Below are 113839 nucleotides of genomic sequence, written 5' to 3'. Positions count from 1 at the left end.
CCTTGAGGATGCTGAACTACGTGTTGCACTACTTCCATTTGCTGCTGCTTATTCTTATGCTCCGCTTTCTAAGTTTTATGTTGGCGCGATTGTCCGTGGTCTGTCGGGCAAGCTGTACTTTGGTGCGAACGTCGAGTTTGAAGGCGTTCAACTTGGTCAAACCGTACACGCAGAACAAGCGGCCATTAGCCACGCATGGATGAAAGGCGAACAAGGTGTTGCAGATATAACCATTAACTTCAGCCCATGTGGCCACTGCCGTCAGTTTATGAACGAGTTGTCCACGGCCGATAAACTTGAAGTGCAATTGCCGCAAAGAGACAGTAAGAGCTTACAAGAATACTTGCCTGAATCATTTGGCCCAGCCGATTTAGGTATCAAGTCCGGACTGATGACTCGAGTTGATCACGGTAAGTCCAGCGATGAAAATGACGAATTGCTTCAACTTGCCATTGCAGCACTAAACCGTAGCCACGCACCTTATACTCATAATTTGAGTGGTGTTGCACTGAAAATGAAAGATGGCAAAGTATATCAAGGGGCGTACGCTGAAAACGCGGCGTTTAATCCAAGCTTACCACCGTTGCAAGTTGCGCTGATTCAATTGCTACTTGATCGTCAGTCGTTATCCGATATTGACTCGGCAGCGCTAGTTGAAGTTGAAGACGGCACCATTAGCCACTTAGCCAACACGCAAGCGACGCTGGACGCTCTCAATCCAGATATTCCAATCACCTACTTGGAACTATAAATGAACAAAGGCGCTGATACAGCGCCTTTTGTTTTCTTTCAATGTTACTCACACATCGTAGAAAGGTTTGGGGTCAACTTCGAGCTGTGAAGGGGAGATCGCTTTGTTGATCGTCAATTGGGCGTTTTTCATATCAACAAAATTAACATCCACAAATCGGTGATATTTACGCGAGTAAAAACACTTGATCTCCGGTCGCAGTGGCTGAGATGGATTCGACGTCCAAACAATTCCAACACGGCCATCACTAAGTTCAACCAGCGCACCAACAGGAAATATCCCGATACAGTTGATAAATTTATACACTAACTCTCGATCCAAATGGTTTGGAGTTAGGCTGAGGAGAATTTTAAAGGCTTCTGCTGGACTCATACCCTGCTTGTAGCAGCGATCAGCAGTTAACGCGTCGTAAATATCCACAATGCAGCTCATTCGCCCGTGCAGTGGAATTTGGTCCGCTGTTAAGCCTGCTGGGTAACCATTGCCATCGAGCTTCTCGTGATGCATTAAACAAACATCGCGACTGACATCGCCAAGTCCAGTGACCGTGTTAATGATATCTTTCGCATACACCTGATGAAGCTTCATGTGTTCGAACTCTTCAGGAGTAAGTCGTGCTGGCTTGTGTAACACTTTATCGTCCACTTTGATCTTACCAACATCGTGGATAATGCCCCCAATCGCCAACTGCTTGAGCGTCTCTTTTGCCAGCCCAAGGTGCTTACCAAATGTGACGAGTAATGTTGCAACATTGACTGAATGTTCAAGCAAATACTCATCTTTATTGCGCAGTGCTGAAACACAATGCAGCGCATCAGAATCAAGTAAGATCGACTCAATCATATCTTCCGCTAGATCATCAAGTTCGGAGACATGGATGGTTTTTCCCTCGAAAGTTTGCGTCAAAATTTTGCTGGCAATACCCTTCGCTTCCCGAATGATTTTTGTCGCTTTCTTCTGTTGCGAAAAACGGCTGACAGTTTTACGTTTGAGTGGAGTGGCTGCTTCTTCAGGAAGGGCTGGCTCCGTTAGCTCAACGGGCTTGAACACACTGCCTGCTGCGGACAACTTTTTGTCAACCCATGCATATTTAACGCCTTTTTTAATCAGCTGATTGAGCGCCTTTTCAGATGGTACACGCCCGGCACTGGCAAGGTTAACCCGTTTACTGTCTTCAATCGCTGTCACAAACATACCAACAGTCAATGTATCTATTGAGATTTTAATCGAGTCTTCTGGGTCGAACTGCATGAAACGAATAGCCGTGTAGATTTGCAATGATTAATTTCGGATGATTATACGCCTAAAACACAGCCATTCAGTAATAATTATTCTCATATAATTAACAAAACACTCAAAATGTCACACAAAATTAAGACGCGTGCCATCCTAAGATCTTAACTTGAGCACAAAACAACCAACCAGACATCATTTGGCTTAAAATCGCCAAAGCAAACGTTTGCTTTTTGTTTTTGAATACGTATTATGCTCGGAAAACTCTCTATTCCTCTCAATTTACAAGGTTAATTATGTTCGGTACTGCTACAGCCAATAGTTCAACTCGTGTCTTACTCCTAGGTTCAGGTGAATTGGGGAAAGAGGTTGCCATTGAATGCCAACGTCTTGGTCTTGAAGTGATCGCCTGTGATAGATACGCTAACGCGCCAGCAATGCAAGTCGCTCACCGCAGCTACACGCTAGATATGCTTGATGGCGATGCCCTGCAGGCGATAATCGAGAAAGAACAACCTGATTACGTTGTACCTGAAATCGAAGCGATTGCCACCGACAAACTTGTACAGTTAGAAGCACAAGGCTTGAATGTTGTACCCACAGCCAAAGCAACCAAACTCACAATGAACCGCGAAGGTATTCGCCGTCTAGCCGCAGAGGAACTCAATTTAACCACTTCGCCATATCAATTTGCCGATAACTATCAAGAATTTGTTTCGGCTGTTGAAAGCGTAGGTCTACCATGCGTCTGCAAACCAGTGATGAGCTCTTCGGGTAAAGGGCAAAGTGTGCTCAAAACACCTCAAGATGTCGATCAAGCTTGGGATTACGCTCAGCAAGGCGGTCGCACTGGCGCAGGTCGCGTCATCGTTGAAGGCTTTATTGACTTTGATTATGAGATTACCCTGTTAACCGTACGTGCCGTTGACGGCGTACATTTCTGCGCACCGATTGGTCACCGTCAAGAAGATGGGGATTACCGCGAGTCGTGGCAGCCACAACAGATGAGCGAACAAGCGCTCGCCGCTGCACAAGACGCGGCAGGCAAAGTCGTTGATGCTTTAGGTGGATATGGCATATTTGGTGTTGAACTGTTTGTTAAAGGTGATCAAGTCATCTTCAATGAAGTCTCTCCTCGCCCCCACGACACTGGCTTAGTGACTCTGATGTCGCAAGACAGTTCTGAGTTTGCCCTACATGTGCGCGCGTTCACTGGCTTGCCTATTGCTGGAATCACTCAATATGGCCCTGCTGCCTCAGCGGTAATCTTAGGCCAAGGTCACTCGAACGACCTTCGCTACATCGGCCTTAAAAACGCGTTAGCCGTACCACAAACTCAGGTGCGTCTATTTGCCAAGCCAGACATCAATGGCCGACGCAGATTAGGGGTGGCTATCACACGCCGTGATTCAATTGAAGATGCGATTGAAGCGGCCAAAGCCAGCGCCACTAAAGTGAAAGTCGTTTATTAATAGCGATAGAAAAAAGGCTTGGTCGTCTTTGCCAAGCCTTTCCGTTCACCTTCAGTTTACTCATTCCGAGTGTTCAATTAAGTACACTTCTTCAACAAATCGAGCGCCTTCATGCTTAGCAATTTTAGGGTGCTTTTCTGCCTCGAGGTTACTCTCTAGTTTAGTAATTTTAAAGCCTTGGTAAAGTGCTCTAACTTCAGATTCTGGCACAGCAAACGGAGGTCCTGGCATCAAATCTTGCTCGTAGTCCAATGTCACAAGCAAAACGCGCCCTCCCGATTTCAACAATGTTTTGATTTTGTCCACGTACGCCGCTCGCATCTCTGAAGGCAGCGCCACTAGTGATGCGCGATCGTAAATAATGTCGACCGGCTTAATCGGCGCAGTAAAAAAGTCACCGACATAAATCGACAACTCATCAAATTGAAAGAGCTCATGCTGACCGCCAATTGGCATCACCATTGGGGTGTAAAAATGTTCAGCAAAGAACGCACGCACCGCAATATTACTTAGCTCAACGCCCTGCACATCCGTATGTTTGGTCGCCAGCCAAACTAAATCTTCTGATTTACCACACAGGGGCACAAATACCGTCTCTTCTTGGTTTGGACTCGTATGCTGCCAGTATTTGATTAAAAGTGGATTCACATCTTCAAGATGAAAACCGATTTGGTTGGCGGCCCATTTACCATGCCAAAACTCCGGGTCTTTCATTCTATTTCTCTATTGCTGACTTTGTAGCGCATAGCGTAGCTGAAACTCCTATCAAGTGGTATCCCTTATCTTTATGCCGCAATCGAACGTTCAACTTCGGTTCACCTGCTTGAGTTAGACTTTGTAACATCTTGAAGATGAACCTTTAGTCAGAGACGTTATCAAACTCTTCGTAATCAAATGAGAAGCGGCTCAAAGTTTTGTATTCAAGCCAAGGGACAGCTATTGGAATCTGTATCACTGCCCCAATAATTTGATAGAGATGGATAGTGTTAGCGATTGAAACTTTTTTCGACACCTTTTAGCTAAGCCTATACATCTAAGGAGAGTGAATGAGCCTATTTTTGCGAACAACGGCCCTGATGCTTTTAATTCTCAGTCGCGCCCCAGCATTTGCCGCTATTCAAACCGAGCCAAGTGGCCAAGACAAAAGTGCGACTAACCAAAATGAGGTATGCTCCAAAGCCTTCAAACATAACCTAAGTGGTTTGTACGGCATTCAATCTATGTCGACTTCGCCAACTCAACCATACTCAGACTTCGACGTGCTTTACAGCAAAGCACATCAAGCTCAAGCCGAACTTGAGACCCTGTGTAAAAGCACCGCACTTCTCACATCAACAGAATCTTACTTTGCTGGCGTTAAATCCGCTGACCGTGCAAAAGAAAAAATCACATACGAATTAGGCGGTCAAGCCGAACGCATCACTGACCTCGCCCGAGCCACTATCGTTGCCGATGACATCGAAGGTCTGATGTCTGCATACGAAGTGTTAAACCGCGAAACGACTATAGTAAAAGTCAAAAATCGCTTTAAAAAACCCGCGGCATCTGGATACCGAGATCTCAACATTCTGGTCCAGTTGCCGAAAACTAAACTGATTGCCGAAGTCCAACTTCACCTCAAAGCCATCGCTGATGTGAAAAGCGGTGCCGAACACGATATCTACGAGCGAATCCAAAAAATTGAGCGGGCGGCCTTCGTTGAAGGTCGCCGTTTTCATGAGTTTGAATTGGCGCAAATCAGCAAAATGCGCAGTGAATCTAAAGCGCTGTATCAAAATGCATGGCAGCCATATATCACCACGCATTTAAGTGCGGCTTAATCTAGTGTGGTTTACTTGGTAAAACAAGTAAGCCATTCTTTTTAGCAAAGCGATGCCTCCTTAACTATATTTTTATCAAACAGATAATAATAAAGTTTAGGGTGATGAAGATGCGTGAGTTTTGGCTTTTTATCGGTACTACGTTTGGTTTGTATACTTGCAGTGCCCTTGCAAATGATGGTTATGGCCCGTTAAACATCTATTCACAGTCCCCTCTTCAGACTAACGTTTTAGCACCTCAAATCCGATCTGGCTTCTCATTACATCCTGACCAATATGAACTTTATGGTAGCGCGACCATTTCCAGTGTCTGGGCGATAACGGCAAGTTATGAGCTCGATTACTATCAAAATCAACTCTCGATGGGGGGAAAGTGGCAACTGAACTCAGACTGGCAGTTGGATGTTCAATATCGCTGGAACTTTGCTGCCAATAATCATCTCGATAAACCAACCATGGCCTTTCATGATATGGTCGGCATTGACCAAAATGGCCGTGCTGAAGCAGACAGGCATAGATTTGTGATTGATATGCCTGCGTATGGTGTTCAAGAAGCTAACTTTAACGGTCAAACTTTAGGTAGTGCAATAACGAGCTATCTACAATATCAAGCCTACAGTGATGAATCTCATGGCGTGTCATTCGGCCTATCACTCTACTACAACGATACCAGCAACGGACTGTTTAGCGCTTCTCGCTTTGAACAAAGTGGCCAAATCAATTATGGCTACATTAATGACAAGCACGCCTTTGATACCTCACTTGCTATCACGCTACGAGAAACTCCCACTGACTTCGAGTCAATGCCTTTTCGCAGTTCGACCTGGACTTTCGGGGCGAGCTATCGCTACCAATGGTTTGAACACCATACCTTAATTGCTCAATTGACGATCAATCAAGGATTACTCGATGACACAAGTGAATTCTCCAAACCTACCACTGAATTTGTCTACGGCTACCGCTATACACTCAAGAACAGCGCGGTTGAACTGACCGTCGTTGAGAACATGTTCCACGCCGACAACAGTACGGATATTGCCTTAGGTTTAGCATTCCGCTATCGATTTGGCGCTAACGCCTAAACTAGGTCTAAAATGGGTTGATCGCGCAAATTAGTGTCGAATTTGACGGCAATCCTTGCATTTATGGCGTAAATACATAACCATTTGTATAGTCAAATTAAAAGTCTAGTAACTATGAGTAATTCGCCGCTATACCTCCAAATCAAAACCTATATTACCCAGCAGATAGAACAAGGCTATTGGCCCGTAGGCCATAGAATCACCACGGAACTCGAGCTGACCAAACAGTTCAATGTCAGTCGTATGACGGTCAACAAAGCCATTCGTGATCTTGTCTCTGAAGGTCGACTTGTCAGACGTCCCCGCTTAGGCACCTTTGTCTGTGCACCAGATGACAAAGCGGAATCTCCCCTACTTGATATTCGCAATATCGCAAAAGAGGTGGAACAACGCGGAAAAATCTATAGCAGCAAAGTCGTCAAACAAATTGCCCTCTCCGCTGACGATGCGGTCGCAATGAAATTGGGCGTTATGTTGGGCAGTCATGTTTTTTATAGCGAAATCATTCACTTTGAAGACAAATCTCCGATTCAACTTGAAAATCGTTGGGTTAACGCGAGCTATGCACCTAACTATCTAGAACAAGATTTTTCGCAAATAACCCCTAACCAATACCTTTCTGAAAACTGCCCATTAAGCGCTATTGAGCACACAGTAGAAGCGATTGTGGCTGATGTAAAGGTACGCGCGGCGCTGCGACTTGGGGTAAGTGAACCCTGTTTACTACTCAATCGACGGACATGGAGTGAAGACAAGCTCGTTAGTACGGCTTTACTCTACCACCCTGGCACTCGATACAAATTAAGTTCTAAGGTTCTCCTATAATATAGAACGATATACTTTTCTATTGATCACATTTTTTCAACATGCGACTTGATCAAATAGTATAATTAAACCATTATTTGTATATACATTTAAATCGAGTATTGATTATGAGCCTCTCAGAAGACTTAGTATTAATAAATGCCAAGTTAGTAACCATGACGCAAGACAACGACGGCTATAGCGTTTCGCCGCTGTGTAACCTGCACATAAAAAATGGGGCTATCCATTCGATTACTCACGGCCATGTCGCAGCAAGTGATGTTTTTGACTGTCAGGGAAGGCTCGTTACCCCTGGCTTTATTGATTGTCACACTCATCTAATCTTTGCAGGTAGCCGCGCAGATGAATTTGAAAAGCGCTTGCAAGGCGTTCCGTATCAAGAAATCGCCAAGCAAGGCGGTGGCATTTTATCAACCGTTCGTGCCACAAGACAGGCAAGTGAACAGCAGCTCATCGAGCTCGCACTGCCCCGTTTAGAAGGACTGATTCGCTCTGGTGTCACTTCCGTTGAAGTTAAATCCGGTTATGGTCTGACACTCAATGATGAACTGAAAATGCTGCGCGCCGCTAAGGCGTTAGAAGGCCATCGAAAAATTCGTATTTCGACAACCTTACTTGCTGCTCATGCACTGCCACCTGAGTACACAGGTCGCGCTGATGATTATATCGACTACGTGTGTAATGAGATCATTCCTGCGGCAGCAGAAGAGAAACTCGCCTCCAGCGTCGATGTATTTTGCGAGTCGATAGGCTTTAACCTCAAACAAACCGAAAAAGTCTTCCAAGCGGCGATCGATAATGGACTCGCAGTGAAAGGTCATACCGAGCAACTTTCTAACCTTGGTGGTAGCGCATTAACCGCAAAGTATTCGGGATTATCCGCCGATCATATCGAGTATTTGGATGAAGAAGGTGTGATTGCATTGGCGCGTTCTAACACAGTTGCCACATTACTGCCTGGTGCTTTCTACTTCTTAAGAGAGAAGCAGCTACCCCCAATCGAAATGCTACGTCATCACCAAGTACCGATGGCAATTGCGACCGATTTGAACCCTGGCACATCACCTTTTGCTGATTTGACTATGATGATGAATATGGGTTGCACGCTGTTTGGTCTAACACCAGAAGAAACCCTACGCGGTGTCACTAACCATGCGGCTCAAGCCATAGGTCTTGGCGATAAAATTGGCCAAATCAAACCCGGCTTTGAAGCAGATTTAGCCATATGGGATGTCGAACACCCTGCCGAATTTAGCTACTTCCAAGGCGCACCACGTTTGGTTGCCCGTCTTGTTGCTGGAGAGTTTGATTATGCCTAATCCTTTAACCACCAACCAAGAGTTTCATTGGCAAGGTCGTCACGACGCAGAAGATGGTGCGCAAGGAAAACGCGTCCATCACGTGATTAAGCAATGTCAGGTCGATCAACTGCAACCTTACCAAAATGCGGTTAGCTTATTGGGGTTCTGTAGTGACGCGGGTGTGGCGCGTAACAAAGGCCGTATTGGTGCCAAACGAGCGCCTGATTTGATTCGTCGCGCGCTTGCAAATATGGCGTGGCACAAAGAAAGTGCGCTGATTGACCTAGGCAATGTTGTGTGTGATGACGACAAATTAGAACAAAGCCAGTCTCACTGTGCCTCTGTTATTGCTACCGCACTCAAATCCACGCCAGTGATTACACTCGGTGGTGGGCATGAGGTTGCATGGGCGTCGTTCCAAGGGCTAGCGCAATATTTCGAACACCTCAATCCAAGTAAGAAGCCTAAGATTGGCATCATCAACATGGATGCTCACTTCGATCTCAGAGCATTCGAAAGCGAGCACGCCGAGGTTAAGCCAAGCTCAGGAACACCGTTTAATCAAATTCAACACTATTGCGCGAAAAAAGGCTGGCCTTTTCACTACGCCTGTTTGGGTGTCAGTCGCGCAAGCAATACCGAAGCACTGTTTAAACGAGCAGATAAACTCGGCGTTTGGTACATCGAAGATAAAGATCTCGCGCATTTAAATCATGTTTACCATCTGACTCAACTGCAGCACTTTATCGACAATTGTGACTACATCTATCTCACCATTGATTTGGATGTCTTTCCTGCTGCTACCGCACCGGGAGTCAGCGCGCCTGCCGCACGAGGTGTGAGTATCGACATGCTCGCCCCATTTATCGACAGAATTTTGCATTACAAGCAAAAATTGGTGATAGCAGATATCGCAGAATACAACCCAACCTATGACGTAGACAGCCAAACCGCTCGGTTAGCCGCTCGTCTTTGTTGGGACATTGCGAACGCTTTCTCCGAAAAATAACTACCCAGAACTCAGTGGCAATGATTGGTGCAAGATAGCGCCCTAGCCATTTGTTTGTCTGGATAACGTGAACCACAAGGAGCCTTACCATGACGTTTAGATACGGTGTTGATCGTTTAGATCTTGATACTGTAAACGGCATCGCGAATGGACACATCAAAGCAATACTGTGCCCTGAAGCCTTAACAAAAATTAATGTCAGCCGTGCCAATGTAGATAAGATGGCCAACTCTGATAAAGCAATTTATGGCATTAACACCGGTTTTGGGCCGCTGTGCGATACGCAGATATCACCACAAGAAACGCATTTACTACAAAAAAATCTGCTTATCACCCACGCGGTTGGTGTCGGCAATCCGATCGAAAAAGCAATTTCTAAGTTAATGCTAATCACCAAAGTTCATGCCCTTAGCCAAGGTTTCTCTGGTATACGCTTGGAAGTAGTAGAGCGCATGCTTACTTTCCTCGAATTAGACCTCATTCCGGTGGTCCCTGAACAGGGTTCTGTGGGTGCATCTGGCGATTTAGCGCCTCTATCACACCTCTTTTTGCCACTAATAGGCGAAGGTGAATTCTGGCAGGATGGTCAGATAAAGTCTGCCAAGGCTGTACTTGAGGCCAATGGGTTAGAACCATTGGAGCTGCATGCAAAAGAAGGTTTAGCCTTAATTAATGGTACTCAATTTATTCTATCTCATGCCATTACAGCATTAACAAAAATGCGTTACCTGTTAAATCTTGCAGACGTCGCTGGCGCTATGAGTATTGAAGGTATGCAAGGTAGTGAATCACCGTTCAGAGACGAATTACACCAAACGCGAGCTTTTGTTGGCAACTTAGAAGTCGCTGCGCGTATGAGAAGACTGCTTAAAGATTCTCAAAACATGGCCTCTCATAGTAACTGTGGTCGCGTGCAAGACCCTTATTCGCTGCGATGTATTCCGCAAGTTCACGGCGCTTCTCGTAATGCCTACTATCACTTAGAAGAACTTGTTGAAATCGAGATGAACTCAGTGACCGACAATCCGATCGTTATCAGTAGCGAAGAAGCCATTTCTGGTGGTAGCTTCCATGGACAACCATTAGCTATGGTTCTCGATTATGCGGCGATTGCAGCTGCAGAACTTGGCAATATTGCTGATCGTCGTTGTTATCTTTTATTAGAAGGGCTTCATGGTTTACCGCGTCTATTGACTTTAGCAGGTGGTCTCAATTCAGGCATGATGATCCCTCAGTATGCGACAGCAGCGCTAGTAACAGAAAATAAATCACTCTGTTTCCCTCCATCGGCTGATAGCGTACCTACCTCAATGGGCCAAGAAGACCATGTCTCGATGGGCAGTATTTCAGGTAGAAAACTCAATCAAATCTTAGGCAACTTGGATAAGATTCTTGCTATTGAGCTCATGTATGCCGCTCAAGCACTGGAATTCAGAAGACCTAATCGTTGCTCTGATCTTATTGAGAAAAACTTCGAATTGATCCGCACTAAGGTTGCTAAGCTCGAAGAAGATAGGCTATTGAAACCTGATATCGACGCGATGGTGGAGTTAGTGAAATCCCAAGCTTTCACTGTGAGTTTTGACGCTTAATTTTGGAGTAAATGATGACTTTTGAACTCAGCTTTCAAGAACAAATTAAACAGGGGATCCCTGAGCAGCTGCCACCGGCAAAAACTTATCCGGTGAATGTTAACCGTGCTCCCAAGCGCAAAGATATTCTCAGCACAGAAGAGAAACAACTCGCCATTCGCAATGCCCTTAGATACTTTCCCAAGGCATGGCACCAAGAGCTTGCGCATGAGTTTGCGCAAGAGTTAAATGCCTTTGGCCGCATTTATATGTATCGCTTTAAGCCGAATTACTTAATGAAAGCGCGAGCAATAAGCGACTATCCAGCAAAATGCCAGCAAGCTGCCGCCATTATGTTGATGATCGATAACAACCTTGATCCAGCAGTTGCCCAACACCCAGAAGAGCTTATCACTTATGGTGGCAATGGGGCTGTTTTTCAAAACTGGGCGCAATACCTGTTAGCAATGAAATACCTGAGTGAGATGGAGAGCGATCAAACCTTGCACCTGTACTCAGGGCATCCAATGGGGTTATTCCCTTCTTCGCCAGAAGCCCCTCGTGTTGTAGTCACCAACGGTATGATGATCCCGAACTACTCTAAGCCGGACGATTGGGAAAAATTTAATGCGTTGGGCGTGACTCAATATGGTCAAATGACGGCTGGTTCATTTATGTATATAGGCCCTCAAGGGATTGTTCATGGCACAACCATTACCGTTATGAACGCTTTCCGCAAGGTGTTAGAAGCAGGTGAACAAGCTAAGGGCAAAATATTCCTTACCGCTGGTTTAGGTGGCATGAGTGGAGCACAACCTAAAGCAGGTAACATTGCTAAGTGTATTACTGTTTGTGCAGAAGTTAACCCTAATGCCGCGACTAAACGACATCAACAAGGCTGGGTTGATGAACTCATCGATAATATGCCTGAGCTGATTAAGCGCGTCAGAGTAGCACAGGCTAACGAAGAGGTCGTCTCTATTGCCTATATCGGTAATGTGGTTGAGGTTTGGGAATCGTTCCTAGAAGAAGAGATCTTTGTTCACTTAGGCTCAGACCAAACGTCACTGCATAACCCTTGGTCTGGCGGCTACTATCCAGTTGATATTAGCTACGAAGAGTCTAATCGTTTGATTAGAGAAGAACCGGACGTATTCAAAGAAAAAGTGCAAGCGACATTGAGACGCCATGGCGCTGCCGTCAACAAGCATACCGAGAAGGGAACTTACTTCTTTGACTATGGTAATGCCTTCTTATTAGAAGCCTCGCGTGCAGGCGCTGATGTTATGGCAGAAAATGGCATTGATTTTAAGTACCCTTCTTACGTGCAGGATATTTTGGGGCCAATGTGCTTTGACTATGGCTTTGGTCCATTCCGTTGGGTTTGTACTTCAGGTAAACCGGAAGACCTCGACAAAACAGATCAAATAGCAGCACAAGTTTTAAGTAATATTATGCAAAGCTCCCCTGCTGAGATCCAGCAACAGATGCAGGACAATATTACTTGGATCAATGACGCTAAAGCCAATAAGTTAGTCGTAGGCTCACAAGCAAGGATTCTGTATGCCGATGCTCAAGGTAGAATGGAAATCGCTAAAGCCTTTAATGATGCCATTAATCGTGGCGAAATTGGCCCTGTAGTCCTAGGACGAGATCATCATGATGTCAGTGGTACAGACTCTCCATTTAGAGAGACGTCAAATATCTATGATGGTAGCCGCTTTACTGCTGACATGGCTATTCACAATGTGATTGGTGATAGCTTCCGTGGTGCCACTTGGGTTTCAATCCATAATGGTGGTGGCGTAGGTTGGGGTGAAGTAATCAACGGCGGCTTTGGTATGCTGCTCGATGGTAGCAGTGACGCAGAGCGCAAGCTTCAATCCATGCTTCTATTTGATGTGAACAACGGCATCGCTAGACGTAGCTGGGCTCGCAATGAAGAGGCCAACTTTGCTATTAAACGAGAAATGGAAAGAACACCTAAGCTACAAGTAACCCTCGCTAACTTAGTTGACGATCAAATTATTGATGACTTAGCTATCTAACCTTAATACTAATAACCAACGGCATAAATAGGTGTTCAGATAATTTATGCTGTTTGGTATCACATGCTACGTCCAAACTAAGGGCGTAGCATTCTTATCTAAATAAGAAAAAATCAAACGCTCACGAATTACTTATGAAAAGCGATTGAATCCGCAAGAACTTTTGACGCTTGTTGTGCACTCATGTTGCAGTTCACAAACTCCCTCTCGACCAAATAAATCGCGCTTTGAACGTCACTCGATACCATATGGCTATGCGTGAGCCGCCTCGAGAACGATGAAAATTCTAAATCCAGCGTCTAACTCTTTGTTTATAATCCAAATATTGCTGACCAAACAGTCTTTCCAAAGCCTGTTCCTCTGGAACGATCTGAAAACGATTCATGTATAAGATAAAACCAAAACTCACCACGATAGCCAGTAAGTTCTGTTGCCAATAAGCAAAACCAAACAGCAGTAAATACAGCGCAAGATACATTGGATTGCGGCTATAACCAAAAACCCCTGTATCGACCACCGCAGAGGCGTTGTGGACTTTTACCGGGTTCACTGTCGTCTTGGCACGTTTAAATTCATAGACGCCTGCGAGGCCAAATAGACCAGATAAGATAAAACACACAATGAACACTAAGGTATTGAGCGGCAAGTTGAACGAAAAATCACGTAGCTCATGACAGATGTGGTTGATGACCACAAAAAACAGCACGAAAACCGCAACCGGTGGAATCTTTGTTTTGAGTCTCTCCATTAAGGTTCCCTACATTTTCAGCCCCTAAATAAATAGCTCAGCAACAAAGGCTGAGCTATTTAAGTTTAGATTATCTTCAGTAACGCTTGGAGTGGATGGGCAACTTTCACATCTTCAAAGCGCTTAACTTGGCTTCGACATGAGTAACCCGTGATCAAACAACGCTCTTTTGGTAGATCTTGCAAGCGAGGTTTCCAACTCAGCGCATAAATATCTTTCGACATCTGAAGCTTGTCCACCTCGTGGCCAAAGGTGCCCGCCATACCACAACATCCGACGGGTACTGTCTCGAGGCTAGCACCGAAATGAGCAAAAATCGCGCCCCACTCTTTCTCGGCATTTGGCATCTTGGTTTTCTCGGTACAGTGCGCGAACAGATACCAAGGCTGTTGACCATTTGCAGGTCGCTTATCAAACTCTGCAAGCTTAGGCTCTAACCACTCATGAACCGTAAGTACCTGAAAATCGCCCCGTTTGTCACCTAAAACCTCTTGGTATTCGTCGCGATAGCAGAGAACTAGGGCTGGGTCGACACCAACCAAAGGGATCTCAATGTCGGCGACTTGCTGCAAAAACGCGGCGGTATTTTGGGCATTGGCGGCAAACTGCTTTAAAAAGCCCTTGATGTGCTGCGCTTTACCGTTCGGTTTAAAGGGGAGTAAAACAGGTGTTTTGCCCAGCTTAGCCGCTAAGGCCGCAAAATCTTCAACCACTTGTGCGTCATAGTAACTGGTAAACGGGTCTTGCACGATAACAACGTGATTGGCTTTATCTTGCTTTGATAAAGCTGCGAGTTGTTGTAAATCAAACGGCTTCAGTGCCGTTAATCGGTTTGCCAGCGTAGGAACTGACAATAACGGAGAATCAACATAGCCGACTGATTTGGCGGTTAAATCTTGCACCCATTTTTGCTTTAACGCGCCATTAACCAGCTTTGGTGCTTTAGCTAGCACTGGCAACAAAGATTCAATATTGGCAACCAAGTAATCTTTGGCAGGACGTTGATAACGCGAGTAGTAAATATTCAAGAATCGCGAACGGAAACTCGGTACATCCACTTTAATTGGACACTGGCTGGCACACGCTTTACAGGCCAAGCAGCCGTTCATTGCTTCATACACTTCGTGTGAGAAATCGTACTCGTGCCTTTTATTTACGCTATTACGCACGCGGTCAATCATGGTTTTTATCGATGGGCTTGCTTCCAATGTTTGCTTTTCAAGGTCAAGAATATCAATACCTTGTTCAGTCAACTGGCGCAGCCATTCGCGTACTAACCCCGCCCGGCCTTTCGGTGAGTGGCGGCGGTCCGCGGTCACCTTCATCGAAGGACACATAGGTGAAGCAGTGTCATAGTTGAAGCATAAGCCGTTACCATTACATTCCATCGCCTGCTTAAAACTGTCACGAACTTGCACATCAATCTGACGATCATAGTAGCCACGTTTGGTGTCTGTTACCTTGACCAACTCTTCGCTACTTTCAAGCGGCGTACAAATTTTGCCGGGGTTCATCTTGTTGTGCGGATCAAACGCAGCTTTTACGCGGCGCAGTTCAGTAAACAACTCAGCGCCGAAAAATTCAGGCCCATACTCCGAACGATAACCCTTACCATGTTCGCCCCACATCAAGCCACCATATTTGGCGACCAGCTTTACCACCTCGTCAGAGATTTCATGCATTAAAGCTTCTTGTTTCGGATCACAAAGATCCAGCGCTGGGCGTACGTGAAGTACCCCGGCATCGACATGGCCAAACATGCCATAGTTTAAAGACTTGGCGTCGAGTAACTCGCGAAACTCGACGATAAAATCAGCCAAGTTTTCTGGTGGAACACAAGTATCTTCAGCAAAGGCGACTGGTTTGGCGCGCCCTTTCGCAGCGCCTAACAAACCAACGGCTTTTTTGCGCATGTTGTAGATCCGACCAATGCTCGCGACGTCACTACAAACCTGATAGCCAATAATGCCCGCTTCATTGCTGGCTAACATCACCTCTAAACGTTCTGTTAGTGCCTTAACCAGCGACTCAACTTCTTGTTCATCCTGACCGGCAAACTCGACCATATTGATCCCTTGCATATCTTTGCCAGGAACATCTGTTAACAAGTCACTGACCGTATGCCAGACAATATCTTGTTTAGCGAGGTTAAGGACTCGAGAATCGACCGTCTCAACAGATAAAGCGCTCGCTTCAACCATAAAAGGGGCATTGCGCAAGGCAGAATCGAAGCTGTTGTATTTGACGTTAACTAGAGTTCTGGCTTTCGGAATCGGTGTTAGGTTAAGTTTCGCTTCGGTGATAAACGCCAGTGACCCTTCCGCACCGCACAACACACGCGTTAAGTCAAACTTATCTTGTTCGATATCGAGAGCATTTTTTAGATCGTACCCAGTGAGAAATCGGTTTAGCGGTGGAAACTTAGCTTCGATTTGTGGCCTTTTATCACGACACACTTGCTCTGTGACATGAAACGCTTGATAAGCATACTCGCCCTCCTGAGGCAATCCACTCGACAAATCAGATTCTAAGCACGAACCGTCAGCAAAAACCGCTTGCAACGACAGAACATGATCAGAAGTCTTACCGTATTTCAGTGACCCTTGACCGGAGGCATCAGTGTTCACCATACCGCCTATCGTTGCACGGTTACTGGTTGATAAGTCAGGAGAAAAGAAATAGCCGTATGGACGAACAATATCATTGAGCTGATCTTTAACCATACCCGTTTGAACACGAACCCAGCCTTCTTGCTCATTGATTTCGAGTACCTTGTTCATGTGACGAGAGAGATCAACGACAATGCCTTTGGTTAATGACTGACCATTGGTTCCTGTACCGCCCCCGCGTGGTGAAAACTTGATCCGCTCATAGTCAGATTGGTTGCCAAGCTTAGCAATCAAAGACACGTCTTCGGTCGTTTTTGGATGAACAACTGCCTGAGGTAATTGCTGATACACGCTATTGTCAGTAGAGACCGCTAAACGGCTAGAGAATTGGCTTTCGATATCACCACTGAATCCCGCGGCTTTCAGTTCTTCTAGAAAGGTGAGTACGATCGGATCCACATCCGATTGAGAATGTAATCTTGGTAACATTTGCTTCCTGCCCCCTACAACGCCGATCCAATCAGCAGTGGGTTCGCTTCAGTTTAAAAACTATTATTTGAATCAGGTCACTTTACAACATTTAAAAGGGTGATCAAAACAGAATTGCAGTGTCAGAATGGAACTTATCGCATTTTTTTCCCACACTTAGAGTTATCAGACACACTTTAAGCGTCTCTTATTGAGCGAGTCATCCATGAAAAGAAATAAAATCATTACAACAGAAGATATTCTTTTGAAATTATGCCAGTCCGTTTCTGGCGTTTTAACCTCAGCAACGAGCTCGCAGATTACCTACTCAGCCATGGTGCAAAAGATCACGAAAACCAGCTTAAAACCGGATTTCGGATGTTTTGTGCTTTTCGATGGCGGATTCTCTGGTCTTGTCGTTATCAATTTCACCTCAAAAGCCGCGCTTGAGGTTTACACCAATTACATGCGCAACATGGGCATGCCTGATGAAGAGCTTGCCGTTCTGCACACATCAGACGAAGTGGCGGATGTACTCGGTGAACTAATGAACCAGCTAGTGGGGCATTTTACGAATCAGGTACGTAAAGATCTGCAAACACATATTACCCAGAACCAACCCAAAATGCTGTCATTGAACAAACAAGTAAACTTGTCTGTCGATACCAATTTAGACCGCCCTCAAGCACGTCGCGTTACCTTCTCTACCGAACACGGTAATATTTTCTATCTTGAGCTAGCAATGGACAAAACTGAGTTTATTCAGTTAGAAGAATTTGAAGTCGCGGAAGATGAGTGTCCAGATGACATTTTGGAACAGGCTCAACAGAAAATGAAAGCTAAGGCAGAGCAAGATAACAAGCAAGACAGCAATGCCAATGATCTGTTGGATGAACTCGGTATCTAACCCCTAAGCAATAGATCGGTTATTTTTAATTATGCCACTGCTCAGTCAGTGGCATTTTTTATCACCTGAATCACCTTATAACTATATCTCATTTCCGTTTTGGGCTAGAAACAGCTAAAATGTCCGACTTTGCCAAATTAGCGAGATTTGATTCGGTCGATGGATAAACAAAAAGCCCTCAAGAAAATTGCGAAATGTTTAGAACTTGGTAACTCTGCCAACGTCAACGAAGCCGCAAATGCGATCAAGATGGCTCACCGTCTAATGCTTAAATACGGACTAGATAAGGACGATATTGAGTTCATCAAGATGGGGAAAACGCAATCGACTCACCTACTCCCAGCTAATGTGGGTTCTAACTTGCTAAGAATCATTCGTGGCATCAACACCAAATTTGGTGTCGAAGCGGTGCTTCTCAATCATAAAGGCTTAAAGCGCGTTGAATTCATTGGCGAGGCTGACCGAGCTATCTTCGCCGCGTTTGCATTCGATATTATCTACCGTGAAATGAACGAACAAACTGGCCGCTTTCGAAATGGTTTTGCGGGTACAGGCACACCGACCGCAGAAGTGACTCGCAGAGTAAACTCGTTTCTATCTGGTTGGGTAGAAGGCGCATTGGAAAAACTGCCTATCATCAGCCCAGATGAGGACTCAGCGAAAAAGATTGATGATTACATCGACAAAGAATTTAAAAATATCGATCGCGAAACATTTAAGCAACAGCTTAGAGAAGCGATGAAAAATCTAACCGCAGATTACGAAGTCGGCTTAAAAAAGGGTCGCACAGTTTCCGTCAATCGCCCAATCAATGGCGCTCAAGCACCAAAAATGCTCCGCTAGCAAACCCCTCGTTCAGCCAGCGTTAATATTCAGTCAATTAAACTTTGTTGTCTTGACATAAGGAATGCCATCAGCTTTATTGATGGCATCCAAAGCTCAGACACTGTCGTCTGACACCATCATAGTAACGAACTGGACTGACGACGCCTAGGCTTTGCTCTCCAAAGACTACTCATAGCGCACGGATTGCGGTTGGCGAGTTAAACTGCCTGAACTATCCTCACCTGCATCAGTAACTTTGACCGCAAACCCTAAGTAGAGTTGCTCTGGATTGATACGAGAATACACGGAGATGTTATCGTGAAAAAGATTACCGCTGCTCTAGCAATCGCTATTGCCCTTTCAGGCTGTCAAGCGACCCAACGCCAAAACGCCACCACGGGTGAAACAGAAACAAACTCAGCGACACAAGGCGCATTGATTGGTGCTATCGCAGGTGCTGCTGCAGGGCTAGCAACCGGTGATGATGCGGATGAGCGTAGAAAACGTGCCCTGATCGGTGCGGCAGGTGGCGCGGCTGTCGGCGGTGGTATTGGCTACTACTTCGACCAGCAAGAAGCCGCACTGCGTAAAGAACTGCTCGATTCCGGCGTGCAAGTCGAGCGAGTTGGCGAAAACCAACTGCTGCTGCGCATGGAGAATGGTATCGGATTTCAAACCAACTCATATCAGTTAGATCCGACCATTCACAAAACGCTTCGTGGCGTGGCACGCATCCTAGTTGAATACCCTGATACCAGTCTTGTAGTTGATGGTCATACCGACAGCACAGGTAGCGATACTACCAACCAAATTCTTTCGGAGCGACGTGCAGAGTCAGTACGTGGTTATCTGGTATCACAAGGCGTGGCAACGGGCCGCGCGATTGCCCGAGGCAACGGTGAACGCTACCCATTGTGTTCAAACAGCACCACTCAAGGCCGAGCCTGTAACCGACGCGTTGAAATTCAGATCTTACCTCTGAAATAATCTCGATCTACAGCGGCAAAAATGGCATCTTCGGGTGCCATTTTTATGTCTTGCTATCGATCACTAACAATTTTTGTCTATTTCTTCCGTTCCATTGATATACTTAGCAAATACAATCACTTTACCTTAGCTATAAGAGGCTGATTTGCGCACTCTATTCCTTCTACTTGTTATCTTTTCTTCAATGAGCCAGGCTCAAACCGTAGAAGCACTCATTCAAAGCGCACAAAATAACAATCTTCATGCTCAATTCGAACTCGCAGAAAAATATGCTAAAGGGCAAGATGTAGAGCAGTCAGATTCCGAGTCCTTTTACTGGTATCAACAAGCGGCAGAGAACGGCAACACAAGCGCTGCTGCAAAGCTTGGCGAAGCATACTACCAAGGAATCGGTACCAGTATTGATATTGAAAACGCGATTTTTTGGCTCAGTAAAGCTGCTTTGGCTGGCGATCAACATGCGACTCTGCTGCTCGGCCAGCTCTACGAAAAAACAACGCTGCAACCAGACAATCTCGATTTAGCTAAACTTTGGTATCAGCAAGCCGCCAAGGAAGATCCTAACGCTGAAGATGACTATGCACGGGTGCTCGAACAACAGTTCAACAATCGCAGAGCAAAGCAAGTAGCGGCTATCGACCAACTGGAAGTCGCGTTCGACGGGCAGAATATAGAACTCAGTCCCAAAGCTAGGTCAATTTCGGAAAGTGAACAAGCTCAAAACGCCCCCATCTACGCGTTAACAGCGCTACTATTAATTAGCCTCGCCGTAATCGCGTGGTTAATACGAACTAATCGTAAAGTGCTGAACTCTTCTCTCGCGACTGATTCTGATGTGCAACGACAGCAGGTTAAACTGGATCGAGAATTGAGGCGTAAAGATGAAACGCTAAAACAACAAAAACGTCAGATGGAGGCCATGTATCGCCACATTAAAAAACTTCAGGCGCAAGAGAATGGTGTCAGCAATAGTAACCAAACTCAGGACAAACCTATTACGCTAGCTTGCGCAATGTTTGGCTTTAATCCAGCCAAGCTCCCTGAAGAGAAACAGATCAAAATTCGCTATAAGCAACTTTCAAAAATATATCACCCTGATCTCAAGGGCAGTGAAGATGAAATGAAGCTTTTAAATCAGGCGCTTAAGGTCATCCTCAAGCACGTTAACAAATAGTTACAAATACAATCTACCTCAGCTACATTTTTTCGACAGGGCTTATAAAACAAAGCCGCGCAATCGATCACTCTCGCATTCCTCGTAACAAATAGTTAACCATATACAGGTATTCATGCCATAATTCCCCGCGAAAATAACACCTAGCAAATAAGGTGGGGAGAAGACTATGTTTACAATCGAAGGTGTATGCGATTGGTGCAAGAAACCAAGCATGTTAACCAAGCATGAATATGTTGATGGAAAAAGTCATTGCTCATGTCAAGAGTGCAACGACCTAGCGACACTGGATGTACGCCAATTCAACATTGCCGAATTACAGTTCCGTGAGCGCCAACTCAGCGCATTACGTTAATTCGCATTCATTCTCCAAAGACGAGTCTAAGGCCACCGATTAAGGTGGCTTTTTGCATTCTGGTCATAAGCATCAATTCTATTAACACTTTATTTACACCGTAAGTCGATTAAGGTAGGTTCAAATCAAAAGTAAACAAAAATGATGGCTTAATGGACTCAAGTATCACATTTGAGATAGAACGAAGAAAGCATTTGGAAATGTTAGATGCTTTTCCTTTGATCGCAATTTTACAAAGTGGGCTTGCCGCTTTGGTGCTCAGTGTCTCTGTGTTTAACTATGGAATTTCCACCCATAGCATTATCTGGGCGATGCTATTTATCGTAGTCATCTCACTCCGCTATCTAGTAGACCGCTATCTCCGCCCTCTCATCGACAACGGCTCAATGAAGCAAATCCACTGGATAGGGATGCTGATTGCACGTTCGCTGGTGGGCTTCGTCTGGTCATTAGGCTCAATCTGGTACATTCAAGTTGCCCCCGAGCAAAACCTGCTTGCCAGTACTATCTGGTGTACCGCCCTCGCCTTTGCAGGCACCATATTCCACATCAACTCAGTTTCCGTACTGAGAGCCTATTTTTGGTCACTCATTCTGCCACTCGTCATCTATTTTTCGCTTGGCTTAAATCGACACTTCGAGGCTTTTATTCTGGTGCTATGTGGCGTCATTTACATGAGTTTGTACACACGCACTTTGCACAACAAAGCCATTGTTAGGATCAAAGAAGCAATCGAGAAAGAACAGCTTATCCGCCAGCTGTCGGAAGCAAACTTATCAATCAAACAACTTGCCGAGCAAGATGCATTAACACTATTAAAAAATCGTACCTACTTTAATCAGAAGATAGAAACCATCTGGCAAAGAACCCAAAAGTACCAACAGACCTTATGCGTAATCTTGTTTGATATCGACCATTTTAAACCCTTCAATGATAATTATGGCCATGTCGCGGGCGATAAAGCCTTACGTAGTGTCGCCAAAAGGCTCACGTTTATCGACTTGGAAGCTGAGTACAGTTTTTTCGCGCGCGTCGGTGGAGAGGAGTTTGTCGCCGTGCTGCCCAATACCAGTTTAGACAAAGCCATTGCAATCGCAGAGCTAATCAGGCTTGAAGTAGAAAGCGCGTCCATTCCCCATCAACACTCATCGTGCTCAAATGTCATCACTATCAGTGCAGGCGTGGCGATCAGTTCTGCCAATGAAAAGTGCTCTATGATTGAGTTAATGGAACGCGCAGATAAAGCCCTCTATCAAGCGAAAGAGGGCGGAAGAAATCAAATTGCAGTTATGAACCTGCGTTCGCATCTGGCTGCACCTCAGGAGCAGCCCTCTTAAATGCATCGAGATCATTGAGTGACATTGTCACTCTTTCTATTATTGGATAACCGCTTAAATCAACATTAAAACGATTGGCGTTGTACACTTGGGGAACTAAACACACATCCACTAGTGTCACTTCATCACCCACGCAATATTGACCACTGCTGGCTGCTAAACGAGTTTCTAACGCGGAAAACCCTTGGTGAATCCAGTGGTGATACCATTGGTTTTTGTCCTCATCGCTTACATTCAACTGACCAGAAAGGTACTGAAGAACACGCAAATTATTGAGCGGATGAACGTCTATGGCGATGTCTTGCGCAAGCGCTTTCACCAAGTAACGACGTTGCGGGTCCTGCGGTGTGAGTAACTGGTCTGGGTACGTTTCGTCAAGATAGTCTATGATCGCGAGCGATTGATTCAAGACCCAATCACCATCGACCAACACGGGCACGAGCTGATTGGGGTTCAATTGTTGAAACTCGGCGGAGTGTTGCTCTCCGCCATTTTTAATCAAATGAATTGAGCGCTGCTGATAGCTTAAGCCTTTTAGGTTGAGCGCGATTCTCACCCGATACGCCGCGGAAGAGCGCCAATAACCATACAGCACACGCTCACCCATACATCACCACTTGTTGGTCGATAGCGCCAAATATAGAATTGCCTTGTGCATCTTTCATTTCTAACTTGATTCGGTCACCAAACTTCATAAAGCTTGTTGATGGCGAACCATCACGAATAGTCTCTATCATCCTCACTTCAGCAATGCAAGAATACCCCACGCCACCTTCAGCAATTGCAGTGCCATAGTCAGTGCCCTGTTTGTTCGACACGGTTCCCGACCCAATAATCGCACCTGCTGATAGCGGACGGGTTTTGGCTGCGTGTGCTATCAATTGTGGAAACTCAAACGTCATATCCACCCCTGCATTTGGACAGCCAAATGGTTGGTCGTTGTAGAAGCTCAGCAAAGGCAAACTGACCTTTCCGCCATCCCAATCCTCACCTAACTCATCTGGTGTCACCGCAACGGGCGAAAACACTGATGAGGGTTTAGATTGGAAAAAACCGAACCCTTTTGCCAGCTCATTGGGAATCAACCCACGCAGAGAAACATCGTTGACTAACATGACAAGGCGAATAGACTGCGCTGCGTCTTCTGCTGAGACACCCATCGGGACATCCCCCGTCACCACCGCAACTTCACCTTCGAAATCAATCCCCCACTCTTCGCTCGCAACTGGAATGTCATCGCAAGGTCCAATAAACGTGTCTGACCCACCTTGATACATCAGAGGATCAGTCCAAAAACTCGGTGGCATTTCAGCACCACGAGCTTTACGCACCAATTCAACGTGATTGACATACGCAGAGCCGTCAGCCCATTGGTAAGCTCTAGGTAGTGGTGACTCACACAATGTTGGTTCAAACGGCATTTCGCTGGTTAGTTCACCATTGTTCAATGCCAAATAGACTTCATTCAACTGTGGCTCTACGTGTCGCCAATTGTCCAACGCTTCTTGCATTGTCTGCGCCACTTCCGGCACGGCTACGCATTTAGAAAGTGCCTTGTTGACCACAACCAGTAAGCCGTCACGACTGTCGTTTTTTAGGGTTGCTAACTTCATACTAAATCCTTTTATTACTTCTCTTGCCAACTATAAACGTACTGGTCGTTCTCAACCTTTTGAGCCTGTTCACTGACATTTAACGCGTGGCGTGTATCTATCATGACAGCCACTTCATCAGTAAACTTTTTCTTGTACTCTTGACCGGCTTTAAACGCCTTTGGGTGAGGCCCATGAGTGAAGCCTGCTGGATGGAAGGTCACCATACCCGCTTCAATATTGTCTCGACTGAAGAAGTCACCCGCGTGATAGAACAACACCTCGTCGTAGTCATCATTGTTATGATAAAACGGTACTTTCAACGCACCAGGATCGCTCTCGATTGGCCGTGGGACAAAGGTGCAAATAACAAACCCTTGACCAACAAACGTCGTGTGGGCCGATGGTGGCAAGTGGTAACGGTGAGACATAAGCGGCCTGATGTCACGCCAGTTCACGCGCACCACTGCTAGGTCACCATGCCAACCAATCGCATCAAGTGGGTTAAATGGATAAGTCACCACACTGACCTTTTCATGCCTTTTAATATGAACCTGAGTCGAGGCTTCAGAATATTGCGCCTTAAACTGATCGTCGATTTTTGGCACATCCAGTACCGCAGGATCAAACACGGCGTGATTACCAACCATCCCCTTTTCAGGCAAGGTGTACGCGGCATCGGTATTTTCAATCATCAAGACAAACATGGGTTCCTGAGGCTCCAGTCGCCAGTTGGTTGAACGCGGAATCATGACATAATCCCCTTCAACCACTTCTAAATGACCGTAATCACAATAGAGATCCGCTTTGCCCTGATGAATAAACAGCAGTTCATCGCCGTCGGCATTTCTGACCAAATGAGACATCGCATCGCTAAGCTTCCACACGCGTACTTTACAGTTTGCGTTGTGCAGTAGGTGCGGCACTGACCAAGGTGAGTCTTGCAGAGACGCTTCGACATGATTGAAGTTAAACGCTCGCGGTTTTAGCTCACCTTGCCATTCACTCCAACCTGTTGGCGCGTGTTGGTGGTGGAAATGCGCCGCAGGGCCAAAAAAGCCACTGCGACCCGCTTCGCGTTCATAAATTGCCTGTTCGGGAAAATCAGCATGCGCCTGTTTGGAGCACACCCCCTCCCGATGAGGGAATGTTATCCATTTATGCATCGTTTAGTACTCCGCGACGAATTTGGTCTTCTTCTATCGATTCAAATAGCGCTTTAAAGTTACCTTCGCCAAAACCTTCGTTGCCTTTACGCTGGATAATTTCGAAGAATACTGGACCAATGACAGTCTGAGTAAAGATCTGCAATAAGATGCCGTCCTTCATAGGCGCACCATCAATAAGAATTCTTAAGTCACGCAGCTTAGCAACATCTTCTGTGTGACCTTCAACACGGCTATCAATCTTCTCGTAATACGTATCCGGTGTCGGCATAAAGTCCATGCCACGATCGCGTAGCGTCTGAACGGTTTTATAAATGTCGTCGGTGGTTAACGCGATGTGCTGAATGCCTTCGCCATTGTATTCACGGATAAACTCTTCGATTTGAGATTTATCGTCGGAGGACTCATTGATAGGAATACGAATCTTGCCACATGGCGCGGTCATTGCGCGGCTCACAAGACCGGTTAACTTGCCTTCGATATCGAAATAGCGAATCTCGCGGAAATTCCCGATACGTTCATAAAAGCCCGACCACACATCCATGTTGCCCTGTTTTACATTGTGGGTCAGATGGTCGATTTCGTAGAGACCGACATCCATCTTTTCAAGACGTTGCTTCGCATCATCATAGAAACGAAAATCCACTTCATAAATACTGCCATCTTGATAACGGTCAACAAAATAAAGCAAACTCTCACCAATACCGTAAATCGCAGGAATACTCAGCTCCATTGGGCCAATTTCAGTGACGTATTGCTTACCGCCATTTTCAAGTGCCTGCTTCATTGCAACAGATGAATCTTTTACGCGAAAAGCCATCCCACATACCGACGGACCGTGCACTTTCGCAAACTGATGCGCTTGACTGTGTGGCTGAGCATTAACAATAAAATTCACGTCACCTTGGCGGTATAGCCATGCTTGTTTTGAACGGTGTTTCGCCACTTCAGCAAACCCAAGCGAATTAAATAACTCTTTAAGCGCTTGGATGCCTTCGTCGTCAGCTGCCGTGTATTCGACAAACTCAAATCCATCCGTACCAAGTGGGTTATACGCTTCGTTCATTTTTGAATCCTCGTTATTGTTTTAACTGCCGTGTAACTATCAATAACTTGGCTTACCTTTAACTAAATTTGAACCTCTGACGGCCAAATTAACGTTAACAAAATGTAATCAATAACTGTAAACTTCATGACAAAAACAATAAAAAATCATTAAATATCAAAATGATAAAACAAAATAGCAAGTAACAATTAGTTTACATAAATTCATTCAACTCCCACTACGAGCTGAATAATCTATCCATCTGATCTATCGTTCAGCGTTGCATTAACGACCTAGTATTAAGTTGACCATAAATTGACATTGGGAGTCGCGATTGATTGATATAGCTCAGGCTAATCACCCGTGCTAACCGTTATGTTAAGTCCACTGTTCCTAAACGAGATAAAACAATGACTCAAATAAACCGTGAACGTCTGGTCGAGCACTTTATCCAACTCGTAAAAATTGATAGCGAATCTCGCAATGAAAAGCAGATCGCAGAAACACTGACAGAACAACTAGGGCAACTTGGTTTCCGCGTAGATAAACTGCCAGTGCCTGAAGAGGTATCCAACGGCTTTAACTTATATGCGCGCCTAGAGGGAGAACTCGATGACACGATTCTACTCAGTTGCCACATGGATACGGTGACACCGGGAGTTGGAATAGAGCCCGTCATTGCGGACCATATTATTCGCTCTCAAGGCAACACGATTCTTGGCGGTGACGACAAATCGGGCATTGCAGCGATCATGGAAGCGGTACGTAGTATCAAAGCGCAAAATCTTGCCCACAAAACCATTGAGATCGCATTTACTGTCCATGAAGAAGGGGGACTATTTGGTTCTCAGCACTTTGATATGTCTTATGTTCAAGCGAGCAAAGCGATTGTTCTCGATTCTGGTGGCCCGATTGGTACCATCATTAACGCAGCGCCTGGTCAGCAGAAAATCGTGGCTAAGTTTATTGGTCGACCAGCACACGCCGGTCTCGCTCCTGAAGAAGGGATCAGTGCAATCCAAGTTGCTGCCGATGCCATCACTAACATGAAGCTACTTCGTATCGACGAAGAAACCACTGCCAATATCGGTATTGTCCAAGGGGGTAACGCGACAAACATAGTGATGCCCGAGCTAAAAGTTGTTGCAGAAGCTCGCTCTCTTAACGATGACAAGCTCGCCGTGCAAGTCGAGCATATGATTGAAACCTTTCAAGCTGCGGCAGATTCGCACGGTGCAACTGTTGAAATTGAGTCAACACGCGCCTATAACGCATTTTTTATAGGGGAAGATCATCCGCATATTCAATCTATTATGGCCACATTTGAAGCCATCGGTGCAACCCCGCAAACCAAACCAACAGGGGGCGGCAGCGATGCGAACAACTTTAACGCTAAAGGGTTAACAACTGTGAATCTTTCTACCGGCGTGTCTAAAGTACATACCACGGAAGAGTTCATTGCGATCAATGACATGGTCAAAATCACTGAATTTATCGAGCACTACCTAACACACTAACTCTATCGATAGAAAAGCCGCGCTTTAGCGCGGCTTAAGTCTCCATTTAGCCTCTCAATCTCTTGTCAATTTGACCACACGCTGCTGCCTAACTTCCTGAGTCATCATTGAAGCAAACTCATCATGTGAGAGCGGTTGTGAGAACAAATAACCTTGGTACTGATCGCAACCTTCTTGCATCAATACACTAAGCTGTTCTTGGTACTCCACCCCTTCCGCAACAAGCTTAATACCTAAGCTGTGCCCCATTTGAATGATGGTTCGCACCAAGACACGATCCGAGTGATGGATAGCACATTCATCAACGAAACATTTATCGATCTTAATGATATCGATAGGTAACTGCTTTAAGTATTTCAAACTGGAATACTCGACGCCAAAATCATCGATTGCAATCGAAACACCAATCGCTCTGAGCTGACGGCAAATATCCGTTATATTCTCGGGATCGCTCATTAAGGTTGATTCGGTGATCTCCAACTGCAACAAGTGTGAAGGAAGTTGCGTCTCTTTGAGCGCCTTGCACACCACATCAAACAGATCAGCGTGCGCGAATTGAACCGTAGAAACGTTAACGGCAATACAAACTGGCAGTTGATTATCGTAGTACTGGCGAGCCTGGCGACAAGCTTCGTAAAGGATCCAATGACCAACAGGCACTATCTGCGTGGTTTTCTCTGCAATGGGTATAAATTCTACAGGGGAAATGGGCCCCAACTGCGGATGGTTCCAGCGCAAAAGCGCTTCCGCACCGACTATTTTCCCGCTATCGATTGCAACTTTAGGTTGGAACAACAAAACAAATTGGTGGTTTGAGAGCGCAGAACGAATCTCTGTCTCGATCTGATGTTGCCTGATCGTTTCACTCAGCAATTCTTCATCAAACCAGCACACAGCACCTTCACCAACGGAGCGCGCTTTATACAGAGCAAAATCCGCATTTTTATGCCACATGTCAGGGCTGCCAATCGCATCCCCTGCGTACGCCACTCCGATACAATAAGAAAGTCGATGTGAGGTGTTGTCGACATTAAACATCTTGCGTTGATGGCGACTTAATTCATCAACTAAGGTTTCTAGCTTGGTTTTTAAATCTTTGCTTTCTACAACAATAACAAACTCATCACCACCGAATCGATACACTTTGCCTGCGTCTGCAACCACCTCTTTGATGTGTTTGGCAAACGCTTTTAGAAACTCATCCCCATACCGATAACCGAGCCGATCATTGACGTTTTTAAAACCTTCCAAACCAAGATGCAACATACCGAAATGTTTAGCGTTGTGCTCGGTAATTACTGTAATATCTTCTTTGAATGCGTTGATATTGGGCAGTTTAGTTAGATAGTCAGTCTGGCTCTCTTCTTTGAAGCTCACCGCTTGCTGCTTGGTTTTGACATAGAAATAAGTCATCAAAGTCGCCATAACCGTGATGGCTGTCATTTCAATCGAAGTATCGATAAAGGCTTGAAACTCTGCTGCCGTCAGTTGGTAGAAATAACCATTCACTAACGCCGCGCATACCGCTATTGCCCACAGAGTGCCAGGGAAAAGCACTATGTAGCAAAGAGGTAGGAAAAATAGACAATCTTTAATCTGCTCAAGAGGAAATGATTGAATCAGTCCACCGACAATAAACAGTACCACAGCGGAAAAAGCAAAAATGTGTTTGATAGACTTGTTGGTGCTATATAAGGCCACCAGCAGTAGTATAGGAAACAGGTAATAAGCCCATTCCCACGGGTGTGGTTGAAGCAGTAAAGAGTGGGACATAAGCCCAACTGCAACCATGTAGGCGATGTAAGCGAGAACTTGCATGCCTTCGCTTACCTTAAAGAGCTGTTGCTGCATTTTATGCCTTGCTAACTTGTTCGATCTTATAAAAAGTAGCGCATAAATGTCAGTCTTGGCATGTCTTGTATGATTTACTTGCTCTAAATCAACAACGCCTCGAAAATGAGGCGTTGTTGCATTACTAAGACATTTAGAGTCCTAACTCTCCCGAGAGGGCTTTAATCTGCTTAAGATCCATTTGGTGCACGCGAATCATTTGCTCTACTTGGCTAAGGCGAGATTGCGCTTCGTCTTGCTTGTCACAAGAATCGGTTTTTGCATCCCACGATGTGCCATCTAAATAAATGTCACACGCTTTCTTCAGTTCGGCGATTTTAGGGCCTAACTCTTCACGCTCTTTTTCAAGCGATTCAAGTTCGATTTTCACTTTCAGTTCTTGCTGGAATATCTCGCGTGAACGTTCAAACATCGCCGCTTGCATATCCGCTTGGCGATTAAGCTGACTATTTTGGCTATTGACCGTTTGCAATTGTTCTTTCTGCTCTGCGATTTGCTCTTCAAGTGACAGGTTAACTTTCTCAAGCTCTTTGACTTGCTGCTCTAACTTGGCCACTGAAGCCAAATGATCAGCGTTTTGCTCTTCGATCGCTTGTTTAAGCTTTTGTTCCACTTCATCGTCTACTTTGGCGACCTTTTCTTCGACCTGAACCACCATTTTCTTTTTATCTTCGGCCAGCGTTTGGTACTTTTGTTCAAGTCCTTGGTAGGTCGACTGCCACTTCTCTGCGGTGAGCGATGAGCCAACCAAGCCTCCAAGTGCCAAGCCTAAAACCCCTGCGATAATAATGTAGAGGAGTGTCCGCTTGTCACGTTCTTCGATGACAACAACGTCATCGTTCTCTTGGTTGTCAGTATGTTGGTTCACTTATAAGCTCCTGAGAGTTAACGTATCAGTTCAGTAATCATGAGTGTTGCTGTGTAAATTAAAAAGCCACAAACCAGAGTAACAACAACGTATTTCTGCAATTTTTCGCTTGTTCGATAACGAATTAAAACAAATGCGAGTGCAGCGAGAAATACAATGGCGATCAACCTTGTCATAACCTCTCCTTAGGCAGACTTCTATTCCTTACTTTATACCATTTTCAGGCTGAAATAGTCAGAAGCAAGTTGTTTTACTGTCTAATATTATTCATTAAATAAGCTCAACCGATGACTTTTCAGCCACCCACTTGCTGGCAGCGAGAAAAGATTAGTAACCTAGCCGATACGTTAGCATTTTATTTGGCTGAAACATTATTCTAAGGTATAAAGAGCAGACTAAAACACAAGAGATCAGATGATGAAACCACATAAATTAGAAAACAAAAAACGCCGTATTCAAAAGAAACTCTTTTTGGGCGAATTTGCGATGTTAGGCTTCGATCTTAGCTGCGAAACAACCATCACTGACTTTGACAATTACGACGTCTTTGTCGATGAATTCATCGATTATATTGATGAGCTAGGTCTATGCTTTGGCGGTGGTGGTCTTGAGCTATTCGAAGGCTTCCTATGCCGCAATCAACGCTATCTAGACGTGACAGAAGAACAGAAAGCGCAAGTCGTCGCATGGCTAGAAGCTCGTAAAGAAGTTAAGTCAGTGCAAGCAAGTGAGCTTGTCGACGCAAACTACTTCTAAACGAAGTGAACTCCTATAAATAGCGCCGAATCAGGCGCTATTTTTCGTTTAGTTCGACAGCCATTTTTAAAGCCTATTTACCCTACCTCAGTGTTGTCTTGAACTGATATAAATCTTCTATTGAAATCCCTAAAAATAATGATAGAGTTCACACATCGAAAGCAACCAGTGCTATCGACTAACTTTTGCTCAACATAAAGAGCAATTGTTCCGATGAAGACTGCAGGAGAGCGGTTATTTACCGAATATTAACATTTGGAAAGAATAACCTACCGAAGAAGTAAATCTTTCAGGTGCCATTTAGGTGGCGAGGACTGTAGTTGGAGGAACCTCTGGAGAGAACCGTACTACTTTGTAGTAGCAAGCGGTCGCCGAAGGAGCAAGCCTATCAATAGGTGAAACTCTCAGGCAAAAGGACAGAGGAGTGGAAAGAACTATTCAGCTATTTCGCTATTCTGCCTATAGCTAATCAGAGATCATTGATCTCTACACTTTCACTCTTCTCCTTAAATAAGCATTATCACTTAAGGGGAAATCATGGATAACCTTCAATCTTTACTAACAACAATCGACAACTTTGTCTGGGGTCCGCCATTACTCATTTTATTGGTCGGTACGGGTGTCTATTTCACTTTTCGCCTTGGATTACTTCAGTTTAGATATCTACCTACCGCGTTAAAAATGGTTTTTAGCAAAGCGGATTCAAGCAAACAAGGCGACGTATCGAGCTTCGCTGCACTCTGTACAGCCCTATCGGCCACCATTGGTACGGGTAATATCGTGGGTGTTGCCACTGCAATTAAGCTTGGTGGCCCCGGCGCACTATTTTGGATGTGGCTTGCTGCGCTATTCGGCATGGCGACCAAGTACGCAGAATGTTTGCTCGCCGTCAAATACCGAAAAGTGGACGACAAAGGTCAAATGATCGGTGGGCCAATGTACTACCTACAATATGGCGTCGGCTCAAAAGCATTGGCGGTCCTGTTCGCCGTATTTGCTTTAGCCGTGGCCTGTTTTGGTATCGGAACCTTCCCACAAGTGAATGCGATTGTCGATGCGAGTGAAATCTCGTTTGGCATATCTCGCGAAATCTCAGCCACTCTTCTTACCCTGCTGGTAGCGTTCGTTACCCTTGGTGGTATCCGCTCTATCGCTCAGGTGGCAGGTAAAGTCGTTCCGGCAATGGCACTATTTTACGTGCTAGCCTGTCTAAGCGTGATCATTATCAACGGCGACAAACTGCTTGATGCAGTTGAGCTAGTGTTGGTTTCAGCCTTTACCTCCACGGCAGCAACAGGCGGCTTCTTAGGCGCAGGGGTTATGTTGGCGATACAATCTGGAATTGCCCGGGGCGTTTTCTCTAATGAATCTGGGCTTGGCAGTGCACCAATGGCAGCCGCGGCCGCTAAAACCGATTCATGTGTTAGACAAGGGCTTATCTCAATGACGGGTACCTTTTTTGATACCATCATCATCTGTACTATGACAGGTCTGGCGCTCATTCTTACTGGCGCATGGCAAAGTGACTTTGCGGGCGCTGCAATGACGACTCATGCATTTGCAGTGGGTCTCAATGCTCAAACACTAGGGCCAATGCTTGTCTCTGTTGGTTTAATCTTCTTCGCCTTCACGACGATATTAGGCTGGAACTATTACGGTGAACGTTGCGTGGTTTATCTGCTGGGCACCAAAGCTGTATTACCATACAAATTTGTCTATGTAGGCCTAGTCGCTTCAGGTGCCTTCCTCCATCTTGATATGATCTGGATTATTGCCGACATAGTGAATGGTTTAATGGCAGTACCGAATTTGATTGGCTTGATCGCCTTACGCCAAGTAGTGATAGAAGAAACCAAACTCTACTTTGCAAATATGGCAGCGGTAAAAAGCCAACAAGTGACCGCTTAAACGCAATCAAGTGACTGAAAGAAAATGCGAAGCCAACCCGCTTCGCATTTTTACGGCTCGTAATCCTCAACTGAAACAAATACTTCACCCAATCTGTTACTAAACCGTTCTAAACTTGCTGCAAACCCACTTTGGGCATCAAGATGATCGGGCACATCCCACGTGAAATACATCACATCGAGCAACTGGCTGAACAATACCCTCAGCATGTGCGCTTAACTCTACTCGATAACATCACTCACCAAAGCCAATCACTGCCGCTTTATGCTCTTGAAATAGGCACAAGAGACCAAGATGCCCCTTGCCTATTTTTCACCGGCGCGGTTCACGGGGTTGAACGGATTGGAAGCCAAATCATTCTCGCATTTATAAAGAGTTTGCTACGTAGGATCGAATGGGACCAACAGCTTAGAGAATCACTCAATGTTGTCCGGATTGTGACTGTGCCAGTGGTTAACCCTTGGGGAGTCGCACTCAAACAGCGTGCCAATCATCATGGCGTCGATTTAATGCGCAATGCGCCGATAGAAAGCGACAACCCTGCATATCATCTATACGCAGGGCAAAATTTGAGTTCATGGCTACCTTGGTATCGCGGCAATCCTGACAATATGGAACAAGAGTTGCAAACGTTGTCACGCTGCATTTTGAGTTACAGCAAACAATCTAGAACAACACTGTTATTGGATCTCCATAGTGGCTTTGGGACACGCGACCGATTATGGTTTCCTTATGCCCATCATAGAAATCCACCCAGCAACCTCTCGCAATATTACTTACTCTATAGATTGTTCCGCAAAAGCTACCCGCATTACGAGCTCTATCAATTTGAACCTCAGTGGCACCAATACACCACCCATGGTGATTTTTGGGATTGGATGCTGACGCAGCATCAAATGCAGTCCAACTGCTCATTTTTGCCTTTAACACTAGAGTTAGGTTCGTGGTTATGGGTCAAGAAGAATCCAATTCAGATGTTGAGATTCAGTCAGCTTTTTCATCCCACTAAGCCTCATCGTATTAAGCGAGTACAACGCCGTCACACGACTTTGCTAAGCTATTTAATCCAAGTACTTAACAATGGTGTGATAGAAAATATCCACGCCAGTGAAGATGCAAAATATAGGGATAAGGCAATCAAACTATGGTACCGATAGTGTTAGTCAGGGGGTTATTAAGAGAAAGCGGTCATTGGCATGACATGGTTGAAGCGTTGACAGAAGCAGCACCAGAAGTTGTCACCATTACCCCCAATGTACCGGGCAATGGGAAAAGATACCGTGAAAAAAGTCCAATCACCATTGAGAAAATGCTCGCGCCAGTACTCGATGAACTACCGCAAGATTGCCAACGCTATCATCTGGTGGCGATTTCTATGGGTTCAATGTTAGCCAGTCACTGGGCACACACGCTGCCCGATCAGGTCGTCAGTTTGACTCTCATTAACCCTAGTTTTTCTCGCTACAGCCCTTTTTGGCAACGCATCAATTTAGGCGCACTACTGAGTTTGGCAGGCTCTGGTATAAGAGGAAGCCGCGCGTTCCAAAAAGCAATTATCCACTGGACCAGCCCGTCAAGTGCTCAGCAGCCAGACGTTATCGAGCATCACTTAACCCTCGCCAAACAACATCCCGTTAGCTTTAGTAATGCACTTCGTCAGTTATGGGCTGCCGCTGGTTATAAAGGACAGCAGATACCACCGTCCTGCCCAACCCAGATCATCGTCAGTTCAGGTGATAAACTGGTAGATAGTCGCTGTGGTGAGGTGATTGCAGAGGCTTGGAACGTTCAAATCGAACGTTTTGATTGCGATGCGCATGACTTACCGCTGGCAAAGCCATACGCACTATCACACCATTTGCTCCATTGGTTGAGCAAAATCGAGATGATGGAAAGTTAAACTTGAGGCTTTTCAATCAACAATTTGATTCCGAGTACGACAAGTACCGCACCGGTCGTGCCTTCCATCCAACGAGTGAAGCGAGCACTTTGCAACAAACTTTTCGCCTTAGTCAGGACGCCCGCTAAACCACACTGCCAAATCATCGCGATAACAAAATGGATTGCCGCCATTAAACAAGATTGAAAGAAAGCGGAACCTTCTGGGTTAATAAACTGCGGCAAGAATGCCAAATAGAAAACCGCGGTTTTCGGGTTGAGTACATTGGACAAGAAGCCTTCTCGCAGCGAACGCTTCGCGTCCAATGGTGTAGAACTCACCACCATATTCGTGTTCAGCCCGCCGCTTTTGCCAGTAACTAGGCCCTTCAATGTCATTACGCCCAACCAAATCAAGTAGCCAGCCCCAATCATCTTCACCAAACTGAACAACTGCGCAGATTGAGCCAAAATGGCAGAAATGCCCACCGCAGAAAAGGTCGCGTGAACGAATAGTCCAAGACAAATACCTAAGCTCGTTAAAAAGCCATCACTAAAACCGCCGCGAGACGAATTGCGAATCACCAATGCAGTGTCTAAGCCTGGGGTTAAAGTTAGTATGGTTATAGCAATTAAAAACGCTTCAAAATTCTGTATCACGCTGATGTCCATTCGCCAAAAGTATACTGATTCTTTATTGTCATATTTATGCGCTTATTTCAATCAATTTTATTTCATCATTGTGGTGAGATTCCGCTAGTTACGCGCTTTACACTAAGCCCGACTGATTTCTCTGTGATTGACTTGGTAAGCGTGAGTAACGTTGGTAAACTTTTGTTTTCTTGATAGTCATGGAAGGCGACCAATGAGCGCATTCAATAAACTAAAGCAACATTCACAAAAGATTTCTCACTTTAATCACCTCGCTGCTATTTGTGGTTGGGATCAAGCGGCCGTCATGCCTGCGGGCGGCAATCAAGCTCGTTCAGAAGCCATGGCGGAGCTGTCTGTCCATATCCACGGGCTTCATACCCAACCCCAACTTGAAGAGTGGTTTGCCGCCGCAGAATCTGAACCATTGAACACGCAAGACAAGGCAACACTGCGCGAGTTAAAACGTCAGTGGCAGCAAGCCAATGTATTGCCGGAAGATTTAGTCCAAGCCAAATCTTTAGCAGGTTCAAAATGTGAGCACGCATGGCGCACCCAGCGCGGCGAAAATGATTGGCAAGGTTTTGAGAAGAACTGGGCCGAGGTTGTTAAGCTTTCTCAAGAAGAAGCACAAATTCGAGCAGAGGCAAACGGCTTATCTCCTTACGATGCCATGCTTGATATCTATGAACCCGGCACCAATTCTGCGTCACTTGATGTCTTGTTCAGCGATGTAAAAGCTTGGTTACCTGACCTGATCAATCAAGTCATAGACAAACAAGCCTCCGAGCAGTTTATCCAGCCGCAAGGAAAGTTCGATACCAATCAACAAAAGGCGCTTGGTCTAGAAGTCATGAAACTGCTTCAATTTGACTTTAACCACGGCCGTTTAGATGAAAGTGTTCACCCATTCTGTGGCGGTGTACCAAGTGATGTGCGAATCACAACTCGCTATGATGAGAGTGAGTTCGTTCAATCTTTAATGGGGATTGTGCACGAAACCGGACACGCGCGATATGAACAGGGGCTACCTAAATCCTTAGCGGGGCTACCTTCAGGTGAAGCACGTTCAATGGGCATCCATGAATCTCAATCACTCTTTTTCGAGATGCAAGTTGGCCGTAGTGAAGCCTTTATAGCGCATTTAGCGCGCCTTGCAGGACAGCACTTTGGTGGCCACAATCCTGAATTGTTCTCGCAAGCTAACTTCCAGAAGCTCTACACGAGAGTGAAAAAAGACTTTATTCGCGTAGACGCAGATGAGCTGACTTATCCAGCTCACGTCATTCTCCGTTATGAGATTGAGCGTGATTTGATCAACGGGAAAATTAAACACACTGATGTTCCAGAACTATGGAATCAAAAAATGCAGCAGTACTTAGGTTTGTCTACTGAGGACAATTATAAGAACGGTTGTATGCAAGATATTCACTGGACAGACGGCGCGTTTGGTTACTTCCCTTCATACACTTTAGGCGCAATGTATGCGGCTCAATTTATGTCGACCATGAGAGCAACGGTAGATGTTGATAGCGCAATTCGCAGTGGCGATCTCTCACCTCTATTTACTTGGCTTGAAGAGAAACTTTGGAGCCAAGGCAGCTTGTTAACCACAGATGAACTGGTGAAACAAGCGACAGGAGAGATACTAAATGCCAACCACTTCAAACAACACCTAATAAACCGTTACCTTTAGTAGCAACCCATTTAGAAAGGCTCAAGTTACTGAGCCTTTTATCTATTTAGGTTAGGAGCATTTATTTTGCTCAAACAAAGCGGGTTAAGGCTTAACTTTGCCACCGATTAGCTCTTTGATTTCATCAAGTTGCTCGATAAAATCGGGATTAAACCTAAATGATAAACTGAGTTCATTCTTCAGGTCTTGCATACTTTTAGGCTTATCTTTATGGCACTCCAGAGCGATGGCAGAAAGCTCACCGCTGCTATTGTGATAAATGGGTAAGCGAAGCCGCCGAATGGCGTAGGACATCCGCAAGTATTGAATATCTTCACTTAGACCAAACTCTGCAAGATACGCAGACTTAGTAACTTTTGTATGCCCTTCATCGTCTCTGTTGGTGATCGCTAGCCAAAGTAACCTTAGCTCATCTAAACTTCGGATTTCTGCAATCGCTATGGCTACAGGAAACTGTCCTACCCGTTCAAATGTCGCAACACATTCATCAATGATGTTCTTTTTGCGCATGGTTTCCTGACGTTGATAGTCAAGCTCAAATTGCAAATGTTCTCGGGATAAACGCTCTTCGTAAGGTCTCATCTATCTAATCCTATCCATAGCCTATTCTCTAGCTAATGAAATAACTGAAACTCAAGCTATATTGTGTATAACAGTAAGAATTGAAACGAGCAATAGGAAAAGACAATGCAAAGCTCATTTGCGATATACACCAATCACCATCCAGTCGCCGATGATTTAGTTAATGACTGGTTTGACGAAGTCAAACACCAAAAAGAAATCTACTTTTCCAACAGCACTCAGTACCTCAAACTAAGGTTAGAGCATTTACGGGGCAACATTAGAATCATTAACTTCGAACTTGAGGGCGATTTCTACCAAATACAAGAAGATGGTCATATTTTCCCTGTTCCATACGAATACTTTGATGTCGCCTTCAAACTAAGGTTAGAAATAAACAACTTAATCAATGACAGGCAAACCAAAGCTGAGACGTAAACCCTCACATTCAGCGAATCTTATCTAAACTAAAGTACTGCTTATTGATAAACTCGTATTATACTAGGCTCCTACTCTCCTAGTGTATTCCATATCAGCAAGGCTCTAACTGAGGTTCTTTTGTTCATTCTACGTTTGTTTATTCTCTGTTTTCCTATTTTGGGTTGCGTGCTAGCGACAAGCAGTTATGCCCAAAATGACTTTAGCTACCAAGTTTCGTATCTTAAGGAGCAGACCAATCAACGTCTCTCCGTCGAAGAAGTAAGCCAGATGTTTGAGAGCGGAGAAGGAACAAAATCGGATACGGGATTATTATCGTTTGGTGTAGGAAGTGACCCTGGATGGGTTAAAATTTCCGTCAATAATCCAACCGAACATGCCATTGGTCAACGCCTAACAACCAGCGTGACGTGGGTAAATTACCTCGAGTTATACCAAGTGGATGCCAACGGTAACATCGAAAACAGATCCGCCGGTGACGCATATCCTAGGACAAAAGAAATTCAACCGAGTATTGGCATTACGTTTAATGTCCAGCTGCCAATCGGAGAGAGCGAATTTTACATCCGCGCTGAAGCGAATGACCCTATCGTTATGCCGATCCAATTTTTATCGACTGAGGACATCGCCGACAACGACATTTCCAAAGGGATTTTATATGGCGTTCTCTATGGTATTTTGCTGACATTACTTGGTTACAACTTAATTTTATACCGCTCTTTAAAGCAAGTTAACTTCGCCTATTATTCAATTTATATTGGCAGCTTTATTATTTTGAATACAGGTTACAACGGCTATCTGTTTGCTTGGGTTCATCCAGATAATTTCCTACTCCAAAACTACCTCACACTGAATATGATGGTGGTGCATAGTGCTTTGGGGCTTGTTTTCTCACTCAAGTTTTTAGATGTAAAGCGTCACAAAGCCAGACTGATTCCCTGGGTATTCTCCTACATCGGGATTGGGCTCGCCGCCATACTAACATCAACACTGATGGGGTGGCATTTGGTCGCAGTATTCATTGCATTTGCCTATCTTGGTGTTTCAACACTAATGATGGTGATATTGGGTTTACTGCATTTGACCCATGTGGAAAGAGCCAACTATTTTGTCATTGCTGTCAGCATGAGTATGTTCGGTTTGTTTGCTACCGCAGCGACTAACGCCGGAGTCATACCTTTTACCTATTTCGGCTATCATGCGGCAGAATATGGCGTGTTATTTGAAGCTGTGGTGCTGGCCTACCTGCTCTCCGTCGATTTAAAAATTAAAGAAAACGCGCGGCTTCGGGCGGAATACCTTGCCGCGTATGATCCTCTAACCAACTTGCTAAATCGACGTTCCTTTTTTACCTTCGCTTGTAAAAAAATCAGACAGCACCAAGACAACGGTATGCCTATTTCCCTTGTCGTTTTGGACATTGATCATTTTAAACAAGTCAATGACACTTACGGCCATGATGTTGGCGATAAAGCCCTTATTCACATCACAGGATTACTCAAGAAAAATATCCGACAAGAGGATTTGATTGGCCGTTTTGGCGGTGAAGAGTTGTTGATTTTATTAGCAAAAAATGACTGTACTCAAGCAACTGCCTTTACTGAACGACTCCGGCGAATATTGGAAAACTCACCACTGGAAATTGGTGGTATATCGATTAATTTGACCGCTAGTTTTGGCGTTGTTGAATGCATAAATAAGGCGTCAATTGATGAGATGATTAAACGCGCAGATGCGTTGCTCTATCAAGCTAAGGAAAATGGTAGAAATCAGGTTGTGAGTGCGAGTATTGCTGAAGAATTGGTTACGACACGCTAAACAGCGATTACCTGTCCGAATCCTCATCAACCCTACTGAACATTAGTTATCGTAACGACAAATTTAATTCATAGAAATTGTATGATTTCCAACCTGAGTTACGGCTAGAATGGCGCAAATTCTTTCTCTGAATCGTTCCCATGACCCTAGTTGAAAACCTTTTTATCATTCTGGCTCTGATATTCACCAGTTGCTTCTTTTCAATGTCTGAAATTGCTTTGGCTGCCGCGCGTAAAATCCGTTTGCGCCAACTTGCCGATGATGGTGATCAGCGGGCGCATTTAGTCCTTGGCTTGCAAACACATCCAGGTAACTTTTTTACCGTGGTACAGATTGGTCTCAATGCGGTCGCCATCATGGGCGGTATCGTCGGTGAGTCCGCCTTTACGCCGTACATAGCATCAACGTTGAGTCATTGGTTACCTGCGCATTGGGTACCACAAACCAGCTTTATTCTGTCGTTCACTTTGGTAACGAGTCTGTTTATTCTGTTTGCTGATCTTATGCCCAAACGTATTGCGATGGCGATGCCGGAAGCGGTGGCACTAAGATTAGTGAAACCCCTTCTCACCTGTATTTTGATTTTAAAACCCATAGTGCTGCTGTTTAACGGCTTAGCGAACCTTATCTTCCGCGTTCTGCGCGTGCCTGCTGAACGTAATGATGACATCACTAGTGACGATATTTATGCGGTGATGGACGCTGGAGCGGAAGCGGGAGTGCTAGATACCAACGAGCAGCAGATGATGGAAAGCGTATTCCAAATGCAATCTATTCCCGTGACATCAGCGATGACTGCGCGCGAAAGTATCGCATTTCTTTCGCTTGGTGATGACGAGACCATGCTCAAACGCAAGATAGCCGACAATCCGCATCACAAGTTTTTGGTTTGTGACGGGCAATTAGACGCCATTAAAGGTTTCGTCAACTCTACAGAGTTACTCATTCGGCTTATCAACGAGCAGACACTCGATCTCAAAAGTAGCAGCGTGGTACAAACGTGCCCTATCATTCCAGACACGTTAAGCCTTTCTGAAGCGTTAGAATACTTTAAATCCCATCGGGTCGATTTTGCTGTGGTAATGAATGAGTACGCCTTAGTGCTTGGGGTAGTGACCTTTAACGATCTGCAAAGTGCAGTCATGGGTAGCTGGGTATTGGCGGAAGGCGAAGAACAAATTGTCGCTCGTGATGAAGACTCTTGGCTGGTAGATGGTGTAACACCGATTACAGATGTACTGCGAACGCTACAAATCGATGAGATGCCTCATTCGCAAAACTATGAAACCATCGCTGGATTCATGATGTTCATGCTGAAGAAAATTCCCCGCCGCACAGATTCTGTCTCTTATGCGGGTTACAAGTTTGAAGTGGTGGATATTGATGACTATAAAGTCGATCAACTGCTTGTAACACGCATTAAATCCAACACTGAGTCAGAGCCGGCTGCTCAACACTAAAGCTGTAAGTGCGAAGAAACTAACGGGCGGCCTTGTGCTGCCCGTTTTGACGATGACTGAAAGCAAGCAACTTCAATCAGCTATCACTATGCCGCTCCAATAACACATCTTTAAAAGCAAACATTCCATTGAGCGCGGCGGGAAATCCAGCATAGACCGACATTTGGATGATCACCTCTTTAATTTCTTCTTCACTACAACCGACATTAAGTGCTGCGTTTAGATGAACTTTAAGCTGAGGCGTACAATTGCCGAGTGCCGTCAACGCGGCGACCGTCGCTATTTCTCGTGATTTGAGATCCAGTCCTTGGCGAGAATAAATATCACCAAATGGATACTCAATGGTGAACTTGGCTAAATCCGGAGATATATCTTCAAGACTTTGAATGACATTATGTCCCGCTTCGCCATCAATTTTGCTCAGTTGCTCTAGGCCTATTTCGAATCTTGTTGGTTGCATTGGTTATTCCTCTGATGGTTTGAGGTACTAACCTACATGTTAGAGTTCACTCTAAGTCAAGACACTTTTCCGGATTGGTAGAGCGCAATCTTATCATCCAATGCCAACATATGTTGTTCTAATTCTTGAATATGGCTACTGAGGAACGCACGGTGTTGCTCTAATAACTGCTGACGTTCTAATAAGGTGTCACAGCCTAGTTCTCTTAACTTTGCGTAAGTTAATATGCCTTCCAGCGGCATCCCTGTCTCTTTCAATCGCTTAACAAAGTCGATCCACTCCTTGTCACGCGAAGTATAGAACCTATGCCCACTCTGACTACGTTGGACACTCTTTAACAAGCCGATTTTTTCGTAGTACCTAAGCGTATGAGGCGATAAACCAACTAACTTAGAAAAGTCTTTGATGTTCATTCAGCCATCTCAAATTTATGCTTTCTTAACAAATTTCGCAGTGACCATCATTTCACCTGCCCCATCAACTTTGCAATCCAGCTCGTGATCTTTTCCTTCGACAATACGTCTTACCATTGCCTTGGTTCCAATCTTCAATACCAGCGAACTGCCTTTCACTTTAAGATCTTTTGCTAAGGTGACTTTATCTCCCTCAGCGAGTTGTGTGCCGTTGGCATCTTTCACGCTGAAAAGGTTTTCATCGGGTTCGTTTGGATTCCACTCGTACGCACATTCGGGACACACGAGATTCACTTGATCTTGATATACATATTCAGATTGGCAATTTGGACAAGGAGGAAATGACATACTCGATATACTTTGTTGTTGAATTCAAAACATATAGTAATGCCTCTCTTCACGGGTTGCGAATCGAATCACAAGTTTGTCCGTTTCTATGTCGAGCAATTGTCCTTGAATTGCTCAATCCATTGACTCATTTCAGAAAGAGAACGAATAATATAGACCGACTTAGTCGCGGCCATCGCATTGAGTCGTTGTTCAAAACTTTCATTCCAAAACTGTCGGCTCAATTTCAAGAATTTATAGCTTTGCAGTGTTCCTTGCACAATGGAACTCCCTTCCGGCCAGCCTTCTGGCTTTATGAACAAGCCTTTAAGCATACGTTTGGTCACTAACCAATAGCTGAGCCAATATGGCAGGTCGATATAGATGAGAGTATCAGCCACCTCAAGGCGTTGTTTAAAGGCCTCTACTGGTCCTAAACCATCAATTATCCAACTCTCTGAAACTAAAATATCCCTATGTTTTTGGTCAAATACGGTTCTCTCTTCTAGCGAGCCATCGGCTTTAAACACAATAGAGTCCAACGGATACAGTGGGATACCCGTTGCGACTGCAAGTTGTTTACTTAGAGTAGATTTACCGCTACCTGGTTTGCCAAAGACAGCTATTTTCTTCATTGCTCCTCCACGTGTTTTAGATTGGTTCCCGCGAAGTAGAAAAAGAAAAACCACCTCGACGGGTGGTTTTAGCAAAATTGAACGCGCCAACACACCACCATTCCTATGGAATGATGATAATTCGGATTAATTGGTGCATCAGATTCAGTTTCATATCAACATCCTTGTATATAAAATGAACAATGTCAACATCAACAAACATTACATCAAAGAGCGCGCGAACTCCTGCATTAATCGGGCGTTGTCAGCATGAGCCTCGTCGCCACATACTTGGCCAAAATATCGAATCTTTGGTGAAGAATAGATGGGTAACTGATTCGAGGCATAGGTCATCACTGTGCCAGCATCGCCACATAAATAGCCCCGCGCATAGGATTTAATATACGGATGAAATTCATCGAGAAGCTGCCCTTTGAGCCAATAGTCTGGCGTATCGTTGTGCCAAGCCCACGCGAGGTGACCAAGCTCGTGCTCTAGTATATGAACGTCTGCACCCGCAACTAAGACAGCAAAACTACGGCTGAAATTGACATGAGCAGTGCCGATTAGCCCATCTTCCGAGAACTTGTGCCCATTGGGCAACACCAACACATAGTAGTGTCCCGTTCGCTGCATTGGCTCAAGTACTTGCTCTCCAACCGCCGTGACAAGCTGCCTGTGCAGTTGCCCTTCTTCCACACTAGTGAATGCTTGCAGATCGATACGCTCAATCCCCGATAGCGTGCGTTTTAAAGGGACACAAGAGTTTTCCAACACCACATTGGCGTATTCCAACCAGGCATTGACTCTTTCTTCACTCAGAGACTCATCAGCAAAAAAATGAACCGGGGTTTCCACCACCTGATCAAATTCGCATTGAGGGAGCGATAACTCTTCACCGTCTCTTTTACCAAAATAAAAGAGCATTGCCACCGCCAATAAGGCTGACATAACGACTGCATTTCTGTTGTTCATAGTAAGCTACTGTATTTTTAATGGCGAAACATTTGACACTTGCGCAGGGTGAGTTGCGTGCATCAGGTGACCAAACTCATGCTCTAGTACGTGCTCCTCAGCATCGTCGGGTAGCAGGATAAAGCGATTACTTAGCTGCCAAAATGTCATTCCCGTCAGCGTATTTTCTTCGAATACCTCATATTGATATGGTGCGACAAACACAAAATAACAGAGTGGATCATGGTTAATCTTTGCAAAGCGATTTAATCGCCTCGCCATATGAAACAAAATACATTTCTGAATTTTATAAAACAAGAATATAGAATAAAAATAGCGAATATTTTCAATACTTTTGAGCATGTTCTCAGCTAGGAAACAGTCGAGTACTGTAACAGTACTCGAGTGATAAAAAGAGGCTTATCGATTAGCTATCGGATGATCAGGCTTTAATTGGAGTAGATCCCACAAATTGCCGTATAAGTCTTCGAATACCGCAACCGTGCCGTATTCTTGCTCTTGGGGCTCTCGAACGAAATGCACACCTATCGACTTCATCCGTTCGTAGTCACGCCAAAAATCATCCGTGTTTAAGAACAAGAACACTCTGCCTCCAGCCTGATTGCCGATAAAGCGATGCTGCTCCGCTTTTGATGCTTTCGCAAGCAATAAGCTAACACCGTGAGAGTTAGGCGGCGCGACCACCACCCAACGCTTATCTTGCTCTGGCTGATAGGTATCTTCAATCAACTCAAACTGAAGTTTATTGACGTAAAAATCGATCGCCTCATCGTAATCTTTTACGACAAGGGCGATGTGAACAATGTTTTGCCTCATGGTATCTCCTTAACGACAAGTGACTCGGCGTTATCAACGACTATTACCCCTTTTTCGGCGAACTCACTCACAACCTTGTCTGCATTTTCTGGGAATACAGCGCGCGTTGAGGCGAGATTCAGCACCACTTTAAAGCCCGCATCCAACAGTTGCTCTACCGATTTTTTGACACAAAAATCGAGAGCTAAACCACCGACAATGACGGTTTCAATTTGCTTAGCACGCAAAAATTCGATACCGCCAGTAGAAAGCGTATCGGCTTGATCGTGATAAAACGCACCGTATGGATGCGCGTCAGGATCAATGCCCTTGTTGATCTGAAAATCGTAGTCACGAATTGCGGGGAGACCCGGTAGCAGCTCGACTCCCGAGGTGCCAACTATACAGTGAGGGTTCCATTTTATATCGACTTCAGGCAGTCCAACGGGTTCTAACATATTACGCGGTGTTTCCGCTTCCCACGCAGCGCCAGGTGGGTGCATATCGCGTGATACCATTGTTATACAAGCTTTGCTGTGGTTATGCTTAAGCTCATCGACAATGTCTAACGCCCCCACTACAGGTAACTCATTAGGACATAACTCGCTAAACCCTTTTTGGGGGTCGACATCTACTGAAGCTGTGGTTGTTTTGTCTATATCTACATGTTGAACTTGCATTCTTCTCTCCTTCTACCTTTAACGTAGACAGGTTTGGAAATAGGTGACACCCTTTTCACCTAAGCTAAAAACTTGGGCAGGTTTGCCCCCCTTACCCCGATTGGTTGACGCCATTTTGTTCGCGCTAACGATCACACCAGTATCGATTAAGCGCCGTTTCACTGTCATTCGATTTATTTCAACACCGAATTTGCCGTACGCTGCAATAATGTCAGACACCAAAAATTCTTTATCCAAAGTGAACAGCACCACGGAGGTGTACTCTACTGCTGCACGGAGTTTGTTCCACGCGAGTCGAATCAAATCGGCGTGGTCAAAAGCCAGGCTCATTTGATCATCTAAAATGGTCTGCAAAGGAAACCAGCGTAACTGCTCTTGGCAAAGGCCGCTGTTGTCAATTTGCTCGATATTCGCCTGATTAAGCAGCGCATAATGGGCGATGGTGAGGCTCCAGCCTTCTGGGTCACGTTTGGGATTCCCTTCCACCATAGGCTGGCTGACGTAATTTGGATAAGTATGGATTTTTTGTCGGCAGATGCGTCTGCGGGCTGTATCAAAATCTTGATCTGCGGGTTGCCCTCCTTGAGTCGACAGATCATGCTCAAAGACAAAACCACCGGGTATCGACCACAAGCCATGTTCGGGCCGATCAGGGTTGTTCCTTTTAATCAACAAAACCTCTAAACCTTGTTGCCCTAGTCTCAGGCATATCATGTCAATAGTGACAATCATCGTTTATTCCCTAACACTTTAGTTGTCAAACACATTACCACCACAGCGCTCAATTTCAACCAGAACGTAACCACATGTTATTAACCAAACTTAGTTGACATCGACAATTCAAACCTTAACAAAACTACAATAAAACAGATTTTCTCTATCGTCATGGTCATTTAACATTCTATAAACTATAGTTAATAACATGATTTGACAAACCAGAAGTGCTTATTTAAAGTTCATTGCGATACCAAGGCCGAAGACAAACTAGGATGGCTGAATGACTGCCACGCTTTTTACTGACCCTATCATCCGCAGCGCGCTTGATCTTGATGTGTATAAGATCAACATGATGTATGCTGCACGGAAGTTGTATCCAACGGCCAAGGTTCGCTATGAGCTTGTTGTGCGCTCAGACGAAGACTTATCTGCGCTTAAAGACCAAGTTGAAAGTGAAATTCACAAACTTGCGCAGTGCCAGTTCAGCCGACAAGATACCGCCTATTTAGCACAAAAGGCCCCATACCTAGCAGCCGATTTTCTCACTTATCTTGAGCAGTTCAGATTTAAACCGCATCAACAAGTTATTGTTACGACCACAACGAATCAGCTACGGGTGTCAATCAGTGGTATTTGGCATGAGACGATTCTCTACGAAACCATGGTGATGAGCATTATATCTGAAGTTCGTAATAGAGCGCGCTGGAGCACTATTCCATACCAGCAATTCACTGATGTGCTTAGAAAGAAAATTTCTCAACTAAAATCAGAGTTACAGCGTCGCAATATCACCAATTTTCAGTTCTCAGAAATGGGCAGTCGTCGTCGCTTTAGCGCTCAGGTCCACCATGAGGTGGTCGATTTTCTTCACCAACATACCCCTGAACTCATGACAGGAACCAGCAATTACCATCTGGCAAAAAAATTGAATTTGACGCCGATTGGTACTGTGGCTCACGAATGGTTTATGGCACATCAGCAGTTGGTTGACCCCGCTCTGTCTCAACGCGTTGCCTTAGATAAATGGCATCAAGTATTTGATGGGCAATTGGGGATCGCACTGACTGATACGATTGGTATTGATGCCTTCTTAAAAGACTTCACGTTCGAGCGCGCTGTAAGTTACGCTGGCGTACGCCATGATTCAGGCAATCCATTTGATTGGGGTGATAAAATGCTCGCCCACTATCAATCGCTAGGTATCGATGAAAAATCCAAACTACTCATTTTTACTGACGGCCTGAACTTTGAACGTGCATTAGAAATTTGTGAGTACTTCGCTGGTCGGGCTAAGATCAGTTTTGGCATCGGTACTTTTCTCGCCAATGACATGGGAGCGTGGTCTAATCAAAATGGAAGTTATCAGCCTTTGTCTATGGTGATCAAAATGGCTGAGTGCAATGGTGGCGCTGTAGCAAAAATCAGCGACGAGCCCGAAAAAGCGATGTGTGAAGACCCCGTATTCCTAGACCAGTTAAAACAGAGCTTTAGTTTAGAGCCACAACTGAACAAGGTCAGTTGAAAAATGGCGTCACTTGCGCAACGAAAGACCTAGCGTACGTCTTTCGGCTCCGTGGCGTTGATGGGGAGTCGATTGGCGTGCAGCGCTACAGATCAACCTGATTGAGGCTCCAATTAAACTTCTTGCACAAGCGTTTTAACTGAGTGATCTCGCTGCTCGTTTGCTCCAACAACCACTGCAGTATCTCATCGGCAATGGGGGTATGATTTTTCTGATAGCAAAAGTACTGCCAGTCACTATGTTGCAGCGTAATGTTTTCAGGGCACTTAAGGAATTTGCGTTTCAATTCGGGTAACACCAGTAACAGATCGGTTACGGTGACCCCTTGACCAGAAAGACAAGCACTTAATGCCAATTCTAAGCTAAAAAAGACGGTATCGCGGCTGCGCTTACTGCCTTTCAAACCCGCATTCTCAAGCCAATATTTCCAATCTTGATGATCCAAAGTGGCATGTAAATGCGGCAAAATCAGTACATCCTCAATTTGAATATCCGTCTTGGACATGAGTTCGGCATATACCGGCGCCATGTATTCTGCACGTAAAAAAGTGATGCCATTTCTGCCCACATAGCGATCACGTTGGCGAGTATTGAGAATCAACAAATCACAATCTTCCTGCTCCAACACGGGATCTTCTTCAAATGATGGAATGATCACTATCTCATGTTCAGGGTACTTTTCATTCAACATAGCGACATTGGGCAGCAAAACTCGCGTTGCATAGCTAAGCGCACTTTTAATCACAATTCGCTTTTTGGCCGGCGCTTTCCATTGCGCAATCAATGATTCTAGGTTATGGAAGTTTTGCGCTAGGACTTCATATAACTCTTTGCCCTTCGCCGTCAATTCAATTGTGCGATGTTTGCGTATCAGCAGAGTGGCATTCAGTTCATCCTCTAACTGTTTAATCTGCCTACTGACTGCGCTTTGCGTAACATTCAGCTCATCCGCTGCCTTGGTAAAACTCATTAAACGCGCCACCACTTCAAACACTTTAAATCCGTTGTGCGAATAGGGCAGATTGATATAAGGACTCATGCATCATTCCCATGACTTAAACTCATACCAGAATGGCATAAATGTCATTTGAACTCCACATGGATTGCCCCTACCTTATTGTGATAACGATCACGAGGCTTAGAATGCAAAAAATACTCTCTCTCGCAATTCCACTTATTATCTCGCAAATGATATCCATGGCATTGGTTTTAACCGATATCTGGATGATGTCGCGCCTAAGTGTGTCTGCCATTGCCGCTGGGGGATTAGGCGCATCGATCTACTCATTCGTATTTATCGTTGCCAGTAGCACAGTTGGTTGCGTCGCAAACTTAATTGCTATTGCCTATGGTCAGCGAGTCGCTCGTCCTGAATTCGGCAATAAACAGATCAGACTTGCAGTTAAAGGTGCAGTGCTACTATCGATTATTCTTAGCCTAGTGCTAAGTATCAGCTTTATTTTTACACCGCAGTTGTTTGCACTTGCCAACCAGCCAAGTGAGCTAGTGGTACCTGCAATGCAGTACGTCGATACACTCAAGTGGGCCATGCTACCTTCACTGTTGCTTCTAGTTCTGCGCGGTTTGACTAGCGCATTTGGCAATGTTCGCTCGATTATGGTGATGTCGCTCGTGACCGTGATACTCAACGTGCCAATCAGCTACCTATTAGCCTTCAGCCTTGACTTAGGTTTGGCAGGGCTAGGGGCAGGCACTGCGCTTGCTGCTTTGATTGTTATGATTGCTTACGCGATTTGGGTGTTTAAACGCCCTGAGTACGCGGCTTTTGCACCTTGGTTACATAAAGAAGAATACTCTTTGTCACTGTTAACTCCCCTACTCGCTATGGGTTTGCCGATTGCTTTGGCAGCCTTGCTTGAACACGGCTTGATTTACGGCGGAACTTTGATGGCGGGCACTATCGGTATCGCGGCCCTAGCCCTGCACCAGATTCTGCTGCAATGCTTAAGCTTTACATGGAATATCAACTTCGGGTTTTCTCAAGCGGCGGCGATTCTCGTCGGACAGGACTTTGGCGCAGAGAACTATACAGCGATTAAACGTACCGCCTTGCGCAGTTTTGCAATCACCACGGTTATCAGCGTCATTTTGGCTGCAGGATTTATAGTGTGGCCTGAGCTCATTGCCGCCATGTTTAACCTAGACCGTGAGTTAACTCACCTGCTTACCTTGGTGCTTTGGGTTGTTGCGCTCTCATTTATTGTTGACGCATGGCAACTACTGGCGATTAATTTGCTCCGCGGTATGAAGATTGTTATGGGACCAACGATTATGACTGCCATTGGCTATTGGCTATTTGGCCTGCCTGCGGCTTGGTTTTTATTAGCTGATTTTCAGTTGGCCGGAATTTGGGGCGGCATCGGCATTGGATTAGGTGTCACAGGCGTTCTATTGCTTATCCAACTCATCATCGCGATTAAAAAGCAGGGGAATCGACAGCCGCTTGCGGTTGCGATCGGCTAACCGTAAACTGCCACTATTGATTAAGAGCCCATGTAGCTGACCAGCGAACGATGACCGATCTAGACCTCGAATTTGAACACATCTATTTAGAAGTTAAAGCTGAACGCTGGCAACAAATTGAGCGTTTTCTGTTTAGCTATTATTGCTTTCGCGAAGGCTTGGTAACAAACAACAATAAGCCTGATTGGGAAACAGCGCGTAAAAACGCAACTCGTTCGAAAAAAGTGCAACAAGCTGGGTTACAAACGGCAATGCCAGCTTATTGGTATCAAAATGCTGATAAAGATCCGTTTGCGCGCTTTAACCAAGTTAGCATTGCTCTCAACACTGCCTCACCCCATGATAATGACCCTGCTTCCAACACGGCAAGTATTAGTCGACTATAATCAATCGGTTATTCGCTAGTTTATCGAGGTTATAAATGTTAAAGAAATTGTTGTGCTTTTCTCTGTTGGCAACACTGGCAACCATTGTCAGTGCCAATCCTACTGTTTTAAAAAACGATCCTAATCGCCCTGTCGATAAGGTCAGCAAAGATTTAGGTGTTTCGGAGGAGCAGTTTGTCGCTTGTTTTAATAACGTCAATCCAACACCCGGTGGAGACCGTCCAGAATCAAGTGAACGAGTGCACGCCAATAAAGCCGTGTTGTTACCCTGCCTGCAGAAAGCGAATCCACATATAACCAATGACATGCTAGATACGGTTATGGATCGTTATCGCCCGGGCGGTAGAGATGCGCAAAAACCAAGGCAGTAGCGAGCTTCTAACGTGACACTTCTAATACCTATTGATGCGCTTAGCTACGCATTAATATAAAGTCATTTTCTACACGTATTGTGTGGCCGTGAAAATAAAAAACCCTGCGACAAGGCAGGGTTTGTATTTTAGCTACGCTTGGCAATTAGTCACGCAGTGACGCACCAAACTTCTCTGAAATATGCGCGACGATAGCGTCTACTGCACCAGAGATATCCGCATCTTCGAGCGTACGTTCTACTGATTGTAGAGTAAGCGCGATAGCAAGGCTCTTCTTACCTTCTTCAACGCCTTTACCTACGTAAACATCGAATAGCTTAGCATCTTTAAGGAATTCACCACCTTGCTCTAGACATGCTGCAACGATGTCGCCTGAAGCGATAGTTTCATCAACCACAACCGCGATATCGCGACGGTTTGATGGGAACTTAGATAGCTGTACCGCTTCTGGGATCACTTTAGTGTTGATTGCAGACCATTCCACTTCGAACACGATAGTGCGGCCATTTAGACCAAACTTACGTTCGAGTTCTGGGTGAACAGTACCAATCACACCAACTTGCTTGCCATCAACCACGATAGCGGCAGATTGACCAGGGTGAAGTGCTGGGTTAGCGGCTTTATCTTGCGCTGAAAGAGCTGCAAATGAGTAAGCTTTCTCGTTCGCGGTAAGTTCAAGAACGGCCTCTAAGTCACCTTTCAGGTCAAAGAAATCAACCGTATTGGTTGCAATGTCCCAGTGCTCTTCGCTGCGAGTACCAGCAATAACACCAGCAAGCATTGGCTCTTGACGCATGCCGTTTTCAGCAGATTCACAAGGGATAAAACGTAAACCATATTCGAATAGACGAACACGTGGCTGCTGACGTTTCTGGTTGTGAACCACTGTGTTTAATAGACCTTGAATTAGACCTAAGCGCATCGCTGACATATCCGCAGAGATTGGGAATGGCAGGATGAGTGGTTCAACACCTGGAACAACCAGTTTTTGCTGCTCTGGTTCAACGAAGCTGTATGTAATCGCTTCTTGGTAACCACGGTCAACAAGTAAGTTACGTACACGTTTTAGCGGGATGTTCGCTTCAACGTGGTTGTGCATCTTCAGTGCTGCGGTTGGGTGTTGATTAGGAATGTTGTCGTAACCGTAAATACGGCCCACTTCTTCAATCAGATCTTGCTCAATAGCAATATCGAAACGCCAAGTTGGTGCTGTTGCTGTCCAACCTGTTTCTGTGGTTTCTACTGTCAGACCTAGACGCTCTAAGATCTCAACAACATCGCTGTCGGCAATATGGTGACCAAGAAGATTGTCTAGTTTAGTGCGACGTAGCGCAACTGTGTTTGGAACCGGAAGATCCGTTTCAGACTCAGCCGCAACGATAGGTGCCACTTCACCACCACAAATGTCAACCAATAGCTGTGTTGCACGCTCCATCGCTTTGTATTGCAATGCATAGTCAACACCACGTTCATAACGCATTGAAGCATCGGTGTGCAAGCCGTAGCTACGCGCGCGACCACGGATGTGATCAGGTGCGAAGAATGCAGACTCCAGCAAGATATCTGCTGTTTCTCCGGTAACACCAGAACCCTCTCCACCAAAAATACCCGCAATAGCAAGCGCTTTGTTGTGGTCTGCAATCACCAATGTGTCGGCGTTAAGTTCAGCTTCGTTACCATCTAGCAGTGTTAGTTTTTCACCTTGCTCTGCCAAACGGACAACAATACCACCTTCGATGCTTGCGAGATCGAAAGCATGCATTGGATGGCCTTGCTCAAGCAACACGTAGTTAGTGATATCAACTACAGGGTCAATAGAACGAATGCCACAACGACGCAGTTTTTCTTGCATCCAAAGTGGACTTTCCGCATTCACATTCACGTTCTTGATGATACGACCAAGGTAACGAGGACATGCATTTTTCGCTTTTACTTCAATTGAAATGGTATCTTCAATTGACGCAGGTACTTCAACCACAGAAGGTTCAGTTACGTCAGCGCGGTTTAGTACGCCTACTTCACGTGCAAGACCACGAATGCTGAAACAGTCCGCGCGGTTAGCCGTTAGGTCAACGTCAACAGTTACGTCGTCTAAACCTAAGAACTCGCGGAAATCAGTTCCGATGGTTGCATCTTGTGCTAGCTCCATGATGCCATCTGAATCCACATCGATACCAAGTTCAGTGAATGAACACAGCATACCGTGTGATGGTTGACCACGTAGTTTTGCTTTTTTGATTTTGAAATCGCCTGGTAGCACAGCACCAACGGTAGCCACGGCTACTTTTAGACCTTGACGGCAGTTTGGTGCGCCACACACGATATCAAGAAGTTCTTCTTCACCTACGTCAACTTTCGTTACACGCAGTTTATCAGCGTCTGGGTGCTGGCCACATTCGACAACGTGACCCACTTTAACGCCTGTGAAAGTGCCAGCTACAGGAAGAACGTCGTCTACCTCTAGACCAGCCATAGTAATTTGGTGAGTCAGCTCGTCAGTAGAAACTGCAGGGTTTACCCACTCACGAAGCCAAGTTTCGCTGAATTTCATAGTGATGTATCCCCTGGATTACTTGAACTGTTTTAGGAAACGAAGGTCGTTCTCGAAGAACGCACGTAGGTCGTTTACGCCGTAGCGCAGCATAGTAAGACGCTCAACGCCCATACCGAATGCAAAACCAGAGTATTTCTCAGCGTCGATGCCCACACTACGTAAAACGTTCGGATGGACCATGCCACAACCGAGTACTTCTAGCCATTTACCGTTTTTACCTTTTACATCCACTTCTGCTGAAGGCTCAGTGAATGGGAAATAAGAAGGACGGAAACGAACTTCAACTTCTTCTTCAAAGAAGTTACATAGGAAGTCGTGCAAAATGCCTTTAAGCTGCGCAAAGTTAACGTTTTCGTCAACGAGCATGCCTTCCACTTGGTGGAACATTGGCGTGTGCGTTTGGTCGTAATCATTACGGTAAACACGGCCCGGAGCGATGAAGCGGAACGGTGGCTTACCATTTTCCATCGTACGGATCTGTACACCAGACGTGTGAGTACGCAGCATTAGATCGGGATTAAAGAAGAAGGTGTCGTGATCAGTACGTGCTGGGTGATCTTCTGCGATATTGAGTGCATCAAAGTTGTGGAATGCATCTTCAATTTCAGGACCAGACTCAGTGTTAAAGCCTAGCTCACCAAAGAATTGTTCAATACGCTCAACCGTACGAGTAACTGGGTGTAGACCACCGTTCTCGATACGACGCCCCGGCAGAGTCACATCGATAGTTTCTGCAGCGAGTTTCGCTTCTAGCTCCGCACGTTGCAGTGCATCTTTACGAGCTGAAATAGCTTGTTGAACAACGCCTTTCGCTTTATTGATCTCTTGACCCGCTTCACGGCGCTCTTCTGGTGGTAGTTTACCTAGGCTTTGTAGCTGAGCCGTTAGCTCACCTTTTTTGCCTAGATACTGAACACGCACTTCATCAAGTGCGACTAACGAACCAGCAGCCTCAATAGCTGCGTTCGCGCTAGCAATGATCTCTTCTAGATGTTGCATCGTTTCCTCATCTACCTACTGGTAGTATTTATAAGGTTTCCCTGAAGGGAATTTCGGTATTTTCAAGTAGCTGTACATAGTAACGAATGACAAGGTCAAATCCAAATTGAAATAACCTTATTTACTGTCTTTGAATAAATTTTCGTCTCAACGCTTGATAAAAGTGCTTTTTGCACCAACATATCGAACGATCAATTCGCATTTTAAGGAGCCAAAATGACACTTTTGATAGAACCAATTCGCCCAGATCACAACAAGGATATCTGTGCGATTATTAAATCGGTAGGTGAAGAATTTGGCGCCATAGGCGAAGGATTTGGTCCATCCGATCCCGAAGTCCTTGCGATGAGCCAATACTACACGCGAGAGAAAAATAGTATCTACTTGGTGGCTAGCATTGATGGCAGCATTGTTGGCGGCTGCGGTATCGCTCCCTTTGCTCACTCGGCTCAAACTTGCGAACTGAAAAAGCTGTTTTTGCTTCCCCAAAGCCGTGGGCTCGGGTTAGGCAAAGCGCTAACTTTACGCTGTTTAGAGTTTGCCAAAGAGCAAGGTTTCCAGCAGTGTTATCTTGATACGCTCTCTTCGATGCAATCCGCGATCACATTGTATGAAAAGCTCGGCTTTCATCACTTAGAGCGCCCACTTGATGGTACAGAGCACAGCGGCTGTGATGTGTGGATGCTAAAATCACTCTAATTCAACTAGCGAAACTGAATGACAAACGCGATTGCGTCCTAGAGATTTTGCAGCGTAAACCGCGTTGTCTGCCGCTTTAATTAAATCATTATAATCTTCCATTTCCGCTGTGCGCTGGGCAACACCAACACTGATACTACCGCGCCACACGCTTTCCCCAACGGGAACCAGCATTTGATTGACTTTGTGGCGGGTAAATTCCGCGATATGAACCCCACCTTCCGTATCTGTGTTGGGACAAATAACAAAGAATTCATCGCCGCCTAATCGACAAACAAGGTCATCGCTTCTAAATGAATGAGATAAGGTTTGCGAGAGTTCGATCAAAAGCCTGTCTCCCGCGTCGTGACCAGCGCTATCATTGACCTGTTTGAAATAATCAACATCAATCATGATACAAACTAAAGGTTCACTGGTTTGGCTTGACTCGTGCCAATAAGTTTTGAGTTTACGTATTGCACAGCGTCTGTTGGGCAATTTGGTCAAGGAATCAGTCAGCGACAGCGCTTCTAATTGCTTGTTCGCCGTTGAGAGTTGTTTGGTTCTCTGCTCAACTTTTTGTTCAAGAAGCTGGTTTAGTTCAAGCAGTTCTTTGTTGCGTTCTGACACTTGCTCAAATAAACCGTTGAGCGCTTTCAACAATGCTTCTGTCGAATGGTCTTGTTTTTTCTCTTCATTCTCCCAAGCAATCTTAGGATCTACGCCCTGCTCTATTTGTTTTATTTGGCGAGACATATTCTGATCGATACCGAGAATATGGTACGCCAACCAGTGAATGAGGAAGTTGAGTAAGTGCTCAGACGATTTTTTATTCTCTTCACTTATAAATGATTGCATGCTGATAATATCAGTCATAAAAGCACGGTGTACTTTGATATGCTCTTCTATATGCTTGCCATACACACCAGACGTGCGCATTAAGTTCTCTTCCTCTTTAAAATGAAATTCGGCGTAGCGCGAGAGTTCAAACAGAGCCATTCTGATATCTTGAATCGAAATGCTATTTTGTGCGATGAGCTCACCATAGCGATTGATCACTTCGACTAAGTACTGGTGTTGTTCATCGACTTGGTCAAGACCCGTTTCGTAACACGCATCCCATTCAAATGATTTCATTTCTACCTAACCCTTTACCCTTATCATCACTTCAAATGAATGACTGACGTTTTATAAAGCCCACAAAATTTGTCCAAGCTTTACACGAATTGGCTAAGGTGCTAAGCAGAAAAAAAGTAAAAAGGGAGCTAGATCAGCCCCCTCACTCTTGGAATAAAGATCACTCTTTCAAAAGGTGAACGGGATCACTCTAAAAGTAGTACTCTAAAGAGACTTCGATGAAATCGTCTTTGCGGGCAAAATAGAGCAAATCATCGGGCGTCTCGTTTTCGAACCACCAGGCGTCGATCGCCCATGAGAGATGGTTGTTAATTCGGCTCGATGCCTCAAGTTTAGCGCTATAAACATCGCTGTTATCGAGATCCTGACTTATACCCAACAATAGTTCACTACTGTCTTCATCATTGAGAGCCAGTCGCGCACCGGCAAACAGATCGTTTTGCCCGACAGTCTGCGCATTGTTCCCTCGGCTGTCGTAGAGGTACTCAGCGATTAAGCCGAGATCCCAAACCGTATCAAATGCACCCACTATGGTGTACTCAAAACCAGACAATAGGCCAGTATGATGATCTAAGCTGTCTCGATAGATGCTTTCTAGTTTCCACAACCAGTCTCCCACTATTCCTTGAACATCAAGGCCAACTTGCTTCGCTTGTGCATAGTACGGCTGAAGCTTGTAACCATTCAATTGATAGTAAGGATCGCGGTTGGTGCCTTGAAAGTAGCTGACTCCGACGTCCCAATCACCGAGCATCTTGGTGTATCTTAATGCATAATCGACGTGCCTCTCTTCGTGTGACGATTCATAGATCGCCTCTTTTGATACTGCAATTGTTGGCCGTAATCGACCATCAATACCTGAGAACGTCCTCTCTCTGAAATATGGCAATACCATCGCATCGAGCGTGCCCCATTCCTTGATTGAGGTGAAATGAAGCATCGCCTGTCCAAGCTTGTCTTCACCATCTACCGCTTCTATTGCATCAGTTTGGTTAACTATGTCTACCAAATGCGCCGATTCCGTCACTCCCCAGAAGACTTTGCCGACACCAACTCTTATTTCATAGTCATCCCAATAGTTAAGAAAAAGCGCTTCTCGGATATCTCCATGAGTCCGTTCTTCGTCTAAGCTATCGACGCGATAAAAAGGGCTAAACGTAAAGTCGGAGCTGTCACCCAATTGCCAATAAAGTTCAGGCTCAAGTACCAGCGAGCTCTGGCCTTTGTCTTGGCCTTGAGCGCCATCGGAGAAAAACTGACGGTGTTCAAGGTTGACTTGACCAGAGAACTCCACGGAGTGACACTGTAACGCAACAACTGTCAGTACTGAGCTGGCAGTCAATCTGCCAGCAATGCTCAATAGTGTGTTCATAGCACCTCTTACTTAACGCGCTTGAGTACGTTTTTCTCAAAGTCTTTTTCGCTCAGACCTGTTTGGAAATCGAGATTGCTGGTCGTTAGCGTAGTACTTTTCCCATTCTGATGATTGACCATCGCCATCGTATGCGCGCGCCAGTACTGATTGAGGTACTGTTTGTAATCATCAAATTGAAGCGTCTTAAGCAGCGCACCTTTTCGGTCATAGAACTCTATCTTGATAGGGCGGTAATACTCTTGGTCTAACCAAACCAGTAGTTTGGTGTAACCCGAGTTTTTGTCTGTTGGGATCTGCTCTACAAGAAACGCTTGAGTGTCCGCTACCTGCTTATCACCGAGATAGTTAAACGTGTATTTTTCTAACTCAAACGAGCTGAGATCTTCGTAGGCGAACTCGCTGCCCATAAACGGGCCAGATTTATTACGCGAAGAGATTCGTTTTACTCGCTTTAACGCTGGCAGATAAAGCCACTGGTCGTCGGCCTCGACACTGTGAGAATGGTTGAGAAACGCCGTCCCTTTCACATCACGAGGCTGGTCAAATATAGTCAGACCTTTATCACCATCACCATCGATCTCAAACGACTGTAAGCGCATCTCACGCGTACTGCTTTCGCCTTGTGCGTTTTGCAAAATCATTTTCATCGTTGCGACTGAATCACCCCAACCTTCATCGCGCGCTTTACGTTCTGTTGCGATTTCTAAACCTCGCTCTGGTGACGCGTTCACTTGTGCTGCAAACAGCACAACAGTGGAGAGCACCATCGACTGAATGAGTGTTTTTGCTTGAATCTGCATAATAACTTCCTTTTAACTTTGAGTTTGTGTGGCTGGGGTTGCGCTAACTGGGTTTAACTTGTCTTGAGATTCTTCAACATAGCTTGTTGTGTCGAAACGCATCAGCAATGCGGGTAGGAAAACAAAGTCCACCACCAGCGCGATAAAAATCACCAACGCACTCAACTGCCCCATATCGGAGTTCAGTCTAAAACTTGACATCGCGAGTACAGAGAAACCTGCCACCAACACAACAGTGGTAATCCAAAGGGCTCGTCCGACGGTGTGGAACGCATAACGAACCGCTTGTTCAGCCGATTGCCCCTGTTTACGTGCGCGCTGATATTTCGATAAGAAGTGAACCGAGTCGTCAACCACGATGCCGAGTGTCAAGGTGACAACAACTGACAGACCTAGATTAATTTCGCCGGACAGCAATGCCCACAAGCCGAAGCCGATAATTGCGGGGGCCATGTTTGGCACGACACTTATTAGACCTAAACGCGTTGATCGCAAAGCAAATACCATCAAAGCTGAAATCAGAACCAAGGTGATAGGTAAGGTCGACAGCATGCTCGCCATATTGGTTTCGCCAATGTGCGCAAACATCAAAGAAGGGCTAGATGCGACCACTTGGTACTGAGGGGCATAGTTTGCAAACCAGTTATAAATACGGTTTTCGAGTTCAACCAATTCGACGCTACCCAAGTTATCTACCGTGACGACCAGTTTGATAGACGACTTATCAACGTTAACTTGGTTGTTCAGATCGAGTCCGTAAGGCAAAGACATCTCATAAAGCAGCAAATACTGAGCAGCTAACTCTCTATCCAGCGGAAGCTTGTAGTAAGAATCATCATCGCCATGCATGTTTTTATTAAGACGTTTGTAGACATCAGACAGAGTTGCGACGTGGTCAGTTTCTGGTTGTGATCGCAACCACTGGGTGAAATCGCCCATGGTTTGTAAAAACTTAGGATCACCAATGCCCTGAGATTCACCTGTTTTTACGGCGATACTAATAGTCGTCATGCCGCTGATATGCTGTTCCATAAAATCTGCCGCTTGACGGAAATCACTACGCGTATCGAAGTATTTAACTGATTCATCGTTGACTTTATTCAGCGGGAGCAAAGTGGCCGACACTGCGATAACAAGCGCCGAAATCGGCAGTAATGCGCGGCGGTAACGAACGACTGCATCACCCAATTTATCCATGAAGTCCTGTGAAGCCGCGCTTTTCTCATCCACTACTTTAACCTTAACAGGCAGTAGCTTTAGCATCGCTGGCAGTAATGAGACCGACAAGAAACACGCAATCATTACACCGAGAGCCGCTAGGTTACCGAAATCGCGCAACACAGGGGAATCGGACATATTCATCATCAAGAACCCAATCGCTGTGGTTACAGAGGTAATCACGATTGGCATGAAGTTGATAGCAACACTTTGATCGATTGCGTAAGCCTTGCTGTAACCTTTCTTAAGGTTTTGTCGCATGGTGGCAATAACATGCACACAGTCTGCGACGGCCAACGTCATAACTAAGGTCGGAATGTTGACTGTGGCTGTGCTAAGGAACATGCCAGCCCATCCAGATAGTCCCATGGTTGCCGCAACAGAGCCGATAATGACGACAAGTGTTGCAATCACACTCAGGAACGAACGTAGCATAAAGGTCAGAAAGACAAGGATAACTAACAGCATCGTAGGTACGAGAGTGGCGCTGTCTTGTTGCGCCGATGTCATAAACGCATAGTTCATGGCGATGATACCCGCTTTGTGAAAGGTCACATTAGGATATTGCGCTTGGTATTTTGCGATCAGTGAATCGACGCTACCGACGATCTCAAGGATTTCGGCCGTTTCATCAATCTCTGGCATTTGAACAGTAACGTTAACGACCGTCACATCGCCATCTTGCGAGATTAACGCGTCTTTGATAACAGGCTCGGTTAACGCAATACGCTTAATTTTTTCAATTCGTTCAGCGGTAAGTGGATAATCATCAAGCAATAAGTCTTCGACAATTAAATCATCTTCAAACGCTTCTGTATGCTGAAAGTTAGCGAGAGAGTCAACCCTGCTCGAATAAGGGACTTGCCAAGCATCTTTAGTCAGTTTTTGAAGCAAAGTTAACGTTTCAGCTTCAAATACATCACCACTCGCTGGCGCGATCACAATGGCGAGATTATCAGATTTGGCGAAAGTGGTTTGTATCTCATCGAACGCCCTTAATTGAGCATTTTGACCATCAAAGAAGATATCGTAATCTCCTCTAAAATAAAGGTTTTTACCACCTAAGGTGGAAATAAGGATTATCGCTATTGTCGCCAATAGCACCCACCAACTGTAACGAGTCGGCATAGTCAGCCAGGGGGAAGGCTGCTTTAAGTTGTTATGTTGAGCTGTCATCACACTCTCCATTCGTGACGTTTCGTCAAAAGTTGTTATTTAAAAACCAGCCTATGCTGGTACTTAGATAACCCCCTCTGAACCTATTGATTAGATTCCAAGAATTATTCTCAATTTTGTGACGATTCGTCATTAATGAGTATTTTTAAAGCCCTTGCGGGCTTTAGTGATGGGACAAGTAGCCGCTATCGACCCACAGACTCTAGGTATTCGATCTCTTGCGCGAACAGCTCTTGTTCAACTCTTCGCCAAGTTTTACGATAATCCCACTCTGTGGAAAGCGGTTTCCACGCTAATCCATCTAATAACATATTGGCATTGTTGAGCACGGTATAAGGGTCTTGTAGTCGCTGAATACAGTGACTGTTTGAAGCGTTCTGAGTTAATGCATTAGAACCAAATGCCAGTGCCCAGTTGGCAAAGACAATCGCATCCGAGCCGATTCCAGGGGAGTATTTAAGATCCCCGTGGTCAACACCAGCTACAATTAATTGATCAGCCTGATCAATCACTTGCTCTTCTAACGTATTAAGTTCTCTAACACGCTCTGGTGAAGCTTTCTCCAATACCCATGGACTTTTTGCCATGATGGCACAAGTCGACAGTACAGGTTCCATGCGAGCATACACTCGATAACCAACATGTAATGCCACCACCTTTTCACGAGTATTCCCTTCAAACTCAGCGGCGCGAGCAAACAAAACAGCCTCACTCTTGAGTGAATGTATGCACAGCGCCATAATCACATCTTCTTTACTGCAAAAATGGTTATAGATAGTCCCTTTTGAATAGGCACTGGCTGACGTTAACTTATCCATCGTCAAGTTACTCCAGCCCTGTTCTTGCACAAGTGACTTCGCCAACAGAGTCAGTTCAACTTCTCTATCTGCAATCGCCTGCTGTTTTTTGGTCATCCCAAATGCACAGCGAGAACTCTCTTCTCTATCACTTTTCTTACAGCCAAAACCAAACATGATTATCTCACCGTCTCAGTCGTTTACTCCCTAACCTTGCTATTGTAACACGAATACCATTTACGTTATAAACACATTAATGACGACTCGTCATTTTTGACTCATCGTCATAATAGCGCATTTATTGATCATATCAAGAAAAAATTGATAAAACATTTATGACTGTGATAACAGCGAACAACACCGACTATGCTTATTAAGGTGACTCAAACTGGATTTGGTATGAAAACGACACTCTTGATTCTTTGCTTAGGACTAACCTGCGGATTCCAGACCAACGCAAGCTCTTGGCATGCCGAACCAATAGTCGAGGGCCTCAACGTCGTGTGGGGTTTAAGCTGTGAATCGTCGCTCGAAATGATCTAATAATTTCGTTCAAAATGATCCAATTGACAGCGACGACTTTAACTCATTGTTTTTAAAGTGGTTGTAATTACCAGCAATTAGGAAAACCACCTTAAAAAAGACCTAAGGAACACCATCGGAACAACTAAGGAACAGGTGTAAGTTATTGATATATAAGTGACAGTGTTAAAAGCTGCATTTTCGATGCTACCTAAGGAACTTATTAAAGCCACGATCTAGCTTGCCAAACAACTGACCCTAGAACTCTGCACTCTTCTTTTTCTAGATCTATATGAATAGGTGGGTAGAGTGTATTTACACTATGAAGGGTTAGAGTATTTTCTTTCTTCTGCACAAATTTGATATACAGCGAACCTTCGTGATAGATAGCAAATGGAAAATTCGCATTGAGGTGAGTTCTACTATGGTCAACCATGACTACATCTCTATCCTTAAACATAGGTTCCATCGAATCACCTTGTACGTTCACCAACGATAGATTCTCAGGTTGCAACCCTCGACTATTAAGCCATTCAATATCAAAAGGTCTTTCTCCTACTTGTAATTCAAATTCAGCAGGTAGGTTTCCAGTTCCGGCAGACAGTGCAACATCAAATTGTTTTATAGATACATGCTTTGTCGTTTCAGTACTTTCATCACCGTCTAGAAGCCAATCAATACTCACACCAAACAATTGTTTGATTTTAACCAAAACATCCGTTGGGATTACTCTATCTCCTTTCATATAGTTTCTATATGATTGATCTGTAATGCCTAAAGCGTCTGTAAAGTCCTTTTTATTGCTGTAACCATTGTCAGTTCTGACTTTTTCTAATCGTTCAGCTATCATAATCACCACATTTGTTTAGTTTTAAGTATTGACCCAAACGTACGTTTGCCTTATAGTCAAAATTGTTAGCTTAATATACCAAAAGGTAGTTCACATGACACTAAAGGAAAAGATCATATTTGATTACGGAACGCTTAAGAGATTTTGCCGAGTTGAGTCAATCAACTACCAAAGTTTCTTAAACGCATTAAATGGTCGTACACAATATGTTGGTGTAGCTAAGCGATTGATTGAACTTGGTTATATCGAAACAACTAACGAGCTTGAAAAGGGTAACCAGTGAACGCAATTTTAACCTCCGCTGACATCAGTTCAGAAATTAGCGTGACTGAACGTTACATCAGAGGTCTATCTAAAAAGGCTGTAGATTCTGGTCTATCACACATTAAGTGCAAGGGGTTAACCTTTGCACTTAATGTGATCAGCAATGAACACGGAAAAGCATACCGCTACACCCAAGTACAGCAAGCCCCTAAACGCCCTAAGAAAAAGGTGAAGCTCAACAGCGTTATAGACCCTGCCGCTCTACCTACTGTCGCTAACCTAGCGAAGCCTACGACTGACGAAAAACTAGCTCTTGTTAGTTTTTACAATGCTTCTGGGCATCCGCTCAGTGCCATTGTAAAAGCTCTCATCATGCAACACGCATCTGACAGCAAGCCTCAAGCTCTACAAACTCGCATTAAACGTTGGACTAAAGCCTTTGAAAAAGGTGGACGCAGCGCACTTGAAGACAAGCGCGGTGGTAAAGAGTTTAAAGCGGATTTAGAGCTAGTAAAAATGGCGTGTTTGGGCTGTGCAAATATGCATAACACAACGGCTTGGGGCTTTTACTGCTTCCTATACTCCAAACGCTACGGCTTACCTCTAGATGTAAGGGAACCAAAATCAGATGTGAGTGAGAGTGCATTTAACCGTGCCGTTGGCTACCTGTTAGAAACAGATCAGCTAGTGAAGGAATATACCCAAATTGGTATGGATGCCTTTATCTACGCTGAGCCTAGCTTAGGTAGAGAGTGGCTATATCCAAATCAGCAATGGGAAATTGATGCGACACCGCTCGATCTCATGGTGAAAGTACCGCATACAGACGGCGTTCGTGACTACATGAACAAAGTACCAAGCGAAAACTATCACCTTGTGCGCCCTCAAGTTATCCGCATTGTCGATAACTTCACAGGTGCAACAGTATTGGGCTTATACCAAAGCTCAAACTCTTATGCCAACGTTCGTTTGCTGTTCAAAGCTATCGCTACATTAGGCAAACCAGAGCAGATCAAGGGTGATAACGGTGCGGATTACGTTTCTGAGCACATGCAAGCGGTTATCCGTGACATGGGTATTACCTATGTAGCAACAGGCAAAGGCCGTGGTGATGAAAAAGGCAAAATTGAGCGTAGTTTCAGAAGCCTACAGCACAGCAAAGAGTTTGAAGCGTTGCCGGGCTTTATTGGTCACGGTGTGGCTCAGCGTCAGCATTTAGAAGCGCAAGCAACCACCAAGATCGAGAAGTTATCAGGCGTTCAAACCAACATTCAATCTGATTTTATGTGGTGGTGGGAAGCTGAAAACTGGCTAGATAACTTTGTTGCAATGAAAGAAGCCGACAAACGCACTGAGCATGATCCAATGCCTCAAGCTGAGTTGTCGCAGTTGTACAAGTTGTTGGGCAAACGCGCACTACGCAAGGTATCAAAACAGGGCGTTACTCATAAGAAAACCAAGTTCTTTAACTTCGAGATGTGGCAACACGTTGCGATTGGTGACTCTGTAGAAGTGATCGAGAACATCGATAACAGCAATGAGCTATTCATGTTCCGTCATGGTCAGTTTGTATGCGTTATTGAAGACCGCAGCCTAACCCGTGATGGCGTGACTGTGGAAGAGATCAATAACAACAAGAAGCAGTACAAACAGCGCGTGGTTAACCCCGTTAAGAAGCTGGCTAAACAAGCTCAGAAAGAGTTTAACGAATACCAAAGAACCATGCGTGATGAGCATATCAGCATTGAACTAGAGCAGGCACAAACCGTAGCAGAGCTTGAGAAAGAGAAACAGGTAAGTGGTGAAGATGCAAACGTGGCGTATCTGGACTGGATGAAGAGCGCAGCCAACATCTAAAGCAATCTGTAATGAGCAGCCAGTGCTACTCATTACAAATTGTTTTGCTCCAACAAGACAATTTATATCAACCTAATTTAAGGAATTTGATAGATGAACGATATATCAAAACAACTCAATGATTTCATTGAGCAAACAGGGCTGACAGGTGCAAGTATAGCACGCTCTATTGGCGTGAGTACAGGTACGGTCTCTCTGGTCAAGACAGGTAAAACTGACCAAGTATCAGAAGATAACTTGAAAAAGTTCGCTGATTACATGGCTAACTACGGTCAAAAATCAGAAACAACTGCTACAACCGTGGCAACTCAAGACCTAAAACTGGCGCACTTTACCATTGACGAAGTGATGATCTCTGGTGGCATGGGCACGATTCTAGGTAAAGCTGGCACTGGTAAGACTGAAGCCGTTAAAGCGTATGCAGAAAATCACCCAGAAGCGGTACTGATTGAAACCATCCCATCAATCAGCCTTAAAAGCTTACTGACCAAAATCCTTGAGGCTCAAGGTGACAAAAGTCCTGTTGGTAACTCTGAGCAGTTACTTATGGCGGTGGTTGAAAACTTCAAACGTAGTGAGCGCGTTCTGCTTATTGATGAGGCTGAAAACCTAACCACAACCAACCTTGAAGCGGTTCGCCGTATTCATGACTTCTCTAATGTGCCAGTTGTTTTGATTGGTACTTACTCACTACTTAGCAATCTACGTGGGCGTGGCGGTGACTTGCTTCAGCTTTACTCTCGCATCAGTGAAAAATACAAGATGCAAGGGCTAAACGACACTGACAGAGACCTTCTGTTTGGTGACATGGGGCAGCACATCAAGAAGTTTACCCAAGATATCCGCCGCTCTTGCCATATTTTCCGCAAAGCTAAGCGCATGAGTGGCATGACAAACGAAGTCTTATCTCCGATGCATATCAAGATGGCTTCAAATTCAGTCATTTTGGATTAAGGGGACGCTATGACACAGCCAATTAAACCTTGTCCCCATTGTGGTGCTCAGCCTTCTTTTGGTCAGTGTGGTGAAACTAGCCACTGGATCGAGTGCTGGGAGTGTGACGGTAATACTTACCTCTCACATGAAGACGCTAAAGAAGCATGGAATACCCGCTCATCAGAAGCTTTTATCCGCGCTGAAATCTCTAAATTAGAAGCTGATGAACGCTTACACCAACCAAGAGCCAACGTGTTTGTTAATGCTCCCCTTGCAATGGTGCAAGTGACCATTGAAGGCACATTAAATGGCCTATACACCGCACTTGGAGAGCTTTGCCCAAGTGATCGTTATTTTGGAGGGAATCAATCATGACCATCACCCTTAAAAAGCACCGCTTACCAGAAAAATACCGCAATTACACCATGCCTTACTTGCTCAAAGTTATCGCTAACAACGGTGACCATAAGCATAAAGAGCAAATCCGTAGAGCTATTGAGATTAAGTGAGTAACACTATGAAAACTATTACTAAAGAGCATTATCTAGGCATTTTGTTAGAACAGCTTAACTACCTGAACAACAAAGAAGGTGTACACCCTCAAGACATTGAAACACTAGTCAATGCTTATGAGGACGCTAAGCAAGCTAGCTTTACTGAAGTTGAAGTAATTGCACCTCAACATGATGGCGACGGCTGGAAGTTTTTACCAATTACGGTGGAGTAACCATGCAAAAAAATGAAGCACAAGTCGTTATTAGCTTTATCGATAGTGAAGACAACATGGACATTCGATTAAAGCTAATACAAGGCGATAACGAACAACTCAATGAGATGGTCAAGCAAGCCGCTCAAATGCTCCACGATAAGCTAACAGACATTTTTTCAGAGGATATGAACCATGAACACAACTGAGATGAGAGAGAACGCACTAGGCCACTTTGTACCAGTATCACAAATCAAAGAAATCGACCTACTGCGTAATGAAGTGGTGATGGAATTGGTACAAGAAGGCAAAGAGCTACAAGCACAGATGGCAGCTTTTAAAGTTAAAGCGATGAGCAAAATTGCTGACTTTGTTGACTTATCAGCCAGTGAATACAGCGTTAAATACGGCGGTGCTAAGGGCAATGTTACGTTAGTGAGCTTTGACGGCAAATACAAGCTAATGCGTGCTGTTGGTGAACACCGCATCTTTGATGAGCGCATTCAAGCAGCAAAAGCTCAGATTGATGAGTGCATTCAACGTTGGAACGAAGGCTCTGACGACAAGATTAAAGCGCTGGTTGAACATGCATTCCGTGTGAACAAACAAGGTCACATTGATGTTAACCAAGTGCTGTCTCTTCGCCAGCTCAATATTGAAGATGCAGAGTGGACTGAAGCAATGGATGCAATCGCAGACTCCATCAAAATCACTGGCACAAGCTCTTATCTACGCCTTTATGAACGTGACGGTAACGGTAAGTACGTTCAAATCCCACTTGACCCTAGCAAATTGTAACTTAACCAAAGCGCACTCACTTGAGTGTGCTTTAACCTCCGTTTAAACGCCCTTTAAACCGAGATTAAAGCACATTTAAACCAATAAGTTTTTTAAAGAGGCAGCATGTCTAAACGTCAGTTAACTAAAAAACAGCAAGACTTTCGTAAACGCTTGCTGGCACAGGTGCATCTTTCTCAAAAGTACACCGATTTCTACGCTTATTACGAAGATGATTACCGCAGCATGTTGCAGCAACACTTCAGCGTTCGTAGTGCTGCTGAGCTTGATATTGATGAGCTAATTGCTCTGGTTGACTTCTTAAACTACCGCACAAAAGCCCCTGTGGTACACGCTACAGAGGCTCAAGTTAAGTACCTACGCAACCGCTGGGCAGCAAAGGCCAAAGCCCCTACAGAGAATGGTATGCGCAAGCTATGCCAAAAATTGTTTGGTTTTATGCCTCTGCGTATTGAGAGCCTTAGCAAAAAGCAAGTTAGCGGCCTGATTAATGCCGTCAACCGAATGTAAACCACACCATAAGGAAGAATGACAAGCAATGTGGTGCCCAAAGTGTGGCTGCGAAAAATCTAAGGTTGTTCATACCGAAAAAGCGAATAACGTGCGCCGTTGGAGACGCTGCGTTGAATGCGGCTACCCATTTATTACCAGAGAGATTATGGAGTGTGATGATCAAGACGTGAAATACGCTCGTTACACCAAACTAGATGATAAACAGATAGGACTATTTGAAGATGAGCATTGATATAATACGCAATATGACCTTAACAGGCGGGGATTTCAACGAGCAAACGGAGTTCATCATTGATGACTTCATTGCTGAAAAGATGATCACCTTGATTTATGCTGATGGCGGCAATGGTAAAAGCCTGTTAACTCAAACGCTTGCTAATAACTTTGCTTCAAAAGGCTACCAAGTGGTCTATCTTGACTTTGATAACCCTATGTCTGTGCTTAATGAGCGTAATATTTACGATATGATGGGCAATCACCACCCAGAGCAGCTTAAATACGTTCACCGCAGTAAGTGTAATATGCAGCCTGAAATGCTACTGCATATGCTAGGTGACTCTGCTTGCGGTGATGACTATAAAGATCATGTGTTCTTCATTGATAGCCTACGCAATTTTATGAATGTGAAGAATGACGCTCAAACCCTTGAAATGCTCACTGTATTGATGAACATGCGCGAGGCTGGAGCAACGATTGTAGCCCTTCATCACTCCAATAAAGATGGTAAGAACTACGAAGGTTCAAACAATATTCGTAACTCTGTAGACAATATTTTCCAGCTTAGAAAGGTAGCAAGCAGCTTGAAGCACAATACATTAGATCTTGTGCTGCATGTGCGTAAAGACCGCGCCAGCATCAAAGAGACCGCCGTTCGCATCGATGCCAAGAACCTAACCCTAAGTCAGTTGGATGTAACTGAAGCCTTAATGACCGAAGAAGTGGAAGAGTTCGCCCATGAGGTAAAACAAGCACTGCAAGAGAGTGAAGACGTTCTCAACAAAACCGACTTATTGAAAGCGGTAGGCCGTAAAAAGGATGATAAAACCGCTCGTCGCTGGTTGGATCAATTTGATGGGGTATTCTGGAAGAGTACCAAACAAGGCGGCGTATATACCTATCAGCTTTTGGATGCCGCCTAGGCAAACCAAGCCCCATTAAACAACAAAGCCTCCAGTTCTTGGAGGCTTTGTTGTTTAATACATTCGTGTACTACCTAAAATTCGCATATTGGCTTGTTTTGTTGGTAGATCATCATCCAGAATCGATTGACAGGTCTCTTTCGGGTTTGAGAAAACGTAGCCTTGACGAGCATGTTTGTTCAACAAATGAATCTCTTGAACCCCATTTAAGTAGTCTGGCGACTTTTGCCACTGATAGGAGCACAGATTGCTTGCTGCAAACTCATAAATCGTATTTGTCATTCTGGCTTCATTCATCACAACCGTTATTGTTGAACCTTCTGATGAGATTTTTAGCGGTTGATATCCACTCATAGCCTCAACAAATACGGGATGCACTGCCGAGAAAGCCAATGAGGGAGCAAGCAATAGAGGGAGTAGTAGTTTTTTCATTATGTCACCTTTACCAACGTTATATACAGCTAAAGTATTACACGAGTTGCTGAACGAACAAAGCCTCCACTAGGGAGGCTTTGGTAGTATTGTGAGCAATAATTAGCTCATAAGTGCATCAATAAACTCTGGGATAGTTTTTTTGGTAAAGTCTCTGCCTCGACTTTCTTCCCTTTCACCGAGTACATACTCACCAGTTATATCTGATGTACCAATTGATTTCAGTGCTGGAAGTAAAGTTTCTTCATGGAATGCGATCTCTTTGAGCAACATGTCTGCTGGTGTTCCGCCACCAGAGAAGTGAGGTAGGCGTTCAGTTTGCATAAAGAGCACTGCACTAGCTTTTTTATTTACCCTCTGTCTATTTTTATCTTGCAATCCAAGCTCAAATACAGTATCACAGCCAAAGTATCCTTGCTCTGGTGAGTCATATTTTAAGTAAAGAAAAATATCATCTTTATAAGATGCTTCTATGGTACTAATACGAGCATTATCTTTACACTCAAAGCCTTCACCATGAAGGTAGGACGTAAAGTCTGACTTTACAGCTTCGATTGCTCCTTTTAACTTTTCTTGGCGTACCGCATTGCGAGTGGAGTACAGCTCTGAAGCTTCGCTTTTTAAATCCGCTAGTTTTTTCTTATTTTGTAGGCTCATAACTTCCTCTTTTAATCGTTTCACGAACATGGTTATTTATACACTATGTGAGGATATGGATAAGAAAATTCAAGTCTGAATTAAAAAAATGATTATGGTAAAAAATGCTCATCAAGAATATCTAAGATTTCTTCTTCTACATGCCGCGCCAGCTCGCCGTCTTCATCCATAGGTAAGAATGGTCGAGCTTCTAATTTGCCATCTTTTGTGCCGTACTGGTGTACTTCTGGGTAGGGATAGCCATCCTCTGACACCACATTAAAGCCAACACTAACACTACTGCTACCGCTCTCAGAGGTTAACCCCTCCTGCATCTCGCCTTCACCGTATAAAATCCGTTGAGGATCGGCATACCCTTTCTTCTTTTTGCTGGCAATGGTTGCAGGGCTTAATGGCTCCCATTGCGCACCCGTGACAGGGTCAGTTTGCTGCTCAAAGGCTTCTTCAACTTTGTTCTGTAACAGGTTCGCAATTTCAGCCATTGCAGGGGCTAAGCTTTTGCCTTTCTGAGCGAGCCGTTCTAGCTCTTGATTGATCTTGTCTAGGTTGCTCTGGGTTTTCAGTTGAATCATAGGTACAACCTTATTTTTGGTAAATTAACTTACCTTTGCGGCTATCGTTCAGCACATCGCCTTCAGGAACGGCCTCTAATGCAATGGCCTGCGTCTTGTCGTGTTGGTAACGAAAGCCCGCCATGTAGCCCGTAGACTCACTCTCTTCACCTGTCGCATAGCGAAGCATCTTCTTTGTGACCTGACTTTTCCCGTCTCGCTCTTCAACTTCTAGGTAGATCTCATCAGGCTCAGTAATGACCTTTGCCAGTTCATCAATATGGGCGTGTTGGCTAGGTTTGACTTTACTTAGTAGCGTATCGTCTACCCAGATTGGATCACCGACTTTATCTATCAGCATTTGGTTCGGTTTCGTGCCAAGCTGATTGTAGAAGCGATCTTTTAGCTGCTGGTTGCTTAAACTCTCAAGCTCTGGATTGGCTTTCACTGATGGTAGATTCTTATTGAGTGAGAGCGGAGCGGTACGCGCAAGGGTTGAGCCTGCACCTATATCGTGGCTCCAGTCTTTATCTGCTACGGAATCAGGGGCACTTTTCGCAACACTCATGCCGCGCTTCTCAAGTTGACGCTGGCTATAAGCCCGAACCTTACATTTACAGCCCCAACCATTAGGCGGGTAGTTGCTGCTCCAGAATGAATCATCCCGATGCAGCACCGTACCGTGCAAACTTGCGTGCTCTTTACGGGTTGTCGGCAATAACATAGAGCTATAACGCCAGTAAACCGAGCCTGTTAATTGGCGTTGACTTTGGTTACGTTGAACGCCGTAAGCCACGCGCATATTGGTGCTGTAAATGGTACGTAAACGGCGAGAGCCTACATAAATCTCTTTCACTTCACCTGTTTTAGGGTCAGTGACATCGGTCTTGCCCCACCATCCCTTCTTTTGCAGTGTCGGCTTTAGCTCTTTCTGCCACTGCTTAAAGCCTTTGCCATTTTTAGTGGCATCATCGAGCGAGGTAAAAATATCATTCAGGAGATCAAGCCGAGAGACTTTAGCCACAGTAAAAGACTCATGATGCGCTTTAGGCGCAAGCTCATCATAGTTAAAGCTCAGCTTGTAACCCTTGTTATTAAGGTAATCAATTGCTGCTTTGGGCTGTAAGGCAAAATCAAATGAAATAGGATCAGGCATCGGTATCGATCTCTTCTAGCTGTACTTCTGCATCCGCTAAGATTTGGCTATTACCAATGGCCTTGAACAGGGACGCTTCTAATACAGAGAGATCGACATCCGTGTATTGCTCAAGCAGTAGCTGATAGGCTTCATCGTAGGTTTTAGCGTTAGCAAGGAGGTTGTAGATGGTCTCAACCAGTGCTTCCTCTTCAGCTTGCGTTCCTGGTACTTGACTATCTAGCTCATCTTCATAAATGGGCTGAGTTTGATTGTTAACCTCTTGGTTGTTATGAACCTTGTTCAAAGCATTAGCTTCAACCTGTCGAGCGTTCGTATCGAGCGAAGGAGTAGATTGAGTCTCTGTTTGCTTCAGTTTAACTTTAAAACCAAACTGGCTTTCAATTTCTTCAGGCGCAATCTCATAACCTGCCCCTGATAGGTTCTTTACCACCTCAGACAGCTCTTTAAGATCTTTCTTTTCAGTTAAGTCAAAGACAAAACGCACGCCTTTGGGGGTGCCGTAGTTCATCTTCTCTAGCTCGTTCAAATAGTCCGTGATGGTTTGACCAATCAAGCGAGCATCAAAGCTTTTCAACTCTTTCTGGCGGTTCTCATGCACTTTAGATTGTGAGTAACTGCCTGTCTTACCATCACCAGTAGAGAGCGTATTACCGAGAATCAAGGTTGTGATTTGACTATCAATGTAGTTAATGAAGCTCAGGAACTCAGCTTTAGAGCCTTGCGTCAGAGTTAAATAAGAAATGCTGTCTTCTTTGTCAATCGCCGCCACACTTTGCGATTTCATGGTATAGAGCATTTCAACGGCTTCTTCTTCGTCACTATCCGTCTTCATCACAAGGGGTGGTGTGGCAACCGCATCAAAGTACTGCATGTTGTGAGCAATGGTGATGTGCTTAAGGGCGAAGTACCACACCAACTTAGACGCTAAGCTAAAGTCAGTGATTTCACCAATATCAATCGGGTGCTTATGAAAGATGCGGCGCTCTGGTTGTAGGTTACTGAGGTAGAGTTTGTCAGAGCCTTGCTTGATATAAAGGTGATCGATAGTTGGCTTGAGCTTGCCATCTTCTTTATCAGCATAGAGGTAACGGCTGGAGATATGACGAAAGCTAGGCGCTAGCTTTTGCTCAATCACACGGTAATCCACATCAACAAGACTTACCCCGTAGTAAATCGCATGGGTCAAGCTATTAAGCAGTGCGTCGATATCAACGTGATTCTTAATAAACTCAGCGAACTCTTCATTGTCGGTCTCGATGCGATAAGGCAGGCTCAAAAGCGGCTGCTTACGCATCAGTACACTGCTGGCAATTTTGATATCACGCATCATGAAGAAGTACAGGCTTTGCAACTGGGCAAAGTCTTCGTTTTCTAGTGCGTCTTTAATCTCTGCAATATCAATCGCCCCAAACGCTTCTTGCTTGTCGCTTAGGGTTAACGTTACTGGGCGACCTTTTACGGTCTGTTTTGGTTGTGGGTCGCTAGAGTGAAAGGCACGAGAGAGACCTTTTTCTATTCTGTTCGCGGCTTTGGTGAAGAATCCCATTCTATGCGCTCCTGAGCGTGTTTTGTCTTAATTGGTGTCTTTGTTCGTTTTGATTTCTCTAAACGCTCTAAACGTGGTTCTAAAGCGTTCTAAACGCCTCTTTTGTTCACTAGGCGTACTTCTTTTTAAATTTGGCGAAGTTTTTCTTTTTCAGCTTGGCTCGAACCTGTTTTAGGTTCAGGTGCGCTGCGACTCTAAACAGGCGGTAAGCCATCTCTAATGAGTCGAGTAAGTCGTCATGCGCTGAGCTTGGATAAGTGTCTAGCTCTTCAATCAGTAAGTGGTCTTTCTCATGCACTTCAATCGTGCCGTCATTAATCAATGGCGCGATGGAGTCAATACGCAATGGCTTGGGTGCGGTGTTACGCAGCTCTTTCACCGCAAGCGGAATACCAATTTCTAGCGCTTCTTTCTTCAGTACGTCTTTGAAGAACTCTTGAAACTGCACGGTTTCACAGGCAATGGTGGTGGGCGCTATCTTCTGGTACTTGGCATACAGGGCAATGATGCGCGGGATAAGCTTCACGGGCGACATACGATAGCCTTTTACCGTGGCGTAGAACTTGTGCTCCTTCTTGCCAATCAAGGCTACACCAAAGTAATCACCTTTCTTTTTGCCCATAGACGGGTCAAGGCCAAGGTAATACACGTCACACTTAGGCATACGGTCAAAGGTCACGTATTCCTCAAACAACAAACCCTCTTTGCTGATTGGCTGGTTCTGGAACTCTGACATGAAGGATTCTTTGTCTTCAAAGTACTCTTCCATCACCTCTGTGCCGTCGATTTCAGGATCATCTAAAATCAGGCCGTCAAGGTTGATGTTGTCAGGATCACCCATTTCATGAGGGAACTGAATAACCAGTGGGAAGTTGTAGAATACAAAGTCCTTGCGCTTAGAGAGGCGCATTAACAGACTGTCGTTATGCAGCACTGTACCCACCACGAATAGACGGTAACGCTTCTTACGTGCGGGTAGCTTCATGATCGCTTTCTTAAACCAACGCTCTAGCTTGTCTCGTTGCTGCTTGCTCTCAACCTGCTCATCGTTTTCAATATCATCAACAATGATAAAATCAGGGCGGTAGCTTAAGAAGTTCTTACCACGAATTTTTACCCCTGCACCTAAGCCTTCCATTTTGCAAAGGTGATCACCGACATGGACAACAAGCTCAGTCAGTCGCCATGTGCTACCTTGAACAATCTCAAAGTCATGGATGAGGTTCTGGTTGTTCTCCAGCTCTGTACGAAAGAAATCAAAGGTATCTTCTACTAAGCCATCGGTGGCACAAATCACCACCTCATAGCGAAAGGCACACCTTACCAACTGCCATAATGAATAGAGACGGGTAATTACCGTGGTCTTAGCTGCGCCACGATAAGCGGTAAAGAGCATCTTCTTGTGCAACCATGACAACTCTTCCAACTCTTCATGACAAAACTTACGAAAGGTTGAGGTTTCCACCTCTGCATCATCAATGTGGTGTGAGAAGTAGGTTTGAATAAAAGTCCAGAAGTCAGCAAGCGCGTTCTCAACTCGCTGTGCTCTGTCACCATCAGCTAAACGAGGTAAGCTTTGCAGATAGGCGACCAGTTCGGCCTGTTCGGTTTTATTCATGGTTTAACGTCTCTTTAGCGGCTCTTTACGCTATTTGTTTTTAAGGACTTCCGACACGATGGTTTCTGCATGGTCGGCTAAGAACTGGATCACTTCGTTAGCTTTATGATTGAGCGCTAACTGGCTTAAGGTCTGGATGGTCTCTTTCACAATGTCGGCTTGGTTTACCTTCACATTGTCTTTTTGCTGCTTCAGCTTGTAATAAGTGCCAACGTATTTACTCAACATCTCAACACGCTTTTGCGGCTCAACTTCATCTAGCCCTTCTAATGCCTTTTCAAATTGATTGATGAGGGTGGCAACAAACTCTTGTTCGTTGGTGATGGCATCAGCTTTATCCGTGGCTTTGATGAATTTCAGCTCATCCCAATCCACACCCGCTTCTAAATCTCGCTTTTTGTAGGCGTAAACCGTAGCGCGACTGATACCGAGCACAGTAGAAATAGAGGTAATATTCTCACCTGCAATAAATAGGGATTTGGCTTGCTCTTTACTCATTGTTGTTCTCTTTATTGTGAGCCTGTTGGTTGCCAGCGACGCACGCACTGGGCAGTGAACGGATGTAACGCTGTAACCCTGTTATTTGGAGTCTGGAGCGCTCTTGCTCTCTTCTGAGACGGAAATAATCTTGTCGAGCTGCTGGTTTAAGTTCACAGGCTCGCTCATTAACCACGCTGGCGGTGGTGGGCTGGTTGGGCATTGGGGCGGGACAACTGGCTTTGACGAACACCCGCTGAGCACCACGAGCCACATCACGCTCAAGGCTTTCAATCTGTTGGTAGGCATCTTCTAACTCCTTGTTAAGCGCGGTGTCGAGCTGATGAACTTCTTCTAATTGCGCTTTCATTTCGCTGAGGGTGGATTCTTTGGCCTCAATGGTGGCATTCGCCACTTCAAGACTGGACTCAAGGCTTTGCTTTTCATCATGTAGATAAGAAATCGCTTTACCTGCAAGCAGCAAAGCAATGATGAGTGCGCCAGTCAGGTAACTTGTCCATCTCATGTTCAGTTCCACCCCGTCAAACAAACATCGCGCTCAACTTGTCGCCTTGAAACTATGCCTTCGCAATCAGCTTTTGGATCATGGCAACTCTGACCGTTGACATACACCCAACGTAGGTATTGCTCACAAGCTGGCGCATTGAGTCCCGCATTGAATTTCTTAAGTAAGGTGGAGCGTTGAAAGTTGCCTGAACCCATGTGAAAGACAAAGCTCACCATCATGTCAAACTCACCTTGATTAGGCGTTTGAGTGATGGCCTTTTTCACGACCTTTTCAGCCTTGGCGACATCCTCAATAAAGTAATCAGCCGCTTGGTCTAAGGTGATGGTGTCACCCTGATTCACGCCGTGGGCATGGCCTGCACCAATCGTCCAGCGGTCAGCCGAGCATTGATAGGCTTTAAGGCGGCAACCTTCCATATCTAAGATGTGCGCTAAGCCTTGCTCACTGGTGGTTAACTCTGGGGCTTTACTGGTTACAACGCCGAGCAGTGCGACCACCGAGCAAACAACGCTAGTTATCGCTTTCTGTTTTAAACTCACGGATAGCCTCCTCACGCTGTTCAATTTGCAGATATTGCAACTTAGTGCCCACCCAGTAGTAACGGATAGCCATCAAGCCCGAAATGATGCCAACGATAAAAGCGGCAAGCTGAGCAATGTCATTGAGCGACATGCCAGCCAAGATAGATGAGAGACTGGTTGCCAAACTGAATTTACCTGTGTTCATTCTTGTTCCTCTATGTCCGCATCAATGGGCGGCGTCACCGCAATACCAAGCTGATAGATAATCAATTTGTTACTGCTGAACGGTTTAGCCGCTTTCACCTCTACCTGTTGCTCTTGTTGTTGTGCTTGGATGAGTTTGCTTAATACTTCGCTTAAGCCGTCATAAATCAGCCCTTTACTGCGGCTAGGGCTTGAGATAGCGATATAGCAATTGAAGTTGTAGGTCACATCTTCAGTAAAGCCGTTATTGATGGTGATGGTATTGAACAGCAAGTACGTGCCTACGGTGTTAATCTCCCCCGTCAGCGGAATCGCTTTAGGGATGATATTGCGTAGGTACGCTTCTGCCTTTTTGATATCCACCACTAAGTCTTCAGCACTCAAGCCTTTCACACTCATAGGTAGGGGTTCTCCCTTGTTTTCGCCGTCGGTCGAGTACGGCTTTGCGGGGCTTGCGGGTCAGTAATTTGCTTGAGCGCGATTTGATAAGCCTTGATTTGCTCATCATTCACACCATTGCGATCAACAAGCAGTAGCCAACGGTAGAAAGCGATATCAATCAACACAGGGGCATCACTGTCACCTGCTAATTGCTCCGCTTCTTCCAGTGCCATATTTAAGTGTTCATCCGTGACTTCTTCAGGATCACTTAAATAGGCTTCGGCTCTGGTGCGTAGGCGCTCAAGCAAGTCCATTATGCCGCCTCTTGAGCTTCTGGCTCAGTACCATCACAGAAGTGTGCGAACTCCCAAAGGCCATAACCTGCGTTATCCATCGTATCGATGCCGAAATGCACTTTCTTATTTTTAAACAAGTCACCATCGTTACGCTCTGGCGCTTTCGCCTCACGGGTGATTTGAATGATGAACGGCTTAAGTGAGCGAGTGCAGTCCAGAACAGCCCAAGTACCCGCCGCCATGCCATTGACACAGATAGGCTTGAGCATTCCTTTTGCTTCGTTGCTGTCGCCGCCTGAAATATCCGCCCCTGTGATTTTTAGGGCTTCTTGCTCAAGGTCAGCGGCATACACTAAAACGTTAGGCTTCACACCAAAGCTGGTTTTGCCATCATCACGTTTGATGGCTTTCATCTTGGCTACCACCGTAAACACGTTGTCTTTGTTCAGTTTATGGTTGGTGAGATTGGTGTAATCCACCGCATCGTCACCTGAGCCTTTGGTATGAGTCGCAAAGAACTTTTTGCCGTCATAACAATTGCCATTAGTCACGATTAGGTCAGTCACCAGTGCGTCGTAGTGGTCAATCACTGCTTCAACTAGCGCATCAACCTTGATAGATACCGTGCTCAAGTTGTCAAAAATGACATCATCACGAGTGACAGAGAATGAAGTCTCATAGTCTTTTTTCACGATCTCATACACATGAGCTTGAAGTTCTTTTAGCTGACGCGCATCAACCCATTCAGCCATAGCAGGGAAATCACCAAGCCATGTGTAAGTGCCCGTTGGGTTCTTAGTTTTGATGATGGTTGCGATCAGCTTATAAAGACCTTCTGCTTTGCGCTCTTCCATCGCCTTAGCAAATAGCTTGCTGATGCCTTTATCCAGCTTTAACAGATTTTCACGAGTGACTTCTGCCATTATTTTTCTCCAGTAAATCAGTGGACATTAAACGCTTTGCTTTAGTGCAAACGGTTTAAAGACCTAGTTGTGAATAGATTTCGTCGTCTGAGTCGATGCTGTCATTACCATCGCGCTCAGGGTCGATAGAGTTTTTAGAGATCACCTTGTTCTTTGCTTCCATCTCTAGGAATGAGTTCAGCGCGTTCTCTTCTAAGCCCAGAGCAAACTCTTTTTTAGCTGGCAGTAGCTCGCCTTTAGCAATGGCGTTTTCTACCTTCTGAATAAGCTGATCTTTTTTCATTTGATTCATCTCATCAGTCAGAGTTTGTTGCTGCTGTTTGAGCTGCTTGTTCTCATCTTCAAGCGCTTGTTGTTTCGCTTTTTCTTCGTCGGTCATTGCCATATCGGTTGGCTCCTTTTTTTGGTGATTTAAGGACTCATTAAGAAGGTTGGGTTGATTGACTAGCCCCATGCCCACAAGCTCTTCAACAACAGAAGAGTCGTATTGCATTAGGTATTCAGGAGAGAGGTATTTGTATTTTTTGGACTCAATAAGCTCTTGGCCTAAATCGTTCAGCTCCATCTTGGCGTAAATGCCATCTTCACGTAGTTCAAACTCGTTAAACCACGCCGCCGCATCCGCGCCATATTTTGCTGACCAACCATGATCAACCGTGAGTGGCAGCTCTAGGCCATTGGTATTAAGGCTTGCCAGTAGCATTGCGCCATCAACATCAAACGTACGCCCATCTAGACCACGGATGCTTTCACCAATCGGGCTTAGCTTGACCTTCTTATCTAGGTTGGCGGTATCGATAGAGCAAAGTACTCGAATTAATGGCTTCTTATCTGACATGACCTTTCTCTCTTGTTTCCCAGCTGTGGGGATGTCGTTTCAAGTTGAAGCCATTGTATTGAGGACTTTTTTTCATCGCCCACCATATAGCCCTTATATGGTGGGCGGTCTAAAAAAAACTCCCTTAAATTAGCCACTAACGAAACAAAGCGTAGAGAGCAACAAGATGATTGATTGCGGCACAGTAAAAGAGTCAAAAAGTGAGCAAGGTAAATCGCTGGTTAAAGTCGATATCTTAGGACTCGATACCAAATGGCTACCTGTGCTGCAAGAAGCGAACAACTTCAAGCGTAAAGTCAGCCCTGTTCCTGTTGGTACTCAGGTTGTAGTGCTACTTAATCGCTATGTGATTGGTGCCATTTTTAATCAGGGTTGTCCTGAGCCAGAAGGTGCAAGTGAGAGTTGTGAAGTCTGTGAATATTCAGATGGTACGCGCATCAGCTACGACACCAAGGCTAAAGAGTTCATTATTCAGGCGGCTGGGAAAATTACGGTGAAAGCGGATGGTGATGTCAAAGTGAATGCACCAAACATCAAACTCAATGATGGTACAGGCGTAGTAACAGGCGCACATATTTGCGCTTTTACAGGACTACCTCATTCGGATTGTTCATCTTGTGTGACAGCGGGGAAATAGCATGGCTCTGAATCAATCATCGCTATCAGAAAAAATCACCCAAAACTTAGAAGGAGCTGGATTTAAACAAGGTGAGCACGCTCAGTTTAAGAATTTGGCCGATGCCATTGCAAAAGCAGTGGTGGATGAAATTAAAACCAACGCGGATGTGGCTGTCACAAGTGGCTCAAGTGCTGGTACATACAAGGTGAGTTAGGTGCTGTTATGGCTGTACAACTCTTACAACCAAAGCAACTGCAATCGCTGACTTTTGCCAACGCTAATTTTGTTGGCGTTAAGGTGACAGGGAGCAATGACAGTGGTTATCAAGCCTCTGTTGCTGAGTCGGTGGCACGCATTTTATCAACCCGTTTGGGTGAGCGAGTGATGCGCCCGTTGTTTGGTAGCAACTTATACCTACTCAGAGACCGCACCTTTAATAGTGAGTGGCGCGTACTAGCCACACGATATGTTTATGAGGCTATTGAAACTAATGAGCCAAGAGTCCGATTTAAGCAGCTTTACTTCAGTATTGATGCTCACGGGAAACACGATTTTTATCTTGAACTAGAAGCTCGTTCTTAAGGAAAGACTGTGATTGATTACAAAAACTTACCTGAGCCTGATGTTTTAAACATGCCAACCTATGAAGAGGTATTGGCTGAAAACAACGAGCTATTTGAAACGCTATTACCAGACTACACCCCAATTGATAGTGACCCTTATCAGTTGTTATTGCAGTCATTGGCCTATCGTGAGCTTCATCTACGCCAGACCTTTAACAACAAGCTAAAACGCTCACTGCTTCTGTTTGCCAAAGGCTCAGACCTTGACCATGAAGCCGCACGCTATGGCGTTGAACGTTTGGACGGTGAAAGTGATGAAGCACTGCTAGAGCGTGCGTTGATGTCGCTAGATGGTCACTCTACGGCTGGCAGCTTAGAGAGCTATGTCTTTCATGCTCGCAGTGTTTCAAGTCGTATTCATGACGCTCACGCTTACTCACCAGAGAAAGGCGTGGTGAATACCGTGATCGCAAGTTTCACTGAAGAGCTGGATGAAGAACTCAGAGCGAAAACCGACACGCATTTAAGCGGTGACAAAGTACGCCCAATCACAGACACATCCAATGTCATGATTGCGGAAGATCTAGAGCAAGTGATTGAGGCTGAGTTAGAGCTATTCAGCTTAGATCAGCAAAATGCAGTTGAGCAGACGATTCGAGACAATTTTAACCTGCAACTCAAGATTGCGGCGAATCTGACTTACTCGCAAATCATCCGTTATCTGCATGTGGATGGTGTGTATAAGGCTGTGCCGAAAAACATCAACGGCGATGTGGAATGTAGCGACCATCAAATCATTCGTATCAGTGCGCTAAACCTAACATTTAAAGAGGCAAGTTATGCCTAGTTTATTGCCTGTTAACTCAACACCACCAGAGCACGCAACAGATTTAGTTGCTGAGCAAAAGCTGGATATGGATTTATCCAACGTAGACACGCACCCGCTAACTTGTGATGCGAAGTTGTTGCCTTACTTGGCGATTGCATGGCGCGTTGATATTAGCGGCCTAACAGAAGATGAAAGCCGAAAGCTTATTTTTAGTGCAATGGAAATCCACCGCTACAAAGGCACGGTGTATGCCGTAAAAGTGGCACTTGGCAGTATCTTTGAAAGCTCAACGCTGACTGAATTTACAGGTGAGCGCGTGTTTGAGTTCGATGCCCAAGTGATATTGCCTGCTGACCCAACAAAAATTTTTGATAACGCAAAGTTTGAGACAGCAAGAAAGCAAATCAACAAGGCCAAGAACGGACGCTCTCGCTTTATCAATTTTGAGGTGGCGTTACCAGAAGCTCATGCATCGATACCCGTGCAGACAGGCGCAACCTTTTCACCCAAGTTTCAAAATGAGCTAGCCCTTGATGCTCATGCAGATATTCATATTCAAACCGCTCTTAAGTGGGACTTAGCACTATCAACCTCTGAACTTTTACCTTCAGAGAAAGGAGATAACCAATGAGTGCATTACAGGCTATCCCAACTCCACATGGGTTAGACATTTTAAATAGCGAGTTCAAAGCTACCGCAACCAAATATCAACTGGTTGGTGCGTTAACTCACGATGCTGCAAGTGGTGATTGGTACTCGTTCTATAACGACACGATTGAAACTAGCTACTTTGATGAAAATGGCGTGCTGACGTTCATCCTGAACCTACCCATTGAAACCCACTTTGATGAGTACCTACACCAAATCCAAATACTGGATGATAACGACCAAGCGGTTGTGATTTGTGATACCCCAAAGGTTGCCCTAGCAAAAGGCATCGGAGGCATGGTCACACTCAAAGCTGCAATTACTGGTAGCGTGGGTGAGGTGGTTTTTAAGCACGGTGAATATGTCACTGAAACGGAACTCTTCGAAGTGCATTCCGCCACAAATGAAGAGATTGATAATGAAGTGTCTAACACAAAGCTCGTGAAACTTCCACAGCTATGGCGTGCACTTCAACCATCACGATTGATCGATAAACTGTGGTTAGGTTTAGCCGCGAAAATCTTTCCTGTTGGTGCGGCTATTCCTTGGTTTACCGATGTTGCACCAGATGGGTTTGGCATCATGAAAGGTCAAGCGTTTGATGTAAATACGTATGTGGAACTCGCCGCTGTCTGGCCTAACGGTATTATCCCTGATATGCGCGGCTGTGGTGTGATTGGTAAAGAAGATGATGAAGTCATCGGGCAATGGGAAGAAGGTCAAGTGAAAGAACATGGACACCCAGGCTCTAGCGTAACATCAACGAACTTAGGTTCAAAAACAACGAACTCGGCAGGTGCGCACGCACACACATTGAACGGAATGAATAAGTTTGTGGGTGACCGTAACGGGGATGGTAATTTCGATTATGGTCGTTCTTCTTCTGTTCATGGTGATGACGGTGAGTATTTTTCAATGCCTCAAGCAGGTGCTCATACCCATTCAGTTTCGATTGGCTCTCACGCTCACAGCGCTGTGATTGCCTTATTTGGGTCACTAAAGAACACCATCAACCACCGCAAAGTAAACTGGATAGTAAGGCTTGCATAATGAACACTCAATTTTTCGATAAAACGCAAACGGTCAATGTATCACGCGTTACCCGTGAGGGATGGTGGCTAGAAAACACCACAGAGCAAGTTGTAAAAGGTACGGCTCTGGGTAGCGACTTCACTACTAATATTTACCAACCATCGACACCAAAGATGATTGCACGCTATGACCGAAAAACGGATACATGGTCTGATGAAATCCAAAACAAGTCTGATGTTATGTATTTTGATGAGCATGGACGTAGTTTTTTAATTGGCTCTCCTGATGGGGAACATCCTGATTGGGCAATAACCGAAGTACCCCCTGAATACGACACGAGTAAGCAAACGGTTTTGTATAAAGACCATTGTTGGCGTATTTACGATATCTTGGTAGGTCAACCCTATTATGACCAGTGGGGAAATGAATTTATTGTCTCTGATTATAATTTTGAACCGCCTCAAGGTCATACATTGACGCCCCCTCCAGAGCCAAAAGAAGGACACGCCATTCAATTAGTTAACGGGCACTGGGTAGAACTTATCGATTACAGGGACAAGACTATTTACCGCCATTCTGATTGCACCCAATCAAAGGTAGTGACAGAGCTTGGGGCAATTGAGGAGGGTTGGACGGAGAAAGAGCCATCAACTCAATTTGATGAATGGATAAATGACGATTGGATAACCAACCTCAGTAATCAATACATCTATGGTTATGACCAAGTTGATAATACGCGCCGTGCTCTTTATGCCCAATGCTGCGACCCATTAATTGCAGAAGCTAATATCAAGCGCTTACAGGGACATGAAGCAGAAGCTCAAGAACTAGAAGCTCAAGCACTTGCTGTGCGTGAAAAAATTCAAATAGAAAACCCATTTCCATTAGCACCAACTGAGGAATAACTCATGGATTTAAACTTTGGTATTAACGGCAGTATTGGCGCAAAAGCAGCACGCCCAATCACTGTGGATTCCAGCACCCCAATTGGCGTGTTGGGTGAAGCTGACGGACAAACCGCACTACATGGTTTGTCTAAACACAATAACGCAGACGATGCATTGACCTACTGTGCTGAGCACTCTGTCACAGGTGATGTGGTTGCTGCTCTAAAAGGTATTCGCCTACAAGGTGTCAATTGCCCAATCGTGCTTAATCTTTGTGAATCTGGCAACGGTTTAGAAGCTATGGAGCTGTTTAAAAAGTCCGAAGGCTTAACAGGTGTCGCTTTAAAAAATGGCTTACTGATTGCGCCTGTCATTTCTAGTGATAACCAACATGGCCTAAAACTGGATGCTGTGGCTAAGGCGATTTGGGCAACGGCGATTGTAGATAACTTCGGTGCGGATGAAGCAGCTGTGATGGACTTTGCTGCTAACTATGGCTCTCGCTACTCACTATTGAGTCACGGCACTTATGATGCTGATGGTGAATCTATCCCATGCTCAGCACTTTATGCTGGCGTGATTGCCTATTGGGACAGCAAGCCTTACGGCTGGGCAAAATCGCACTCTAACCGTGTGGCTTCTGGTGTATCAGGCACTGACCGAGTGATTGAATACCTTGAAGGTCAAGATTGTGAAGCTCGCCGTATGCGTCAAGCAGGTATTGCAACCATCTTACGTGATCAAGGCTGGCGCACTTACGGTTTTGAAACAACGGATATCGATCCAATTTGGCAATCATTAGATCGTGTTCGTACCTTCCACCGCTTGCTGACTTCTATCTGTGACAGCTCTAAATGGGCGCGTGACCGTGAAGCAAACGAGCTGCTTTCCGTTCAGCAATCAGTCGTGGATTTCATGAACGAGCTAAAAGGCAATGATGTTGTGATTGGCTTTGATGCTTACTTTGACCCTGAGAAGAACACCAAAGCCACGGTCACTGCTGGCAAGTTCTACCTCACTATCTTAGTCGGTGATATGCCATCGGTACGCGAACTTAACATTGAGCTTATCTACTCTGACGAGTGGAATGAGACTCTTATCAATTACATCAATGGAGGTGAGTAAATGGCAGCATTTACTATTCCACATCATTTAGCGGGTTTGACAGCCTTTGTGGATGGTGTCGGCATTCTAGGTACGGTGAAACAGGTCACGCTACCCAAAGTTGAACAGATGCGTGAAACCATCGTGCAAGGTGGCTTTGAACGTAGCTTAAGCACGGGTGTGTTTAAAGCAATGGAGTGTGAGCTGGTTCTAAGTGAGTTCAACATGCTGGCTTATAACGCATGGAATGACCTTGTACCTATCGTTATTAAAGGTTCAATCAAGTCTAAAGGTCTTCGTTATCCCGTGGTTGCTGTCGTCAAAGGTGAGCGAGATGTGGATGACGGTACGCTAGAAGGCAATAAAGAAATTGAGCGTAAGATCAAGGTTTACGTCGATTTCTATTCACTGACGGTTAACAACGTTCCACAGGTTCTTATTGACCTTGAAAACCTTATCGCAAACATTGGCGGCAAGGACTACCTCGCAGACCTACGCACTCACTTGCTTTAATTCAAACACTTAATTTATGCCCTCTTAAGGGAGGGTAAACATTACTTAAACGGAGTAACGACCATGAAATCAATCAAGCTATCTAATCAATCCGTTGAAATGCGTGAGCCTAAAGTGCGTGATGCGCTAGCGGTTGATGGCATTGAAAGTGAAGCTAAGAAAGAGATTAAGATGATCTCTTCACTGACTCAGTTAACGGAAGACGAATTAACGGATATGACTTTGAAGGATTACGGAAAGCTACAGAAGCAATTGCAAAGTTTTTTAGCTTAGAGCTGATGGAGTTGCGCTTTGGGAAAGCCTTAATAGCTAAGGCTTTCAATCAATCCTTCAGCGAAGTTGAAGAGTTAACACTCAGAGATTATGCGTGGTTTGTTGAGCAGTCGATGGCAGGTGTTGAGGATGAGGGAATATAGGCCGTATTGGATCATGCCAAGAGGGAACACAACCAAGGTAATAACCGGAAGACCTAAAAGCAACTCACCGATTGTAAATGAGGGTGTGTATTCCAGTGTTCCAACGTAGAACCAGAACGGCATAAATACCCAGTTACTCATGAGCCAAGTAAACACAGACGACAATCCACCGTCACTAAATGTCTCAGCACGACGATAGAGAAAATTCACGATTGCTTTTATCAATACTTGCATAACGCCCCCTTTATGTTGGGGATTATAGAAAAGCACACAAGGAACTTCAAATGGCACTCAAAACATCCATTACCATTGGCGCTGTCTTTGCGGGTGCTCAAGCCTTTACTAACAGTCAAAAAGCAACCCAGCTATTGGGTAGCTCCATCGATAAGCTCAATAAAAAACAAACCACACTTGATGTAAACGATAAAGAAGTTGAGCAAGCTCAAAAGAAAATCAAATTACTTGGCAGCGCTTTAGACAAAATTGAAAAGCGCAAAATCAAGATTGGCGAAATTGAAGCTAACCAACAAGCCTTTCAATCTAGCTTGATGAGTAAGCTAGCTATTGGTGGTGCGATTGTTGCGCCTGTAAAAGTGGCGGCTGACTTTGAGCAATCAATGGCAAAGGTTGGGGCTGTCGCTAATGCCAGTGAAGAAGAGCTAAATAGCTTAACAGCAAAAGCACGCGAGCTGGGTGCTAGTACCAGTTGGTCGGCATCGCAAGCAGCTGAAGGTATGCAGTACCTTGCAATGGCTGGCTTTTCTACCAATCAAACCGTTTCCGCAATGCCTGGTATGTTAAACCTTGCTAGTGCTGGTGCGGTTGACTTAGGTAGTGCCGCCGATATCGCTTCTAATATCCTTTCAGGCTTTGGTAAAGATGCTGAGTACATGGGGACGTTAGGCGATATTCTGACAAATACCTTTATCTCTAGTAATACCTCACTGTCATCACTTGGTGAAACGATGAAGTACGCCGCACCAACAGCGGCAGGCGTAGGTATGGAAGTGAATACCCTAGCTGCGATGGTCGGTAAACTGGGTGATGCTGGTATTCAAGGCTCAATGGCAGGTACTTCTCTAAATGCCATGATTAACCGCCTATCAGCCCCTACCAGTGAAGCAGCAAAAGCACTGGATGAGCTTGGCATTAAAACCCTAGATGCTGATGGTAACTTACGAGATATGCCCACCGTTCTTGCTGAACTTGAACAGAGCATGGGTGGACTAGGCTCTGGTGTTAAACAAGATCTATTAAGCACCATCTTTGGTATGGAGGCAGCCAGTAAAGCTCAGATTCTTATGGCTCAAGCTTCAACTGGCGCACTTCAAGAATATGAGCAAAAGCTGCTTGAACAAGGCAGTGCTCAGCGTGTGGCAGAAAAACAAAATGCTACCTTTCATGGTTCAATGAAACTGCTTGGCTCAGCTATCGAATCTATCTCTATTACTATCGGTAACGTGTTCTTACCAACCTTATCCTCAATGGCAACTTTTTTTGCGGGTGCTATTGGTAAAGCAGGACAGCTAGCAGAGCAGTTCCCAACCATTACTAAAGTGGTTGTTGGTTTAACTGTCGGTATTGGAGCTTTGAGTATTGGCTTATCCGTAGCTGGTTACTTGTTCTCATTTGCTCAAATAGGTCTGCTAAAGCTTGGCAACGCCTTCACAATGGCAAGCACTGCCGTTAAGTGGTTAAGCCTAAATTTAAAGTCAGGCGTTATTTTCCAGAAAATTTACGCAGTCAGCACTACCGCACTTTCGACAACAGTACGGGTTCTTGGTGGCGCTTTCCGCTTTGCTGGAAAAAGTGCTCTCTGGTTAGGTAGAGCTTTATTGATGAATCCAATAGGTCTGGCGGTTACAGCTATTGGTGTTGCAGCATTCACTATCTATAAGTATTGGGAACCGATTTCCAATTTTTTCTCTGGTTTGTGGACTGATATTAAGACGGCATTCAATGGTGGTTTATCTGGTATTGGGAGCTTAATTCTGAACTGGTCACCTCTGGGACTATTTTACAAAGCCTTTTCTGGTGTGCTCAGTTGGTTTGGTATCGATATGCCTGAAAACTTCAGTGAGTTCGGTAGCTCTATGATTGACGGCCTACTGGGTGGGATTATGAACGGCCTTCCGAAGTTAGGCGAATTGGTTGATAAGGTAAAAGGCTGGTTTGGCTTTGGTGGAACTGATGAATCGAAAACCCCAAAACCAAAGTTAGGCGCAAGTGTATCAGGGGCGCATCAATATGCGACAGGCCAGCTTGCCTCACCGAAAAAACCTTTATATAGCTATACGCAGCCCTCACAGAAAACGGTAAACAAAGCCTACGCTGCACATCGTCCGCAACAAAACAACAAAATTAATGTTGTTGTGCATAACCCATCATCAACGGTTGATGTTGAACAAGCTGTAACAGGGGCAATGGGTCGCCAGTTCTCAGGTGTACCATTAACAGATAGAGAGTATTAATTATGTTGTGTTCATTAGGTGACTTTACCTTTGAAACTCACCAAACAGATTTAACATCCATCAATGAGTCAACGAGCTATCATTTTGAACGTACTCAAACTATTGGTGCGTTTGATGATGTTCAGGCTGTCAGTAAATACAACAAGAATTACGAAATGGCAGGTACGCTACTGAAGAAATCGAACTCAACACTGGATTTACTTGAGCAAATAGCTGAAAAGAAAAAGCCTATCAGCCTTGCCTTTGATTCTGGTAAAGCATTCAAGGTAATCATCAAGGCCATCAGCAAGAATAAAAGCTTATTCCTACAAAATGGTGTTGCTCTCAAATGTGACTTTAGCGTTTCGCTGGAGGTGGTGTAATGGAAAGCGTAGTGATTGAAGTTGATCTATTACGTCTTGACCAACTGGTTAATGATTATTACGGCAGCTTAGCCATGTTTGATGATGTGCTAACTGCAAACCAACACCTTGAATCCACAACTTTAAGCGTGGGTGATGAGGTGTTTTTACCTGTTCAAACCGTTGCTAAAGCAGAGGAAAAGTTATGGTAAACGATGTCAGAACCCCTATGTATGCCATCTATGTGAATAATGAGGATGTGACAGCAAATGTTACTCCTCATTTTTCTGAGCTGTCATTAACTGATAACCATAAAGACGAAGCTGATGATCTTACCTTGACCTTAAGCTCTAAGTTCCAACGCCCTGCTTACAAGGATGAAATCAAGGTTTTCCTTGGTTACGAAGAGGAAGAAAAAGTAGAGTTCTTTGGTCTGTTCTACGTTCAATCAACGAGTGTAAGAAATAATCGTGTGCTAACTATCAACGCAACCAGTGTTGATTTTAACAGCCGTCTAAAAGAGCGCCGTTCTCAGACTTATGAAACACCACTTGATCAAGTTATTTCAGACGTGGCAAACCGCAATAGCTTAGCCCTTAGAGCTGTCATCACCGATGCACCTTTAACTCACTACGAGCAAAATAATGAGTCAGACTTAGCGTTTGTACAGCGATTAGCCAAAGAGCATAACGCGATATTCAATATCAAAAATGCCACACTTTACTTTGTGCAAGGGGAACAGGAAGTGCCTAAAGTTGAGTTAGATATTGATGAATGCTTTGAGTCGGATATTACCTATTCCAATACATCTACCTACGGCAGTGCGCAAGCTATGTTCCAAGATACCAAGCAAAATAAAGCGGTCACAGCTAGGGTTGGCGAGGGTGAGCCTGTCTTAGTCGTCAAAGGGCACTGGGAAACTTACGAAGAAGCAGAGCAAGCAGCTAAGCAAGCTTTGGAAAGAGCAAACGCTGAACAGGCTGAAGGTATTTGTACTATTGCTGGTCGCCGTATCTTTGCAGGCTCACATCTAGATCTAGCCGATGATTCCTTTTCCATTAGCAAAGTCACCCACACGGTGAATAAGGCATGGAAATCACAAATAACCTTCAACAATAAGTTCACTGTTTAGCGAGAGTTTAGAACACGTTTAGGTGGGGTTTACACTTTTGAGCCGTTTGTATAGTTCGCGTCTAGATCTGTATTCAGCACTGTTCAAAAGTGTCACTCGTTTAAAATGATCCAATAAAAGCCTCAAGCCCTTGTCATATCTAGCTTCATCCTTAAAAAGCCTCAATAACTAGATCATACATTTAGTACACTTATTTACATAAGCTACTTTGAAGAACACAAGGTCATTGTCAGTGAGAAAAATGGAACGGTTGGAGTGCTCGACACAATGACTAATCACTACCAACCTATTGGCTTAGTTCCCAATGTACACGTTTCAGGGCAAGGAGGATTACTTGATATCGCAGTGTCTCCCTTTGATAGAAAAACGATTTACATCACTTATTCCAAAGCTACAGGCAAAGCGATAGAAACCACTCTGGCATCCGCTAGGTACGAAAACAATCAACTGTCCAGTTGGCAAGATTTACTTGTCACGTATTCAGGCTCGGATACGGGGCGTCATTTTGGCAGTCGAATCACTTTTGACTCACAACATCTGTACTTCAGCGTGGGTGATAGAGGTGTGAGAGAAAACGGACAAAATCTCACTACGCACGCTGGTAGTATCCTTCGAGTACAAATTAATGGCCATCCCAGCGCGCAAAACCCATTTATTGATGATGAAAAAAAGCGCCAAGAAATTTGGAGTTATGGGCATAGAAATCCACAAGGACTTTTCTTTGACCTAGAGCAGCAACAGCTTTGGTCTATCGAGCATGGCCCGAGAGGAGGCGATGAAATTAACCTAATCACCCAAGGTGCTAATTACGGTTGGCCAGTGACCTCGCATGGCAAAGAATATTGGGGACCAATCGCTGTGGGAGAATAAAAGGAAAAACCGGGAATTGTTTCACCAAAGAAAGTCTATATTCCGTCAATTGCCCCAAGTTCATTGATTCTTTATCGTGGGAAGCGCCACCCAGAACTGTCTGGAAGGCTGCTCGCTGGTGCGTTGAAACTTACCCATATCAATATCTTAACGCTAAAAGATGACCAGATCGTAGGCGAAGAAAGAATTCTTGAAGAGCTTGGAGAGAGAATCAGAGACATTGAAGCCCTACCCAGCGGTGAGATTATTTTTAGTACCGATAGCGGAAAAATTTATCGACTCATCAAAAGAAAATAGGCGCTAGCTAAGCGCTCCAGACTACTTAGTTTTTTGATTGAAGCTGCTCGACCAAATTACTTGATTTCGTCCACTTTGCTTACATTCATATAGCGCTTTATCAGCTAGGTTGAACATCGATTCCTGCAGCTCTTGGAATGTGTCGAATCGAGCTTCTAAGTCTTGCTGATGGGCAATAGCGCCACCGACTGATGTCGTGACAATCCCATAAGGTTGATTGCCTTGATGCGCTAAGTCTAGTCCTGCTATTTCATGTCTCAGTCGTTCAGCAAAATTGAGCAGTTGGATCTTTTCTGGTCGGGCACAAAATATCACAAACTCCTCCCCACCATAACGAAATGCGAGGTCACTATCTCTCGCCAGCAGCCTAATTTTGCTGCCCACTAAAGACAGAGCATTGTCACCTTCAGTGTGACCATAAATATCATTGAATGCCTTAAAATTATCGACATCGCAAACAATCAGACCAACATAATGCCCTTTACCTAAATGACGTTTTAAAAATGGTACTGCTGTTCGTGAATACTTGTGCCTTGAGCCTAATCCAGTTAAAGGATCAGTGTCCGATTTTGCACGTAAAATATTTAGTTGGTTATCGAGTTTAATCAGTAGACCCTGATAGGCTTTCGCGAGTTGACCGATTTCATCACTACGGGCAAGTTCAGAGAAGTGTTTAATGTCATTGTGTGTCTCACCTGAACGCATATGCTCGGCAAGTGATTTTAGCGGTGAGACAATCCAATGGGCAACCCAGCCAATTAACAGTGCTGAAATAAGCAGAGCAACAATAGCTTCAACAATGATTTCTTGTATAAGTGAACGCTGCAATGCAGTAAGTTCGCTCGCATCAAAAACCGCCCAGACATCTCCCCCATTCTTGTTCGACAGGGGTAACACAATGTTTAATGTGCACAACTCTTCATCAAAATAGTAAAACTCTTGGGTTGATGAAGGCTTACTCCAAGGAATATAAACGTTGTTAGTGAAATCCAAGCCTTCTAATAAAGCAGTGTATTCGCTTGTCACTCGGTTTTTGATGAACTCTAGCTTTCTAAGTCTCACCACATTATTGGCGCTAGTTTTCTGGATCTCTTGGTTAATTTGTTCGATTTTTTCTTGCTGATTTTCGACATCACTTTCCGTGACATTAGCGCGCCAGAGATACTCAAAACGTTTAAAAAAACGTACCTGAACCTCTTGCTGGGCATAATCTGATTTACCCGCCACTTCCAAAAATTCGAGATCATCTATGGAGGCCAACAGTTTTTGCGTACTCGGCATGGTTAGGTTAGCGTAATTAATATTCGCTACCGAGTTCGATAAAAATGAGAGATGCGGTGAAAGCGTCAACTTTGCGATAGACGCAGAGTAATCGATATGGCGATGCCATTCACTTTGATATCGGGTATAGCTAAAGCCCGTAATCAAAATCACCACTAGAAACAGATGAGAAACGACTAACATCTGATTTATAGAGAGCTTCGCCACCAGTTTTTGTGGTGTTGGGATCATCTTCTAACCACTCGATTGCTTCCAGCACGCTTGGAATTACTTTACAAAACAGTGGTGTATTCTATTGGATTTATAAATAAATTCACACCGCGAATATTTAAAAACCAACTAAAAGATTAGGTTTAGGCCAATGGTCGGATGAGATAAACAGTTAAACAAAAAAGGCCCTAGCAATTATGCTAGGGCCTTTTAAATTTGGAGCGACACACGAGGTTCGAACTCGTGACCTCAACCTTGGCAAGGTTGCGCTCTACCAACTGAGCTAGTGTCGCGTAATACGTTAGATGGTGCCCCGGGCCGGACTTGAACCGGCACAGCGCGAACGCCGAGGGATTTTAAATCCCTTGTGTCTACCAATTCCACCACCAGGGCACACAAATCTAAATTTGTGATGCCTTTACTGAATAAAGTAAAACACCATCTAAAACATTGAATACAATCAATATTAAGAAAATTTGGAGCGACACACGAGGTTCGAACTCGTGACCTCAACCTTGGCAAGGTTGCGCTCTACCAACTGAGCTAGTGTCGCAAATGGAGGCGCGTCCCGGAGTCGAACCGAGGTCCACGGATTTGCAATCCGCTGCATAGCCACTCTGCCAACGCGCCTCTGTCACACCAAGATGAATAGCGTTCTCACTCGATTCCTCTTGGGTACGGGAAGCATTCTACCCATTCGATGTAATGAGTCAACACTAATTTTGAATTTTTAAATCGTTTGTCTATTAAACGCTCAAAACGACTCAAATTAGCCAGTTTCTGAGCAAATAATTCAACAAATACGCTGAGTTAATTGGGTTTAGACCCAGCTCAAATACTAAAAAGCGGGCCATTGCCCGCTTGAGAAATCAGTGATGTTGTTCGTCTAGCAAATCGTCTTTTGCTGCCATGAGATATTGTGCCATTGACCAGTAAGTGAGGACAGTTGCAATATAAAGCGCAGCGTATCCTAGCCAAATCATCCAATCATCGTAGCGCCAAATAAGTACCCACAACGCAAACATCTGACTAACAGTTTTTACCTTGCCAACCCAAGAAACAGCGACACTCGCACGTTTACCGATTTCTGCCATCCATTCACGTAATGCAGAGATAATAATTTCTCGACCAATCATAGTCACAGCTGGAATAGTAATCCAAATACTGTGATAGTGCTCCGTAATCAAAATAAGTGCACTAGCGACTAACACTTTATCGGCAACAGGATCAATAAAAGCGCCAAAACGAGAAGTTTGACCTAATTTTCTCGCCAACATGCCATCTAACCAATCAGTAAAACCTGCGACCCAGAACACCATTGCTGCAGCGAATGGAGACCAGCTATAAGGAAGGTAAAACACGACGACAAATACTGGTATCAAGAAAAGTCGCAACAAAGACAATATGTTAGGGATATTTAAACGCATATTTATTAAGACTCTTTTTGTTTGCGTATGGCTCTATTAGGTGCTTCAAACAGCGCCTTATGGTGCGTGATTTTTGCTATTGTTTCAATGCTTGATAAATGTTTTCTGCCAAAGAAGTACTAATACCCGGCACTTTGGCGATTTCTTCAACACTTGCTCGTTTGAGTTCTTGCAAACCACCCATATATTTCAGCAACGCTTGACGACGTTTGGGACCGACCCCTTCGATACCTTCGAGCGCACTGGTTCTGCGGGTTTTACCACGCTTAGCTCTATGCCCTGCAATGGCGTGATTATGGCTTTCATCTCGAATATGTTGCATCAGGTGTAGCGCTGGGGCATCGCTGGGCAGGTTAAACTCTTCTCCGTCGGTCGTAATTAAAGTTTCTAGGCCAGGTTTACGCGTCACACCTTTCGCAATGCCGATTAAATGAGGCCGCTTAGGCCAATCTCCCCAATACTGCGAGATGATTTCATGCGCGCGATTAAGCTGACCTTTCCCGCCATCAATAAAGACAATATCAGGAATTTTTTCCACTTCGAGCTGCTTGGAATAACGGCGCTCTAACGCTTGACCCATAGCAGCATAATCATCGCCACCAGTGATACCTGAAATATTGTAGCGACGATACTCTTGTTTGACCGGGCCTTCTTGATTAAACACAACACACGATGCAATGGTGCTCTCCCCCATCGTATGAGAGATATCAAAACATTCCATACGCGTGATGCTTTCCATACCCAGCAACTCTCGCAGCTCTTTAAACCGCTGAGAGATAGTCATTTTGTGATTAATCTTGGTTGTGATCGCCGTGAGTGCGTTGGTATTGGACAACTTGAGGTACCCACCACGCGTGCCTGTAGGGTTGACATGAAAATGTACCCGTCTTCCAGCAATCCCTGTTAGCGCTTCTTCCAACGGCTGAGCATCATCCATCAAACCAGTATTTAGAATAATACGGGTCGGTATCGTACGTGCTTCATTGTGGCTTAAGTAATATTGACTTAAAAAGCTATAAAACACTTCTTGTTTAGTGGTGCTATTAGGAATTTTCGGGAAGTGGCTACGGCTGCCTAGTACTTTGCCTTGGCGAATCATAAGGATATGAATACACGCTATGCCATTCTCTTGTGCGAAACCAAGCACATCCATATCATCCATTGAGTCTTCAGAAACAAATTGCTGTTCCTGCACACGGCGAATGGCTTGAATTTGGTCACGAAACTTAGCGGCATCTTCAAAGCGTAATGATTGACTCGCCAGCTCCATTTTATCAACCAATGAACTGAGCACTTGTTGATCTTTGCCTTGTAAGAACAGGCGGACTAAATCCACCAGCTCAGTGTATTCTTCATCCGATATCACACTGCTCACACAAGGTGCCGCGCAACGTCCAATTTGATACATAAGGCATGGTCGAGTCCGGTTACTGTATACCGTATCTTCGCATTGACGAACCGGGAAGATTTTTTGGATTAGATGGAGTGTTTCCCGTACCGCACCTGAATCTGGGTAAGGACCAAAATACTCACCTTTGCGCTTTTTCGCACCACGATGCATGGAGAGCCTAGGGTGCTTATGACCACTTATAAAGATATACGGGTACGATTTATCGTCGCGCAGTAAGACATTATATTTAGGTAAATACTGCTTAATATAATTGTGCTCAAGGATCAACGCTTCTGTCTCTGTATGAGTAACAGTGACATCGATTTTGGCAATATTACTGACGAGGGCGCGCGTTTTTTCACTATCTACCTTAGTTCGGAAATAGCTCGATAAACGCTTTTTGAGGTCTTTGGCTTTACCAACATAAATAACCACAGCCTCGGCATTATACATACGATAAACGCCAGGCTGATTGGTTACAGTTCTGAGGAACGAGGCCGAGTCAAATTGGCTCATACCATTACCATAAATTGGATCTGTAAAACATTGATGGTAATGGAACCTTATAATGTTTCGGTGTCGATCATTCCATGTCGAATTGCTAGATGAGTCAATTCAACGTCACCACTAATGTCTAATTTATTGAATAGGCGGTAGCGGTAGCTGTTTACCGTTTTAGGGCTCAGATTCAACTGCTCTGAAATGTCAGTCACCTTTTCCCCTTTGGTAATCATCATCATGATTTGCAGCTCACGCTCAGACAAGTCGGCAAAAGGGTTCTCCGATGCGGGAGAAAATTGGCTAAGTGCCATCTGCTGAGCAATTTCCGGTGAAATATAGCGCTGGCCACTATTCACCATACGAATCGCATTGACCATTTCATCTGGCCCTGCGCCTTTAGTCAGGTAACCTGCGGCACCTGCTTGCATCACTTTTGTTGGAAACGGATTTTCCGTATGAACAGTTAAAACGATGATTCTCACATCAGGATTAAAACGCAGGATCTTCTTGGTCGCTTCTAAACCACCAATTCCCGGCATATTCATATCCATTAAAATGACGTCAGCATGGTTGCTTCGACACCATTTTACTGCTTCTTCACCGCTTTCAGCTTCCCCTGCTACGTTCATCCCACGGACGTCTTCAATAATACGTCGTATCCCTGTGCGAACCAGCTCGTGATCATCTACAAGGAAAACATTTATCAAACTTGTATCTCCACACTACTTCAACTTCGCTTAGCTGTGTAACCGAATATTGGTTCACAGTACAACTGCATAGTTTAACTTAAAACACTATTTTTCGCTTCCCCTGAATATGTGCTTAAATGCAAACTTTAGCAAGTACTTATTTTCATAACTGGTATCTAAGTTGTTATTAATTTAGTAATCAAATGGTTACCTTGAAAATTTGCTTGTTTTTGTATCAGAAAAATCTATGTAAAAACGACAATCATTGCTGTTGCTATTTAACGCTCTGAGCTTATGCTACTCTAGCGGCGCAGGTGTTTAGCGCGGGTCTCTAAATAAAATTCTACATGACTATTCAACATGGATTCATACTCACGCGACAAGCTCGTGATGTCAGGGGTACAACTCAGATTGATCTTTGGTTAGCAACACCAGAGGGGCCGACTCAATTAATCATTGAAGCGGAGCAACCTGTGTTCTTTGTGCTGCAAGCCGATGTTGAAAAAGCGAAAAGTGTCACTCAAGATCTGTCAATTACTTGGAAACCTCTACCCCTCAAAAGTTTTGATTTGCAACCACTAGCCGCATGCTATTGCCAGACGATTAAACAATCTCAAACAGCCAGTGAATGCCTTAAGCGCAATGATATATTGGTTCTTGAGGACGATATCCGTCTCGCCGATCGCTATCTAATGGAAAGATTTATTAAAGGTAGCCTTGAATTTACGGGGATTACACAGGCAACTAAATCACATCGTCGCTTCAATCAAGTGAAGTGCCGCACTGGGGAGTACACTCCTGATCTCGACGTTGTCTCGCTTGATATCGAGTGTTCTGAAAAAGGCGTTCTTTACTCCATTGGTTTAGATAGCCCAATGGACAGTCGCGTCATCATGGTAGGGCCCATAGAACCTGCTGAAACTAACATTCAATGGGTCGACAATGAAAAACAGTTACTGCACGCCTTAGTGGATTGGTTTGCGCGCTATGACCCTGACGTTGTCATTGGCTGGAACGTTATCGATTTCGATTTTAGATTGCTGCATAAACGTGCAGACTGGAATCAAGTCAAGCTGACACTTGGCCGCGGGTATCAAGCAAGTTTTTTTCGTACATCCAACACCAGCCAGCAAGCCTTTATTTCGATCCCGGGACGCGTTGTGATTGATGGTATCGACGCACTAAAAACAGCGACTTACCACTTTCGCAGTTGGTCTCTAGAAGCGGTTTCCCAACAACTGTTAGGCGAAGGTAAACAGATCCATAATGTTCATGACCGCATGGCCGAAATTAATCATATGTTTAGCCATGACAAACCTTCTTTAGCAAAATACAACCTGCAAGACTGCGCGCTGGTGAATAAAATCTTTGCTCATACTCATTTACTTGAGTTTGCGATTGAACGCGCCAAGTTGACTGGCGTAGAGCTTGATCGTGTTGGTGGATCAGTTGCGGCGTTTACCAATCTATACCTCCCGCAAATACACCGAGCTGGCTACATAGCGCCAAATCTTCGCTCTGAAGATTGGTTGGCAAGTCCAGGTGGTTATGTAATGGACTCTATCCCTAACCTGTATGACTCGGTATTAGTATTAGATTTTAAGAGCCTTTACCCTTCAATTATTCGTAGCTTTCTTATTGATCCAATGGGATTGATTGAAGGATTACAACTCGAGATAGGCAAAGACTCTACTCAAGCGGTGCCCGGCTTTCGTGGTGGCCAATTTCATCGAACTCACCACTTTCTTCCGCAAATGATCGAGACGTTATGGGCAGCCAGAGACGTAGCAAAGAAAAATAATGAACAAGCTTTCTCACAAGCAATTAAAATTATCATGAACTCGTTTTACGGAGTACTGGGCTCTTCAGGTTGCCGCTTTTTTGATACTCGCCTTGCGTCAAGTATTACCATGCGTGGGCATGAAATCATGAAGCAAACTAAGCAGTTGATCGAAGCCAAAGGCTATCAAGTGATTTACGGAGATACTGACTCGACCTTCGTTTCGCTCAATGGCCAGTTTAGCCAAGCCCAAGCCGATGACATTGGTAATGAACTGGTTACCTACATTAACCAGTGGTGGAGTCATCATTTACGACAAGAGTACAACCTCAACTCGATATTAGAACTCGAGTACGAAACCCATTATAAAAAGTTTTTAATGCCGACTATTCGCGGTCAGGAGACAGGTTCAAAAAAGCGTTACGCAGGTTTGATTGGCGATGGTAGCGATGAACGCATTGTCTTTAAGGGCCTAGAAAGTGCGAGAACGGACTGGACGCCACTGGCACAAGAGTTCCAACAAACCCTGTACGCAATGGTTTTTCATAGTGAGAATCCGAGCGATTTTGTGCGTCACTTCGTCGAGCAAACTCAGTCAGGCGAGTTCGACGACAAACTGGTCTATCAAAAGCGCCTAAGAAGAAAACTGCACGAGTATCAAAAGAACATACCACCTCAGGTACGTGCAGCGCGCATGGCGGATGAGATTAACGAACGTCTAGGGCGGCCATTGCAGTATCAAAATAAAGGCCGAATTGAATATGTCATGACTCTTGCAGGCCCAGAGCCGAAGGAGTACCAAAATAGCGCCATCGACTATCAACATTATATCGACAAACAACTCAAACCCGTCGCAGAAGCCATTTTGCCCTTTATCGGGTTGGATTTTGCTACTTTAAGTGAACCACAACTGGGGCTGTTTTAAGTGATTTTGTATAATCAATCAGCTTACTCAGTGGCAGTGACTTAGAATAGTACCAGCCTTGTACTAACACACCAGAATCATTCGGAACGTAAGCCAATTGCGTAAAAATGCCCCACCCAGCTATCAGTGCTGTGAGTAAAAAACTCTCCAATACAGGCGATGAAAAGAGAAAAAGAAGAGATCATTAGGCATGGAATAATACACACCATACCTTCACGAATTGCGAGGAGCGAAGGAAACAGATATCGGCTGAACCATTGCGTTCTAACAACCGAAAAACTCCCCCCCTTAGCGTGAACCTGCATACATCCTCCTCTTGAGTGACAGAATCAACGTATCACATGCATTCAAAGAATAGATAAAAACTTCACAAATATGGGCGTCAACCGATTCTAAATTCAGTTTTTTTGTATTGCTTTGCAAGCCAATCGCCAAAGCCATCAAGAATACCAATGACCGAACGCTTTGCGATCAAACGGCCTGACAATAAAATCCCTAAGCGTTCAATTTCTATTTGCTTGTCAGGGTAGTAACGAAGAAACCTCTGACCACATTCCAATGGGTCGTCAAACCATCTTTTATCTTTGTACATAACCAACGAATAACTCGCACGCAGTAACTTCTTAGCGATAATCTTCTGCGCTTTGATTTGATCTTCCGCTTTATCGCAGCGAGCAATGCGATTCCGATATACAGCGACCCAGTCTTCGACATCCATATTCCAATGCTTAGCAATTTCCCAACTCGGTTCATAGTCTCCAAAGCATTCCGACAAATCTTCACCAAAGATGCACACTGAGCAATGCCTAAGCTGGAAACCCCACGAAAAAATACTATCTAAACTGGCAACTTCTGCAGCGAGGGCCGTTTTAAACGACACTTCGGTAATGAATGGATGCGACTTTTGAAAGCGCCACTTAATAGAGTTAAATAACGTCGTTCTTAAATTGCTAAACGATGCATGAGTGACCACAATCACATCGAGATTAGACAAACCCAGTTTCGCGGTTTTACGCGCCACGCTACCATACAAATATATACTGTGCAGGTTGTCCCCTAAGCCATTGCGCAGAAAACTGACCAATTCATCGATAGCAGGTTGGTATTGAGGCTGAAAAGGCTGCTCACGGCTAATAGTGGAAAGATGCATTTGATTGATAACACAAAATAATCGAACTGAATTCGTTAATGTTCGCTCACCAAAGAGGATCAATCAAGATATTCCTTCAACTAGTGACTCGGTATATAATCGCGCTAATACCTAACATACGAAGGAAATTGTTCATGCCAAAGGCGAGTGAGCTTAAAAAAGGTTTTGCTATCGAATCTAACGGTAAAACATTATTAATCAAAGACATCGAAGTAACGACTCCTGGTGGCCGTGGCGGCGCTAAGATCTACAAGCTACGTTGTACTGACCTAACGACAGGTGCTCGCGTTGATGAACGCTACAAATCTGACGACGTGCTTGAAACCGTTGATATGTTTAAGCGCGCTTCTTCATTCTCATACGTAGATGGCGATGAGTATATCTTTATGGACAATGAAGATTACACTCAGTACACATTCAAACAAGATGACATTGCCGATGAACTTCAGTTTATTACGGAAGAGATCCAAGGCCTTCACGTCATTTTGGTCAACGGTAACGCGGTAGGCCTAGAATTACCGGCGTCTGTTGAGCTTGTCATCGAAGAAACAGACCCGTCAATCAAGGGCGCGTCAGCGTCAGCTCGTACTAAACCAGCTCGTTTTTCTACTGGCTTGACTGTACAAGTACCTGAGTACATCGCAACAGGTGACCGCATCGTGATCAACACGACTGAACGTAAGTACATGAGCCGCGCTTAAGATGGCGGATTTAATCTCTTACGATGACGCAATCGATACTGCGTACGACATCTTCTTGGAAATGGCACCTGACAACTTAGAGCCAGCAGACGTAATTCTATTCACCGCGCAATTTGATGAACGTGGTGCTGCAGAGCTTGTAGAAACAGGTGATGACTGGGTTGAACATGTTGGCTTCGATGTAGACAAAGAAGTTTATGCAGAAGTCCGTATTGGTCTAGTTAACGAAGATGACGATGTCTTAGATGATGTTTTCGCACGTTTATTGATCAGCCGAGATCCTGAGCATAAGTTCTGTCATGCGTTGTGGAAGCGCGACTAAGCGGTTGTTTTCATCACGCATATACAAAAACACCCTAGCCTTGGCTGGGGTGTTTTTCATTGGGGAATTCTGGGTATTTACCTAGCCCCTGAGTGTTTATCTTAGGCTCGTGAGACGTTAGTCAACCTTAATATTTTCAACGCGGGCTTTTAGTTTTTGCCCCGGGCGGAAGGTCACTACTCGACGTGCACTGATTGGAATGTCTTCACCTGTCTTGGGGTTGCGACCTGGACGTTCATTTTTATCACGAAGATCAAAATTACCGAATCCAGACAGTTTTACCTGTTCGCCACTTTCCAGTGCCTTACGAATCTCTTCGAAAAACGCCTCAACCGTTTCCTTGGCGTCCCGTTTACTGTATCCGAGCTTTTCAAACAGGTTCTCAGCCAAATCGGCCTTTGTGAGCGCCATAAAACTTTCCTCAAAGCTGTGTTAAACATTGCCGCCCCAAGGCAGCACCAAAACATTTCACCAAGCCAATCAACAACATATCGGCTTTACTCTGGAAGTGTATGCCAAGCTCATGATTTTCGCCAACTTTTTTCTATAATGAGTCCAATTCAGTCTAAAAAACAACAACATAGAAAGCTTTAGACTTAGAATTTATACCAATAATCGGCGCTAAAATCCAAACACAACCAGAATATTTTAATGATACTGACATTCTTATCAGATTATTAATCCAAAAACAGGAAAAACATCAATTAAGGTTTTGATGTAAATAAGAAATCCTTTCGAGCCACCTTGCAAGCGCTAGATCCGCCACCAGCCCAAATTTCACTACGACCAACAACCAACTCCGCACTCACTGATTATCATGACTGATATTTAGTGAGATCGGGCTACAAATATCATATTAGATGTATTGCATAGAAGATTGGCGTTCTACATAATCAAGTCAGATTTATAAATAAAGCAAGGCACAAACAGTGCTATGCATCTAAATAATGATAAAAACGTTGGCTATGGCATATGACCCTATTTTCCAAACTCACAGCTTGTTTAGCACAAGATGTCTTAACCGATGCTGAGCGAAATAAACTATTTCTCAGCCTCACTGATCCTAACTCTGTATACCATTATCGAGACTTGTTCCACTCGCTGGTGAACAAAAGACGTCAAATGGCAATTGGATTAAGACCAGAGTTAGCACAATCTAATTTGCGGACTATTTACAACACACCCGAGTACAAAAGTTTAGTGCAACGCGGCGGGACAGCGACCAGTTGCGCACCAAAACGTCTCAATGAAGTACTAGAACAAGTCGCACTTAAGCACTTCGATTCAATATCTAGAATGTGGGCGTATATTGAGCTTGATACTATCATTCAACGTCGCTCAAGTGCCGCCAACTTTACGCCAGGCATGACGTTCATCGATGATGAATACCAAGGCTTGTTAGTTGAAGATATCAAATGCTCTTCCCTACAGGTTTATTCACCCCACAAAGAAGGGCTGTTTAGCCTACGTGACGCGGTCTGTTTAGCCAATATTGACCTATTTGTTCTAGAGCAAGGTTGGTACGAACTACTACCACTGCTGGATCTCTCTGCGCAAGGCTGCCACTTTATCCTCCTCCACAATCCAAATGAGGCTAAGTATCCATGCTTGGCGTCAAGCGCGATGATTACCTGTGGCAGCAGATATAAGCAATGGCTAAGTCATAGCGAATTTTTCCAGCACAATAATTGGCACTGCCTTTTCAATGAGCTGACAGTGAAAAAGTTAACTAACACTGGTGCTTTTACCTCGCTATCAGCGCAAGCCAAAACGCTACAAAGCTTTGACAACCAGTGTATTAGCAGCATCAATGATGAAACGTCATTGTGTGAGATTCTACGCTTAACCACCGCTGGGCAGAAAATGCAGCGTCTTTACTTGCTCTATTTGGCGCAAAAAGCGATGGCTAATTGTCTGAAACAGGCGGGATATCGCTGCGCCTATACGATTATAGATAACCCATGGTTGCTGAACTTTTACGCCCAACTGGGGAGTGATGCCTACATAGATACGGGTTGTTATGCTATCGAACCTGGCTCGAATCCCACATATCGAGGAATGTGGCTTATAGAAGAGTTTAACTTCCAATACTCTTCCATCGATTTTCGACAGTATAAGCAAATGGTGAGAAATAAAGTGTGCAACAATGAGGTAAATGATGCTTGATTCCTTAAATAATCTGCAGTTGCACCCTGTATTTATTTTGCTTTCATTGGTATCGCTAGTCGTTCTTCAATGGAACATCTACTTTCTTAAGTCAACGAAACAGATAACGGGCACACGGCTCAATGCCATTAAGTTGCCCTACCTATGTTATTCACTGTCTATTCTGGGATGGATACTAAGTAACGCCTATTTCTATTCTCCACTATTAGTGATGCTTGGTGAACAACCCGCCATCATCGCCGCTTTGGTGGCGAACCTGCTCTCATACTCTGCCTTCGCGTGCGCTTATCTAGTGTGCTTACTACTAGCCAAATCGAAGACATTCAAGATTGAAGCAGGGTTGCTCGCCATCGTTTCAAGCGCGGTGGTGCTAGCCAATCTAACTAATTACAAGATGATCCAAGGCATATCGATACAACAAGCTGGTGATTTTGTCATTCAGTTTGGCGAATCGACTTCTTATTTCTTTATGGTCGTACTTTGCGTCATCTTGCTCTCATTTAGGTGTGTGATTCAGTATTCACGCAACGCTAAACCCCTGCAACATATCAAATCACTTTATATGCTGTTTGGTATTAGCGTATTTATGAGTTCGACCCTAGCAATACATGTCGTTATTCCAATGATATATGACGATTTTTCAATGGCTTGGTTACCACCCGCATTGTCTATTTCTGAAATGATGCTCATGGGTTATGCGTTGGTAACATCGCGTTTTTATAGCAGTCGCCACATCATATACCGCCTAATGACCTTATCTTTGTCCGTTGTAGCTATCACATTGCCTCTGCTATTTGTTATCAAAGCAACGGATACGCAAAACATTCTGACCGCTATTTTATTGGCGAGTCTGTTTACTGGAATAAGCTGGAAATGGCTCCAGAAACATGTCGAACAACTGGCGAGCAAGCTTATATTTAATGATGCCGTTTCGCCGCAAAGAAAGATCTATCACCTTGCGGATGACTTCCAAACATCGGTTGATGAACCACTGCGTCAAGTCGCCGATATACTTGGCGTAAGCCATGATTCGATTCAGCTCGTTTCCAATATTCAAGACGAACCGTTGTACACTAAACATTTAAACAACACCAACAGTGTCCTTGTGTTAGAGGAGATTGAGGACTCAATTCCTCAGTTGAAAAGTCAAAAGGAGCGATTGTCACTGCGTAGACTCTATCGTCAAATGGATACCAACAATATCGCGATGGTGCTGCCTATTTTTGACCATACAAATAAAGTGTCGCATCTCTTAATAGCGCGTAAAAAGCACAATGGTCGCTTGTTTTTTGGCGAGGAAATCCAAGCACTGCAAGACGTGCTAAAAAAAGCGCAAGGCTATATCAATGCCGATCTTAAAATCAAACAATCGCAAGCCCTAGCAAATTCTATTGCTCATGAGATGCGTAACCCATTGGCGCAAGCCCAACTCGAATTTGAATATATCAATCAGTTGATCGCGACAGATCCTACAAATCAAGCGTTGCAGAATCATGCCAACAAAGGTAAGCAGGCCGTCAATCGAGGCAAACAGCTCATTGACATTATCCTGAGAGAAGTGAACCACTCATCCCTAGCATTAGAGCCAGCAGAACCAACATCGATTGTCAGCGCTGTTCAGTCCACGGTTGAATTGTACGGTTTCGAGCACCAAACACATCGCCAACGAATTAAACTGGATATCGAACAAAACTTTGTAGTGAAAATCAACGACACCTTGTTTAACTTTGTTCTATTTAATTTACTACGTAATGCTATCTATTATTTTGACTCTTATCCGGAGAGCCAAATTCAAATCCGCACAGAAAAAGGTCAGTACGAGAATTACCTCTGGTTCCGCGACACAGGGCCGGGCATTCCCGAAAATTTGCTCGCACGTATCTTTGATGACTTCTTCAGTCACAACAAAAGTGGCGGTAGTGGTTTAGGGCTAGGTTATTGCCAGCGAGTGATGGCGTCATTTGGTGGTTCAATCAGTTGTCATTCAGAGCTAAATCAATACACGGAATTTAAGCTTACTTTTCCGGCGACGAATATTGCCGTTGATCAGGTTGCTAAGCCACTCGCAGCACCAGAGAAGAAAACGTCGCTGCCTATCGAACCTGCTGCTGAACAAACAACAAAGCTGAACCTTGATGTCGCACCGTCCCATATGATCTTGGTTGTCGACGATAAAGAGATTCAGCGCACTCTCGTCAAACTCTATCTTGAACAACTGGGATACGGCGTCATATTAGCCAATAACGGTAAAGTAGCTATTGAGATCATCCACAGCAACCCGATTGATTTGGTTTTTATGGATATCCAAATGCCAGTGATGAACGGTTATGAGGCAGCTAGCATCATCAAGCATTCCTACCCAAGCATACCAATTATCGCTTTGTCCGGAGAGTCAGGAGAACGAGACTTACTGCGTATGAGTGAACTCATGGATGGTCGTTTAACTAAGCCCACGACCAAGGAAGCTCTGAACACAATTTTGCAATCGACGCTAAACCAATCAGCAACGCCTTAATCAAGAATGGTTGCTGGTTACTGATTGGCAACCTCGTTCCTATTTTGACACTCAGATTGCAGTTCCGTCAGTATTTTAGGTGACGGCAAATTTAATTCATTGTTTTTAAATCTTATTTTAGATTAGTGTCGCTCCTATATTGCTGGCATTGAATATGCTTACTTTTCCAACATGGTGAAGCAAACGGCAATTTCCCGTCTGTTGGGTGTTAGGAGCAGGATATGGAAGTACAACGTCACACATACTATCGACTTATTCATCAGGGAATAAAATGTTTACTGGTCGATCGAATCGGGCATTTCACCGAATTGGAATACCACGAATATTTGAATGGAATGACTGGAAAATCGAGTTGCTTTTCGATGAGCGATGAGGAGCTTCAATTCGCGATCGACAACTTGCGCAGTGAAGGCTACTTAGAAGACTACAAGCGACTCTTAACGCGTTAACGTTTTGTTAGGAAAACTTATTGAGCAATCTTGTTGCTAGCCGCTTTGTCCAATGGCGACAATTTGGTTAGAATGAGTTCAATGAGACTGAACTAGAATGATTCAATGAAACAACTTCTCGACTTTATCCCACTGATTATCTTCTTTGTCCTGTATAAGATGCAGGACATTTACGTTGCGACGGGGGCATTAATTGCCGCAACAGCCGTTCAAATCATCATCACTTATCTGATGTTCAAGAAAGTGGAGAAGATGCAGGTTATCACTTTCCTAATGGTCGCTATTTTCGGGGGTATGACTATTTTTCTCCACGATGACAATTTCATTAAGTGGAAAGTCACCCTCGTTTACCTAATTTTTGCTATTGGTTTGACCGTGAGCCATGTTATTGGCAAATCCGCGATTAAAGGCATGTTAGGTAAAGAAATTACCCTTCCCGAATTAATTTGGGCTAGAGTCACATGGGCTTGGGTGGCGTTTTTCTTGGTGTGTGCTGGTTTAAACATTTACGTCGCATTTTCGCTGCCATTGGACGTCTGGGTGAATTTCAAAGTGTTCGGCCTACTCGCCGCTACACTAGGCTTTACTCTAATTACTGGTGTTTACATCTATCAACATATGGCGAAAGAAGATGCCGAGGCTAAGTCTAGCGAATAAGTTGATAGTTTTGTTACAATTGAATTTTTACAGCGGCCATCTTGGCCGCTGTTTGGTTTGTATTGGATGTTATCATGAGCAATGAAAAAACTGCGCCGAAAGGACAACTTCTACTCAGAACCCTTGCCATGCCCGCCGACACTAATGCCAACGGCGATATCTTTGGTGGTTGGATCATGTCACAACTCGATTTGGCGGGAGGTATTCTAGCCAAAGAAATCTCTTCTGGCCGTATTGTTACTGTGTCCGTATCGAGTATCACCTTTAAAAAGCCAGTGCGTGTTGGTGATGTTGTTTGCTGCTACGGCGAGTGTACCAAAATTGGGCGTACATCAATGAGCATCGATCTTGAAGTTTGGGTCAAACCCGTTAAAGAAGATGGTTTACAAGATCGCTTTATGGTTTGCGATGCCACGTTTAACTATGTGGCGATTGATGGAGAAGGGAAACCTCGTCCTGTTCAAGCTGCTTAGTGGTTTACGAAATATTCGCTATTAAGGCTTTTAAAATAAGCCAGTTAAGGTAGAGTGATCGTCTGTAATTATACTCTGCAAATAAGGATATCAGACCATGTGGTACGTCATCTTCTCACAAGATGTAGAAAACTCTCTGGAAAAACGTCTAAGCGTGCGCCCTGCCCACCTTGAGCGCTTGCAAGCTCTGCAAGATGAAGGCCGTCTGTTAACAGCAGGTCCTATGCCTGCGATCGATTCTGATAATCCAGGTGAAGCAGGCTTTACAGGTTCAACGGTGATTGCTGAGTTTGATTCATTGCAGCAAGCACACGCATGGGCAGATGCCGATCCATATATTGAGGCGGGCGTTTACGAAAAAGTCATCGTCAAACCCTTTAAGAAAGTGTTCTAACGATGCCCCATTTGCTCAAAGCCACCGCCGTTGTTCTCTTTGCTGCATTGGCAGTCGGTTGTGCCTCAACGTCTACTGACAACCAGAAACAACTGGAGTTACTTGCACAAAGCCGAGCAAATTTACTCTCAACAGAGTTGCCGCTCGAATCTGGGCCACTATCCATCATGCGTGCCAGCGCCAAAGGATCGACGATTGAAATTATGATGGTGTATAACGATGACGCGAAAGGCGCAAAGCCAACCGCTCAAGTCTTAAACAACAGTATTCAAACATACTGCCAAGCGACAGAGACGAGAAACAACCTGGACGTGGGAATTAGCTATCGCATAAAAATGCGTAATAGCCGCGGTCAACTTATGGCCGATGAATTGATCACTAAACAGCGATGTATGAACTTAAATAGCTAGAGCTTAGCCTTGCACATATGCCCCGCTAATCCAGTCGGGGCATTTTTACTTAACGTTATAAAGCCAGCTGTGATACCAATACAGCAAACTGTCTAGCGGTTTTGGTTTGCATATGAGGTAACCTTGAACTTTCATATCTTTGTATGTTTCGCTGAGATATTCTAAATCTTGATAGTCTTCAATACCTTCAGCGATAAGTGATGCGTCAATTTTCCCAGCAATATTAACTAACGTATCCACCACGACCTGATTGAAGTGATCTTGATGAATGTCATGAATCAGTGTGCGATCAATTTTGACCTCAGTAAATGGCAAAGTTCGCAATTGGTTCAAGTTGGTAAATCCTGTTCCAAAGTCATCAAGCGACACACCAAAACCACGCATTCGCAAGCGGTTGATCGTTTCCAACTGTTCGGTGTTTTCCAGCGCACACTCTTCCGTGATCTCTAAGGTAATGTTTTCCTTATCAATTTGGCGGTGATCAATCGTATCAATAAAATCGAGCGTATAGCCGTCAACGGTCAGTTGAGATGGGGACAAGTTGAGACTCACTTTGACCTGCTTACCAAATTCTTTAAGTAACTTGGGGAAATCCGTAAGAACTTTGCCTAATAGTTGTTGAGTCAGTTCATTGAGCATTCCACTTTCAATCGCAGTGGGAATAAACTGCCCCGGAGCAATGGCATTAATCTGTCCTGGTTTAACGATACGAGCCAGCACTTCTATACCCGCAACGCGTCGACTGTGAATACAAACTTTTGGCTGGTAATAAGGTTCAACAAGTCCTTGTTCCATATGGCTTCGTAGAACACTTGGCGACAAGACTTCAACACTGTGGGTTTCGCGCTCGCTAACTTGCTCAATTTTCTTGAGCGTACGTTGAAGCTCATTGATATGGACTGGCTTGGCAATATTGCCGATCAAATTGACTTTATGTTTACGAGCGATGTGTGCGGCGAGTTCGATCACCCGCTTTTCCATATCCGAAATGATACAAACACCACCTCGATAGCCCATCTCGCCAAGTTCTTTTAACAATGTCATGCCGTCCATATCAGGCATGTTCAGATCCGTAAACACGGCTCCATACTTCTCTGGCGAGCGCCTAATATTGGATAACGCGGCAGCAGGGTTAGAGCAAGTAATCACATTCTCATATCCCAACTCTGACATCATTCCCTTCATTACAAGCAAAATAGCAGGTGAGTCGTCTACTATGACAATTTGCGAATCTTTCATGGTTAAGCAGCCTCTGACGTTACCATATAAATATAGACAGGGACTTTTGCATTGCACAAGATTGCATAACGCTAATTAAAGGCTCCGTTAGGTAGTACCAACAATAACAGCCTCATTTATGGAACAGATAGCTTGAAAATCAACCACAAATGCAACTCTCATCTCGATGCAACTATAGTTACTAAATGAGTAACCATAAGGGTTTACTCTAACAACAAAGTAAAAGTGGGAGTTGTTATGAAAAAAATAGTTAATGCAGTGGCGGTGACGAGCGCGTTGATCTCCTGCGCCACTCTTGCATCTTCACCCGTTATGTTTTCCTCTGTAAATGACTTCAACGCGCCCGACAATACACAGGTATCAGGAGTAAGATTGGCGGCGCTGCACGGTAAAGTCGATACATTGAAAGGTGTCGATTTTTCTATCGTCGGAATGTCAGAGACCAATACAACCACAGGCGTAAATTTTGGCTTGTTCCTTGGTGGATCTAAAGTCAATCAAGAGATGACTGGCGCTTCACTCGGAATTTTTAACTGGAACGAAGGTTTAACCACAGGTGTCAATCTAGGCGCAGTCAATGTCACCAATGATGTTAAGGGAGCCAACGTGAGTTTTGTTAACTACTCAAAAGGTGACACTATGGTGGATGTAGGCGCTGTAAATTTCTCCAACGAGTCGACGGTTCAGGTAGGTTTCTTTAATAAAACGGCCAAAATAGAAGGCGTGCAAGTTGGTATAATCAACTGTGCTGATAATGGCTTCCTCCCTTGTTTTCCTATCATAAATTTCGCCAAATAGTGCAATAAAACATAGGATCGTTAGGCTGCCACTGCGCAGCCTAATTGATTTAATTTTTGATGAATTTTTTATTTCAAAACATCAATCCATACCAAGAAAAACTTCTTCTTTTAATCAATATGATAGATACACCAGTTGCAACTCGCGCTGGTTTACCTTAGCTTGATTGAAGCAAAGTTGACCAATTATTAACCAAATGAGATTGACGGTTACCACATCGCCTTCTAACTTTTCATATTAGTGTCATAACCAAGGAGGATCACTGCATGAAAAGAGCTAGCAACTCATACCGTCTTCAATTAATCAAAGAGGTAGCGACTCGGCAAGAGCGGCTGAAAGGTGGTGATCCGATGGCAAACTACATCCAACATTTACTCGACGACAATCCTCATAACGAAAAAAGTAATAGTGAAGTGAACCACCGATTTTCTGGAAGCCATTTCGATGAACGTGCTGGTGGTTGGATAAATGATCGTTGGGGATTGAAATAATTGAGTTAACTTCGACAGCGTGAATAGAGAGATTCACTTAGTACCCGCTCTAGGATCTCTCTTGCTTACTTTCAGGCAGTCGATACCACAAGTACCTTTCTTGTCTTGAGCGACCGCAGCCAGCGCTTATACCGTCATTTTTCATCTCACAAAGCCCGATACATGGGTTCCTAACACCGTAACGTATAGACATACTACACCTCTAAACACGTGACACGATATTTACCATCTAGATTAGGTCAATTCTAAAGTAAAGATTTGATTTTAAAAAAGATCTTGCTGAGGTGTATGCAATGGAATTTCTTCCGTCTGAGTTGACTGAGCTTGTCGCTTTTTACGCAAATAACGCTGACGGCACAGTTTAATCACGTGAAGCTGCTCCGCAGGCGTCATACTGAGCCAGTTAAAACGTTCTTCTCGTTTGCGCATGCATCCCCTGCAGTAACCTTTTTCATCTACAGTACAAACGCCGACACATGGGCTAGGGACGGTGAAAAACTCTAACTGTTCCAAACATTCACTCTCGCAGCTAAGAAACGTTCAAAATTCACTCTAATAGAATTTTATTTGTATGTTTATCAATGCCTTCCAATCTGTGACTCGTCGCAAACTATGACTTTATACTGACAAATTAGCGCGGTTATTCACTATACTGCATGCAGCGAAGTCACTACGATGACTTATCCACTACTTATTGGAGTTGACCTATTATGAAGCTTAGTCCAAAAACATTACTTGCCGCAATGGCTCTGCCTTTCGTTGTGACGGCTTGTGCAAGCAATGGCGACGATGTAAGACAAATTACAACTCAAGACTTACAACACCATAATTGGGAACTGGTCACGATTGATGGCAAAGATCTCGTATTGGGTGAACGTCAAAAAGCACCACGCATTGAGATTGGTGAGAAAATGACAGCAAATGGTAACGCTGGCTGTAATAACTTCTTCGGCCAAGCGGAACTAAAAGACAACAAGTTCCGCATTGAAAAAATGGGCATGACGATGAAAATGTGTATCGGTGATGTAATGGACACAGAACAAGCGTTCAGCCAGACCTTATCCAGTTGGAGTGATATGGTATTAACCGACAACTTCATGACGCTGAAAAACGACGTACATACGCTTACATTTAAGCTTAATGACTGGAAGAACTAGAATTAGTTAGTCACTGAAAGCAGCCGTTTGCGCTGCTTTTTTATTTTCCCCCTCACCATTACTCCGACGATACGCTATCCTTTCTCACTCTCTAGCGGTGACGACAAAAAATTACGTTGTTGTGTAAGAACTTGCGTGACAATCCGGTCTGGTTAAAAGACTCAAGCTGTGCTTAACAAGAATAACTCGCTCACGTTATGTTTACAGGCTTACGATGAGCTTCGCACCACTGCGAAAATGAAAAGTTTTAAGTGAACACATCTACACGTAGAAAGTAATTATATGAATTTACTGTAAAATGAACATTGATAAACAATGAAGATTGATTACTATCCACTATCAAATCTGGATGGCTAAGTCAGCCCAACGAATAAACAACGAGATACGGATTACATATGAAAAAGGTATTTAGCATCATTGGTATTCTAGCCACAGCGATAACCACACCGGTTATCGCTGAAGATTGGCAATCCATCGAACAACAAGCTGACGGTCAAACCGTCTACTTTCATGCTTGGGGAGGAAGCCAAGAAATCAATCGTTATATTCAGTGGGCTGGTAGCGAACTAAAGTCACGCTACAATGTCACTTTAAATCACGTCAAAGTTAGTGACATAGCTGAAACCACCACGCGCTTGATCGCTGAAAAAGCCGCGGACAAGAACAGCGGTGGCAGCGTCGACATGGTGTGGATCAATGGCGAAAACTTCAAGTCAATGAAAGACAACCAACTGCTCTTTGGCCCTTTTGTTGAAGAGTTACCAAGCTGGCAATACGTTGATAAAACGCTCCCTGTTAATGTCGATTTTTCGGAACCTACCGAAGGACTGGAAGCACCATGGGGGGTGGGGCAGCTAGTGTTTATCCACGATGAGAAAACACTCAACAACCCACCGCGCTCATTTGCTGAAATGCTCAGTTATGCCAAAGCGTTTCCTAACCGTCTGACCTACCCTCGTCCTCCAGAGTTTCATGGTACGAGTTTCATTAAAGCGTTGCTTATCGAGCTTACGAATAACGACGCGTCATTGCGCTACCCCGTGAAACAAGAGAGTTTCGAATTAGTCACG

At 44.6% G+C, this 113839-nt stretch carries 124 protein-coding genes, 4 tRNA genes, 1 pseudogene and 2 riboswitches (2 of these 131 cut by a window edge); of the genes and pseudogenes, 69 read left to right on the top strand and 60 right to left on the bottom strand.

Features of this window, described 5'->3' with window-relative positions:
• A protein-coding gene (gene cdd, locus TW81_RS10225; RefSeq protein ID WP_045955697.1) for a cytidine deaminase crosses the window boundary here: on the top strand, positions 1–751 show its 3' portion. It extends 137 nt beyond the left edge of the window; the window shows 751 of its 888 coding nt (coding positions 138–888); its start codon lies beyond the left edge, outside the window; the stop codon is at positions 749–751.
• A 48-nt stretch (positions 752–799) separates the two neighbouring features.
• Here the strand turns inward: cdd and TW81_RS10220 are convergent, their stop codons facing one another.
• Positions 800–2002 carry a cyclic di-GMP phosphodiesterase gene (locus TW81_RS10220; protein ID WP_045955597.1) on the bottom strand — a complete coding sequence of 401 codons (1203 nt, stop codon included), beginning with the start codon at positions 2000–2002 and terminating at the stop codon, positions 800–802.
• Between the two features lie 278 nt (positions 2003–2280).
• Between TW81_RS10220 and purT the strand changes: the two genes are divergently transcribed.
• A complete protein-coding gene (gene purT / locus TW81_RS10215; RefSeq protein WP_045955596.1) occupies positions 2281–3456 on the top strand; it encodes a formate-dependent phosphoribosylglycinamide formyltransferase in 1176 nt (391 codons plus the stop codon).
• A 60-nt stretch (positions 3457–3516) separates the two neighbouring features.
• On the opposite strand, the gene TW81_RS10210 is transcribed toward purT, so the two are convergent.
• Positions 3517–4170 (bottom strand): thiopurine S-methyltransferase, encoded by a 654-nt coding sequence (locus TW81_RS10210; protein ID WP_045955595.1) that lies wholly within the window; start codon positions 4168–4170, stop codon positions 3517–3519.
• A gap of 332 nt (positions 4171–4502) precedes the next feature.
• Between TW81_RS10210 and TW81_RS10205 the strand changes: the two genes are divergently transcribed.
• From TW81_RS10205 to TW81_RS10175, 7 genes are all read left to right on the top strand, one after another.
• A complete protein-coding gene (locus TW81_RS10205; RefSeq protein ID WP_045955594.1) occupies positions 4503–5276 on the top strand; it encodes a RelA/SpoT domain-containing protein in 774 nt (257 codons plus the stop codon).
• A gap of 110 nt (positions 5277–5386) precedes the next feature.
• Entirely contained in the window at positions 5387–6358 is a 972-nt protein-coding gene (locus TW81_RS10200; protein ID WP_045955593.1) for a DUF3187 family protein, read from the top strand.
• A gap of 114 nt (positions 6359–6472) precedes the next feature.
• Positions 6473–7183 carry a histidine utilization repressor gene (gene hutC / locus TW81_RS10195; RefSeq protein ID WP_045955592.1) on the top strand — a complete coding sequence of 237 codons (711 nt, stop codon included), beginning with the start codon at positions 6473–6475 and terminating at the stop codon, positions 7181–7183.
• Between the two features lie 107 nt (positions 7184–7290).
• Positions 7291–8502, top strand: a complete 1212-nt coding sequence (gene hutI / locus TW81_RS10190) for an imidazolonepropionase (RefSeq protein WP_045955591.1) — start codon at positions 7291–7293, stop codon at positions 8500–8502.
• On the top strand, positions 8495–9493 hold the full coding sequence (hutG, locus tag TW81_RS10185; protein WP_045955590.1) for a formimidoylglutamase: 999 nt from the start codon (positions 8495–8497) through the stop codon (positions 9491–9493). Before hutI ends, hutG begins: the two co-directional genes overlap by 8 nt.
• 89 nt (positions 9494–9582) lie before the next feature.
• The gene (gene hutH, locus TW81_RS10180) at positions 9583–11085 is read left to right on the top strand and encodes a histidine ammonia-lyase (RefSeq protein ID WP_045955589.1); all 1503 of its coding nucleotides are present in this window, start codon (positions 9583–9585) and stop codon (positions 11083–11085) included.
• An 11-nt stretch (positions 11086–11096) separates the two neighbouring features.
• Positions 11097–13112: a urocanate hydratase gene (locus TW81_RS10175; protein WP_239424320.1), complete on the top strand. Its 2016-nt coding sequence runs from the start codon at positions 11097–11099 to the stop codon at positions 13110–13112.
• Positions 13113–13398: 286 nt separating this feature from the next.
• On the opposite strand, the gene TW81_RS10170 is transcribed toward TW81_RS10175, so the two are convergent.
• Both TW81_RS10170 and ydiJ read right to left on the bottom strand, forming a co-directional pair.
• Positions 13399–13860: a methyltransferase family protein gene (locus TW81_RS10170; RefSeq protein ID WP_045955587.1), complete on the bottom strand. Its 462-nt coding sequence runs from the start codon at positions 13858–13860 to the stop codon at positions 13399–13401.
• 65 nt (positions 13861–13925) lie between these two features.
• Entirely contained in the window at positions 13926–16958 is a 3033-nt protein-coding gene (ydiJ, locus tag TW81_RS10165) for a D-2-hydroxyglutarate dehydrogenase YdiJ (protein WP_045955586.1), read from the bottom strand.
• 205 nt (positions 16959–17163) lie between these two features.
• Here ydiJ and TW81_RS10160 point away from each other — a divergent pair, with 205 nt between their 5' ends.
• The 6 genes from TW81_RS10160 to TW81_RS10135 all read left to right on the top strand — a co-directional run bounded on the left by TW81_RS10160 (position 17164) and on the right by TW81_RS10135 (position 22522).
• Positions 17164–17844, top strand: coding sequence for a DUF3334 family protein (locus TW81_RS10160; protein ID WP_045955585.1), 681 nt, complete (start codon positions 17164–17166; stop codon positions 17842–17844).
• Between the two features lie 159 nt (positions 17845–18003).
• On the top strand, positions 18004–18687 hold the full coding sequence (locus tag TW81_RS10155) for a DUF2786 domain-containing protein (RefSeq protein ID WP_045955584.1): 684 nt from the start codon (positions 18004–18006) through the stop codon (positions 18685–18687).
• Between the two features lie 300 nt (positions 18688–18987).
• The gene (locus tag TW81_RS10150; protein WP_045955583.1) at positions 18988–19656 is read left to right on the top strand and encodes a YiaD family glycine zipper/OmpA-like lipoprotein; all 669 of its coding nucleotides are present in this window, start codon (positions 18988–18990) and stop codon (positions 19654–19656) included.
• Positions 19657–19801: 145 nt separating this feature from the next.
• Positions 19802–20830: an SEL1-like repeat protein gene (locus TW81_RS10145; protein ID WP_045955582.1), complete on the top strand. Its 1029-nt coding sequence runs from the start codon at positions 19802–19804 to the stop codon at positions 20828–20830.
• A 169-nt stretch (positions 20831–20999) separates the two neighbouring features.
• Positions 21000–21185, top strand: coding sequence for a hypothetical protein (locus TW81_RS10140; protein ID WP_045955581.1), 186 nt, complete (start codon positions 21000–21002; stop codon positions 21183–21185).
• A 152-nt stretch (positions 21186–21337) separates the two neighbouring features.
• Positions 21338–22522: a GGDEF domain-containing protein gene (locus TW81_RS10135; protein WP_045955580.1), complete on the top strand. Its 1185-nt coding sequence runs from the start codon at positions 21338–21340 to the stop codon at positions 22520–22522.
• Here TW81_RS10135 and maiA read toward each other — a convergent pair.
• Genes maiA through hppD form a run of 4 tightly spaced genes read right to left on the bottom strand, consistent with a single transcriptional unit; the run spans position 22473 to position 26346 of the window.
• Complete coding sequence (gene maiA / locus TW81_RS10130; protein WP_045955579.1) at positions 22473–23129, bottom strand: maleylacetoacetate isomerase; 657 nt, start codon at positions 23127–23129, stop codon at positions 22473–22475. The genes TW81_RS10135 and maiA overlap by 50 nt on opposite strands.
• A complete protein-coding gene (locus TW81_RS10125; protein ID WP_045955578.1) occupies positions 23122–24135 on the bottom strand; it encodes a fumarylacetoacetate hydrolase family protein in 1014 nt (337 codons plus the stop codon). Before TW81_RS10125 ends, maiA begins: the two co-directional genes overlap by 8 nt.
• A 14-nt stretch (positions 24136–24149) precedes the next feature.
• Entirely contained in the window at positions 24150–25280 is a 1131-nt protein-coding gene (locus TW81_RS10120) for a homogentisate 1,2-dioxygenase (protein WP_045955577.1), read from the bottom strand.
• Positions 25273–26346 carry a 4-hydroxyphenylpyruvate dioxygenase gene (gene hppD / locus TW81_RS10115; protein ID WP_045955576.1) on the bottom strand — a complete coding sequence of 358 codons (1074 nt, stop codon included), beginning with the start codon at positions 26344–26346 and terminating at the stop codon, positions 25273–25275. The genes TW81_RS10120 and hppD overlap by 8 nt, the downstream gene beginning before the upstream one ends.
• Positions 26347–26735: 389 nt before the next feature.
• On the opposite strand from hppD, the gene TW81_RS10110 reads away from it, so the two are divergent.
• On the top strand, positions 26736–27842 hold the full coding sequence (locus TW81_RS10110) for a M20/M25/M40 family metallo-hydrolase (protein ID WP_045955575.1): 1107 nt from the start codon (positions 26736–26738) through the stop codon (positions 27840–27842).
• A 54-nt stretch (positions 27843–27896) separates the two neighbouring features.
• Here TW81_RS10110 and TW81_RS10105 read toward each other — a convergent pair whose 3' ends face one another.
• The 3 genes from TW81_RS10105 to TW81_RS19435 all read right to left on the bottom strand — a co-directional run bounded on the left by TW81_RS10105 (position 27897) and on the right by TW81_RS19435 (position 30737).
• The gene (locus TW81_RS10105) at positions 27897–29693 is read right to left on the bottom strand and encodes a putative bifunctional diguanylate cyclase/phosphodiesterase (RefSeq protein WP_045955574.1); all 1797 of its coding nucleotides are present in this window, start codon (positions 29691–29693) and stop codon (positions 27897–27899) included.
• A 133-nt stretch (positions 29694–29826) separates the two neighbouring features.
• A complete protein-coding gene (locus TW81_RS10100) occupies positions 29827–30561 on the bottom strand; it encodes a chromosome partitioning protein ParA (RefSeq protein WP_045955573.1) in 735 nt (244 codons plus the stop codon).
• A 17-nt stretch (positions 30562–30578) separates the two neighbouring features.
• Positions 30579–30737, bottom strand: a complete 159-nt coding sequence (locus TW81_RS19435; RefSeq protein WP_045955572.1) for a hypothetical protein — start codon at positions 30735–30737, stop codon at positions 30579–30581.
• 241 nt (positions 30738–30978) lie between these two features.
• Here TW81_RS19435 and TW81_RS10090 point away from each other — a divergent pair, with 241 nt between their 5' ends.
• The 4 genes from TW81_RS10090 (at position 30979) to TW81_RS10075 (ending at position 35125) form a co-directional block, all read left to right on the top strand.
• The gene (locus tag TW81_RS10090) at positions 30979–31317 is read left to right on the top strand and encodes a 50S ribosome-binding protein YggL (RefSeq protein WP_045955696.1); all 339 of its coding nucleotides are present in this window, start codon (positions 30979–30981) and stop codon (positions 31315–31317) included.
• 213 nt (positions 31318–31530) lie between these two features.
• Positions 31531–31644: riboswitch (glycine riboswitch) on the top strand.
• Positions 31645–31646: 2 nt separating this feature from the next.
• Positions 31647–31740: riboswitch (glycine riboswitch) on the top strand.
• A 114-nt stretch (positions 31741–31854) separates the two neighbouring features.
• The gene (locus TW81_RS10085; protein WP_045955571.1) at positions 31855–33225 is read left to right on the top strand and encodes an alanine/glycine:cation symporter family protein; all 1371 of its coding nucleotides are present in this window, start codon (positions 31855–31857) and stop codon (positions 33223–33225) included.
• 143 nt (positions 33226–33368) lie between these two features.
• Positions 33369–34382: a DUF2817 domain-containing protein gene (locus TW81_RS10080; RefSeq protein WP_045955570.1), complete on the top strand. Its 1014-nt coding sequence runs from the start codon at positions 33369–33371 to the stop codon at positions 34380–34382.
• Positions 34370–35125, top strand: a complete 756-nt coding sequence (locus tag TW81_RS10075; RefSeq protein WP_045955569.1) for an alpha/beta fold hydrolase — start codon at positions 34370–34372, stop codon at positions 35123–35125. Before TW81_RS10080 ends, TW81_RS10075 begins: the two co-directional genes overlap by 13 nt.
• Here TW81_RS10075 and TW81_RS10070 read toward each other — a convergent pair.
• The gene (locus tag TW81_RS10070; protein WP_045955568.1) at positions 35122–35775 is read right to left on the bottom strand and encodes a LysE family translocator; all 654 of its coding nucleotides are present in this window, start codon (positions 35773–35775) and stop codon (positions 35122–35124) included. The two genes, TW81_RS10075 and TW81_RS10070, sit on opposite strands and share 4 nt — an antisense overlap.
• 193 nt (positions 35776–35968) lie before the next feature.
• On the opposite strand from TW81_RS10070, the gene TW81_RS10065 reads away from it, so the two are divergent.
• Positions 35969–37450: a carboxypeptidase M32 gene (locus TW81_RS10065; RefSeq protein ID WP_045955567.1), complete on the top strand. Its 1482-nt coding sequence runs from the start codon at positions 35969–35971 to the stop codon at positions 37448–37450.
• 84 nt (positions 37451–37534) lie between these two features.
• Here TW81_RS10065 and TW81_RS10060 read toward each other — a convergent pair whose 3' ends face one another.
• A complete protein-coding gene (locus TW81_RS10060; protein ID WP_045955566.1) occupies positions 37535–38032 on the bottom strand; it encodes a hypothetical protein in 498 nt (165 codons plus the stop codon).
• A gap of 105 nt (positions 38033–38137) precedes the next feature.
• Between TW81_RS10060 and TW81_RS10055 the strand changes: the two genes are divergently transcribed.
• The 3 genes from TW81_RS10055 to paeA all read left to right on the top strand — a co-directional run bounded on the left by TW81_RS10055 (position 38138) and on the right by paeA (position 41727).
• Entirely contained in the window at positions 38138–38449 is a 312-nt protein-coding gene (locus TW81_RS10055) for a hypothetical protein (RefSeq protein WP_045955565.1), read from the top strand.
• Between the two features lie 120 nt (positions 38450–38569).
• A complete protein-coding gene (locus tag TW81_RS10050) occupies positions 38570–40267 on the top strand; it encodes a sensor domain-containing diguanylate cyclase (RefSeq protein WP_045955564.1) in 1698 nt (565 codons plus the stop codon).
• A gap of 140 nt (positions 40268–40407) precedes the next feature.
• A complete protein-coding gene (gene paeA, locus TW81_RS10045) occupies positions 40408–41727 on the top strand; it encodes a polyamine export protein PaeA (protein WP_045955563.1) in 1320 nt (439 codons plus the stop codon).
• A gap of 76 nt (positions 41728–41803) precedes the next feature.
• Here paeA and TW81_RS10040 read toward each other — a convergent pair whose 3' ends face one another.
• The 9 genes from TW81_RS10040 to TW81_RS10000 form a co-directional block, all read right to left on the bottom strand.
• Entirely contained in the window at positions 41804–42187 is a 384-nt protein-coding gene (locus TW81_RS10040) for a carboxymuconolactone decarboxylase family protein (protein WP_045955562.1), read from the bottom strand.
• A gap of 56 nt (positions 42188–42243) precedes the next feature.
• Complete coding sequence (locus tag TW81_RS10035; RefSeq protein ID WP_045955561.1) at positions 42244–42600, bottom strand: MerR family transcriptional regulator; 357 nt, start codon at positions 42598–42600, stop codon at positions 42244–42246.
• Between the two features lie 15 nt (positions 42601–42615).
• Positions 42616–42948: a zinc ribbon domain-containing protein YjdM gene (locus TW81_RS10030; protein ID WP_045955560.1), complete on the bottom strand. Its 333-nt coding sequence runs from the start codon at positions 42946–42948 to the stop codon at positions 42616–42618.
• Between the two features lie 86 nt (positions 42949–43034).
• On the bottom strand, positions 43035–43562 hold the full coding sequence (locus tag TW81_RS10025) for a P-loop NTPase family protein (protein ID WP_045955695.1): 528 nt from the start codon (positions 43560–43562) through the stop codon (positions 43035–43037).
• A gap of 201 nt (positions 43563–43763) precedes the next feature.
• Positions 43764–44516: a hypothetical protein gene (locus TW81_RS10020; RefSeq protein ID WP_045955559.1), complete on the bottom strand. Its 753-nt coding sequence runs from the start codon at positions 44514–44516 to the stop codon at positions 43764–43766.
• A 6-nt stretch (positions 44517–44522) separates the two neighbouring features.
• Positions 44523–44777, bottom strand: a complete 255-nt coding sequence (locus tag TW81_RS10015; RefSeq protein ID WP_156980938.1) for a hypothetical protein — start codon at positions 44775–44777, stop codon at positions 44523–44525.
• Positions 44778–44915: 138 nt separating this feature from the next.
• Positions 44916–45332: a VOC family protein gene (locus TW81_RS10010; RefSeq protein WP_045955557.1), complete on the bottom strand. Its 417-nt coding sequence runs from the start codon at positions 45330–45332 to the stop codon at positions 44916–44918.
• Positions 45329–45991 carry an isochorismatase family protein gene (locus tag TW81_RS10005; RefSeq protein ID WP_045955556.1) on the bottom strand — a complete coding sequence of 221 codons (663 nt, stop codon included), beginning with the start codon at positions 45989–45991 and terminating at the stop codon, positions 45329–45331. The genes TW81_RS10010 and TW81_RS10005 overlap by 4 nt, the downstream gene beginning before the upstream one ends.
• A gap of 18 nt (positions 45992–46009) precedes the next feature.
• Positions 46010–46723 carry an NUDIX hydrolase gene (locus tag TW81_RS10000; protein WP_045955555.1) on the bottom strand — a complete coding sequence of 238 codons (714 nt, stop codon included), beginning with the start codon at positions 46721–46723 and terminating at the stop codon, positions 46010–46012.
• A gap of 265 nt (positions 46724–46988) precedes the next feature.
• Here TW81_RS10000 and pncB point away from each other — a divergent pair, with 265 nt between their 5' ends.
• Positions 46989–48230 carry a nicotinate phosphoribosyltransferase gene (gene pncB, locus TW81_RS09995; protein WP_045955554.1) on the top strand — a complete coding sequence of 414 codons (1242 nt, stop codon included), beginning with the start codon at positions 46989–46991 and terminating at the stop codon, positions 48228–48230.
• Positions 48231–48315: 85 nt separating this feature from the next.
• Here the strand turns inward: pncB and TW81_RS09990 are convergent, their stop codons facing one another.
• Positions 48316–49269: a LysR family transcriptional regulator gene (locus TW81_RS09990; RefSeq protein WP_045955553.1), complete on the bottom strand. Its 954-nt coding sequence runs from the start codon at positions 49267–49269 to the stop codon at positions 48316–48318.
• Positions 49270–49373: 104 nt separating this feature from the next.
• Between TW81_RS09990 and TW81_RS09985 the strand changes: the two genes are divergently transcribed.
• From TW81_RS09985 to TW81_RS09975, 3 genes are read left to right on the top strand one after another with little or no spacing between them, the layout of a single operon-like run.
• Complete coding sequence (locus TW81_RS09985) at positions 49374–50714, top strand: MATE family efflux transporter (RefSeq protein ID WP_045955552.1); 1341 nt, start codon at positions 49374–49376, stop codon at positions 50712–50714.
• 50 nt (positions 50715–50764) lie between these two features.
• Positions 50765–51100, top strand: coding sequence for a hypothetical protein (locus TW81_RS09980; protein ID WP_045955551.1), 336 nt, complete (start codon positions 50765–50767; stop codon positions 51098–51100).
• Between the two features lie 35 nt (positions 51101–51135).
• Positions 51136–51471 (top strand): hypothetical protein, encoded by a 336-nt coding sequence (locus TW81_RS09975; protein ID WP_045955550.1) that lies wholly within the window; start codon positions 51136–51138, stop codon positions 51469–51471.
• A 145-nt stretch (positions 51472–51616) separates the two neighbouring features.
• On the opposite strand, the gene pheT is transcribed toward TW81_RS09975, so the two are convergent.
• Entirely contained in the window at positions 51617–54022 is a 2406-nt protein-coding gene (gene pheT / locus TW81_RS09970) for a phenylalanine--tRNA ligase subunit beta (RefSeq protein ID WP_045955549.1), read from the bottom strand.
• Between the two features lie 18 nt (positions 54023–54040).
• Positions 54041–55024 carry a phenylalanine--tRNA ligase subunit alpha gene (pheS, locus tag TW81_RS09965; protein WP_045955548.1) on the bottom strand — a complete coding sequence of 328 codons (984 nt, stop codon included), beginning with the start codon at positions 55022–55024 and terminating at the stop codon, positions 54041–54043.
• Between the two features lie 216 nt (positions 55025–55240).
• Between pheS and TW81_RS09960 the strand changes: the two genes are divergently transcribed.
• A complete protein-coding gene (locus TW81_RS09960) occupies positions 55241–55723 on the top strand; it encodes a GNAT family N-acetyltransferase (RefSeq protein ID WP_045955547.1) in 483 nt (160 codons plus the stop codon).
• Here the strand turns inward: TW81_RS09960 and TW81_RS09955 are convergent.
• The 6 genes from TW81_RS09955 to TW81_RS09930 all read right to left on the bottom strand — a co-directional run bounded on the left by TW81_RS09955 (position 55715) and on the right by TW81_RS09930 (position 63577).
• The gene (locus TW81_RS09955) at positions 55715–56839 is read right to left on the bottom strand and encodes a GGDEF domain-containing protein (protein ID WP_045955546.1); all 1125 of its coding nucleotides are present in this window, start codon (positions 56837–56839) and stop codon (positions 55715–55717) included. The two genes, TW81_RS09960 and TW81_RS09955, sit on opposite strands and share 9 nt — an antisense overlap.
• Before the next feature lie 190 nt (positions 56840–57029).
• Positions 57030–58211, bottom strand: a complete 1182-nt coding sequence (locus tag TW81_RS09950) for a hypothetical protein (RefSeq protein ID WP_045955545.1) — start codon at positions 58209–58211, stop codon at positions 57030–57032.
• Positions 58212–58219: 8 nt separating this feature from the next.
• Positions 58220–58981 carry an outer membrane lipoprotein-sorting protein gene (locus tag TW81_RS09945; RefSeq protein WP_239424330.1) on the bottom strand — a complete coding sequence of 254 codons (762 nt, stop codon included), beginning with the start codon at positions 58979–58981 and terminating at the stop codon, positions 58220–58222.
• 45 nt (positions 58982–59026) lie between these two features.
• Positions 59027–61408, bottom strand: coding sequence for an efflux RND transporter permease subunit (locus TW81_RS09940; RefSeq protein WP_045955543.1), 2382 nt, complete (start codon positions 61406–61408; stop codon positions 59027–59029).
• 185 nt (positions 61409–61593) lie between these two features.
• Positions 61594–62382, bottom strand: a complete 789-nt coding sequence (locus TW81_RS09935; protein ID WP_045955542.1) for a TetR/AcrR family transcriptional regulator — start codon at positions 62380–62382, stop codon at positions 61594–61596.
• 568 nt (positions 62383–62950) lie between these two features.
• Positions 62951–63577 carry an XRE family transcriptional regulator gene (locus tag TW81_RS09930; RefSeq protein WP_045955541.1) on the bottom strand — a complete coding sequence of 209 codons (627 nt, stop codon included), beginning with the start codon at positions 63575–63577 and terminating at the stop codon, positions 62951–62953.
• Positions 63578–63671: 94 nt separating this feature from the next.
• On the opposite strand from TW81_RS09930, the gene TW81_RS09925 reads away from it, so the two are divergent.
• The 11 genes from TW81_RS09925 to TW81_RS09880 all read left to right on the top strand — a co-directional run bounded on the left by TW81_RS09925 (position 63672) and on the right by TW81_RS09880 (position 69790).
• Entirely contained in the window at positions 63672–63860 is a 189-nt protein-coding gene (locus TW81_RS09925; protein WP_045955540.1) for a hypothetical protein, read from the top strand.
• On the top strand, positions 63857–65698 hold the full coding sequence (locus tag TW81_RS09920) for a DDE-type integrase/transposase/recombinase (RefSeq protein WP_045955539.1): 1842 nt from the start codon (positions 63857–63859) through the stop codon (positions 65696–65698). Before TW81_RS09925 ends, TW81_RS09920 begins: the two co-directional genes overlap by 4 nt.
• Positions 65699–65791: 93 nt before the next feature.
• Complete coding sequence (locus tag TW81_RS09915; RefSeq protein ID WP_052706178.1) at positions 65792–66652, top strand: AAA family ATPase; 861 nt, start codon at positions 65792–65794, stop codon at positions 66650–66652.
• Positions 66653–66661: 9 nt separating this feature from the next.
• Complete coding sequence (locus TW81_RS09910) at positions 66662–67009, top strand: hypothetical protein (protein ID WP_045955538.1); 348 nt, start codon at positions 66662–66664, stop codon at positions 67007–67009.
• Positions 67006–67143, top strand: a complete 138-nt coding sequence (locus TW81_RS19270) for a hypothetical protein (protein WP_156020543.1) — start codon at positions 67006–67008, stop codon at positions 67141–67143. Before TW81_RS09910 ends, TW81_RS19270 begins: the two co-directional genes overlap by 4 nt.
• A gap of 8 nt (positions 67144–67151) precedes the next feature.
• Positions 67152–67361, top strand: a complete 210-nt coding sequence (locus TW81_RS09905; protein WP_045955537.1) for a hypothetical protein — start codon at positions 67152–67154, stop codon at positions 67359–67361.
• A 2-nt stretch (positions 67362–67363) separates the two neighbouring features.
• Entirely contained in the window at positions 67364–67549 is a 186-nt protein-coding gene (locus TW81_RS09900; protein ID WP_045955536.1) for a hypothetical protein, read from the top strand.
• On the top strand, positions 67536–68138 hold the full coding sequence (locus tag TW81_RS09895) for a DUF3164 family protein (protein ID WP_045955535.1): 603 nt from the start codon (positions 67536–67538) through the stop codon (positions 68136–68138). The genes TW81_RS09900 and TW81_RS09895 overlap by 14 nt, the downstream gene beginning before the upstream one ends.
• 105 nt (positions 68139–68243) lie before the next feature.
• On the top strand, positions 68244–68648 hold the full coding sequence (locus TW81_RS09890; RefSeq protein ID WP_045955534.1) for a phage protein GemA/Gp16 family protein: 405 nt from the start codon (positions 68244–68246) through the stop codon (positions 68646–68648).
• Between the two features lie 28 nt (positions 68649–68676).
• Positions 68677–68883 carry an NrdR family transcriptional regulator gene (locus tag TW81_RS19430; protein WP_031495926.1) on the top strand — a complete coding sequence of 69 codons (207 nt, stop codon included), beginning with the start codon at positions 68677–68679 and terminating at the stop codon, positions 68881–68883.
• A complete protein-coding gene (locus TW81_RS09880; RefSeq protein ID WP_045955533.1) occupies positions 68873–69790 on the top strand; it encodes an AAA family ATPase in 918 nt (305 codons plus the stop codon). The genes TW81_RS19430 and TW81_RS09880 overlap by 11 nt, the downstream gene beginning before the upstream one ends.
• Positions 69791–69844: 54 nt before the next feature.
• On the opposite strand, the gene TW81_RS09875 is transcribed toward TW81_RS09880, so the two are convergent.
• From TW81_RS09875 to TW81_RS18850, 14 genes are all read right to left on the bottom strand, one after another.
• Positions 69845–70222, bottom strand: coding sequence for a hypothetical protein (locus TW81_RS09875; protein WP_052706176.1), 378 nt, complete (start codon positions 70220–70222; stop codon positions 69845–69847).
• Between the two features lie 102 nt (positions 70223–70324).
• Positions 70325–70879: a hypothetical protein gene (locus TW81_RS09870; RefSeq protein ID WP_045955532.1), complete on the bottom strand. Its 555-nt coding sequence runs from the start codon at positions 70877–70879 to the stop codon at positions 70325–70327.
• Between the two features lie 92 nt (positions 70880–70971).
• Positions 70972–71451, bottom strand: coding sequence for a phage virion morphogenesis protein (locus TW81_RS09865; RefSeq protein WP_045955531.1), 480 nt, complete (start codon positions 71449–71451; stop codon positions 70972–70974).
• 10 nt (positions 71452–71461) lie between these two features.
• Positions 71462–72586, bottom strand: coding sequence for a phage minor head protein (locus tag TW81_RS09860; RefSeq protein ID WP_045955530.1), 1125 nt, complete (start codon positions 72584–72586; stop codon positions 71462–71464).
• On the bottom strand, positions 72579–74135 hold the full coding sequence (locus tag TW81_RS09855; RefSeq protein WP_045955529.1) for a phage portal protein family protein: 1557 nt from the start codon (positions 74133–74135) through the stop codon (positions 72579–72581). The genes TW81_RS09860 and TW81_RS09855 overlap by 8 nt, the downstream gene beginning before the upstream one ends.
• A gap of 109 nt (positions 74136–74244) precedes the next feature.
• On the bottom strand, positions 74245–75753 hold the full coding sequence (gene terL / locus TW81_RS09850) for a phage terminase large subunit (protein ID WP_045955528.1): 1509 nt from the start codon (positions 75751–75753) through the stop codon (positions 74245–74247).
• A 30-nt stretch (positions 75754–75783) separates the two neighbouring features.
• The gene (locus TW81_RS09845; protein WP_045955527.1) at positions 75784–76251 is read right to left on the bottom strand and encodes a DUF1804 family protein; all 468 of its coding nucleotides are present in this window, start codon (positions 76249–76251) and stop codon (positions 75784–75786) included.
• Complete coding sequence (locus TW81_RS18855; RefSeq protein ID WP_052706174.1) at positions 76244–76756, bottom strand: lysis system i-spanin subunit Rz; 513 nt, start codon at positions 76754–76756, stop codon at positions 76244–76246. The genes TW81_RS09845 and TW81_RS18855 overlap by 8 nt, the downstream gene beginning before the upstream one ends.
• Before the next feature lie 2 nt (positions 76757–76758).
• Positions 76759–77298 carry a lysozyme gene (locus TW81_RS09835; RefSeq protein ID WP_045955526.1) on the bottom strand — a complete coding sequence of 180 codons (540 nt, stop codon included), beginning with the start codon at positions 77296–77298 and terminating at the stop codon, positions 76759–76761.
• Positions 77270–77485, bottom strand: a complete 216-nt coding sequence (locus tag TW81_RS09830) for a hypothetical protein (protein ID WP_045955525.1) — start codon at positions 77483–77485, stop codon at positions 77270–77272. Before TW81_RS09830 ends, TW81_RS09835 begins: the two co-directional genes overlap by 29 nt.
• Positions 77482–77883, bottom strand: coding sequence for a hypothetical protein (locus tag TW81_RS09825; RefSeq protein WP_045955524.1), 402 nt, complete (start codon positions 77881–77883; stop codon positions 77482–77484). The genes TW81_RS09830 and TW81_RS09825 overlap by 4 nt, the downstream gene beginning before the upstream one ends.
• Positions 77880–78179, bottom strand: a complete 300-nt coding sequence (locus tag TW81_RS09820) for a hypothetical protein (protein WP_045955523.1) — start codon at positions 78177–78179, stop codon at positions 77880–77882. Before TW81_RS09820 ends, TW81_RS09825 begins: the two co-directional genes overlap by 4 nt.
• Positions 78179–79084, bottom strand: a complete 906-nt coding sequence (locus TW81_RS09815) for a Mu-like prophage major head subunit gpT family protein (protein WP_045955522.1) — start codon at positions 79082–79084, stop codon at positions 78179–78181. The genes TW81_RS09820 and TW81_RS09815 overlap by 1 nt, the downstream gene beginning before the upstream one ends.
• A 55-nt stretch (positions 79085–79139) precedes the next feature.
• Positions 79140–79922 carry a phage protease gene (locus TW81_RS18850; RefSeq protein ID WP_052706173.1) on the bottom strand — a complete coding sequence of 261 codons (783 nt, stop codon included), beginning with the start codon at positions 79920–79922 and terminating at the stop codon, positions 79140–79142.
• 166 nt (positions 79923–80088) lie between these two features.
• Here TW81_RS18850 and TW81_RS09805 point away from each other — a divergent pair, with 166 nt between their 5' ends.
• The 10 genes from TW81_RS09805 to TW81_RS09755 all read left to right on the top strand — a co-directional run bounded on the left by TW81_RS09805 (position 80089) and on the right by TW81_RS09755 (position 86390).
• Positions 80089–80559 carry a phage baseplate assembly protein V gene (locus TW81_RS09805; protein ID WP_045955521.1) on the top strand — a complete coding sequence of 157 codons (471 nt, stop codon included), beginning with the start codon at positions 80089–80091 and terminating at the stop codon, positions 80557–80559.
• Position 80560: 1 nt separating this feature from the next.
• Positions 80561–80755, top strand: coding sequence for a hypothetical protein (locus TW81_RS09800; protein WP_045955520.1), 195 nt, complete (start codon positions 80561–80563; stop codon positions 80753–80755).
• An 8-nt stretch (positions 80756–80763) separates the two neighbouring features.
• On the top strand, positions 80764–81123 hold the full coding sequence (locus TW81_RS09795; RefSeq protein WP_052706172.1) for a GPW/gp25 family protein: 360 nt from the start codon (positions 80764–80766) through the stop codon (positions 81121–81123).
• 9 nt (positions 81124–81132) lie between these two features.
• On the top strand, positions 81133–81951 hold the full coding sequence (locus TW81_RS09790) for a baseplate assembly protein (protein WP_045955519.1): 819 nt from the start codon (positions 81133–81135) through the stop codon (positions 81949–81951).
• Positions 81944–82564: a phage tail protein I gene (locus tag TW81_RS18845; RefSeq protein WP_052706170.1), complete on the top strand. Its 621-nt coding sequence runs from the start codon at positions 81944–81946 to the stop codon at positions 82562–82564. Before TW81_RS09790 ends, TW81_RS18845 begins: the two co-directional genes overlap by 8 nt.
• Positions 82561–83631: a phage tail protein gene (locus TW81_RS09775; protein WP_239424318.1), complete on the top strand. Its 1071-nt coding sequence runs from the start codon at positions 82561–82563 to the stop codon at positions 83629–83631. The genes TW81_RS18845 and TW81_RS09775 overlap by 4 nt, the downstream gene beginning before the upstream one ends.
• The gene (locus TW81_RS09770) at positions 83631–84518 is read left to right on the top strand and encodes a hypothetical protein (protein WP_045955518.1); all 888 of its coding nucleotides are present in this window, start codon (positions 83631–83633) and stop codon (positions 84516–84518) included. The genes TW81_RS09775 and TW81_RS09770 overlap by 1 nt, the downstream gene beginning before the upstream one ends.
• Before the next feature lie 3 nt (positions 84519–84521).
• Positions 84522–85625, top strand: a complete 1104-nt coding sequence (locus TW81_RS09765; protein WP_045955517.1) for a phage tail sheath C-terminal domain-containing protein — start codon at positions 84522–84524, stop codon at positions 85623–85625.
• The gene (locus TW81_RS09760; protein WP_045955516.1) at positions 85626–86117 is read left to right on the top strand and encodes a phage major tail tube protein; all 492 of its coding nucleotides are present in this window, start codon (positions 85626–85628) and stop codon (positions 86115–86117) included.
• Positions 86118–86180: 63 nt separating this feature from the next.
• Positions 86181–86390 carry a phage tail assembly protein gene (locus tag TW81_RS09755; RefSeq protein WP_045955515.1) on the top strand — a complete coding sequence of 70 codons (210 nt, stop codon included), beginning with the start codon at positions 86181–86183 and terminating at the stop codon, positions 86388–86390.
• A 74-nt stretch (positions 86391–86464) separates the two neighbouring features.
• Here TW81_RS09755 and TW81_RS19260 read toward each other — a convergent pair whose 3' ends face one another.
• A complete protein-coding gene (locus TW81_RS19260; RefSeq protein ID WP_156980937.1) occupies positions 86465–86767 on the bottom strand; it encodes a hypothetical protein in 303 nt (100 codons plus the stop codon).
• 50 nt (positions 86768–86817) lie between these two features.
• Between TW81_RS19260 and TW81_RS09750 the strand changes: the two genes are divergently transcribed.
• From TW81_RS09750 to TW81_RS09730, 5 genes and pseudogenes are all read left to right on the top strand, one after another.
• A complete protein-coding gene (locus TW81_RS09750; protein ID WP_052706168.1) occupies positions 86818–89004 on the top strand; it encodes a phage tail tape measure protein in 2187 nt (728 codons plus the stop codon).
• Positions 89005–89006: 2 nt separating this feature from the next.
• On the top strand, positions 89007–89366 hold the full coding sequence (locus TW81_RS09745; protein WP_045955514.1) for a phage tail protein: 360 nt from the start codon (positions 89007–89009) through the stop codon (positions 89364–89366).
• Complete coding sequence (locus TW81_RS09740; protein WP_045955513.1) at positions 89366–89557, top strand: tail protein X; 192 nt, start codon at positions 89366–89368, stop codon at positions 89555–89557. Before TW81_RS09745 ends, TW81_RS09740 begins: the two co-directional genes overlap by 1 nt.
• Complete coding sequence (locus TW81_RS09735) at positions 89551–90477, top strand: phage late control D family protein (protein WP_045955512.1); 927 nt, start codon at positions 89551–89553, stop codon at positions 90475–90477. Before TW81_RS09740 ends, TW81_RS09735 begins: the two co-directional genes overlap by 7 nt.
• A 198-nt stretch (positions 90478–90675) precedes the next feature.
• Positions 90676–91644, top strand: a pseudogene (locus TW81_RS09730) (PQQ-dependent sugar dehydrogenase); the annotation flags it as partial.
• 21 nt (positions 91645–91665) lie between these two features.
• On the opposite strand, the gene TW81_RS09725 reads toward TW81_RS09730, so the two are convergent.
• The 8 genes from TW81_RS09725 to uvrY form a co-directional block, all read right to left on the bottom strand.
• Positions 91666–93156, bottom strand: coding sequence for a sensor domain-containing diguanylate cyclase (locus TW81_RS09725; protein WP_045955511.1), 1491 nt, complete (start codon positions 93154–93156; stop codon positions 91666–91668).
• A 196-nt stretch (positions 93157–93352) separates the two neighbouring features.
• Positions 93353–93428 (bottom strand) — tRNA-Gly (locus TW81_RS09720).
• A 13-nt stretch (positions 93429–93441) separates the two neighbouring features.
• Positions 93442–93528: transfer RNA gene (locus tag TW81_RS09715), tRNA-Leu, on the bottom strand.
• An 84-nt stretch (positions 93529–93612) separates the two neighbouring features.
• Positions 93613–93688, bottom strand: a tRNA-Gly gene (locus TW81_RS09710).
• 3 nt (positions 93689–93691) lie between these two features.
• Positions 93692–93765: transfer RNA gene (locus TW81_RS09705), tRNA-Cys, on the bottom strand.
• 239 nt (positions 93766–94004) lie between these two features.
• A complete protein-coding gene (gene pgsA, locus TW81_RS09700) occupies positions 94005–94562 on the bottom strand; it encodes a CDP-diacylglycerol--glycerol-3-phosphate 3-phosphatidyltransferase (RefSeq protein ID WP_045955510.1) in 558 nt (185 codons plus the stop codon).
• A 76-nt stretch (positions 94563–94638) separates the two neighbouring features.
• Positions 94639–96468, bottom strand: a complete 1830-nt coding sequence (gene uvrC / locus TW81_RS09695) for an excinuclease ABC subunit UvrC (RefSeq protein WP_045955509.1) — start codon at positions 96466–96468, stop codon at positions 94639–94641.
• A gap of 47 nt (positions 96469–96515) precedes the next feature.
• Complete coding sequence (gene uvrY, locus TW81_RS09690) at positions 96516–97160, bottom strand: UvrY/SirA/GacA family response regulator transcription factor (RefSeq protein ID WP_045955508.1); 645 nt, start codon at positions 97158–97160, stop codon at positions 96516–96518.
• Between the two features lie 329 nt (positions 97161–97489).
• Here uvrY and TW81_RS09685 point away from each other — a divergent pair, with 329 nt between their 5' ends.
• A complete protein-coding gene (locus TW81_RS09685) occupies positions 97490–99847 on the top strand; it encodes a DNA polymerase II (protein ID WP_045955507.1) in 2358 nt (785 codons plus the stop codon).
• Positions 99848–99924: 77 nt separating this feature from the next.
• Here the strand turns inward: TW81_RS09685 and TW81_RS19050 are convergent, their stop codons facing one another.
• A complete protein-coding gene (locus tag TW81_RS19050) occupies positions 99925–100152 on the bottom strand; it encodes a hypothetical protein (RefSeq protein ID WP_084715843.1) in 228 nt (75 codons plus the stop codon).
• Positions 100153–100229: 77 nt separating this feature from the next.
• Complete coding sequence (locus TW81_RS09680) at positions 100230–100997, bottom strand: nucleotidyltransferase domain-containing protein (RefSeq protein WP_045955685.1); 768 nt, start codon at positions 100995–100997, stop codon at positions 100230–100232.
• Between the two features lie 134 nt (positions 100998–101131).
• Between TW81_RS09680 and yeiP the strand changes: the two genes are divergently transcribed.
• Both yeiP and TW81_RS09670 read left to right on the top strand, forming a co-directional pair.
• The gene (gene yeiP / locus TW81_RS09675; RefSeq protein WP_045955506.1) at positions 101132–101698 is read left to right on the top strand and encodes an elongation factor P-like protein YeiP; all 567 of its coding nucleotides are present in this window, start codon (positions 101132–101134) and stop codon (positions 101696–101698) included.
• 1 nt (position 101699) lies between these two features.
• Positions 101700–102020 carry an HI1450 family dsDNA-mimic protein gene (locus TW81_RS09670; protein ID WP_045955505.1) on the top strand — a complete coding sequence of 107 codons (321 nt, stop codon included), beginning with the start codon at positions 101700–101702 and terminating at the stop codon, positions 102018–102020.
• Positions 102021–102137: 117 nt separating this feature from the next.
• Here TW81_RS09670 and ihfA read toward each other — a convergent pair whose 3' ends face one another.
• A complete protein-coding gene (ihfA, locus tag TW81_RS09665; RefSeq protein ID WP_004746689.1) occupies positions 102138–102431 on the bottom strand; it encodes an integration host factor subunit alpha in 294 nt (97 codons plus the stop codon).
• Between the two features lie 561 nt (positions 102432–102992).
• Between ihfA and TW81_RS09660 the strand changes: the two genes are divergently transcribed.
• The 7 genes from TW81_RS09660 to TW81_RS09630 all read left to right on the top strand — a co-directional run bounded on the left by TW81_RS09660 (position 102993) and on the right by TW81_RS09630 (position 109084).
• Positions 102993–104186: an acyl-homoserine-lactone synthase gene (locus TW81_RS09660; RefSeq protein WP_045955504.1), complete on the top strand. Its 1194-nt coding sequence runs from the start codon at positions 102993–102995 to the stop codon at positions 104184–104186.
• On the top strand, positions 104176–106701 hold the full coding sequence (locus TW81_RS09655; protein WP_338061731.1) for a response regulator: 2526 nt from the start codon (positions 104176–104178) through the stop codon (positions 106699–106701). Before TW81_RS09660 ends, TW81_RS09655 begins: the two co-directional genes overlap by 11 nt.
• Before the next feature lie 221 nt (positions 106702–106922).
• On the top strand, positions 106923–107150 hold the full coding sequence (locus TW81_RS09650; protein WP_045955502.1) for a hypothetical protein: 228 nt from the start codon (positions 106923–106925) through the stop codon (positions 107148–107150).
• 105 nt (positions 107151–107255) lie between these two features.
• Positions 107256–107807: a septation protein A gene (locus TW81_RS09645; RefSeq protein ID WP_045955501.1), complete on the top strand. Its 552-nt coding sequence runs from the start codon at positions 107256–107258 to the stop codon at positions 107805–107807.
• A gap of 74 nt (positions 107808–107881) precedes the next feature.
• Positions 107882–108280 (top strand): acyl-CoA thioester hydrolase YciA, encoded by a 399-nt coding sequence (gene yciA, locus TW81_RS09640; protein ID WP_045955500.1) that lies wholly within the window; start codon positions 107882–107884, stop codon positions 108278–108280.
• A gap of 97 nt (positions 108281–108377) precedes the next feature.
• Positions 108378–108674: a YciI family protein gene (locus TW81_RS09635; protein WP_045955499.1), complete on the top strand. Its 297-nt coding sequence runs from the start codon at positions 108378–108380 to the stop codon at positions 108672–108674.
• Positions 108675–108676: 2 nt separating this feature from the next.
• Entirely contained in the window at positions 108677–109084 is a 408-nt protein-coding gene (locus TW81_RS09630) for a GspS/AspS pilotin family protein (RefSeq protein ID WP_045955498.1), read from the top strand.
• A 45-nt stretch (positions 109085–109129) separates the two neighbouring features.
• Here the strand turns inward: TW81_RS09630 and TW81_RS09625 are convergent, their stop codons facing one another.
• Positions 109130–110323, bottom strand: a complete 1194-nt coding sequence (locus TW81_RS09625; RefSeq protein ID WP_045955497.1) for an EAL domain-containing response regulator — start codon at positions 110321–110323, stop codon at positions 109130–109132.
• 237 nt (positions 110324–110560) lie between these two features.
• Here TW81_RS09625 and TW81_RS09620 point away from each other — a divergent pair, with 237 nt between their 5' ends.
• Both TW81_RS09620 and TW81_RS09615 read left to right on the top strand, forming a co-directional pair.
• Positions 110561–111121, top strand: a complete 561-nt coding sequence (locus tag TW81_RS09620) for a VC2662 family protein (RefSeq protein WP_045955496.1) — start codon at positions 110561–110563, stop codon at positions 111119–111121.
• Positions 111122–111387: 266 nt separating this feature from the next.
• Positions 111388–111612, top strand: a complete 225-nt coding sequence (locus TW81_RS09615) for a hypothetical protein (protein WP_045955495.1) — start codon at positions 111388–111390, stop codon at positions 111610–111612.
• Between the two features lie 49 nt (positions 111613–111661).
• On the opposite strand, the gene TW81_RS19665 is transcribed toward TW81_RS09615, so the two are convergent.
• Entirely contained in the window at positions 111662–111805 is a 144-nt protein-coding gene (locus TW81_RS19665; protein ID WP_084715841.1) for a DUF1289 domain-containing protein, read from the bottom strand.
• Positions 111806–111876: 71 nt separating this feature from the next.
• Positions 111877–112125, bottom strand: coding sequence for a DUF1289 domain-containing protein (locus tag TW81_RS09610; protein WP_045955494.1), 249 nt, complete (start codon positions 112123–112125; stop codon positions 111877–111879).
• A 197-nt stretch (positions 112126–112322) separates the two neighbouring features.
• Here TW81_RS09610 and TW81_RS09605 point away from each other — a divergent pair, with 197 nt between their 5' ends.
• Together TW81_RS09605 and TW81_RS09600 are read left to right on the top strand one after the other, a co-directional pair.
• Entirely contained in the window at positions 112323–112769 is a 447-nt protein-coding gene (locus TW81_RS09605; protein WP_045955493.1) for an META domain-containing protein, read from the top strand.
• 395 nt (positions 112770–113164) lie between these two features.
• Positions 113165–113839, top strand: partial view of an ABC transporter substrate-binding protein gene (locus TW81_RS09600; RefSeq protein ID WP_045955492.1) — the 5' portion only. 471 nt of this gene lie beyond the right edge of the window; the window shows 675 of its 1146 coding nt (coding positions 1–675); its start codon is at positions 113165–113167; its stop codon lies off the right edge, out of view.

It is taken from the genome of Vibrio galatheae (genome assembly GCF_000967545.1).
In the GTDB taxonomy this organism is placed as follows: domain Bacteria; phylum Pseudomonadota; class Gammaproteobacteria; order Enterobacterales; family Vibrionaceae; genus Vibrio; species Vibrio galatheae.
Note: the sequence above shows the minus strand (reverse complement) of the source record. Positions and strands in the feature narration are given on the sequence as shown.

Bases quoted from the DNA above. Each gene is read 5' to 3' on its own strand.
- TW81_RS10220 (WP_045955597.1), bottom strand. From the start codon at position 2,002: ATGCAGTTCGACCCAGAAGACTCGATTAAAATCTCAATAGATACATTG.
- purT (WP_045955596.1), top strand. From the start codon at position 2,281: ATGTTCGGTACTGCTACAGCCAATAGTTCAACTCGTGTCTTACTCCTA.
- TW81_RS10210 (WP_045955595.1), bottom strand. From the start codon at position 4,170: ATGAAAGACCCGGAGTTTTGGCATGGTAAATGGGCCGCCAACCAAATC.
- TW81_RS10205 (WP_045955594.1), top strand. From the start codon at position 4,503: ATGAGCCTATTTTTGCGAACAACGGCCCTGATGCTTTTAATTCTCAGT.
- TW81_RS10200 (WP_045955593.1), top strand. From the start codon at position 5,387: ATGCGTGAGTTTTGGCTTTTTATCGGTACTACGTTTGGTTTGTATACT.
- hutC (WP_045955592.1), top strand. From the start codon at position 6,473: ATGAGTAATTCGCCGCTATACCTCCAAATCAAAACCTATATTACCCAG.
- hutI (WP_045955591.1), top strand. From the start codon at position 7,291: ATGAGCCTCTCAGAAGACTTAGTATTAATAAATGCCAAGTTAGTAACC.
- hutG (WP_045955590.1), top strand. From the start codon at position 8,495: ATGCCTAATCCTTTAACCACCAACCAAGAGTTTCATTGGCAAGGTCGT.
- hutH (WP_045955589.1), top strand. From the start codon at position 9,583: ATGACGTTTAGATACGGTGTTGATCGTTTAGATCTTGATACTGTAAAC.
- TW81_RS10175 (WP_239424320.1), top strand. From the start codon at position 11,097: ATGATGACTTTTGAACTCAGCTTTCAAGAACAAATTAAACAGGGGATC.
- TW81_RS10170 (WP_045955587.1), bottom strand. From the start codon at position 13,860: ATGGAGAGACTCAAAACAAAGATTCCACCGGTTGCGGTTTTCGTGCTG.
- ydiJ (WP_045955586.1), bottom strand. From the start codon at position 16,958: ATGTTACCAAGATTACATTCTCAATCGGATGTGGATCCGATCGTACTC.
- TW81_RS10160 (WP_045955585.1), top strand. From the start codon at position 17,164: ATGAAAAGAAATAAAATCATTACAACAGAAGATATTCTTTTGAAATTA.
- TW81_RS10155 (WP_045955584.1), top strand. From the start codon at position 18,004: ATGGATAAACAAAAAGCCCTCAAGAAAATTGCGAAATGTTTAGAACTT.
- TW81_RS10140 (WP_045955581.1), top strand. From the start codon at position 21,000: ATGTTTACAATCGAAGGTGTATGCGATTGGTGCAAGAAACCAAGCATG.
- TW81_RS10135 (WP_045955580.1), top strand. From the start codon at position 21,338: ATGGACTCAAGTATCACATTTGAGATAGAACGAAGAAAGCATTTGGAA.
- maiA (WP_045955579.1), bottom strand. From the start codon at position 23,129: ATGGGTGAGCGTGTGCTGTATGGTTATTGGCGCTCTTCCGCGGCGTAT.
- TW81_RS10125 (WP_045955578.1), bottom strand. From the start codon at position 24,135: ATGAAGTTAGCAACCCTAAAAAACGACAGTCGTGACGGCTTACTGGTT.
- TW81_RS10120 (WP_045955577.1), bottom strand. From the start codon at position 25,280: ATGCATAAATGGATAACATTCCCTCATCGGGAGGGGGTGTGCTCCAAA.
- hppD (WP_045955576.1), bottom strand. From the start codon at position 26,346: ATGAACGAAGCGTATAACCCACTTGGTACGGATGGATTTGAGTTTGTC.
- TW81_RS10110 (WP_045955575.1), top strand. From the start codon at position 26,736: ATGACTCAAATAAACCGTGAACGTCTGGTCGAGCACTTTATCCAACTC.
- TW81_RS10105 (WP_045955574.1), bottom strand. From the start codon at position 29,693: ATGCAGCAACAGCTCTTTAAGGTAAGCGAAGGCATGCAAGTTCTCGCT.
- TW81_RS19435 (WP_045955572.1), bottom strand. From the start codon at position 30,737: ATGACAAGGTTGATCGCCATTGTATTTCTCGCTGCACTCGCATTTGTT.
- TW81_RS10090 (WP_045955696.1), top strand. From the start codon at position 30,979: ATGAAACCACATAAATTAGAAAACAAAAAACGCCGTATTCAAAAGAAA.
- TW81_RS10085 (WP_045955571.1), top strand. From the start codon at position 31,855: ATGGATAACCTTCAATCTTTACTAACAACAATCGACAACTTTGTCTGG.
- TW81_RS10080 (WP_045955570.1), top strand. From the start codon at position 33,369: ATGATCGGGCACATCCCACGTGAAATACATCACATCGAGCAACTGGCT.
- TW81_RS10075 (WP_045955569.1), top strand. From the start codon at position 34,370: ATGGTACCGATAGTGTTAGTCAGGGGGTTATTAAGAGAAAGCGGTCAT.
- TW81_RS10070 (WP_045955568.1), bottom strand. From the start codon at position 35,775: ATGGACATCAGCGTGATACAGAATTTTGAAGCGTTTTTAATTGCTATA.
- TW81_RS10065 (WP_045955567.1), top strand. From the start codon at position 35,969: ATGAGCGCATTCAATAAACTAAAGCAACATTCACAAAAGATTTCTCAC.
- TW81_RS10060 (WP_045955566.1), bottom strand. From the start codon at position 38,032: ATGAGACCTTACGAAGAGCGTTTATCCCGAGAACATTTGCAATTTGAG.
- TW81_RS10055 (WP_045955565.1), top strand. From the start codon at position 38,138: ATGCAAAGCTCATTTGCGATATACACCAATCACCATCCAGTCGCCGAT.
- paeA (WP_045955563.1), top strand. From the start codon at position 40,408: ATGACCCTAGTTGAAAACCTTTTTATCATTCTGGCTCTGATATTCACC.
- TW81_RS10040 (WP_045955562.1), bottom strand. From the start codon at position 42,187: ATGCAACCAACAAGATTCGAAATAGGCCTAGAGCAACTGAGCAAAATT.
- TW81_RS10035 (WP_045955561.1), bottom strand. From the start codon at position 42,600: ATGAACATCAAAGACTTTTCTAAGTTAGTTGGTTTATCGCCTCATACG.
- TW81_RS10030 (WP_045955560.1), bottom strand. From the start codon at position 42,948: ATGTCATTTCCTCCTTGTCCAAATTGCCAATCTGAATATGTATATCAA.
- TW81_RS10025 (WP_045955695.1), bottom strand. From the start codon at position 43,562: ATGAAGAAAATAGCTGTCTTTGGCAAACCAGGTAGCGGTAAATCTACT.
- TW81_RS10020 (WP_045955559.1), bottom strand. From the start codon at position 44,516: ATGAACAACAGAAATGCAGTCGTTATGTCAGCCTTATTGGCGGTGGCA.
- TW81_RS10015 (WP_156980938.1), bottom strand. From the start codon at position 44,777: ATGGCGAGGCGATTAAATCGCTTTGCAAAGATTAACCATGATCCACTC.
- TW81_RS10010 (WP_045955557.1), bottom strand. From the start codon at position 45,332: ATGAGGCAAAACATTGTTCACATCGCCCTTGTCGTAAAAGATTACGAT.
- TW81_RS10005 (WP_045955556.1), bottom strand. From the start codon at position 45,991: ATGCAAGTTCAACATGTAGATATAGACAAAACAACCACAGCTTCAGTA.
- TW81_RS10000 (WP_045955555.1), bottom strand. From the start codon at position 46,723: ATGATTGTCACTATTGACATGATATGCCTGAGACTAGGGCAACAAGGT.
- pncB (WP_045955554.1), top strand. From the start codon at position 46,989: ATGACTGCCACGCTTTTTACTGACCCTATCATCCGCAGCGCGCTTGAT.
- TW81_RS09990 (WP_045955553.1), bottom strand. From the start codon at position 49,269: ATGAGTCCTTATATCAATCTGCCCTATTCGCACAACGGATTTAAAGTG.
- TW81_RS09985 (WP_045955552.1), top strand. From the start codon at position 49,374: ATGCAAAAAATACTCTCTCTCGCAATTCCACTTATTATCTCGCAAATG.
- TW81_RS09980 (WP_045955551.1), top strand. From the start codon at position 50,765: ATGACCGATCTAGACCTCGAATTTGAACACATCTATTTAGAAGTTAAA.
- TW81_RS09975 (WP_045955550.1), top strand. From the start codon at position 51,136: ATGTTAAAGAAATTGTTGTGCTTTTCTCTGTTGGCAACACTGGCAACC.
- pheT (WP_045955549.1), bottom strand. From the start codon at position 54,022: ATGAAATTCAGCGAAACTTGGCTTCGTGAGTGGGTAAACCCTGCAGTT.
- pheS (WP_045955548.1), bottom strand. From the start codon at position 55,024: ATGCAACATCTAGAAGAGATCATTGCTAGCGCGAACGCAGCTATTGAG.
- TW81_RS09960 (WP_045955547.1), top strand. From the start codon at position 55,241: ATGACACTTTTGATAGAACCAATTCGCCCAGATCACAACAAGGATATC.
- TW81_RS09955 (WP_045955546.1), bottom strand. From the start codon at position 56,839: ATGAAATCATTTGAATGGGATGCGTGTTACGAAACGGGTCTTGACCAA.
- TW81_RS09950 (WP_045955545.1), bottom strand. From the start codon at position 58,211: ATGAACACACTATTGAGCATTGCTGGCAGATTGACTGCCAGCTCAGTA.
- TW81_RS09945 (WP_239424330.1), bottom strand. From the start codon at position 58,981: ATGGTGCTCTCCACTGTTGTGCTGTTTGCAGCACAAGTGAACGCGTCA.
- TW81_RS09940 (WP_045955543.1), bottom strand. From the start codon at position 61,408: ATGACAGCTCAACATAACAACTTAAAGCAGCCTTCCCCCTGGCTGACT.
- TW81_RS09935 (WP_045955542.1), bottom strand. From the start codon at position 62,382: ATGTTTGGTTTTGGCTGTAAGAAAAGTGATAGAGAAGAGAGTTCTCGC.
- TW81_RS09930 (WP_045955541.1), bottom strand. From the start codon at position 63,577: ATGATAGCTGAACGATTAGAAAAAGTCAGAACTGACAATGGTTACAGC.
- TW81_RS09925 (WP_045955540.1), top strand. From the start codon at position 63,672: ATGACACTAAAGGAAAAGATCATATTTGATTACGGAACGCTTAAGAGA.
- TW81_RS09915 (WP_052706178.1), top strand. From the start codon at position 65,792: ATGAACGATATATCAAAACAACTCAATGATTTCATTGAGCAAACAGGG.
- TW81_RS09910 (WP_045955538.1), top strand. From the start codon at position 66,662: ATGACACAGCCAATTAAACCTTGTCCCCATTGTGGTGCTCAGCCTTCT.
- TW81_RS19270 (WP_156020543.1), top strand. From the start codon at position 67,006: ATGACCATCACCCTTAAAAAGCACCGCTTACCAGAAAAATACCGCAAT.
- TW81_RS09905 (WP_045955537.1), top strand. From the start codon at position 67,152: ATGAAAACTATTACTAAAGAGCATTATCTAGGCATTTTGTTAGAACAG.
- TW81_RS09900 (WP_045955536.1), top strand. From the start codon at position 67,364: ATGCAAAAAAATGAAGCACAAGTCGTTATTAGCTTTATCGATAGTGAA.
- TW81_RS09895 (WP_045955535.1), top strand. From the start codon at position 67,536: ATGAACACAACTGAGATGAGAGAGAACGCACTAGGCCACTTTGTACCA.
- TW81_RS09890 (WP_045955534.1), top strand. From the start codon at position 68,244: ATGTCTAAACGTCAGTTAACTAAAAAACAGCAAGACTTTCGTAAACGC.
- TW81_RS19430 (WP_031495926.1), top strand. From the start codon at position 68,677: ATGTGGTGCCCAAAGTGTGGCTGCGAAAAATCTAAGGTTGTTCATACC.
- TW81_RS09880 (WP_045955533.1), top strand. From the start codon at position 68,873: ATGAGCATTGATATAATACGCAATATGACCTTAACAGGCGGGGATTTC.
- TW81_RS09875 (WP_052706176.1), bottom strand. From the start codon at position 70,222: ATGAAAAAACTACTACTCCCTCTATTGCTTGCTCCCTCATTGGCTTTC.
- TW81_RS09870 (WP_045955532.1), bottom strand. From the start codon at position 70,879: ATGAGCCTACAAAATAAGAAAAAACTAGCGGATTTAAAAAGCGAAGCT.
- TW81_RS09865 (WP_045955531.1), bottom strand. From the start codon at position 71,451: ATGATTCAACTGAAAACCCAGAGCAACCTAGACAAGATCAATCAAGAG.
- TW81_RS09860 (WP_045955530.1), bottom strand. From the start codon at position 72,586: ATGCCTGATCCTATTTCATTTGATTTTGCCTTACAGCCCAAAGCAGCA.
- TW81_RS09855 (WP_045955529.1), bottom strand. From the start codon at position 74,135: ATGGGATTCTTCACCAAAGCCGCGAACAGAATAGAAAAAGGTCTCTCT.
- terL (WP_045955528.1), bottom strand. From the start codon at position 75,753: ATGAATAAAACCGAACAGGCCGAACTGGTCGCCTATCTGCAAAGCTTA.
- TW81_RS09845 (WP_045955527.1), bottom strand. From the start codon at position 76,251: ATGAGTAAAGAGCAAGCCAAATCCCTATTTATTGCAGGTGAGAATATT.
- TW81_RS18855 (WP_052706174.1), bottom strand. From the start codon at position 76,756: ATGAGATGGACAAGTTACCTGACTGGCGCACTCATCATTGCTTTGCTG.
- TW81_RS09830 (WP_045955525.1), bottom strand. From the start codon at position 77,485: ATGAACACAGGTAAATTCAGTTTGGCAACCAGTCTCTCATCTATCTTG.
- TW81_RS09825 (WP_045955524.1), bottom strand. From the start codon at position 77,883: ATGAGTGTGAAAGGCTTGAGTGCTGAAGACTTAGTGGTGGATATCAAA.
- TW81_RS09820 (WP_045955523.1), bottom strand. From the start codon at position 78,179: ATGGACTTGCTTGAGCGCCTACGCACCAGAGCCGAAGCCTATTTAAGT.
- TW81_RS09815 (WP_045955522.1), bottom strand. From the start codon at position 79,084: ATGGCAGAAGTCACTCGTGAAAATCTGTTAAAGCTGGATAAAGGCATC.
- TW81_RS18850 (WP_052706173.1), bottom strand. From the start codon at position 79,922: ATGTCAGATAAGAAGCCATTAATTCGAGTACTTTGCTCTATCGATACC.
- TW81_RS09805 (WP_045955521.1), top strand. From the start codon at position 80,089: ATGATTGATTGCGGCACAGTAAAAGAGTCAAAAAGTGAGCAAGGTAAA.
- TW81_RS09800 (WP_045955520.1), top strand. From the start codon at position 80,561: ATGGCTCTGAATCAATCATCGCTATCAGAAAAAATCACCCAAAACTTA.
- TW81_RS09795 (WP_052706172.1), top strand. From the start codon at position 80,764: ATGGCTGTACAACTCTTACAACCAAAGCAACTGCAATCGCTGACTTTT.
- TW81_RS18845 (WP_052706170.1), top strand. From the start codon at position 81,944: ATGCCTAGTTTATTGCCTGTTAACTCAACACCACCAGAGCACGCAACA.
- TW81_RS09775 (WP_239424318.1), top strand. From the start codon at position 82,561: ATGAGTGCATTACAGGCTATCCCAACTCCACATGGGTTAGACATTTTA.
- TW81_RS09770 (WP_045955518.1), top strand. From the start codon at position 83,631: ATGAACACTCAATTTTTCGATAAAACGCAAACGGTCAATGTATCACGC.
- TW81_RS09765 (WP_045955517.1), top strand. From the start codon at position 84,522: ATGGATTTAAACTTTGGTATTAACGGCAGTATTGGCGCAAAAGCAGCA.
- TW81_RS09760 (WP_045955516.1), top strand. From the start codon at position 85,626: ATGGCAGCATTTACTATTCCACATCATTTAGCGGGTTTGACAGCCTTT.
- TW81_RS09755 (WP_045955515.1), top strand. From the start codon at position 86,181: ATGAAATCAATCAAGCTATCTAATCAATCCGTTGAAATGCGTGAGCCT.
- TW81_RS19260 (WP_156980937.1), bottom strand. From the start codon at position 86,767: ATGCAAGTATTGATAAAAGCAATCGTGAATTTTCTCTATCGTCGTGCT.
- TW81_RS09750 (WP_052706168.1), top strand. From the start codon at position 86,818: ATGGCACTCAAAACATCCATTACCATTGGCGCTGTCTTTGCGGGTGCT.
- TW81_RS09745 (WP_045955514.1), top strand. From the start codon at position 89,007: ATGTTGTGTTCATTAGGTGACTTTACCTTTGAAACTCACCAAACAGAT.
- TW81_RS09740 (WP_045955513.1), top strand. From the start codon at position 89,366: ATGGAAAGCGTAGTGATTGAAGTTGATCTATTACGTCTTGACCAACTG.
- TW81_RS09735 (WP_045955512.1), top strand. From the start codon at position 89,551: ATGGTAAACGATGTCAGAACCCCTATGTATGCCATCTATGTGAATAAT.
- TW81_RS09725 (WP_045955511.1), bottom strand. From the start codon at position 93,156: ATGATCCCAACACCACAAAAACTGGTGGCGAAGCTCTCTATAAATCAG.
- pgsA (WP_045955510.1), bottom strand. From the start codon at position 94,562: ATGCGTTTAAATATCCCTAACATATTGTCTTTGTTGCGACTTTTCTTG.
- uvrC (WP_045955509.1), bottom strand. From the start codon at position 96,468: ATGAGCCAATTTGACTCGGCCTCGTTCCTCAGAACTGTAACCAATCAG.
- TW81_RS09685 (WP_045955507.1), top strand. From the start codon at position 97,490: ATGACTATTCAACATGGATTCATACTCACGCGACAAGCTCGTGATGTC.
- TW81_RS19050 (WP_084715843.1), bottom strand. From the start codon at position 100,152: ATGCAGGTTCACGCTAAGGGGGGGAGTTTTTCGGTTGTTAGAACGCAA.
- TW81_RS09680 (WP_045955685.1), bottom strand. From the start codon at position 100,997: ATGCATCTTTCCACTATTAGCCGTGAGCAGCCTTTTCAGCCTCAATAC.
- yeiP (WP_045955506.1), top strand. From the start codon at position 101,132: ATGCCAAAGGCGAGTGAGCTTAAAAAAGGTTTTGCTATCGAATCTAAC.
- TW81_RS09670 (WP_045955505.1), top strand. From the start codon at position 101,700: ATGGCGGATTTAATCTCTTACGATGACGCAATCGATACTGCGTACGAC.
- ihfA (WP_004746689.1), bottom strand. From the start codon at position 102,431: ATGGCGCTCACAAAGGCCGATTTGGCTGAGAACCTGTTTGAAAAGCTC.
- TW81_RS09660 (WP_045955504.1), top strand. From the start codon at position 102,993: ATGACCCTATTTTCCAAACTCACAGCTTGTTTAGCACAAGATGTCTTA.
- TW81_RS09655 (WP_338061731.1), top strand. From the start codon at position 104,176: ATGATGCTTGATTCCTTAAATAATCTGCAGTTGCACCCTGTATTTATT.
- TW81_RS09650 (WP_045955502.1), top strand. From the start codon at position 106,923: ATGGAAGTACAACGTCACACATACTATCGACTTATTCATCAGGGAATA.
- TW81_RS09645 (WP_045955501.1), top strand. From the start codon at position 107,256: ATGAAACAACTTCTCGACTTTATCCCACTGATTATCTTCTTTGTCCTG.
- yciA (WP_045955500.1), top strand. From the start codon at position 107,882: ATGAGCAATGAAAAAACTGCGCCGAAAGGACAACTTCTACTCAGAACC.
- TW81_RS09635 (WP_045955499.1), top strand. From the start codon at position 108,378: ATGTGGTACGTCATCTTCTCACAAGATGTAGAAAACTCTCTGGAAAAA.
- TW81_RS09630 (WP_045955498.1), top strand. From the start codon at position 108,677: ATGCCCCATTTGCTCAAAGCCACCGCCGTTGTTCTCTTTGCTGCATTG.
- TW81_RS09625 (WP_045955497.1), bottom strand. From the start codon at position 110,323: ATGAAAGATTCGCAAATTGTCATAGTAGACGACTCACCTGCTATTTTG.
- TW81_RS09620 (WP_045955496.1), top strand. From the start codon at position 110,561: ATGAAAAAAATAGTTAATGCAGTGGCGGTGACGAGCGCGTTGATCTCC.
- TW81_RS09615 (WP_045955495.1), top strand. From the start codon at position 111,388: ATGAAAAGAGCTAGCAACTCATACCGTCTTCAATTAATCAAAGAGGTA.
- TW81_RS19665 (WP_084715841.1), bottom strand. From the start codon at position 111,805: ATGTCTATACGTTACGGTGTTAGGAACCCATGTATCGGGCTTTGTGAG.
- TW81_RS09605 (WP_045955493.1), top strand. From the start codon at position 112,323: ATGAAGCTTAGTCCAAAAACATTACTTGCCGCAATGGCTCTGCCTTTC.